This is a genomic window from Methylorubrum aminovorans (assembly GCF_022179725.1).
Classification (GTDB): Bacteria; Pseudomonadota; Alphaproteobacteria; order Rhizobiales; family Beijerinckiaceae; genus Methylobacterium; species Methylobacterium aminovorans.
Genome location: NZ_BPRC01000014.1, coordinates 1 through 114,578, shown reverse-complemented (window position 1 = coordinate 114,578; position 114,578 = coordinate 1). Strand labels below are relative to the sequence as shown.

The 114,578-nt window shown below is 68.4% G+C and carries 98 protein-coding genes and 1 riboswitch (1 of these 99 running past the window's edge); of the genes, 54 read left to right on the top strand and 44 right to left on the bottom strand.

Annotation, left to right across the window (positions count from 1 at the left end):
• The 4 genes from MFF24_RS18445 to minC (MFF24_RS18430) all read right to left on the bottom strand — a co-directional run.
• Positions 1–449, bottom strand: the 5' portion of a protein-coding gene (locus MFF24_RS18445; protein WP_108939128.1) for an RNA polymerase sigma factor. 61 nt of this gene lie to the left of the window's left edge; 449 of the gene's 510 nt are visible here — the first part of the coding sequence; the start codon lies at positions 447–449; its stop codon lies off the left edge, out of view.
• A 473-nt stretch (positions 450–922) separates the two neighbouring features.
• Positions 923–1,210 carry a cell division topological specificity factor MinE gene (minE, locus tag MFF24_RS18440; RefSeq protein WP_056197183.1) on the bottom strand — a complete coding sequence of 96 codons (288 nt, stop codon included), beginning with the start codon at positions 1,208–1,210 and terminating at the stop codon, positions 923–925.
• The gene (gene minD / locus MFF24_RS18435) at positions 1,207–2,022 is read right to left on the bottom strand and encodes a septum site-determining protein MinD (RefSeq protein ID WP_003602600.1); all 816 of its coding nucleotides are present in this window, start codon (positions 2,020–2,022) and stop codon (positions 1,207–1,209) included. Before minD ends, minE begins: the two co-directional genes overlap by 4 nt.
• 12 nt (positions 2,023–2,034) lie before the next feature.
• Positions 2,035–2,673 (bottom strand): septum site-determining protein MinC, encoded by a 639-nt coding sequence (minC, locus tag MFF24_RS18430; protein ID WP_238226253.1) that lies wholly within the window; start codon positions 2,671–2,673, stop codon positions 2,035–2,037.
• A gap of 422 nt (positions 2,674–3,095) precedes the next feature.
• Between minC (MFF24_RS18430) and MFF24_RS18425 the strand changes: the two genes are divergently transcribed.
• On the top strand, positions 3,096–4,775 hold the full coding sequence (locus MFF24_RS18425; protein ID WP_238226239.1) for a methyl-accepting chemotaxis protein: 1,680 nt from the start codon (positions 3,096–3,098) through the stop codon (positions 4,773–4,775).
• Between the two features lie 186 nt (positions 4,776–4,961).
• On the opposite strand, the gene typA is transcribed toward MFF24_RS18425, so the two are convergent.
• The gene (gene typA, locus MFF24_RS18420) at positions 4,962–6,788 is read right to left on the bottom strand and encodes a translational GTPase TypA (RefSeq protein ID WP_108939125.1); all 1,827 of its coding nucleotides are present in this window, start codon (positions 6,786–6,788) and stop codon (positions 4,962–4,964) included.
• Between the two features lie 302 nt (positions 6,789–7,090).
• On the opposite strand from typA, the gene MFF24_RS18415 reads away from it, so the two are divergent.
• The 8 genes from MFF24_RS18415 to MFF24_RS18380 all read left to right on the top strand — a co-directional run bounded on the left by MFF24_RS18415 (position 7,091) and on the right by MFF24_RS18380 (position 16,110).
• Positions 7,091–7,849, top strand: a complete 759-nt coding sequence (locus MFF24_RS18415; RefSeq protein WP_238226237.1) for a class I SAM-dependent methyltransferase — start codon at positions 7,091–7,093, stop codon at positions 7,847–7,849.
• Positions 7,850–8,047: 198 nt separating this feature from the next.
• Positions 8,048–8,788, top strand: a complete 741-nt coding sequence (gene minC, locus MFF24_RS18410; RefSeq protein WP_238226235.1) for a septum site-determining protein MinC — start codon at positions 8,048–8,050, stop codon at positions 8,786–8,788.
• A 311-nt stretch (positions 8,789–9,099) separates the two neighbouring features.
• The gene (locus MFF24_RS18405; RefSeq protein ID WP_238226233.1) at positions 9,100–10,017 is read left to right on the top strand and encodes an ABC transporter substrate-binding protein; all 918 of its coding nucleotides are present in this window, start codon (positions 9,100–9,102) and stop codon (positions 10,015–10,017) included.
• Between the two features lie 13 nt (positions 10,018–10,030).
• The gene (locus MFF24_RS18400) at positions 10,031–10,852 is read left to right on the top strand and encodes an ABC transporter permease (protein ID WP_238226230.1); all 822 of its coding nucleotides are present in this window, start codon (positions 10,031–10,033) and stop codon (positions 10,850–10,852) included.
• An 8-nt stretch (positions 10,853–10,860) separates the two neighbouring features.
• On the top strand, positions 10,861–11,730 hold the full coding sequence (locus MFF24_RS18395) for an ABC transporter ATP-binding protein (protein WP_108939120.1): 870 nt from the start codon (positions 10,861–10,863) through the stop codon (positions 11,728–11,730).
• A gap of 220 nt (positions 11,731–11,950) precedes the next feature.
• On the top strand, positions 11,951–13,828 hold the full coding sequence (locus tag MFF24_RS18390; protein ID WP_308445606.1) for a sensor histidine kinase: 1,878 nt from the start codon (positions 11,951–11,953) through the stop codon (positions 13,826–13,828).
• Positions 13,818–15,176, top strand: coding sequence for a sigma-54-dependent transcriptional regulator (locus MFF24_RS18385; protein WP_238226226.1), 1,359 nt, complete (start codon positions 13,818–13,820; stop codon positions 15,174–15,176). Before MFF24_RS18390 ends, MFF24_RS18385 begins: the two co-directional genes overlap by 11 nt.
• 43 nt (positions 15,177–15,219) lie before the next feature.
• A complete protein-coding gene (locus MFF24_RS18380; protein WP_238226223.1) occupies positions 15,220–16,110 on the top strand; it encodes a beta-keto acid cleavage family enzyme in 891 nt (296 codons plus the stop codon).
• 240 nt (positions 16,111–16,350) lie between these two features.
• On the opposite strand, the gene MFF24_RS18375 is transcribed toward MFF24_RS18380, so the two are convergent.
• Complete coding sequence (locus MFF24_RS18375) at positions 16,351–16,977, bottom strand: HdeD family acid-resistance protein (protein WP_108939117.1); 627 nt, start codon at positions 16,975–16,977, stop codon at positions 16,351–16,353.
• A gap of 596 nt (positions 16,978–17,573) precedes the next feature.
• Between MFF24_RS18375 and map the strand changes: the two genes are divergently transcribed.
• Complete coding sequence (map, locus tag MFF24_RS18370) at positions 17,574–18,326, top strand: type I methionyl aminopeptidase (protein ID WP_238226221.1); 753 nt, start codon at positions 17,574–17,576, stop codon at positions 18,324–18,326.
• Between the two features lie 7 nt (positions 18,327–18,333).
• On the opposite strand, the gene MFF24_RS18365 is transcribed toward map, so the two are convergent.
• Positions 18,334–18,762 (bottom strand): protein tyrosine phosphatase family protein, encoded by a 429-nt coding sequence (locus MFF24_RS18365; RefSeq protein ID WP_238226218.1) that lies wholly within the window; start codon positions 18,760–18,762, stop codon positions 18,334–18,336.
• Between the two features lie 230 nt (positions 18,763–18,992).
• On the opposite strand from MFF24_RS18365, the gene MFF24_RS18360 reads away from it, so the two are divergent.
• The 5 genes from MFF24_RS18360 to MFF24_RS18340 all read left to right on the top strand — a co-directional run bounded on the left by MFF24_RS18360 (position 18,993) and on the right by MFF24_RS18340 (position 22,188).
• Positions 18,993–19,376 (top strand): restriction endonuclease, encoded by a 384-nt coding sequence (locus MFF24_RS18360; RefSeq protein ID WP_238226251.1) that lies wholly within the window; start codon positions 18,993–18,995, stop codon positions 19,374–19,376.
• A 143-nt stretch (positions 19,377–19,519) separates the two neighbouring features.
• Positions 19,520–19,801 (top strand): hypothetical protein, encoded by a 282-nt coding sequence (locus tag MFF24_RS18355; RefSeq protein WP_238226216.1) that lies wholly within the window; start codon positions 19,520–19,522, stop codon positions 19,799–19,801.
• Positions 19,802–20,078: 277 nt separating this feature from the next.
• Positions 20,079–20,543 carry a PAS domain-containing protein gene (locus MFF24_RS18350; RefSeq protein ID WP_238226214.1) on the top strand — a complete coding sequence of 155 codons (465 nt, stop codon included), beginning with the start codon at positions 20,079–20,081 and terminating at the stop codon, positions 20,541–20,543.
• Positions 20,544–20,720: 177 nt separating this feature from the next.
• Positions 20,721–21,875 carry an acyltransferase family protein gene (locus MFF24_RS18345; protein ID WP_238226212.1) on the top strand — a complete coding sequence of 385 codons (1,155 nt, stop codon included), beginning with the start codon at positions 20,721–20,723 and terminating at the stop codon, positions 21,873–21,875.
• 97 nt (positions 21,876–21,972) lie between these two features.
• Positions 21,973–22,188 (top strand): DUF3606 domain-containing protein, encoded by a 216-nt coding sequence (locus MFF24_RS18340; protein ID WP_133090155.1) that lies wholly within the window; start codon positions 21,973–21,975, stop codon positions 22,186–22,188.
• A 43-nt stretch (positions 22,189–22,231) separates the two neighbouring features.
• Here MFF24_RS18340 and MFF24_RS18335 read toward each other — a convergent pair whose 3' ends face one another.
• Positions 22,232–22,648, bottom strand: a complete 417-nt coding sequence (locus MFF24_RS18335; RefSeq protein ID WP_238226210.1) for a flagellar biosynthesis repressor FlbT — start codon at positions 22,646–22,648, stop codon at positions 22,232–22,234.
• Positions 22,649–22,852: 204 nt separating this feature from the next.
• Here MFF24_RS18335 and MFF24_RS18330 point away from each other — a divergent pair, with 204 nt between their 5' ends.
• From MFF24_RS18330 to MFF24_RS18320, 3 genes are all read left to right on the top strand, one after another.
• Positions 22,853–24,052 carry a flagellin N-terminal helical domain-containing protein gene (locus tag MFF24_RS18330; protein ID WP_238226208.1) on the top strand — a complete coding sequence of 400 codons (1,200 nt, stop codon included), beginning with the start codon at positions 22,853–22,855 and terminating at the stop codon, positions 24,050–24,052.
• A gap of 211 nt (positions 24,053–24,263) precedes the next feature.
• Complete coding sequence (locus MFF24_RS18325) at positions 24,264–27,281, top strand: penicillin-binding protein 1A (RefSeq protein ID WP_238226206.1); 3,018 nt, start codon at positions 24,264–24,266, stop codon at positions 27,279–27,281.
• Positions 27,282–27,330: 49 nt separating this feature from the next.
• Positions 27,331–28,416, top strand: coding sequence for a hypothetical protein (locus MFF24_RS18320; protein ID WP_238226204.1), 1,086 nt, complete (start codon positions 27,331–27,333; stop codon positions 28,414–28,416).
• Positions 28,417–28,624: 208 nt separating this feature from the next.
• On the opposite strand, the gene MFF24_RS18315 is transcribed toward MFF24_RS18320, so the two are convergent.
• The 4 genes from MFF24_RS18315 to ptsP form a co-directional block, all read right to left on the bottom strand.
• Positions 28,625–30,130, bottom strand: coding sequence for a carbohydrate porin (locus MFF24_RS18315; RefSeq protein WP_238226202.1), 1,506 nt, complete (start codon positions 30,128–30,130; stop codon positions 28,625–28,627).
• 154 nt (positions 30,131–30,284) lie between these two features.
• Positions 30,285–32,009: a fructose-specific PTS transporter subunit EIIC gene (locus MFF24_RS18310; protein WP_238226200.1), complete on the bottom strand. Its 1,725-nt coding sequence runs from the start codon at positions 32,007–32,009 to the stop codon at positions 30,285–30,287.
• A gap of 47 nt (positions 32,010–32,056) precedes the next feature.
• Entirely contained in the window at positions 32,057–33,004 is a 948-nt protein-coding gene (gene pfkB / locus MFF24_RS18305; protein WP_238226198.1) for a 1-phosphofructokinase, read from the bottom strand.
• Between the two features lie 3 nt (positions 33,005–33,007).
• On the bottom strand, positions 33,008–35,569 hold the full coding sequence (ptsP, locus tag MFF24_RS18300) for a phosphoenolpyruvate--protein phosphotransferase (protein ID WP_238226196.1): 2,562 nt from the start codon (positions 35,567–35,569) through the stop codon (positions 33,008–33,010).
• A 205-nt stretch (positions 35,570–35,774) separates the two neighbouring features.
• Between ptsP and MFF24_RS18295 the strand changes: the two genes are divergently transcribed.
• On the top strand, positions 35,775–36,758 hold the full coding sequence (locus MFF24_RS18295; protein ID WP_108939104.1) for a LacI family DNA-binding transcriptional regulator: 984 nt from the start codon (positions 35,775–35,777) through the stop codon (positions 36,756–36,758).
• 27 nt (positions 36,759–36,785) lie between these two features.
• Here MFF24_RS18295 and MFF24_RS18290 read toward each other — a convergent pair whose 3' ends face one another.
• From MFF24_RS18290 to MFF24_RS18275, 4 genes are all read right to left on the bottom strand, one after another.
• On the bottom strand, positions 36,786–39,950 hold the full coding sequence (locus MFF24_RS18290) for an efflux RND transporter permease subunit (protein WP_238226194.1): 3,165 nt from the start codon (positions 39,948–39,950) through the stop codon (positions 36,786–36,788).
• 93 nt (positions 39,951–40,043) lie between these two features.
• Positions 40,044–41,297, bottom strand: coding sequence for an efflux RND transporter periplasmic adaptor subunit (locus tag MFF24_RS18285; protein ID WP_108939102.1), 1,254 nt, complete (start codon positions 41,295–41,297; stop codon positions 40,044–40,046).
• 268 nt (positions 41,298–41,565) lie between these two features.
• The gene (gene lepA, locus MFF24_RS18280; RefSeq protein WP_108939101.1) at positions 41,566–43,371 is read right to left on the bottom strand and encodes a translation elongation factor 4; all 1,806 of its coding nucleotides are present in this window, start codon (positions 43,369–43,371) and stop codon (positions 41,566–41,568) included.
• A 159-nt stretch (positions 43,372–43,530) separates the two neighbouring features.
• Positions 43,531–44,328 carry a HugZ family pyridoxamine 5'-phosphate oxidase gene (locus tag MFF24_RS18275; RefSeq protein ID WP_238226192.1) on the bottom strand — a complete coding sequence of 266 codons (798 nt, stop codon included), beginning with the start codon at positions 44,326–44,328 and terminating at the stop codon, positions 43,531–43,533.
• Positions 44,329–44,633: 305 nt separating this feature from the next.
• Here MFF24_RS18275 and MFF24_RS18270 point away from each other — a divergent pair, with 305 nt between their 5' ends.
• The 5 genes from MFF24_RS18270 to MFF24_RS18250 all read left to right on the top strand — a co-directional run bounded on the left by MFF24_RS18270 (position 44,634) and on the right by MFF24_RS18250 (position 48,739).
• A complete protein-coding gene (locus MFF24_RS18270; protein ID WP_108939099.1) occupies positions 44,634–45,350 on the top strand; it encodes a response regulator transcription factor in 717 nt (238 codons plus the stop codon).
• Positions 45,351–45,378: 28 nt separating this feature from the next.
• Positions 45,379–47,229: a sensor histidine kinase gene (locus tag MFF24_RS18265; RefSeq protein WP_238226190.1), complete on the top strand. Its 1,851-nt coding sequence runs from the start codon at positions 45,379–45,381 to the stop codon at positions 47,227–47,229.
• A complete protein-coding gene (locus MFF24_RS18260) occupies positions 47,226–47,741 on the top strand; it encodes an HPr kinase/phosphorylase (RefSeq protein ID WP_284209963.1) in 516 nt (171 codons plus the stop codon). Before MFF24_RS18265 ends, MFF24_RS18260 begins: the two co-directional genes overlap by 4 nt.
• Positions 47,742–47,866: 125 nt before the next feature.
• The gene (locus tag MFF24_RS18255) at positions 47,867–48,268 is read left to right on the top strand and encodes a PTS sugar transporter subunit IIA (protein WP_003606016.1); all 402 of its coding nucleotides are present in this window, start codon (positions 47,867–47,869) and stop codon (positions 48,266–48,268) included.
• A 147-nt stretch (positions 48,269–48,415) separates the two neighbouring features.
• Positions 48,416–48,739, top strand: a complete 324-nt coding sequence (locus tag MFF24_RS18250; RefSeq protein ID WP_108939095.1) for an HPr family phosphocarrier protein — start codon at positions 48,416–48,418, stop codon at positions 48,737–48,739.
• Between the two features lie 77 nt (positions 48,740–48,816).
• Here the strand turns inward: MFF24_RS18250 and MFF24_RS18245 are convergent, their stop codons facing one another.
• The 3 genes from MFF24_RS18245 to MFF24_RS18235 form a co-directional block, all read right to left on the bottom strand.
• The gene (locus tag MFF24_RS18245; RefSeq protein WP_238226185.1) at positions 48,817–49,104 is read right to left on the bottom strand and encodes a GIY-YIG nuclease family protein; all 288 of its coding nucleotides are present in this window, start codon (positions 49,102–49,104) and stop codon (positions 48,817–48,819) included.
• A gap of 210 nt (positions 49,105–49,314) precedes the next feature.
• Complete coding sequence (locus MFF24_RS18240; RefSeq protein ID WP_238226183.1) at positions 49,315–50,421, bottom strand: CobW family GTP-binding protein; 1,107 nt, start codon at positions 50,419–50,421, stop codon at positions 49,315–49,317.
• 61 nt (positions 50,422–50,482) lie between these two features.
• The gene (locus tag MFF24_RS18235) at positions 50,483–51,970 is read right to left on the bottom strand and encodes a D-alanyl-D-alanine carboxypeptidase family protein (protein WP_238226180.1); all 1,488 of its coding nucleotides are present in this window, start codon (positions 51,968–51,970) and stop codon (positions 50,483–50,485) included.
• Between the two features lie 271 nt (positions 51,971–52,241).
• Between MFF24_RS18235 and queE the strand changes: the two genes are divergently transcribed.
• Together queE and MFF24_RS18225 are read left to right on the top strand one after the other, a co-directional pair.
• Positions 52,242–52,880, top strand: coding sequence for a 7-carboxy-7-deazaguanine synthase (queE, locus tag MFF24_RS18230; protein ID WP_166058693.1), 639 nt, complete (start codon positions 52,242–52,244; stop codon positions 52,878–52,880).
• Positions 52,881–53,024: 144 nt separating this feature from the next.
• A complete protein-coding gene (locus tag MFF24_RS18225) occupies positions 53,025–53,453 on the top strand; it encodes an ABC transporter ATP-binding protein (protein WP_238226178.1) in 429 nt (142 codons plus the stop codon).
• Between the two features lie 175 nt (positions 53,454–53,628).
• On the opposite strand, the gene MFF24_RS18220 is transcribed toward MFF24_RS18225, so the two are convergent.
• Complete coding sequence (locus tag MFF24_RS18220) at positions 53,629–54,498, bottom strand: LysR family transcriptional regulator (RefSeq protein ID WP_238226249.1); 870 nt, start codon at positions 54,496–54,498, stop codon at positions 53,629–53,631.
• Between the two features lie 99 nt (positions 54,499–54,597).
• Between MFF24_RS18220 and MFF24_RS18215 the strand changes: the two genes are divergently transcribed.
• The 4 genes from MFF24_RS18215 to queC all read left to right on the top strand — a co-directional run bounded on the left by MFF24_RS18215 (position 54,598) and on the right by queC (position 57,018).
• Positions 54,598–54,816 carry a hypothetical protein gene (locus tag MFF24_RS18215; RefSeq protein WP_108939090.1) on the top strand — a complete coding sequence of 73 codons (219 nt, stop codon included), beginning with the start codon at positions 54,598–54,600 and terminating at the stop codon, positions 54,814–54,816.
• A gap of 146 nt (positions 54,817–54,962) precedes the next feature.
• Positions 54,963–55,670 carry a YoaK family protein gene (locus MFF24_RS18210; RefSeq protein ID WP_238226176.1) on the top strand — a complete coding sequence of 236 codons (708 nt, stop codon included), beginning with the start codon at positions 54,963–54,965 and terminating at the stop codon, positions 55,668–55,670.
• A 251-nt stretch (positions 55,671–55,921) separates the two neighbouring features.
• Entirely contained in the window at positions 55,922–56,278 is a 357-nt protein-coding gene (gene queD, locus MFF24_RS18205; protein WP_238226174.1) for a 6-carboxytetrahydropterin synthase QueD, read from the top strand.
• 8 nt (positions 56,279–56,286) lie between these two features.
• Entirely contained in the window at positions 56,287–57,018 is a 732-nt protein-coding gene (queC, locus tag MFF24_RS18200) for a 7-cyano-7-deazaguanine synthase QueC (RefSeq protein WP_238226247.1), read from the top strand.
• A 49-nt stretch (positions 57,019–57,067) separates the two neighbouring features.
• On the opposite strand, the gene MFF24_RS18195 is transcribed toward queC, so the two are convergent.
• A complete protein-coding gene (locus tag MFF24_RS18195) occupies positions 57,068–58,264 on the bottom strand; it encodes an MFS transporter (protein ID WP_238226172.1) in 1,197 nt (398 codons plus the stop codon).
• A gap of 173 nt (positions 58,265–58,437) precedes the next feature.
• Between MFF24_RS18195 and MFF24_RS18190 the strand changes: the two genes are divergently transcribed.
• From MFF24_RS18190 to MFF24_RS18165, 6 genes are all read left to right on the top strand, one after another.
• Positions 58,438–59,196, top strand: coding sequence for a helix-turn-helix domain-containing protein (locus tag MFF24_RS18190; RefSeq protein ID WP_108939085.1), 759 nt, complete (start codon positions 58,438–58,440; stop codon positions 59,194–59,196).
• Between the two features lie 122 nt (positions 59,197–59,318).
• On the top strand, positions 59,319–60,056 hold the full coding sequence (locus tag MFF24_RS18185; RefSeq protein ID WP_238226171.1) for a PIG-L deacetylase family protein: 738 nt from the start codon (positions 59,319–59,321) through the stop codon (positions 60,054–60,056).
• A gap of 75 nt (positions 60,057–60,131) precedes the next feature.
• Positions 60,132–60,983, top strand: a complete 852-nt coding sequence (locus MFF24_RS18180; protein ID WP_238226169.1) for a glycosyltransferase family 2 protein — start codon at positions 60,132–60,134, stop codon at positions 60,981–60,983.
• Between the two features lie 628 nt (positions 60,984–61,611).
• Positions 61,612–61,794 (top strand): hypothetical protein, encoded by a 183-nt coding sequence (locus MFF24_RS18175; protein WP_108939081.1) that lies wholly within the window; start codon positions 61,612–61,614, stop codon positions 61,792–61,794.
• Positions 61,795–62,022 (top strand): hypothetical protein, encoded by a 228-nt coding sequence (locus MFF24_RS18170; RefSeq protein WP_238226167.1) that lies wholly within the window; start codon positions 61,795–61,797, stop codon positions 62,020–62,022. It abuts the gene before it with no gap.
• Positions 62,023–62,081: 59 nt separating this feature from the next.
• Positions 62,082–62,390 (top strand): hypothetical protein, encoded by a 309-nt coding sequence (locus MFF24_RS18165; protein WP_133090180.1) that lies wholly within the window; start codon positions 62,082–62,084, stop codon positions 62,388–62,390.
• 127 nt (positions 62,391–62,517) lie between these two features.
• Here MFF24_RS18165 and MFF24_RS18160 read toward each other — a convergent pair whose 3' ends face one another.
• From MFF24_RS18160 to MFF24_RS18145, 4 genes are all read right to left on the bottom strand, one after another.
• Entirely contained in the window at positions 62,518–63,567 is a 1,050-nt protein-coding gene (locus MFF24_RS18160) for a glycosyltransferase (protein WP_238226165.1), read from the bottom strand.
• A gap of 80 nt (positions 63,568–63,647) precedes the next feature.
• Positions 63,648–64,736: a glycosyltransferase family 2 protein gene (locus MFF24_RS18155; protein ID WP_238226163.1), complete on the bottom strand. Its 1,089-nt coding sequence runs from the start codon at positions 64,734–64,736 to the stop codon at positions 63,648–63,650.
• A 5-nt stretch (positions 64,737–64,741) separates the two neighbouring features.
• Entirely contained in the window at positions 64,742–65,836 is a 1,095-nt protein-coding gene (locus MFF24_RS18150; RefSeq protein WP_133090183.1) for a glycosyltransferase, read from the bottom strand.
• 512 nt (positions 65,837–66,348) lie between these two features.
• A complete protein-coding gene (locus MFF24_RS18145; protein ID WP_108939075.1) occupies positions 66,349–67,032 on the bottom strand; it encodes a GntR family transcriptional regulator in 684 nt (227 codons plus the stop codon).
• A 382-nt stretch (positions 67,033–67,414) separates the two neighbouring features.
• Here MFF24_RS18145 and frc (MFF24_RS18140) point away from each other — a divergent pair, with 382 nt between their 5' ends.
• Together frc (MFF24_RS18140) and MFF24_RS18135 are read left to right on the top strand one after the other, a co-directional pair.
• Positions 67,415–68,692, top strand: coding sequence for a formyl-CoA transferase (gene frc, locus MFF24_RS18140; RefSeq protein ID WP_108939074.1), 1,278 nt, complete (start codon positions 67,415–67,417; stop codon positions 68,690–68,692).
• Positions 68,693–68,830: 138 nt separating this feature from the next.
• Positions 68,831–69,037: a hypothetical protein gene (locus MFF24_RS18135; protein ID WP_238226161.1), complete on the top strand. Its 207-nt coding sequence runs from the start codon at positions 68,831–68,833 to the stop codon at positions 69,035–69,037.
• Positions 69,038–69,130: 93 nt separating this feature from the next.
• Here the strand turns inward: MFF24_RS18135 and MFF24_RS18130 are convergent, their stop codons facing one another.
• The 4 genes from MFF24_RS18130 to MFF24_RS18115 form a co-directional block, all read right to left on the bottom strand.
• On the bottom strand, positions 69,131–69,298 hold the full coding sequence (locus tag MFF24_RS18130; protein WP_162940449.1) for a hypothetical protein: 168 nt from the start codon (positions 69,296–69,298) through the stop codon (positions 69,131–69,133).
• Positions 69,299–69,520: 222 nt separating this feature from the next.
• Complete coding sequence (locus MFF24_RS18125) at positions 69,521–71,368, bottom strand: DEAD/DEAH box helicase family protein (protein WP_238226159.1); 1,848 nt, start codon at positions 71,366–71,368, stop codon at positions 69,521–69,523.
• A 37-nt stretch (positions 71,369–71,405) separates the two neighbouring features.
• Positions 71,406–71,687: a hypothetical protein gene (locus tag MFF24_RS18120; protein ID WP_108939072.1), complete on the bottom strand. Its 282-nt coding sequence runs from the start codon at positions 71,685–71,687 to the stop codon at positions 71,406–71,408.
• A 163-nt stretch (positions 71,688–71,850) separates the two neighbouring features.
• Positions 71,851–72,294 carry a CBS domain-containing protein gene (locus MFF24_RS18115; protein WP_166058677.1) on the bottom strand — a complete coding sequence of 148 codons (444 nt, stop codon included), beginning with the start codon at positions 72,292–72,294 and terminating at the stop codon, positions 71,851–71,853.
• Positions 72,295–72,722: 428 nt separating this feature from the next.
• Between MFF24_RS18115 and oxlT (MFF24_RS18110) the strand changes: the two genes are divergently transcribed.
• From oxlT (MFF24_RS18110) to MFF24_RS18095, 4 genes are all read left to right on the top strand, one after another.
• Positions 72,723–74,018 (top strand): oxalate/formate MFS antiporter, encoded by a 1,296-nt coding sequence (oxlT, locus tag MFF24_RS18110; protein WP_238226157.1) that lies wholly within the window; start codon positions 72,723–72,725, stop codon positions 74,016–74,018.
• Positions 74,019–74,284: 266 nt separating this feature from the next.
• Entirely contained in the window at positions 74,285–75,610 is a 1,326-nt protein-coding gene (gene oxlT, locus MFF24_RS18105; protein ID WP_166058676.1) for an oxalate/formate MFS antiporter, read from the top strand.
• Between the two features lie 361 nt (positions 75,611–75,971).
• Positions 75,972–77,726: an oxalyl-CoA decarboxylase gene (gene oxc / locus MFF24_RS18100; RefSeq protein ID WP_133090189.1), complete on the top strand. Its 1,755-nt coding sequence runs from the start codon at positions 75,972–75,974 to the stop codon at positions 77,724–77,726.
• A gap of 289 nt (positions 77,727–78,015) precedes the next feature.
• Entirely contained in the window at positions 78,016–78,732 is a 717-nt protein-coding gene (locus MFF24_RS18095) for an alpha/beta hydrolase (RefSeq protein ID WP_238226155.1), read from the top strand.
• Here the strand turns inward: MFF24_RS18095 and MFF24_RS18090 are convergent.
• The 3 genes from MFF24_RS18090 to MFF24_RS18080 all read right to left on the bottom strand — a co-directional run bounded on the left by MFF24_RS18090 (position 78,672) and on the right by MFF24_RS18080 (position 81,212).
• A complete protein-coding gene (locus tag MFF24_RS18090; RefSeq protein WP_238226153.1) occupies positions 78,672–79,079 on the bottom strand; it encodes a hypothetical protein in 408 nt (135 codons plus the stop codon). The two genes, MFF24_RS18095 and MFF24_RS18090, sit on opposite strands and share 61 nt — an antisense overlap.
• A gap of 324 nt (positions 79,080–79,403) precedes the next feature.
• Positions 79,404–80,654, bottom strand: coding sequence for a formyl-CoA transferase (gene frc, locus MFF24_RS18085; protein WP_108939065.1), 1,251 nt, complete (start codon positions 80,652–80,654; stop codon positions 79,404–79,406).
• A 108-nt stretch (positions 80,655–80,762) separates the two neighbouring features.
• On the bottom strand, positions 80,763–81,212 hold the full coding sequence (locus tag MFF24_RS18080) for a PAS domain-containing protein (RefSeq protein WP_108939064.1): 450 nt from the start codon (positions 81,210–81,212) through the stop codon (positions 80,763–80,765).
• Between the two features lie 280 nt (positions 81,213–81,492).
• Here MFF24_RS18080 and MFF24_RS18075 point away from each other — a divergent pair, with 280 nt between their 5' ends.
• Positions 81,493–81,936 carry an OsmC family protein gene (locus MFF24_RS18075; RefSeq protein WP_108939063.1) on the top strand — a complete coding sequence of 148 codons (444 nt, stop codon included), beginning with the start codon at positions 81,493–81,495 and terminating at the stop codon, positions 81,934–81,936.
• 29 nt (positions 81,937–81,965) lie between these two features.
• Complete coding sequence (locus MFF24_RS18070; RefSeq protein ID WP_108939062.1) at positions 81,966–82,334, top strand: YybH family protein; 369 nt, start codon at positions 81,966–81,968, stop codon at positions 82,332–82,334.
• Between the two features lie 118 nt (positions 82,335–82,452).
• Here the strand turns inward: MFF24_RS18070 and MFF24_RS18065 are convergent, their stop codons facing one another.
• Positions 82,453–83,607, bottom strand: coding sequence for a DUF2778 domain-containing protein (locus tag MFF24_RS18065; protein WP_238226150.1), 1,155 nt, complete (start codon positions 83,605–83,607; stop codon positions 82,453–82,455).
• 336 nt (positions 83,608–83,943) lie between these two features.
• Positions 83,944–84,151: riboswitch (cobalamin riboswitch) on the top strand.
• A gap of 106 nt (positions 84,152–84,257) precedes the next feature.
• Here MFF24_RS18065 and MFF24_RS18060 point away from each other — a divergent pair.
• Positions 84,258–86,468: a TonB-dependent siderophore receptor gene (locus MFF24_RS18060; RefSeq protein WP_238226148.1), complete on the top strand. Its 2,211-nt coding sequence runs from the start codon at positions 84,258–84,260 to the stop codon at positions 86,466–86,468.
• A complete protein-coding gene (locus tag MFF24_RS18055) occupies positions 86,468–87,628 on the top strand; it encodes an acetyltransferase domain-containing protein (RefSeq protein WP_238226145.1) in 1,161 nt (386 codons plus the stop codon). The genes MFF24_RS18060 and MFF24_RS18055 overlap by 1 nt, the downstream gene beginning before the upstream one ends.
• A 77-nt stretch (positions 87,629–87,705) precedes the next feature.
• Here the strand turns inward: MFF24_RS18055 and urtA are convergent, their stop codons facing one another.
• From urtA to MFF24_RS18010, 9 genes are all read right to left on the bottom strand, one after another.
• Positions 87,706–88,947 carry an urea ABC transporter substrate-binding protein gene (urtA, locus tag MFF24_RS18050; RefSeq protein WP_238226143.1) on the bottom strand — a complete coding sequence of 414 codons (1,242 nt, stop codon included), beginning with the start codon at positions 88,945–88,947 and terminating at the stop codon, positions 87,706–87,708.
• 189 nt (positions 88,948–89,136) lie between these two features.
• The gene (locus MFF24_RS18045) at positions 89,137–90,012 is read right to left on the bottom strand and encodes an urease accessory protein UreD (RefSeq protein WP_238226141.1); all 876 of its coding nucleotides are present in this window, start codon (positions 90,010–90,012) and stop codon (positions 89,137–89,139) included.
• A complete protein-coding gene (ureG, locus tag MFF24_RS18040; RefSeq protein ID WP_238226139.1) occupies positions 90,012–90,662 on the bottom strand; it encodes an urease accessory protein UreG in 651 nt (216 codons plus the stop codon). The genes MFF24_RS18045 and ureG overlap by 1 nt, the downstream gene beginning before the upstream one ends.
• A complete protein-coding gene (gene ureC / locus MFF24_RS18035; RefSeq protein ID WP_238226137.1) occupies positions 90,659–92,371 on the bottom strand; it encodes an urease subunit alpha in 1,713 nt (570 codons plus the stop codon). Before ureC ends, ureG begins: the two co-directional genes overlap by 4 nt.
• Positions 92,372–92,386: 15 nt before the next feature.
• Entirely contained in the window at positions 92,387–93,082 is a 696-nt protein-coding gene (locus MFF24_RS18030; protein ID WP_238226135.1) for an urease subunit beta, read from the bottom strand.
• A 13-nt stretch (positions 93,083–93,095) separates the two neighbouring features.
• The gene (locus tag MFF24_RS18025) at positions 93,096–93,776 is read right to left on the bottom strand and encodes an urease accessory protein UreF (protein ID WP_238226132.1); all 681 of its coding nucleotides are present in this window, start codon (positions 93,774–93,776) and stop codon (positions 93,096–93,098) included.
• A gap of 4 nt (positions 93,777–93,780) precedes the next feature.
• Positions 93,781–94,242: an urease accessory protein UreE gene (gene ureE, locus MFF24_RS18020; protein ID WP_238226130.1), complete on the bottom strand. Its 462-nt coding sequence runs from the start codon at positions 94,240–94,242 to the stop codon at positions 93,781–93,783.
• Between the two features lie 182 nt (positions 94,243–94,424).
• Positions 94,425–95,492, bottom strand: a complete 1,068-nt coding sequence (locus MFF24_RS18015; protein WP_238226128.1) for a DUF2778 domain-containing protein — start codon at positions 95,490–95,492, stop codon at positions 94,425–94,427.
• A gap of 373 nt (positions 95,493–95,865) precedes the next feature.
• Positions 95,866–97,833 (bottom strand): oleate hydratase, encoded by a 1,968-nt coding sequence (locus tag MFF24_RS18010; RefSeq protein ID WP_238226125.1) that lies wholly within the window; start codon positions 97,831–97,833, stop codon positions 95,866–95,868.
• 594 nt (positions 97,834–98,427) lie between these two features.
• Here MFF24_RS18010 and MFF24_RS18005 point away from each other — a divergent pair.
• The gene (locus MFF24_RS18005) at positions 98,428–99,057 is read left to right on the top strand and encodes a DUF1269 domain-containing protein (protein ID WP_238226122.1); all 630 of its coding nucleotides are present in this window, start codon (positions 98,428–98,430) and stop codon (positions 99,055–99,057) included.
• A 71-nt stretch (positions 99,058–99,128) separates the two neighbouring features.
• Here MFF24_RS18005 and MFF24_RS18000 read toward each other — a convergent pair whose 3' ends face one another.
• The gene (locus MFF24_RS18000; RefSeq protein WP_238226120.1) at positions 99,129–101,615 is read right to left on the bottom strand and encodes a PAS domain-containing protein; all 2,487 of its coding nucleotides are present in this window, start codon (positions 101,613–101,615) and stop codon (positions 99,129–99,131) included.
• A 411-nt stretch (positions 101,616–102,026) separates the two neighbouring features.
• Here MFF24_RS18000 and MFF24_RS17995 point away from each other — a divergent pair, with 411 nt between their 5' ends.
• From MFF24_RS17995 to MFF24_RS17985, 3 genes are all read left to right on the top strand, one after another.
• Complete coding sequence (locus tag MFF24_RS17995) at positions 102,027–105,038, top strand: PAS domain S-box protein (RefSeq protein WP_238226118.1); 3,012 nt, start codon at positions 102,027–102,029, stop codon at positions 105,036–105,038.
• 215 nt (positions 105,039–105,253) lie between these two features.
• Complete coding sequence (locus tag MFF24_RS17990) at positions 105,254–107,365, top strand: TonB-dependent receptor (RefSeq protein WP_238226116.1); 2,112 nt, start codon at positions 105,254–105,256, stop codon at positions 107,363–107,365.
• Positions 107,362–108,117, top strand: coding sequence for a DUF4198 domain-containing protein (locus tag MFF24_RS17985; RefSeq protein WP_238226113.1), 756 nt, complete (start codon positions 107,362–107,364; stop codon positions 108,115–108,117). Before MFF24_RS17990 ends, MFF24_RS17985 begins: the two co-directional genes overlap by 4 nt.
• A 381-nt stretch (positions 108,118–108,498) precedes the next feature.
• On the opposite strand, the gene MFF24_RS17980 is transcribed toward MFF24_RS17985, so the two are convergent.
• On the bottom strand, positions 108,499–109,236 hold the full coding sequence (locus MFF24_RS17980; RefSeq protein ID WP_238226111.1) for a hypothetical protein: 738 nt from the start codon (positions 109,234–109,236) through the stop codon (positions 108,499–108,501).
• A gap of 871 nt (positions 109,237–110,107) precedes the next feature.
• Here MFF24_RS17980 and MFF24_RS17975 point away from each other — a divergent pair.
• The 4 genes from MFF24_RS17975 to MFF24_RS17960 all read left to right on the top strand — a co-directional run bounded on the left by MFF24_RS17975 (position 110,108) and on the right by MFF24_RS17960 (position 114,233).
• A complete protein-coding gene (locus MFF24_RS17975) occupies positions 110,108–111,352 on the top strand; it encodes a Hint domain-containing protein (protein ID WP_308445605.1) in 1,245 nt (414 codons plus the stop codon).
• A gap of 298 nt (positions 111,353–111,650) precedes the next feature.
• On the top strand, positions 111,651–112,322 hold the full coding sequence (locus MFF24_RS17970; RefSeq protein WP_238226109.1) for a hypothetical protein: 672 nt from the start codon (positions 111,651–111,653) through the stop codon (positions 112,320–112,322).
• Positions 112,323–112,579: 257 nt separating this feature from the next.
• Positions 112,580–113,668 carry a glycosyltransferase gene (locus MFF24_RS17965; protein WP_238226107.1) on the top strand — a complete coding sequence of 363 codons (1,089 nt, stop codon included), beginning with the start codon at positions 112,580–112,582 and terminating at the stop codon, positions 113,666–113,668.
• A gap of 301 nt (positions 113,669–113,969) precedes the next feature.
• Positions 113,970–114,233, top strand: a complete 264-nt coding sequence (locus tag MFF24_RS17960) for a hypothetical protein (RefSeq protein ID WP_162940401.1) — start codon at positions 113,970–113,972, stop codon at positions 114,231–114,233.
• The last annotated feature ends 345 nt before the right edge of the window (positions 114,234–114,578 follow it).

Sequence of the window (114,578 nt, the reverse complement as noted above, 5' to 3'; positions counted from 1 at the left end):
ACCATGTTGCGGCTGATCCCCAGCCGCGCGGCGATGACGCCGTTGGGCAGGCCGTCGAGGGTGCTGAGCAGGAAGACCTCGCGGCAGCGCGGCGGCAGCCTGTCGATGGCGGACGCGACAAGGCGCAACTGCTGGCGCGCGATGACCTGCTGCTCGGGCCGTGCCTGCCCGTCCGCCACCTCCGCGAGGTCGAGGTCCGTCAGCGGGGAGAACAGCCCCTTCTCGAGACGGCGCCGCGCCCCGAGATTGAGCGCGACGTTGCGCGCCACGAAGAACAGGAAGATGCGCGGCTGCTCGATCTCCGTTCGGTCGAACGCCTTCACGAGGCGCAGATAGGTTTCCTGCGCCGCGTCGGCCGCATCGGCCGGATTGCCCAGCAGACGCGTGAGGAAGCGCTGCAGCCGCGCGCCCTCACACCGATGCAGAGCCTCGATCAACCCCGCCGACATCCCACCAACCCCGAACCCACGAAGGCGCGCGACGGCACCGCTCCTGGCCGTTACGAGAGACGTAAAACACGCATTGAACAAGTCCGGGAAGATAGTTTGTATGTGTTCTAGAGTATTCTTCTAAATCAAAACAAGCCTTTGAAGGCTTTGCGGGAATCGATTGCCGGAGAGTTTGTTCTTCTATTGTGCCCATCTTGGGCGGGTCCGCAAAAACGACATATGTTGCCGCAGGGCAACGCCCGGTCGTTTCCGATCGCCCGCGCCCGGTCGTCCATCGCGAGGCGGCCCCGGACAGGATCGCGAAACGAAAAAACCTGCGGCACCCGTTCGGGGCCGCAGGTGGTGGGTCGTTCGGAAGGCTGGCAGCTCGTACCAAATCCGGTTGATCCCTTCGGGATGGCGGATTTGGGCTTCGCTCAAGCGCCGCGCGGGCTGGCTGATCCGCTCCCCGCTCCGATCGAGCGGAGACCGTATCAGGCGATGGCGCGCTTGGCCTTCGCCTTCGGCTTGAGAACCGCATCGACGGGGAATTCGATATCGACGCCGAGCGTCGAGACGCCCTCGCCCCGCTCCAGCTTGATCTGCACCTTGTCGCGCTCGACCGTGACGTGCTTGGCGATCACGTTCAGGATCTCTTCGCGCAGGGTGATGATCAGGTCGGGCCGTCCGTTCTCCACGCGCTCGTGCGCGAGGATCAGTTGCAGGCGTTCGCGGGCGACCGAACCGGAGCCGCGCGGCTTGAGGAAGGTCAGGACACTCATGCGGCCCTCCGTGTGAACAGCTTGTTGATCAGGGATTTGCGGTCAGACGGGATCGCCATCGGCACGGTCTCGCCCTTCAGGCGACGCACGGCATCGATGTAGGCGCGGGAAGGCGCGCAGAGCGGGTTGTTGAGCGTCACCGGGCAGCCGACGTTCGAAGCGCGCAGCACTTCGAGGCTCTCCGGGATGATGGCGAGCAGCGGGATCGAGAGGATCTCGAGCACGTCATCGACCTTGAGCATGTCGCCGCGGTCGGCGCGGGCCGGGTCGAAGCGGGTCAGAATCAGGTGCTTCTCGATCGTGTCGCCGCGCTCGGCGCGCACGGTCTTCGAGTCGAGCAGGCCGATGATCCGGTCCGAGTCGCGCACCGAGGAGACCTCGGGGTTCGTCACCACCACGGCGACGTCGGCGTGGCGCATGGCGAGCTGGGCGCCGCGCTCGATGCCGGCGGGGCTGTCGCAGACGATCCAGTCGAACTTCTCGCGAAGCTCGCCCATCACGCGCTCGACGCCCTCATCGGTGAGCGCATCCTTGTCGCGGGTCTGAGAGGCCGGCAGCAGGGAGAGGTTCTCGAGGCGCTTGTCGCGGATCAGCGCCTGCGGCAGCTTGGCGTCGCCGTTGGTGACGTTGATCAGGTCGTAGACCACGCGGCGCTCGGCGCCCATGATCAGGTCGAGGTTGCGCAGGCCGACGTCGAAATCGACCACGCAGACCTTCTCGCCGGCCTGCGCCAGCGCCGCACCGAGCGCTGCCGTCGTGGTGGTCTTGCCGACGCCGCCCTTACCGGACGTGACACAAAGAACCTTGGCCATTCTCGTTTCCCCTTAACCCAAGGCTGCAATCTTGATCGCGCCGCCGTCGGACCAGATCTGGACCGCTTGGCCGCGCAGGTGAGTGCCCATATCCTCGGCCGTGCGGACGAGGCGGTCGATGCCGAGAAGCTCGGGCTCGAACTTGCGGCAGTAGATGCGTGCGCGGGGGTTGCGGGCGGCGCCCGCGATGGCCCGCCCGCGCAGGGCGCCGTAGACGTGGATGGAACCGCCCGCGAGGACCTCGGCGCCCGAGGACACCGAACCCATCACGGTCACGTCCCCCTCGCGGTGGACGATGCTCTGGCCGGAGCGCACCGAGCCCTCGATGGTGAGGGAGGACACGCCCGGCTTGTCTTCCTCGAACGCCGGCGCCTCGAAGGCATCGCCGACGGGACGGCCGCCGACGAGCCGCGGTGGAAGGAGCGAGGGCAGCGGGGCCTCCGCGCCCTCGATGCCGAGGATGCGCAGTTTCCGCGCCGACAGCTCGGCGATCAGGGTCTCCAACTCGGACGGCGCGGGCTTGAGGCCGGCGACGTCGAGGATCACGGCCCGGTCGTCGAACAGCGTGGCCGATCGCTTCAGGGCCGCGTCCAGAAGGGCGAGCCAATCGGCGAGGGGGGCTTCCGGCGCCAGCGAGACGGCGCGGAACACGCGGCCTCGCAGGGGCAGTGAAGGACGGGTGGGAGCGGGGCTGGTCACGGGCGTTGACGTTTCCTTACCGACACACCCATTGACCGCCCGGATGGTTACCGACGGGTTAATTTTTGGGCGCACCGGGCAAGAATTGCCGGGCAAGATGTTCCCACCACACCCCTTCGATTCGGAAAACTCTCGGTTGGGCAGGGGCTTGGCCGAAATCGGCCTTCGGAAACAACCTTCGAGCCGGCCTGTGCTTGTCGGATCGCCGGATCCTGTGATCGGCGCGAATCAGGCAATCCGGCCACACGGCATCGCCGCATAAGCGCGCAATTGTCTTGTGCCAGCGCGGATTAACGGGGCCTTAGGTTCGTAAAAGCCATCATTTGTTGAAGCGCCGCCGTCGTGCAGCGCATTTGCCATTCTGGATCAGCGTTATGCGTGCCGTCGCCCATCTCTCCATCGTCGCCAAGCTCGGTGTCGTCTTCGCGCTGGTCATCCTCGCGGTCTGCGGGTCCACATTCATCAGTTGGCGTAGCCTCGGCACGATTGAGGAAACCAACCGATGGCGCGACCACACCTACCAAGTGCTCTTGGAACTCGACCGGTTGACGGGCAGCATGGTGGACCGGGAGACGGGCCTGCGCGGCTATCTCGTCTCGGCCGATGCTGCCTTCCTCGAACCGTTCCATGCCGGAACCAAGGCTTACGGCGAGACGCTGGGGCGGTTGCGCAACCTCGTCGCCGACAATGCCGAGCAATTGCGCCGCCTCGACGCCCTCGATGCGGCCGCCGGCCAATGGACCCGCGACGTCGCCGAGCGCGAGATCGCGCTGATGCGCGACGAGGCGACCCAGGAGCAGGCCCGCCGGATCGAGGCGTCCGGGGCCGGCAAGACCGCCATGGACACGGTGCGCAAGGTCGCCGCCGCGATGGCCGGCGCCGAGGCGGCCCTGCTGGAGACGCGCGCCCAGGTCGCCCGGGAGGCCGCGAGCGCGTCCCGCCTCGCCGTCGGCGCGGGCCTCGCGGCGCTTCTGCTCGTCGCCGGTCTCGGCATCCTGCTGCTCAACGGCTTCGTCGCGCGCCCGATCCGCCGCATGACCGGGCTGATGAGCCGCCTCGCGGAAGGCGATGCCGGCGTCGAAATTCCCTTCCGCGAGCGACGCGAGGAGGTCGGGGCGATGGCGAACGCGGTTCAGGTGTTCAAGGACAACCTGATCCGCACCCGTGCCCTGGAGGAGGAGACCGCGCTCGCGCGGGCCGGCGCCGAGGCGCAGCGCAAGGCGGCGATGCGCGAGATGGCCGACAGCTTCGAGCGGGCGGTGAGCGGCACCGTCTCGGCCGCCGCCACCGAGCTGCAGGCGACCGCCCAGAGCATGGAGGGCACCGCCTCGCAGACGGCCTCCCAATCGAACGCCGCCGCGGCCGCCGCGGAAGAGGCCGCAGCCAATGTGGGGACGGTCGCCGCGGCCGCCGAGGAACTCGGCGCCTCGGTGCAGGAGATCGCCCGGCAGGTCACCGGTTCGACCGCGTTGGCGCAGAAGGCCGTTGTCGAGGCCGAGGGCACCGCGCAGCTCGTGCAGGACCTGAGCGTCGCGGCCGCCAAGATCGGCGACGTGGTGGGCCTGATCTCCACCATTGCCGGGCAGACCAACCTGCTCGCGCTCAACGCCACCATCGAGGCGGCCCGCGCGGGTGAAGCCGGCCGCGGCTTCGCGGTCGTCGCCGCCGAGGTCAAGGAGCTCGCCAACCAGACCGCGCGGGCGACGGACGAGATCTCCGGTCAGATCGGGCAGGTGCAGACCATCACCGGACAGGCCGTCAACGCCATCGGCGACATCGCGGCGCGCATCCGGGAAATCGACGGGCTCGCCGGATCGATCGCCGCGGCGGTCGAGGAGCAGGGGGCGGCGACCCAGGAGATCGTGCGCAACGTCTCCGAGGCGTCCGCCGGCACCGGCGCGGTCACGGGCAACGTCGCCAGCGTCGCGGCGGCGGCCGAGGAGACCGGTGCGGCGGCGAGCCAGGTGCTGACCTCGGCCTCCGAGCTGTCGCGCCAGTCCGAGCACCTCGACGGCCAGGTCCGCCACTTCCTCCACACGATCCGGGCGGCCTGAGGCGAGCATCACCTTTTCCGGTTCTTCGATCCGGTTCGAGCGCATCGCCTCTCCCCGCATGTGGGAAGAGGAGGGGAGCCGCGGCATCCGGGGGGAGGTTCCGGACATGGTTCACATGCAAAAAGGCCCCGGTGCGCTGGCTGCACCGGGGCCTTTCCGTGTTCGTTGAGAGCGAAACGGCTCGTTTTAAGCCGTCAACGCTTCCTTCGAGCGCTCGAAGCGCTTGCGGTCGTTCGGGTCGAGGTGGATCTTGCGCAGGCGGATCGACTTCGGCGTGACTTCCATCAGCTCGTCGTCCTGAATCCAGGCCAGCGACTTCTCCAGCGTCATCCGGATCGGCGGCGTCAGGCGCACGGCCTCGTCCTTCGAGGTGGTGCGGATGTTGGTGAGCTTCTTGCCCTTGAGCACGTTCACTTCGAGGTCGTTCTCGCGGTTGTGCTCGCCGACGATCATGCCCTGATAGACCTTGGCGCCGGGCTCGATCATCATCGGGCCGCGGTCCTCGAGGTTCCACATGGCGTAGGCCACGGCCTCGCCCTTGTCGTTCGAGATCAGCACGCCGTTGCGGCGGCCGGCGATCTCGCCCTTGAAGGGCTCGTAGGCCTTGAACAGGCGGTTCATGATCGCGGTGCCGCGGGTGTCGGTCATCAGCTCGCCCTGGTAGCCGATGAGGCCGCGGGTCGGAGCGTGGAAGACGAGCCGGAGCCGGTTGCCGCCCGAGGGCCGCATCTCGATCATCTCGGCCTTGCGCTCGGACATCTTCTGCACGACGACGCCGGAATACTCCTCGTCGACGTCGATCACGACTTCTTCGACCGGCTCCATCACCTCGCCGTTCTCGTCCTTCTCTAGGACGACGCGCGGCCGGGACACGGCGATTTCAAAGCCCTCGCGGCGCATGGTCTCGATCAGGATCGAGAGCTGCAGCTCGCCGCGGCCGGAGACGTAGAACGAATCCTTGTCGGCGGCTTCCTCGATCTTGAGCGTGACGTTGCCCTCGGCCTCCTTGAACAGGCGGTCGCGGATCATGCGGCTCGTGACCTTGTCGCCCTCGGTGCCGGCCAGCGGCGAATCGTTGACGATGAAGGACATGGTGACGGTCGGCGGGTCGATCGGCTGGGCCTGGATCGGCTCGTTGACGGCCGGATCGCAGAAGGTGTCGGCCACGGTGCCCTTGAGCAGACCGGCGATGGAGACGATGTCGCCGGCCTCGCCCACGTCGATCGGAGCGCGCTCCAGGCCGCGGAAGGCGAGGATCTTCGAGACGCGGCCGGTCTCCACGACCTTGCCGTCGCGCGAGAGCACCTTGATCGACTGGTTCGGCTTCACCGTGCCCGAGGCGATGCGCCCGGTGATGATGCGGCCGAGGAAGGGGTTGGCTTCGAGCAGCGTGCCGAGCATCCGGAACGGACCCTCCTCGACGCGGGCCTGCGGCACGTGCTTGAGCACGAGGTCGAACAGCGGCGCGAGGCCGACATCCGGCGAAGCGTCCGGCGAATCGGCCATCCAGCCGTTGCGGCCCGAGCCGTAGAGGATCGGGAAGTCGAGCTGCTCGTCGGTGGCGTCGAGCGCCGCGAACAGGTCGAACACCTCGTTGACGACCTCGTTGATGCGCGCATCCGGCCGGTCAACCTTGTTGATCGCGACGATCGGGCGAAGGCCGATCTTCAGCGCCTTGCCGACCACGAACTTGGTCTGCGGCATCGGGCCCTCGGCGGCGTCGACCAGCACGATCACGCCGTCGACCATCGAGAGGATGCGCTCCACCTCGCCGCCGAAATCGGCGTGGCCGGGGGTGTCGACGATGTTGACGCGGGTATCCTGCCACACGACCGAGGTCGCCTTGGCGAGAATCGTGATGCCGCGTTCCTTCTCGAGGTCGTTCGAGTCCATCGCCCGCTCCTCGACCCGCTGGTTTTCGCGGAAGGTGCCCGACTGCTGGAGCAGCTTGTCGACCAGCGTCGTCTTGCCGTGGTCGACGTGGGCGATGATGGCGATGTTGCGCAGCTTCATCGGGGGTCTCGGAAACGTTCGAAAAACGTGGAGCCCGGCCATAAAGCGGCGTGTCGCGGGCCGTGCTTCGACGGTCGTGACGCCAGGGTACGGATTCGGGCGGTATCGCGTCGCAATATAAGGTGTCGCTCGATCCGGCAAGGGCGTGCGGACGAGGGCGGGCAAGAACATCCCTGCGAGGAGGGCATGTCTGTCGTCGGATAAGGGTGGGGCGGACATCCGCCGTTGCCGGCTCCGGATCATGGGGCCAAGGTGCGGGGCGGCCTCGTCCTGCGGTCGCGCTGCCCTCCGGGACGATCCGAATGACCGCGTTCAAGGATCACTTCTCGACCAACAATGCCGGCTATGCCGCGCACCGCCCGGCCTACCCGCCCGCCCTGGTGGATTTCCTGGCGGACGCGGCGCCGGACCGGGATCTCGCGCTGGATGTCGGATGCGGAACGGGCCAGCTCTCGACGCTCCTCGCCCGGCGGTTCGCACAGGTCGTCGCCATCGATGCCAGTGCCGGGCAGATCGCGGCGGCGGCGCCGGTTGAGCGTGTGCGCTACCATGTGGCTCCGGCCGAGCGTCCCGGCCTGCCGGATTCGAGCGCCAGCCTCATCACCGTCGCGCAAGCCGCGCACTGGCTCGACCTCGCGCCGTTCTACGACGAGGTCCGCCGCGCCGCCCGGCCGCGAGCGGTCCTGGCTCTCATCACCTACGGCGTGCTCCACCTCGCCGACGCGGCGGCCGACCGGGTCGTGCGGCACTTCTACGAGGACGTGATCGGGCCTTTCTGGCCGCCGGAGCGCAAGCATGTCGAGGACGGCTATCGCGCCTTGCCCTTCCCCTTCGCGGCACTGGAGACCCCGGCCCTCGATATCGAGGTGAGGTGGAGGCTCGCGGACCTGATCGGCTATGTCGAGACGTGGTCGGCGGTGCGGGCCGCCGAGACGTCCGTCGGGCGCGGACCCATCGAGAGGTTCCGTGCTGATCTCGCTGCGGCGTGGGGGGAGCCCGACACGATCAGGGACGTGCGCTGGCCTCTGTCGCTCCGGGTCGGGCGGGTTCGGGACACGTGAGGCGCCTCGGTACCATTCCCACCACCATTTTATTTTGGCCCGCGACGGACGCCCGGCCTGAGCCGGGGCGGGCCTCCACCTCGGCAAGCTGCACTCCATGCGCGCCACTTTGCTGTTGAGGAATGCAGCCTCCTGGCCGGACGCCCAAGGGATCTGCCATAAGCTTGCGGGCATGATCCCCGCGCCGCGAACCTGCCCGTGACCGACCGTCCTCCGATCCGCTTCCGCGGCCGCTCCTTCCTGGCGATGGTGCTGGCCCCCGTGCCGCCGATCGACCAGTGGCTCGCCGAACTCGATGCGCTCAAGCAGCGGGCGCCCGCCTTCTTCGCGGTGCGGGCGATCATCCTCGACGTGACCGGCCTGCGCTTCGAGCGCTCGGATCTCGCCCATCTCTGCGAGGAGCTGAACCGGCGCTCGATCACCATCCTCGGCATCGAGGGGATCGGCCCGACCTCGCTCGGGCCGGGCTTCCCGCCGCCGCTGGTGGGCGGCAAGCCGGTCGAGGACATCGCGCCGCCGGAGTCCGGTGCGGCAGCGTCCGCTCCCGCCGAGGCGCCGACGGCCCAGGCTGCGGCTCCCGCCCTGGTGGCCCCCCCGGCCCCGCCCCGGCCTCGCTCCTTCGTTCTCGACGCGCCGGTGCGCTCGGGGCAGGTGATCCAGCATCTCGACGGCGACGTGACCGTGCTCGGCTCGGTGGCCTCCGGCGCCGAGGTGATCGCCGGCGGCTCGATCCACGTCTACGGCGCCCTGCGCGGCCGGGCGATCGCCGGCGCCGTGGGTGATCCCGCCGCACGCATCCTCGCCCGCAAGTTCGAGCCGGAACTCATCGCCATCGACGGTCTTTACAAGACCGCCGACGATCTCGGCGGCAGCCGCTGGGGCCAATCGGTGCAGGCGCGGCTCGAAGGGGATGCGATCGTCCTCGTGCCGCTCGACTGATGTCGCGGCTCCGGATCGATCATTCATCGTGCGGTGCATCCACGGCGGCATTCCGCCGGCCTTTCGGCTCACGTGGCGGAAATCCGCCGCCCCCGGATCGGAGCACGCATCGTCCCGGCTGAAAAAACGAAATTCTCTACAAGCGGTTACGAGAAGATCGGCGTATCCTGCATGGCTGGCATGCGCCGTGCAAAAGGGAGAGGGCTATCTGCGCCGGCCGTAGAGCCGGGCCATCAGGGAGAAGCCTCTTGCCCGTTTGCCGTCCTCTCACACGCCGCCGCCTCGCCACCCTCGCTGTCGCGACGGCCGCGATGCTCGCACCATTTCCGCTCTCCGCGCAGGAAGTGATCCGCGTCGGCAACCTGAAGCTCGCTCACTTCGCCGGCGTCTCCTACGTCAAGGAGATCGCCAAGAACTGCGGCATCACCGTCGATCTCAAGATCTTCGCCAAGGGCCCGGACATCATGCAGGCGATGCTCGCCGGCGAACTCGATGTCGGCGCAACCGCCTCCGAGGCCGCGATCTCGGCCCGCGGCAACGGCGCCCAGGTCTACATCGTTGGCGGCTTCGCCAAGGGCGGCGCCCGCCTGCTGGCGACGCCGGAATCCGGCATCAAGTCGGCGGCTGACCTCAAGGGCAAGAAGGTCGGCGTCACCCGCGGCTCGATCCAGGAGGTGCTGCTCGGCGCCGAGATGGCCAAGCACGGCCTGAAGAACCGCGACGTCAACCTGATCTTCCTCGGCTATCCCGACCTGAACCAGGCGCTGCTGCAGAAGCAGGTCGACGCAATCATGCAGACCGAGCCGCAATCGGCCCAGGCCATCGCCCGCGGCTTCGGCGTCGAGGTGATCAAGCCCTACGACACCCCGGTCGGCTCACCGATCCGTACGCTGGTGATGACGGAGAAGTTCTACAACGAGAAGAAGCCGGCTGCGGCCAAGTTCATGGAATGCTTCGTCAAGGCCCAGAAGACCTTCATGGACGACCCGAAGGCCGCCGAGACCTTCGTCACGCAAGACGTGTTCAAGGGCCAGCTCACCGGTCCCGAGTTCCAGGACGCGCTCGCCAACTCGCCCTACACCCTGGAGATGAGCGCCGACCACATCCAGAAGACCACCGACGTCATGGCCGAGCACGGCATCGGCAAGATGTCGAAGCCGGCCAAGGCCGTCGATTGGGTGAAGCTCGATCTGCTGGAGGCCGCCAAGGCTTCCGCCGGCACGAACTGAGGAGGCTCAGTCGATGAACGCCTCCCGTCTCAAACCCCTGGCCGAGGGGTTCGCGGTTCCCATCGCCGTCCTCCTGATCTGGCAGCTTTCCTGCACGGCCGGCCTCGTCAACCCGATGGTGCTGCCCTCGCCGGCGGCGGTCGCGGTGCGATGGTGGTCCTATCTCGCGCCGCTCGAAGACTACGATCCGGCGCACGGCTCGTGGTTCCTCTGGCTCTTCTCCGGCGAGATGCTGCACGATGCCATGGCCTCGCTGTACCGGGTCGTCGTCGGCTTCGCCGTCGGCGCCGGACTCGCCCTGCCGCTCGGCCTGTTCATGGGCTCGAGCGACCTGATCTACCGCCACATCAACCCGTTGATGCAGGTGCTGCGGCCGATCCCGCCGATCGCCTACATCCCGCTCTCGATCCTGTGGTTCGGGCTCGGCAACGCGCCCGCCGTGTTCCTCATCGCCATCGGCGCCTTCTTCCCGGTGCTGATGAACACCATCGCCGGCGTGCGGCACGTGGACGGGATCTACATCCGCGCCGCCCGCAGCCTCGGCGCCAGCCGGATGACGATCTTCCGGCGGGTCATTCTGCCGGCGGCCACCCCCTACATCCTGTCGGGCGCGCGGATCGGCATCGGCACCGCCTTCATCGTGGTGATCGTGGCCGAGATGATCGCGGTCAACAACGGCCTCGGCTTCCGCATCCTGGAGGCGCGCGAATACTTCTGGTCCGACAAGATCATCGCCGGGATGCTGACCATCGGCGCGCTCGGCCTCGTCATCGACATGGCGGTCAGCCGCCTCAACAACCACCTGCTCCGCTGGCACCGCGGCCTGGAATCGTGAGGTCTCCCATGTCCGTGCAACCGCATCCCATCGCCTCCGTGACGCAGGACGCCGTGCCCGTCGCGCCGCCGATGGCCTCCACCGCCGCGCCGCACATCGTGGTCTCGGGCGTGGACAAGGTCTTCCCCGTCCCCGGCGGCGAGGTCGTCGCCCTCAAGGACATCGACCTCACCATCAACCGCGGCGAGTTCGTCTGCCTGCTCGGGCCCTCGGGCTGCGGGAAGTCGACGCTGCTCAACGCCATCGCCGGCTTCTCCCACCCGACCCGCGGCGGCATCGCCGTCGAGGGCCGTGCCGTGTCCGAGCCCGGTCCCGACCGGGGCATGGTGTTCCAGGAATACGCCCTGTTTCCCTGGATGAGCGTGGCGCAGAACATCGCCTTCGGTCTCGAGATCAAGGGCATGGGCCGCGCCGCGATCGAGGCGCGGGTGGCCGAACTCCTCGATATGCTCAAGCTCGCCGAGTTCCGCGACCGCTTCCCCAAGGATCTGTCCGGCGGCATGCGCCAGCGCGTGGCCATCGCCCGCGTGCTGGCGCTGGACAGCCCGGTGATGCTGATGGACGAGCCCTTCGGCGCCCTCGACGCCCTGACCCGCCGCTCGCTCCAGGATGAGCTGCTGCGCATCTGGGCGGCCACCGGCAAGACCATCGTGTTCGTTACCCACTCGATCGAGGAATCGATCTATCTGGCCGACCGCATCGTGGTGCTGACCTACCGCCCCGGTACGATCAAGCGCGACATTCGGGTCGAGCTGCCACGCCCGCGCGACAGCGCCTCGGCCGCCTTCAACGCCCTGAAGCGCGACCTCTCGGCGCTGGTGACGGCCGAGCAGCACCGCTTCGAGGAGGTGGAGATGAAAGGGCTGACGACGGATTGAGCATCGACGCCGCGGCTTCCTTCCGCCGCGGTGCGAGGTCGGCCGACGTCGCGCTCTGGATTGCTTCGGCTTCGCCTCGCAATGACGGTTCAGACCATCCTCACCGTCATTGCGCGCGGAGCAACGCAATCCAGCGGCGCAGCGTTGCCATGTTAGGCTCCGGGGTCGCCTGCCGCGCATCACGGCGGCGACTCAAAGCCTTGTCTGCTCCATGAGACACATCCCCTTCCCCCGCACCAAGGCCGTGCGCGCCCTGCTCCTCGCCGTTCTGGCGCTGGCGGCGCTTCTCGTCGTGATCAAGGCCGGCGACGTGGCAGAGGACCGCGTCGCCGCCAGCCTCGCCGGCGATGCCCGGCAGCGCGCGGAGATCTACGCGCAGAGCCTGGAGGGCGCCATCGAGCGCTTCGGCTTCCTGCCCGCGGCGGCGGCCCTCGATCCGCGGGTCCGGGCGCTGCTGGCCGCGCCGGAGGATCCGGCGCAGGTCGCCACCGTCAACGCCTATCTCAAGCGGCTGAGCCGCGAGGCAGGCGCCGGCGTCGTCTACCTGCTGATCCCTTCCGGACTGACCATCGCCGCCTCGAACTGGGACACGCCCCAGACCTATGTCGGCCAGGACTTTTCCTACCGGCCCTACTTCACGGAGGCGCGCGGCGGGCGGGTCGGGCGGTTCTACGCCATCGGCACGCTCACCGGCGTGCCCGGCTACTTCATCAGCGCCCCGGTCATCATCGACGGCACGGTACGCGGCGTGGTGGCGACCAAGGTCAGCCTCGATTCCGTGGAGGCGATCTGGCGTGAGGGCACCGACCGCGTGCTCGTGGCCGACGAGAACGGCATCGTCTTCCTCGCCTCCGACCCTGCCCTCAAGTTCCGCGCGACCAAGCCGCTCGACGCCGCCGCCCGCGCGCGCATGGAGCGGACGCGCCAATACGGGCGCGACGACTATCGCGCGATCGGTTTCGGCCGGACGGAAGAGGTGGGCGGCGTGCCGCTGGTCAGCCAGTCGGAGGCGGCGCCGCGGGGCCGCGCGCTGTTCGAGCAGCAGGCGATGCCGGCCTATGGCTGGACACTGCTGCTCTTCGCCGACGCCGGGCCGGTGGCGATCGCCGGGCGCAGCGCGCGGGTTGGGGCGATCCTGGCCCTGATCGTGCTCGGCCTGATCGGCCTCTACGGCAGCCAGCACCTGCGGCGCGTGCGCGAGAACCGGGCAGCGCAGCGCGAGCTGGAGGCGAAGGTCGCGGCCCGCACCGCCGACTTGCGCGCGGCCAATCTCAGGCTGGCGGGCGAGATCGAGGAACGGACCCGCGCCGAGGGCGATCTGCGGGAGACGCAGGGCGAACTGGTCCAGGCCGCCAAGATGGCGACGCTGGGCCAGATGGCGGCCGGCATCACCCACGAGCTGAACCAGCCGCTCGCCGCCCTGCGGGGCTTGGCCGACAACGCTTCCGCCTTCCTGCGCCAAGGCCGGGAGGCAGAGGCGGCGGCCAACCTGACCCGCATCGTCGCCCTGGTGGACCGCCTCGGCAAGATCACGGGGCAGTTGCGCAGCTTCTCCCGCCGCTCGGGGACGGAGCGGGTCGCGGTCGATGTCGGCATGGCCGTCTCCGAGAGCCTCGCGATCCTGTCGTCCCGCATCCGCGACGCGGGCGCGCGGGTGACGACCGATCTCGATCCGGCGGCGCAGTGGGTGGTATTCGAGCCGATCCGCCTGTCGCAGGTGCTGATCAACCTCGTCGGCAACGCCCTCGACGCGGTCAAGGGCCGTCCGGGCGCGGAAGTCGCGGTGCGGGCCTGGGCCGGCGACGGGCATGTCGTGCTCAGCGTCGAGGATAACGGGCCGGGCCTCGATGCGGCGGCGCTCAATCGCATCTTCGATCCGTTCTTCACCACCAAGCCGGCGGGGGAGGGGCTCGGACTCGGCCTGCCGATCTCGCTCGCCATCGCCCGCGAGTTCGGGGCGAGCCTCCAGCCCCGGCCGATGGCGGGCGGGGGTCTCGCCTTCGACCTCGTGATGGACGTGGCGCGCGAGATGGCTCAGGACTCGGCCGGGATGGCCCCGCCGGAGAGGGGGCGCCAGAGGATACCGCATGTTTCCTGAGGCCGAGCCGGCCGCCACCCTGCGCGTCGTGTTGATCGACGACGAGGAGATGGTCCGCCTGTCCATGGAGCAGGCGCTCCAGCTCGGCGGCATCGCTGTCGAGGCTTTTCACAGTGCCGAGGCGGCGCTCCCGGCCATCACCCGCGACTTCTCCGGCATCGTCGTCAGCGACGTGCGCCTGCCGGGCCATGACGGCCTCGCGCTGCTGGCGGAGATCCGCCGCCGCGATTCCGAATTGCCGGTGGTGCTCGTCACCGGCCACGGCGACATCGCCATGGCGGTCGCCGCCATGCGCGAGGGCGCCTACCACTTCATCGAGAAGCCCTTCGTCAACGACGCCTTCGTCGAGGTGGTCCGGCGCGCGCTGGAAAAGCGGGCGCTGGTCATGGAGAACCGCCGCCTGCGCCGCGCCCTCGACCGGGGCGAGGCGCCGGGCAGCGCGGTGGAGCGCTGCCTCGTCGGCCAGTCCCCCGTAATGCGGCGCCTGCGTGAGGACATCGCCTCGCTGGCCTCGGCAGCGGCCGACGTGCTGGTGCTCGGCGAGACCGGGGCCGGCAAGGAACAGGTCGCCCGCGCCCTGCACGAGGGCGGGGCACGGGCGGCCAAGCCCTTCGTGGCGATCAATTGCGGCGCCATCCCCGAGAGCATGTTCGAGAGCGAGATGTTCGGCCACGAGGCCGGTGCCTTCACGGGAGCGGGCAAGCGCCGCATCGGCAAGGTCGAGCATGCCAGCGGCGGCACCCTGTTCCTCGACGAGGTCGAGAGCATGCCGCTCGCCCTTCAGGTGAAGCTGTTGCGGGTGCTCCAGGAGCGGCGGGTGGAGCGGCTCGGCTCCAACACCGGCGTGCCGGTGGACCTGCGGGTGGTCGCCGCCACCAAGGAGGATCTCGACGCGCTCTCGGAGGCCGGGCGCTTCCGCCGCGACCTGTACTTCCGGCTCAACGTGGTGACGCTGACCCTGCCCCCCTTGCGCGAGCGCCGCGAGGATATCCCGCTCCTGTTCGAGCGCTTCCTCGTCCAGGCGGCGGTGAAGTACCAGCGTCCGGTGATCGAGGTGCCGCCGTCGCTGCGCCGTTCGCTGATGCTCGCCGACTGGCCGGGCAACGTGCGCGAACTCAAGAACGCCGCCGAGCGGGCCGTGCTCGGCTTCCTCAGCCCGGATCTCGCCGGCGGCCCCGAGGCGGCGCCGGGGCTCGACGCCCTGCTCGACCGGGTCGAGCGCCTCGTCATCGAGGACGCGCTGAAAGCCTCCGGCCAGCGCATCGCCGAGGCGGCCCGGGCGCTCGGCCTGCCGCGCAAGACCCTCTCCGACCGCATGCGGCGTCTGGGCCTGAGCGCGGGCGATTAGAGCATCATCCCGAAAGGTGGCTGCCGGCTTTCGGAAAAAGACGATGCAAAAACAAAGATCGAGTTTTCTCGAACGTGAGACCGACCCTGTGACGCACGATTCCGGCTGGCCGCCGCTCATCCTCGCCAACGCCCCCAACGGCGCCACGCGCACCAAGGCCGACCATCCGGCCTTGCCGATCACCCCGGCCGAGATCGCCCGCACCGCGGCCGAGATCGCGGAAGCCGGCGCCGCCCTGATCCACGTCCATGTCCGCGACGGAGAGGGCCGCCACCTCCTCGATGCGGAGGCCTACCGCGCGGTCACCGCCGCGATTCGCGCCGAGGTGGGGAACCGCCTCGTGGTGCAGATCACCTCGGAGGCCGCCGGGCGTTACCAAGCCCCGGAGCAGATGGCGGTGGTGCGCGCGGTGCGCCCCGAGGCGGTGTCGCTGGCGCTGCGCGAGATTGTGCCGGACGCCGCCGCCGAGTCTGCCGCGGCCGAATTCTTCGCCTTCGCCCGGCGCGAACGCATCCTGCTCCAGATCATCCTCTACGAGGCCGCCGAAGTGACCCGCTACGCCGAGCTCAAGAGCCGCGGCGTGCTCGGCGAGGGCGAGGATTTCCCGCTCTTCGTTCTGGGCCGCTACACCCCCGGCCAGGTCTCACGGCCCGCCGACCTGCTGCCCTTCCTCGCCGCGGCCGGGGCGGGGCTGCCGCTCTGGGCGATCTGCGCCTTCGGCCCGCGCGAGAATGCCTGCGCCCTCGTCGCGGCGGGGCTGGGCGGGCATGTGCGCGTCGGCTTCGAGAACAGCCTGCTCGCCCCTGACGGCCGCCCGGCCGAGAGCAACGCCGCCCAGATCCACCGCGCCGCCGAGGGCGCCCACGGACTCGGGCGCCCGCTGGCCGATGCCGACACCGCGCGGGCGATGATGGCCGGGAGCGGCCCTGTTTGATCGAAGCGCAGGTGGCAAAGCACGCTCGGGCCAAGTCTGAAACCGGCTTCCGCTTGATTCCTTCGCTGATGCTCGCGCTGACGTAAGGAGCAGCAGGCCCGAATCCATCGACCGGGAACGGTATGAAGCGGGCCCATCCGTGCCCCTGCCGCCGGACCGACGCTCATCGGACGATGAGGCGTGCCCGATCGCAGGGCCGCTCGGGCACGCTCGAGGCTCCGTCCGGGGCGGTGGGCGGCGTCAGGGGCGCCCCGTTGCCGCGTGCCGGGAGCGCAGACGGAAGCCGAGGATCAGCAGCATGACGCCGAAGGCCACGGCGTAGGCGCCGAGCCACCATGTCAGCACCAGCGCCGACATCCCGGGATTGATCAGGAGCACGATCCCGAACAGCACCGAGACCAAGCCGCCGAGACCGAGCCACCAGCGGCCGTAATCCAGGTGGAGACGGAAGGCTGCCGCGATCATCAATCCACCGGAGAGGATGGCCCAGGCCGCGACGAGGAGCACGAAGGCCCAGACCGCGGCCGCCGGCACGAGGAAGGCCGCAACGCCGACGACAATGTCGAGCAGGCCTTCGAGCAGCAGGAAGCCCCAGCGCTCGTGCTGCCGCGCCGCCCGCACCGCGGCGACGATGCCGAACGCGCCGTCGACCAGCATGTAGGCCGAGAAGAACAGCACCAGCGACAGCACGAACGCGCCCGGCGCCACGAAGGCGATCGCTCCGAACAGGATCGCGAGGAGGCCGCGCAGGGCCACGAGCCACCAATTGCGCGCCAGCACGGCACTCATGGCATCGAGGCGGGCCGGCCCGGTTTGCGGCAGGTCGGATGGGGGCACCACCCCGGATGTCTCGGACGCTCCAGCCATGACATGCTCCTCCGGCGCGATCGGACAAGGTCGGGCATGGCGGCTTTGCGACTAGGCCGAGCGCGAACCTGCCATCGGTTGCGCAACGCAACGTAGAGATGTCTGTTCCCTGTTTCCCGTTGTCGGAGACGGGGCATCGAGCCAATTCGCGGGAGCTCACTTCAGAGCAATCGGATTTCCTGCGGCAGGACCCCGTTTCCCGTCCCTTCTCTGGGTATCGTTTCCGGTGATCCCGTCGTCTTGGCGCGCAAATCTCTCGATGCCGGCCGCATATTCTCGCGCATCAAGGGAGATTCGGGAGCCGGATTCTCTCCGTTTTCCGGATTGCGCGCCCGCGCCGTTTCACCGGACTTCCGAAAATCTCGTGCGGGATCGAAGGGGCTGCCCTGTCCCTGTCCGGTCGGCGTGGCGTCTGCCCCGTGCCCGCCCGAGCGGATCGCCCGTCCTCGGCGGGCACGGCACCGGCCCGCGGCGGTGACTTCGCGGAATCGCCTGGAGATGGCAGAAGCGTCTGGCCGGAGCTTCGGTCCGAGAGGCCTCCTGCGCTTGGCCAAGGTCAGGACGGGGCGGCGGGCCCCCGTGCGAGAGGACGCGACATGACGGTGTCGAACGACGACGAGTTGGCGGGACTGAAGCGGATCGGACGCATCGTGGCCGACACGCTGGCGGTGATGGGGGAGGCGATCGAGCCCGGCATAACCACGCGCGAACTCGATGACGTCGGGCGAGCCTTCCTGGAGGCGGCCGGCGCGCGATCGGCGCCGGAAACGGTCTACGGCTTTCCCGGCGCGACCTGCATCAGCGTCAACGAGGAGATCGCCCACGGCATCCCCGGCGAGCGCCGGATCGCGCCGGGTGACCTTGTCAATATCGACGTCTCGGCGCAGATGCACGGCTACTTCTCCGATACGGGCGCGTCCTTCGCCGTGCCGCCGGTGACGCGCGCGGTCGAGCGGCTGTGCAAGGACGGGCGCCGGGCGATGTGGACGGGCCTGCGGCAGGTCGGGGCCGGCAAGCCGCTCGCGGGCATCGGCCGGGCGGTGGGCAGCTTCGCCCACAAGAACGGCTACACGCTGGTGCGCAACCTCGCGAGCCACGGGGTCGGCCTGTCGCTGCACGAGGAGCCGACCGAGATCGCGACCTGGCCCGACCCGTCCGAGCGGCGGATCATGCGCGAGGGCATGGTGCTGACGGTCGAGCCGTTCCTGTCGCTGGGCGCCGATTTCGCCGAGGACGGCGACGATCCCTGGACGCTCTACAGCCGGCCGCGCGCCCTCACGGTTCAGTACGAGCACACCGTCGTCGCCACCCGCAACGGGCCGATGATCCTCACCATGACGGGACAGTAAGCTGAGCTCAGCCCGCGTTGACCTCGAGCCAGCGCTCGGCGCCGGAGAGGTCGTAGCCATGGCGAGCGCCGTAGGCCGCCACTTCGTCGCGCCGGAGGTGTCCGGCGAGCACTTCGCCGATTACCCAGAGTGTCAGCGAGCGCGTGCCGCTGCGGCAATGGGCGACGACCGGACCCGGCGCCGCCTCGACCGCCGCGTGGAAGCGCTCTACCGCCACGCGGGTGAGGGTGGGGCCGGTCACCGGCAGATCGAGATATCCCAGGCCCGCCGCCTCCGCCGCCACGCGCTCGGCCGCCGCGCCGGGCTGTCCCGGCTCCTCGCCGTCGGGACGGTTGTTGATGAGCAGGCGCACGCCCTCGGCTCCGAGCGCCTCGATCTCGGCGAGGCTCGGCTGATGCGCCACGGTGAGCTTGGAATCGATGGTCGTCCGCTTCATGCCGCTCGCTCCTGCTGCCCCTGGCCGGTGCTGACCCCTCGCGCGCAGGGGTAGCCTGCGCTCCCTGCCGCAACAAGGCGTGGGCCGAGCCGCGGCTGCCTCACATAGGCATCCGACCGGTGAAGGGTCGCCGGCGGAGGTGACGCAGGGCGAGGGCGGGAGCCGCGCGGCCGTTCCGGCCGTTTCCTCCCGCGCCCGGCGGGACCGGGGCGCTGAATGGAGTGACGAAGGTGGTCGGGCGGCGCTCCCATCGTTGGCGCGAAGCGGATCCGGAGACGCACGGGCCGAAGCCGGCGGCCCTGCCGATCTGCCCGCTCTGCGAGCGCCCGATCCCGGCGCATGCGCGGCAGAGCCTGCATCACCTCACGCCGAAGCTGAAGGGCGGCGCCCACGGAGCGACCGTACGGCTGCATCAGATCTGCCACTCGGCGATTCATGCCCGCTACAGCGAGGCCGAGATCGCCCGCAGGCTGGCCGAGGTCGAGGCGCTCCGCGCCGATCCCGAGATCGCCCGCTTCCTCGAATGGGTGCACGGCAAGCCCGAAGACTTCCATGCGCCCACGCGCCTGACCCGCGCGCGCCGCGGCAACGGCGGCCTGCGGCGGAAAGGGTGACAAGGGGCAGGAGGGCGACCGGGCGGCATCGCGGCGCGAGAGCTTGTGTTCGCGAAGGCGGGCGCCGACGAATAAGACCAACAAAAACCAAGTCGATCGCCTGTCGTCGATTGCCCTGCGCTGGGGGCGGGCGGATTGCATCAATGCTTGAGATGCGCCGCGAGAAGCTGATCGATGAGCGCCGTCAGTGCGTCACGCTGCGGGCTTTCTTCACCGCATCGCAAGAACAGGGAGACGCTCTCCCCAGCAGTGTTATGGCCCACATCTCCGCCAGTGCTGCACACAATGGGTTTGCCCTGCGCGTCGAGCGTCAAGAGCCAGCGCTTGCCGTCCGCATCTACATGCAGGTGATGAATCTCTTTCGAATCACGGAACGCAGTGACTGGAACGCCAAGCACATCTGCGAGTTCACGCAGGCGATCTGATTTCGTCATGGAAGCTGGCCAGCCTCAGTCCGGGGAGGGAATGCGCGCATGTCCTTCGCCCTCTTCCGCTCAACGGACACATGATCAGCAAATTGACGCAGGATTTCCCTTTGGGCGCCATCCTAGATTAACGTGCGTAGGGTGTTTGGGCATGCCATATGATACAGGTCGATACTGGCTGGGGTCTCTGCCCGACACCTCAATTGCCTCCCAAGTTGGAGCTTGGGAAACAGACTTGAGAAACGACCGCACTGTCGCCGACGCGATCACGGCCGGGTTGTTCAATCTCGATCCATGGCAGGCCGCGATCGGATTGCCGCTGGCGGATTATGCCGAGGCGATCCTGCCGGCCGACCGGGAGGAGTTCTTCACCAACATCGATCGCGTGAGCGAGCATGGCGGATTGTTCGTCGGCGAGTATCGCGTGTGCTCGGCAGCGAGCGGCGTACGGTGGGTGCTGGCGCGGGGGTACTATGAGCGCGATGACAGTACGGGCGACGTCGTCGGACGCGGCATCGTCGTCAACACCACCGAGAGCAAGCTGAAACGGCCCGTCGGAGACCGCGCCTTCTTCATCCTGCACCGGAATGAGCCGCCGCTCGAGCGCCTCGCAGCCTGCGCGCTCCAGGCCCGGCGCACAATCGATGAGGTGGGCGAACACGAGAAGCCGGCGCTGCGTCCGGCGGTCGATGCCTTGCTGTGGGCGGTCGGGCGTGTACTCGCCAAACGGGGGTGCTTCTAGGCACGGCAACCGGACCGGCGCCTCTCTGGAGAGCCGGCGCGATCCCTACGAGAAATCCGTCGATCGCTTTGGTGAGGCATTAACTGCACGGCGAGATAGCCGGGCGCGGCTCGCGGGCGCTTAACCCATGGGTGCGAGGGTGGGGGCTCGATCCCGTCCGGACGAGGTCCGCCCGCCATGACCGCAGCCTCCACCGCGGCCACTCGCCCCCTTCGCCCGCATCCCAAGGAGGCCGCCCGGCTCGCCTGGGTCGATGTCGCCAAGGGCCTGTGCATCATCCTCGTCGTGATGATGCACTCGACGCTCGGCACCGGCGAGGCGCTCGGCGGCGAGGGCTTCCTGCACGATGTCGTCGAATTTGCCCGGCCGTTCCGGATCCCCGACTTCTTCCTGCTCTCGGGGCTCTTCCTCGGCCGGGTGATCGACCGCGACTGGCGCCTGTTCGCGGACCGTCGGGTGGTCCACTTCGCCTATTTCTACGCGCTCTGGGTGGTGATCCAGTCGCTGTTCAAGGCCGGATCGATCGTCGCGGGGGCAGACGGGCCGGCGGACACGCTCGCCGCGTTCGGCCTGCACCTCGCCGAGGCGCTGGTGGTGCCCTACTCGACGCTTTGGTTCGTCTACCTGCTCGCCGTGTTCTCGGTGGTGACGAAGCTGCTCCATCGCCGGGTGCCGCCGGTCGTGCTCCTCGTCGCCGCGGCCGCGCTGCAGATCCTGCCCACGCACGGCCTGCCCGAACTCCTCGACGAGTTCTGCGAGCGCTACGTCTACTTCCTCGGCGGCTACCTCTTCGCCGAGTGGATCTTCCGCTTCGCCGACCGGGTGCGCGAGCGGGTGGGGCTGGCGCTCGCGGGCCTCGCCCTGTGGGCGGCGCTGGAGGCCGTGTTCGTGTTCACGCCGACGGGGATCGAGAGCATGCCGACGCTCGCGCGCCTGCCGGTGGTGAGCCTCGGGCTCGGCACGGTCGGCGCGCTCGCCATCGTCGCCTTCGCCGCGCTGATGACGCGGGCGGGCGGCCCGGTGACCGCGGCGCTGCGCGCCTGCGGCGAGCGCTCCATCGTGATCTATCTCGGCTTCTTCCTGCCGATGGCGCTCACCCGCACCGTGATCGCCCGGTTCAACGGGGCGCTGCCCGATTTCGCCCTTAATGTCGGTCTCGCGAGCCTCGTCGTCACCGTGGCGGCGGTGACGGTGCCACTCGCCTTCGAGCGGCTGGTGCGCGGCACACGCTTCGACGTCCTGTTCCGGCGCCCGGCCGCCTTCCACATCGCGGCCGCCCCGGCCTCCCCGTCGCGCCTTCGGCCTGGGGCGGTGGCGCCGCGCGAGGCCTGAACTGAGAGGCCGGGCCTCCGGAACCTTCCTGCCCTGCTCGCCGGTTTGTCCCTGTTGGCCGCCCGCCGTTGCGGGCGCGATCGAAGGAGACCGGAGGATGGTGCAGGAAGCGTCCGATGCGGGACACGGGGTGAGCGGCGATCCCGCCCAGGTGGTGCTCGACGCGCCGCGCGACCGCGCCTACTGGGCGCGCCGGTTCGAGGTGTCGGCCGAGCAGGTGCAGGCGGCGGTCGAGGCGGTCGGCTCCGACGCGGCGAGGGTCGCCGCGCATCTCGGCAAGCCCTGGCCCTACGACAAGAGCGGCATCGTCTGACCCATACATCCCGTGGAGATCGCCATCGCGCGAAGGGCCCCGCTCAGGCCTGCGGCGCGTCCGCCTCCTGGCTCGCCGCGAGATGGTCGAGGAGCTGGCGCTCGTAGGCGATCAGCTCGCGCCCGCGCTTGATCGCGCGGTGGTATTGGCTCGCCGAGAGTTCGTCCTGGATCGCGAGGATGTAGGGCGCCATGCTCGGCGATGCCTTCATGATCTCGGTGGCTTGGCGCACGAACAGATCCTCGGCCTCCGGCGGATTGTCGGCGAGGTAGATGAACTGGAGCGTGACGCAGAGGCGCTTGGCGGCGGTGTCGGCCTCGGACTCGGTGAGGATTTCGCTCTCGCGCAGGAACTTGCACTGGTTCTCGATCACGAAGGTCGAGCGCCGGTCGCCGTTGCGGATCAGCGCACCGTTGATGATCAGTCGCTCCTGAGGCTTGAGTTCGATGCGCAGGGCCATGGTGAACAAATCCTTGATAGGTCGAGCCGAAGCAAAGGCGACGAAATTCTTTTAACCATGATCGCAGAGCTTTTCGCTCTGCTTCCTGTTTGGCGGGCGAAAGCCCATGAAGCTGGCAATCGGATTAAGATCTCGGCAAGGCGCAGGGTGGAGGGCCCGAGTGTCGCCAAAAGGGCGGCATCAAGACCCACAAGGATCGCCCCCATGTCTTCCGGCATCACGCTTTCGGCCGTCACCCGTCAGAACCTGCTCTCGCTGCAGGACACCTCATCCCTGACGGCCACCACCCAGAACCGCCTCGCCACCGGCCTCAAGGTTTCCTCCGCCCTCGACAGCCCCGTCAACTTCTTCACCGCGCAGAACCTGTCGAACCGCTCGACCGATCTGGGTGGCCTGCTCGACGGCATCTCGAACGGCGTCCAGGCGATCCAGGCGGCCAACCAGGGCATCACCTCGATCCAGAAGCTGATCGACTCGGCGAAATCCACCGCCAACCAGGCGCTGTCGACGCAGATCACGACGACCGGCACCGCCGCCAGCGACTTCGCCGCCAGCACCACGACATCGACTTCTGTCACCTTCTTCGTCAACGGCGCGAGCAAGACGGCGACCATCGCCACGAACTCGACGATCGACGCAGCCATCACCGCGCTCAACACGCAGGCTGGCTCGACGATGTTCTCCAAGGACACGACCGGCAAGAAGATCGTGCTGAACGCCAGCGCGGCGGTCGAGTTCGCGAGCACGGCAGGGCAGACGGCTCTGGGCTTTGCCGCCGGTACGGGCACGGCCACGGCCGACAAGTACGGCACCGGCAACACGGTCGCGGGCGACAGCGCCAACCTGACCATCTCGGGCGTCGATACCCGCGCCAAGCTTGCTGAGCAGTACAACAGCCTGTTGATCCAGATCACGCAGCTCGCCAAGGATTCGAGCTTCAACGGCATCAATCTGATTAGCAACGGCGACGCTTCGAACAAGCTGCACATCGCCTTCAACGAACGCGACACCGCCAATCTCGAGGTCCAGGGCCAGGATCTGACGGCCGACGGCCTCAAGCTGACCTCGATCACCGGCAACTCGGGTGCGACGGCGGACGGCCAGGGCAACTTCCTGCTCGACACCGACATCAAGGGTACGCTGACCAAGCTGACGGCAGGCTCCGACACCCTGCGCGCGGCAAGTTCGACCTTCGGCTCGAACCTTTCCGTGGTGCAGAACCGGCAGGACTTCACCAAGCGGATCGTCAACATCCTCGATACCGGCGCGGCCAACCTCACCAACGCCGACCTCAACGAGGAGGCGGCGAATTCCCAGGCACTCTCGACGCGTCAGTCGCTCGGAATCTCGGCACTCTCGCTCGCCAACCAGGCGCAGCAGGGCATCCTCCAGCTCCTGCGCTGATCGCAGATCGCCGCAAGACGTACGGGTTCGGGGGCGACCGCACGGAGCGGTCGTCCCTTTTCGTTGTCCGAGCCCTCGTTCACCCGCCCGAGGCGCATCCCCGCCCCGTGGCGTTCGGGCAAGCGCGTCCATAAATCAGCCGCGTTGTGCGCCGCTTGATCGGCGCCGACACGCTGCCCGTCGCGTGCCGGCCGGAATCCTGACACGCTCGATGAACGTCATCCTGATCAAGCTGTTCGCGACCGCGCTAACCCTGTCCCAGGTCACGACGCGGCCGGACGCGGTGCGAACTCAGTTCGACCCCGCCAAGGACGGCCCGGAGGTCGTGGCGATCCTGCGCGACGGCTGCGCCCACATGCGCAAGTCCTTCGATATCGAGGACATCAACCTCGACGAGCTGATCTCCACCGCGATGGAGGATCCGAGCGCGGTGGCAGGCGACAACGCGCCCAAGATCCTGCACGGGCTCGATCTGAACGAGCTGAACACGAGCTACAAGCAGTTCTGCAAGGGCGAGAACCCGGCCAACTCCCCCTTCGAGGCGGGGGCGGTGATCGCCTTCTACAACAACGCCGTGAAGGACCTGCCTTCGGCCGAAGCCCTGCGCGACATCAAGCTCCCCAGCGCCAGCGTGATCCTTGATGGGGCGGGCAAGCCCTTCTCCGAGACCTTCGAGTCCCGCGGCCGGCGCCTCATCGTGCCGATCGGCACGGTGCCGGACCTCGTGCAGAAGGCCTTCGTCTCGGCCGAGGACAAGCGCTTCTACCAGCACCACGGCATCGACGAGCGCGGGGTGATCCGCGCCTTCGTCGGCAACCTCGCCTCGCCGGGGCGCCCGGCCGGCGGCTCGACCATCACGCAGCAGGTGGTCAAGAACCTCTCGGTCGGTGACGACGTCACCTACGAGCGCAAGATCCGCGAGATGATCGTGGCCTCGCGGCTGGAGAAGCTCCAGACCAAGCCGCAGATCCTCGGGCTCTACCTCAACGGGATCTATCTCGGCCGCGGTGCCTACGGCATCGAGATGGCGGCGCGAAGCTGGTTCGGGAAGTCGGTGGGCGCGCTGACGCTCCCCGAGGCCGCCCTGCTCGCCGGCCTGCCGAAGGGGCCGAACTACTACAGCCCCGACAAGTATCCCGAGCGGGCGCGGGAGCGGCGCGCCTACGTCCTCAGCCGGATGAAGGAAGAGGGCACGATCACCGAGGCGCAGATGAATGCGGCGATGGTCTCCGACCTCGGTATCAAGCCGCCGGACGCCGCGCGCCAGGATTCCGGCTTCTACCTCGTCGATCAGGTGGCCCGCGAGGCGCGCAGCTTCGCCGGGCTCGAGTCGCTCACCAGCGCGAGCTTCACCGTGCGCGCCACGGTGAATGCCGGCCTGCAGAGTGCGCTGGAGGGCGCGCTGCAGGAAGGGCTCGCCACCTACGAGCGCGGCACCGGCCGCGCCCGCTACGAGGGACCGGAGCTGAACCTCGCCGAGGCGGTCAAGCGCATCGAGGCCGCCGCGCCGGCGCCGGAGCCCGCCACCGAGCCCCCGCCCGCGCCGAAGGGAACGAAGGGCGCCAAGGCGGCCGCGAAGGCGCTGGCCAAGCCCGTGGTCCAGCCTGCTTGGCAGCGCGCGCTCGTCTCCGCTCGGCCGCCGCTCTACGACGTGCGCTGGCCCCTCGCAGTGGTGCTCCAGACTGGCAAAAACGGTACACGGGTTGGCCTTCCCGACGGCCGGGTCGCGAGTCTCGAGGCCGGTCCCGCGCGGGGAAAACTCCAGCTCTACGACGCCGTGCGGGTGCGCCTGCGCGAGGGCAAGGGCAGCCTGCGCGCCGACCTGCGGGTGCGCCCCACCGTCCAGGGCGCCGCCATCGTCCTGGAGAACCGCACGGGCAGGATCCTGGCGATGAGCGGGGGCTTCTCCTACCCCCTGAGCCAGCTCAACCGGGTGACGCAGACCGTGCGCCAGCCGGGCTCGACCCTGAAGCCGCTGACCTATCTCGCCGCGCTGAATGCGGGCCTCCAGCCCAACACCCTGGTAATGGATTCTGCCGTGACCCTGCCGCCCATCGGCGGGATCGGCGATTCTTGGTCGCCCAAGAACTACGACGGCGGCGGCTCCGGCGCGACGACGATCCGGCGCGGTCTCGAGTTCTCGAAGAACCTCGTCACCGCCCGCCTGCTCCAGGGCGGCATTGCGCCGAAGGCGCCCGACAGCCTGCAACGGGTCTGCGACATCGCGCTGGAGGCCCAGCTCTACGCCGAGTGCGAGCGCTACTACCCCTTCGTGCTCGGCGCGCAGCCGGTGCGGATGATCGATCTGGCGAGCTTCTACGCGGCCATCGCCAATGAGGGCGCGCGCCCGAGCGCCTACGCGCTGGAATCGGTCGAGCGCGACGGCAAGCCGGTCTACAGCCATCCCGACAAGCCGCCGGTGCGGATCGGCTCGGCCGACCGGGTCGCGTTCTACCAGCTCAAGACCATGCTCCAGGGCGTGACCCGTCACGGCACCGCCGCGGCGCTCTCCGGCATCTCGCAATACGTCGCCGGCAAGACCGGCACCTCGGAGAACGAGAACGACGCGTGGTTCGCCGGCTTCTCGAACGAGATCACCGTGGTGGTCTGGGCCGGCTACGACAACGCCGATGGCGTGCGCCGCACGCTCGGTCGCGGCCAGACCGGCGGCCACGTCTCGGTGCCGATTGCGCGGGCCATTTTCCAGGCGGCCTGGGCCAACGGTGTGCCGCGCACCCCGCTGGCGCCGCCCTCTCCGGAGGCGAAGGCCTTGATTGCCGACCTGCCGATCGAGCCGCGGAGCGGCCAGCGCGTCGCAGGCGGCGGCTTCATCGAGCATTTCCGCCTGAAAGGGGGCCAAGTCGCCGACACGCAATACGCGCTGGTCCCTCGCGACACGCTCTACGCCATGCGCCCGGACGCGGAGGACGGCGATTACGGCAATGCCGAGGACGGGGCGGATGTCGCGGGCGATCTCTTCGGCAATCTGCCGGGCGGGCGCCGGACCACCGAAGACCCGTTCGCGCAGCGCCGCAGCGCCGAGACGGACGACCCCTGGGGCCTGCGCCGCGATCGGCGGGAGGAGCCGCAGGCCTGGCCCGGCCGCGACCGTTACGGACAGGTCAACCCGGTGCCGTTCGGCTCGCCCTTCGACGATGACGGCGACAGCCGCGCCCGCCAGCGCCGCCGCGATCCCGACTACCTGTTCGGCGACGACCCCGGCTACTGAGGCCGCCCTCTTCGCCGCCTTCTCCTCATCGACTGCTCCGAGGTCCGCTTTGCCCAGGCTTTTTCCGGCCGCCCTCCTCGTCGCGCTCGCCCTGGCCGTGCCGGCCCGGGCGCAGGACGCGGCGAAGGATCTCCCCAAAGATCCCCCCAAAGACCTGCCCAAGCCCGCAGCCCTGGTCTCCGACCGAGTCAAGGACGTGCCGGCCCTGGCGCCCGGCGACGCCGCGAGCCTCAAGCCCGGCACGGTCCTGTTCAGCGATCGCCGCGAGGCCGCCTCGACCAACCCGGAGAGCGGACTGATCGCCTTCGATGCGTGGCGGAAGAGCCGTCCGCAGGAGGCCGCGGCGCTGAGCCCCTGGCCCGGCTATGCCGAGCCCGAATACACTCAGACGGTGAACGGCGTCGCCAAGCAGCGCCACGAGACCCTGAAGGTCTACGTCGCCGAAGGGCGCTTCGTCGTGGCCAAGCCGCCCTCGGCCATCGATCTCTCGGCTTTCGCCAATCTCGACTTCCTGGCCAGAATGGACCCGGTGATCCGCCACAAGCGGCTCGAACCGGCGGAGGTGACGCCGACCAAGGACCCGGCGGCCGCTTTCGCCAAGCGCCCCGACCGGCCCTGGTGTGGGGCGGGCGGCGTCTGCATCGAGTCGCGCTACGATCTCGAAGGCAAGCTGCCGCTCGGCGTGAAGCTCGCCAACAAGCTCGAACTCGGCTCCTCCAAGAAGGTCGCGGAATTCGTCTCGTTCCAGAGCGAGTTGAGGGTGCTGCCGCCGGCCGAGGCGGCGGGCCTCGCCGCGCTCACCAAGATCGACACGCCGGTGGCCGGCGGGCTCGAACAGACGATCTTCTGGGTCAACCAGATCCTGCGCTTCGGCAAATTCCTGGCGGTGATGCAGCCGGCTCCCGACGACCCGAACCGGACCGTGGTGACGACCTACATGGCGCTCGCCATCAAGGCCGACGTGCTGGAGCGCAAGCAGGAATATGCCCGCGTGCCGGTGCTGAAGAACCTGCTGCCGGTGCAGGTTCTGATGGGCAATTCCTCGTTTAACACCGGCACCTCGATCAGCGCCGGCGTGCCGACCTACGCCCGCAACCGCATCGTCGCCTTCGCCGACGCCTTGGCGAAGCGGTGACCCAGGCCAAGCGACCCGGGTTCGGGCCACCCACGTTCGGCGGTGTCATCCATTCCTTACAAAACCGTGCGCAATGATACCGCTGTCGCCGCGGGGCTACAGACAGCGGCTGGTATATTGGATAAAGTCATCCGACTCGTTCCTGAGACCGCGAGTTACCTCAGCCGGCGCGCCCCATAGGCGCGCCGCTTTTTGTTGGGCTACTGCCTCAGGGGCTTCCCGGACCCCTGGCGAGGCCGGCGAGGGTGAACAGGTCCACCGAGAGCTTGGCGCCGACGACGAGGGTGTCGGGGATGTTCTTCGGGTAGTACGGGAAACGGGTCTGATCCGGGTTGACGATGTATTGCAGGTTCGGCGTCAGCCGGATCGCGGGCGTGACCTGAATCCCGCAATTCAGCTCCATCATGATCTGCTGCTTCGGGATGGTGCGGAACAGGCCGAGCGAGGCCTGCGCCGCCGCGATGTTGCCGAGCGCCAGCGGGCTGAAGGCCTGCGTGTTGATGACGAAGCCGACCGTGTCGTAGGGCCGACCGGCGAAGGTGCCGGTCTGCAGCGCTCCGATCTCCAGGAAGTAGTCCTCGATTAGGCGACCGCCGGTGCCGGCCATGGCGACGCCGAACAGGGTCAGCCCCCCGATGCCGTTCGGATCGGGGCGCCAGACCATTTGGTCGAAGCGGGCATAGATCCCTGAGCGGCCGAAGCGCGTCGCGGGGGGCAGCCCCGTCAGCACGGCCTGCCCGCCCGCCCCGTCGCGCACCGGATCGGCGTAATCCGAGCGGTCGACCCAGCCGCCGATGCCGTAATTGCGGGGCAGTGCGTCGTTGGCGAACGTCGTCGCGTAGCCGAGTTCGAACGGGATGATCGCGCCGGTCGCGCCCTTGGTCGAGAAGTCGAGGCCGTTATCGCCGGGCTGCTGGTGCAGCGGGTTCACCTCGTAGGCGCCGATATGGAAGAACACCCTGTCGGTCAGCCACGCCTTGGCATGCCCGCCCCAGCTCGCCACCGGCCAGAAGGTGAAATTCGAGGTCTTGAACACGAAGGTCGGGTTGCCGCAGGCGGAGTTCGTCTGAAAGTTGCAGTAGATCGGCGAGTTCAGGAAGTTGATGTTCGCCACCAAGCGCCCGACCTCGATGTCGAGCCGGTTGTCGAACAGCTTCTGCTGATAGGAGAGCAGGGTCAGCCGCGTGGTCTGGCCGCCGCCGAAGATCTCCTGCACGCTCGTGTTGTTGCCGATGACGTCGTTGGCGAGGCTGCGGCCGTGGCGGTTGGTGACCGCGACGTGGAACGAGCCGCCCTCGATCCCGGCCAGCCGCTGCAGGTCGGCATCGATGCCGAAGAAGAGCTGACCGGCCCAGGCCGCGCCCTGGCGGATTCCGCCGACGGGGTTGGTCGCGCCCTGTCCGGTATAGTTGAGCAGGAACGAGAGACCGTTGCCGAGGTCGAACGTGCCCGGCGGCAGGGTGGGAGGCGTGGCGCTCTGGCCGAGCACGTCGGCGGCGGCGGCGGCGCTGCCGTCGTCACCGAAGGTTCGAAGGGGCGGGGGGCGGCGGGCGACCCGGCGCAGAGCCGGGCGGCGGATCGTGGCCGGCACGCCGATCCGGGATCCGGCGAGACCGGGGGGCGTGGGCGGCTCCTGCGCCTCGGCCCGCATCGCTCCGCCCGCCAGTGCCGTGCAGAGGCCGAGCGCCATCCATGCTGCCTTTCCAGCCTTCATCTCGTTCCCCCTCGACGTCCTCGCGGTCGGGCTGCCCGGACGCGATCAGAATTTTACCAGAAGTTGTATTGATGCCCGCAGAGCGCGACGAGGCTCACCCGCGAGGCTTCGTGTTCGCGTGCCGGCGCCGGAGGCTCCGGCGCCCGCCGCCCGGTCAGGCCGCGCGCTTCTTGAGAAGTCCGACCAGCAGGCCCGTCACCAGCGTGCCGGCGGCAAGCGCGATCAGGGCGCCCGTCACGTTGGTCACGGCGTTCGGGATCGGCAGCACGAACAGGCCGCCATGGGGCACCTTGAGGGTCACGCCCGAGGTGAGGGCTATGGCACCCGCGATGGCGGAGCCGGCCACCATGGAAGGGATCACCCGCAGCGGGTCGGCGGCGGCAAACGGGATCGCGCCTTCGGTGATGAAGGCGGCGCCGAGCACAGCCGCCGCACCCCCGGCCTCGCGCTCCGGCGCAGTGAAGCGCGACGGGAACAGCCGGGTGGCGAGCGCGATCCCGAGCGGGGGCGTCATGCCGCCGAGCATCACCGCGGCCATCGGTGCATCGACACCCGACGAGAGCAGCGCGGCGGAAGAGGCGTAGGCCGCCTTGTTGATCGGCCCGCCCATATCGACGGCCATCATCCCGCCGAGCACGAGGCCGAGCAGCAGGGCGCTCGCCCCCTGCATGCCCTTGAGCCACTCGGTGAGCGCGGCGAGCACGGCGGCCACCGGCATGCCGACGACGTAGACCATCAAGAGGCCGGTGATCATGGTGGCGAGAAGCGGCAGGATCAGGACGGGCTTCAGGCCCTCCAGATTCTTGTGCAGGCGGATGTGCTTATTGAGAAAACGCGTGGTGTAGCCGGCGATGAAGCCCGCCGCGATACCGCCGAGGAATCCCGCCTGGAGGTTGGCGGCGAGCATGCCGCCGATCATGCCCGGCGCGATGCCGGGCCGGTCGGAAATGGAATAGGCGATGTACCCGGCGAGCGCCGGGACGATCAGGGCGAAGGCCGCCTTGGCGCCGATTTCGCCGAGCGCGTAGCCCAGCGTGCCGGCATTCTCCGGCTTCATCGCGTCGATGCCACCGACCGCGAAGGCCAGCGCGATCAAGAGGCCGCCCGCCACCACGAAGGGCAGCATGAAGGAGACGCCGGTCATCAGGTGCTTGTAGGCACCCGCCTTCGTCTCGGCCGCCGCCGGGCGGGCAGGGCCGTCGGCCTGCGCTTGGCCTCCGTCTGCCGCCTGCATCTTCGCCTCGGCGAGTGCGGTCGCAATCAGGCCCTTGCCGTCGCGGATCGCCGCCTTGGTGGTGGTGGCGTAGACCCGCTTGCCGGCAAAGCGCGCGCGGTCGACGCCGGTATCAGCGGCGATGAGCACGATGTCGGCCGCCGCAATCTCGGCCGCGGTCAGCGCGTCGCGGGCGCCGACCGACCCTTGCGTCTCGACGCGAACGTCATGGCCGAGCGCCTGGGCCGCGGCCTGGATGCCCTCGGCCGCCATGAAGGTATGGGCGATGCCGGTGGGACAGGACGTGATCGCCACGATTTTTTTCGGAGTCGCCGCAGCGGTTGCTGCGGGGGAGGGGGGCTCCGCACCGACGCTCAGGCGGTCGAACACCGCGTTGACGTCGGTGAGCACGTCCCCGATCGCCGCCCGCGCCCGGTGCAGCTCGCCGAATCGGCCCTCGCCGAGATCGCCCTCGCCGACGAGCAGAACGGTTTTCGCCCCCGCGATGGCCGCATCGGGCAGCGGATTGCTGCTCGCGCCCTTGCCGCGGATTTCGAGGGCGATCGGGGTGTTGCGCCGCCCGGCCGCCTTGCGCAGGGCCTCGGCGGCGAGGACGGCGTGGGTGGAGAGGTCTCCGCCTCCCACCACGGCCAGAAGCTGTGCCATGGGTTTCCTCCTCGAATTGCTGCCTGGTCGTTGGCCGCCCGTCACGCTCAGCCGAGCGGCTCGACCCGGATCTCGCCCGCGATCGCCTCAACCTCGGCCCGTCCCGGCAGATTCGCTCCCGTGCGGCTGAGCTTGCCCGCCGCAAAAGCCAGCGCCCGGCGGGCGAGGTCGGGCAGGGGCAGCCCGTCGTGCAGCCCGGCGACGAGGCCGGCGACGAGGGCGTCGCCGGCACCCACCGTGCTGGCCACCCGCGTCGGCGGCGGCAGCGCTCGGAAAGCGCCCTCGGACGAGACGAACAGCGCGCCCTCCGCGCCCAGCGAGACGCAGACCAGGGTGAGGCCGCCGCGCTGAAGCGTTCGCGCGGCGTCGAGCACGTCGGGAATCGCGGGAAGCGGACGCCCGGCCCATTCCTCCAGTTCGTGCCGGTTCGGCTTGATCGCGTCGGGCAGGCTGTCCCGCCCCGCCGCCAGGGTCGCGGCGAGTGCCGGCCCGGAGGCGTCGAGGACGACGCGGACGCCGCGCCGCTTCAGTTCGGCGGTGAGGCGGGCATAGGTGTCGGCGGGGGCCGAGCGCGGCAGGCTGCCGGCGAGCACCGCGAGGCTACCGGGGCCGGTCAGGTCGGCGAGAACCGCCCGCACCGCCTCGATCGTCGAGGGGCCGATGTCGAGACCCGGCAGGTTGATGTCGGTGGTCTCGCCGCTGCCGGCATCGAGCAGCTTGAGGTTGGTGCGCGTCTCGCCGGGGATCCAGACGAAGCGATCGTCGATGCCCTTGGCTGCGAGAAGCTGCGCGAAGGGCGCGGCGTTGTCCTGGCCGAGCACGCCGGTAACGGCCACCGACAGACCCCAATCGGCGAGGCAACAGGCGACGTTGACGCCCTTGCCGCCGGCATCCGACCAGACGGAACGGGCCCGATGGACGCTGCCGGGGGTCAGTGCGTCGAGGGTGACGGTCTGGTCGATCGCCGGGTTGAGGGTGAGGGTGACGAGGCGCATCGCTCAGGCTCCCGCGGCCATGGTATCGAGGGCGCGCACGGCGGCCGCGTCCTCCTCGGCGCAGGCCTGTGCCGCCAACGCCTTGAGTTCGGCCATGTCGCAGGCCCGCAGGCGCGCCTTCACGCCGGGCAGGTCGCGGGGCGTCATCGAGAGTTCGTGGACGCCGAGACCCGCGAGCAGGCTGGCCCCGAACGGATCGCCCGCGATGCCGCCGCAGACGCCGACGAAGCGCCCGTGCCGGGCCGCGCCCTCGCAGGTCAGGCGGATGAGGCGCAGCACCGCCGGGTGGAGCGAGTCGGCCTCCGGTGCCAGCTCGGTGTTCTGGCGGTCGATGGCCAGCGTGTACTGGGTGAGGTCATTGGTGCCGATCGAGAAGAAGTCGCAATGCCGGGCGAGCACGTCCGCCTGGATCGCGGCGGCCGGCACCTCGATCATGATGCCGAGCGGCACCTCCGGCGCGCCGATCTCCGCCCGGATGCCCTCGCAGATCGCGCGCAGCCGCAGCACCTCGGGCACCGAGGTGATCATCGGCATCATGATCGAGAGCGGCGCGTCCTTGCCCCTCCGTGCATCGGCCGGCACGTGGTCCTTGGCGGCCCGATAGAGGGCGCGCAGTTGCGGCTCCATCAGGTCGGGCCGGCGCAGGAGCAGGCGGGCGCCGCGCACGCCGAGGAAGGGGTTCTCCTCTTTCGGCAGATGGAGATGGGCGACCTGCTTGTCGCCGCCGATATCGAGGGTGCGCACGATGAGCGGACGGCCGGTCAGCGCCTTCAGCATGGCCGAATAGGTCGCGTACTGGTCGTCCTCGGACGGGGTGTCGCCGCGCTCCAGGAACAGGAACTCGGTGCGCATCAAGCCGACGCCCTCCGCGCCCTGATCGAGGGCCAGCGGCACCTGCTCCGGGTTGTTGATGTTGGCGCCGATGGCGATGCGGTGGCCGTCGCGGGTCTCGGCGGGCCTCGCCCGCTCTCGCGTCTCGACCTCGGCCTGCTCGCGCTGGCGCGTCTGCCACGCTCCCGCCGAGGCGATATCGGCCTCGCTGGGGTCGAGGTAGAGCCGGCCGGTCGTGCCGTCGAGGATCGCTGTTGTGCGGTTGGCGAGCGCCAGCAGGCCGGGCCCGCCTGCGACCGCGGCCGGGATGCCCAGTGTGCGGGCCAGGATCGCGGTGTGCGAGGTCGGCCCACCCTGAGCCGTGGCCAGCCCGATCACGCGGGTGGGGTCGAGCCCCGCCGTGTCGGAAGGGGCAAGATCGGGGGCGATCAGGATGCAAGGCACGTCCGGCAGGTCGTGACCGCTCTTCAGCGCCGGGTCGATCTGCGCCAGAACCCGGCGGCCGACATCGCGCAGGTCGGCGGCGCGTCCGGCGAGAACCGGGTTGCCGAGCGCCGAAAGCTGGCCCGCCATCCGCTCCACCGCGGCGTTCCAGGCAAACGCCACGCCGTGGCCCTCGACCATGAGCTGGCAGGCCAGCGTGATGAGGTCGGTGTCGGAGATCAACTCGGCCTGTGCGGTGAAAATGCCGGCATCGGCCTTGCCGAGACGCCGCTCGGTGTCGTCGGCGAGCGCCTTGAGCTGGCCGCTCGTCGTCGCGAGCGCCCGGTGCAGCCGGTCGGCGCCGGAGGTCAGCGGCTCGGGCTCGTCGGGCACCGCGACCTCGGCCGCCGCCAGAACGTGGATGGGGCCGATGGCGAGGCCGGGGCTGGCGCCGATGCCGGCCAGCACCCGTGGGCCGTCGGCAGGGTTCCAGCCCGCCACCGGCCCGGCCGCCTTGGCCGCGGCCTCCGCCGCGCGTTGGGCGGCGGCCTTCTCGCCGGCACTCAAGGATGTCACCGCGGCGCAGATCTTGGCCAGCGCGCCGGCCTCGTCGTCGCCCTCGGCCGAGATCGTCACCTCGTCGCCGCAGCGCAGGCCCAGTTGCAGCAGGGCGATCAGGTTCTTGGCATCGGCCACCCCATCGCCGTGGCGCACCTGGATGCGGGCGGGGAGCGCCCGGGCGGTCTCGACCCAGTGCGCGGCGGGGCGCGCGTGCAGCCCGCTCGGGTAATCGACGGTCCAGTCGAAGCGCTGGCGCAGGTCGGTGACGGGGCCGGCGGCGGCCGGCGCGGCGGCGTCTTCGGTGAGCGCCGCGGCGATGTCCGCCTCGCTTCCGGTGGTGCGGAGCTGTTCGAGCCGGGCCTCGTCCTGGATCAGGCGGGTGAGGCGGCGCAGCACCGTGATGTGCGTGTCCGACTGTGCGGCGATGGCGACCACGAGATGGGCGGTCTGGCCGTCGTGCCATTCGATGCCGCCGGGGATCTGCAGGACGGCGAGCCCGCTCTCGCGCACCAGATGCCGGTCGTCGACCATACCGTGCGGGATCACGACGCCGTGGCCGAGATAGGTGTTCGCCACGCCCTCGCGGCGCAGCATGCTCTCGCCGTAGGCCCCGTCGATGCAGCCGGCGGCGGTGAGCAGCCCGGCGGCCTCGCGGATCGCGGCCTCCTTGCTCGCCGGGTCGGCGCCGAGGCGGACCATCAGCCGCGGTCCGGTGCGTTGGGGCGAAAAGGTCGGCGTCAGCGCGAGCATGGCGTGCTCTCCTCACGGGGACTCCCGGACGTCTTCGCCGGGCTCGTCGGTCTTCGGCGTCGCAGCCTGACCTGTTGTTCTTTATGAAAACGTTTTCACAACATGTGTCAAGCAGCCTCCTGCATCAAAGTGCAGGTGCTGCGCTTGTCACTCCTCATCGCGAGTGGCAGAACTGTTTCATGTCGATGAAAACGTTTCCTGACCGATGAGCGTGGGAATCCGCGATGTGGCCCGGCTGGCGGGCGTCTCGACGGCGACGGTGTCGCGAGCGCTCGGCCGCGGCCCGGTGAGCGATGCCGTGCGCGAGCAGGTCGAGGCGGCGGTGCGCGCCACCGGCTACCGGCCGAACCTGTCGGCCCGGCGCCTGCGCTCGAAGGCGGCGCAGACCATCGGCCTGATCGTGGCCGACATCCGCAACCCGTTCTTCACGGCGGTGAGCCGGGCGGTGGAGGATGCTGCCTACGCCGCCGGGATGCGGGTGATCCTGTGCAACACCGACGAGGATCCCGCCCGCGAGGCGATGTATCTGCGGCTGATGGAGGAGGAGCGCGTCACCGGCGTGATCTTCGCGCCGACCAAGGTGACGGCGGACGCGTTGAAGGCCGACAGCCTGTCCTTCCCCACCGTGTTCATCGACCGCTCGGGGCTGCCCGGCAGCCATGACAGCGTGGTGCTCGACAACGCGGAGGCCGCCTCGGCGCTGGTCGATCACCTCGTGGCGCAGGGCTTCAAACGCATCGGCGGCCTGTTCGGCTCGACGAGTTCGACGGCGCGGGAGCGGCAGGCGGGCTACGCGGCGGCGATGCTCCGCTACGACCTCGCGCCGCTCGCCCGCTCCGTGGCGCCGAACGCGACCGCGGCGGAAGCGGAGGCCGCGCGCTGGCTGTCACAGCCCGACAGGCCCGAGGCGCTGATCCTCTCGAACGGCCTGATGCTGATGGGCGCGGTGCGCGCGGCGCGCACCCTCGGGCTCGGCGTCCCGAAGGATCTCGCGCTCGCGGGCTTCGACAACGAGCCCTGGACCGATCTGATCGAGCCCGGCCTCACCGTGATCGAGCAGCCGGTGGCCGAGATCGGCACCCAGGCGATGCGCCTCCTGTTCGAGCGCATCGAGCATCCGGGCCAGCCGGTGCGCAAGGTGACGCTCAGCGGGCGAGCGGTGCTGCGGGGCTCGACGCGGCGCGGGTGAGGGGCGCTCACGCCCTCCAATGACCCGTCAATGCGCCCCGGCATGCGCCTGCGCGGCGGCGACCCGGTCCGAGGCCTCCGAATGCACGGCGGGCTTGCGGCGTGAGAAGGTGAGGATCAGCACCGGCAGCACGAGCAGGATCAGCAGGGGCGCGAGCGCCATGCCGCCCACCACCACCAGCGCGAGCGGCTTCTGAACCTGCGAGCCGACGCCGGTGGAGAAGGCCGCCGGCAGCAGGCCGACGCCGGCGACCACGCAGGTCATCACCACGGGCCGCATCTGTGTGTAGCAGGTGCGCAGCATCGCCGGGACGCGAGCGACGCCCGCGGCCAGGAGGCCGTTGTAGGAGGAGAGCACGATGATGCCGTCCATCACCGCGATGCCAAGGAGCGCGATGAAGCCGATCGCCGCCGAGACGGAAAACGAGGTGCCGGTGAGCGACAGCGCCAGGATGCCGCCGGCCATCGCCATCGGGATCACGCTGAGCGCTAGCAGCGAGTCCACGACGGACGAGAAATTCATGAACAGCAGGATCGCGATGATGCCGATCGCGACCGGGACGGTCACGGAGAGACGGGCGATCGCGCCCTTCATGTTGTTGAATTCGCCCACCAGCTCCAGCCGGTAGCCCGGCGGCAGCTTCACCTCGTTGGCGACGCGGGCGCGCGCCTCCTCGATGGTGCTGCCCAGATCGCGCCCGCGCACGGAAAACTTGACCGGCAGGTAGCGCTCCTGCGCCTCGCGGTAGATGTAGGCCGGGCCGGAGACGAGCTGGACCTTCGCCACCGCGCTCAAGGGGAACTGCACGGGGGCGCCGTTGGCCGGGCTCTGGCCGGCGATGCGCAGGTTGGCGATGGCCTCGATGCTCTGGCGGAACTGAGGCTGGAGGCGCACCATGATCGGGTAGTGCCGCTCGGAGCCGGGATCGTAGAGGTCGCCGGCCGAGTCGCCGCCGATGGCGGTGCGCACGGTGGTGTTGATGTCGCCCGGCGTCAGGCCGTAGCGGGCGGCGCGCACCCGGTCCACGTCGATCTCGATGGTGGGTTGGCCGAGCGACTGAAACACGGCGAGGTCCTCGACGCCGTGGATCGTCGAGAGCACCCGCTGCACTTGCTTGGCCGTGTCGGTCAGCGTCTGCAGGTCGGGTCCGAAGATCTTGAACGAGTTCTCGCCCTTGATGCCGGAGACTGCCTCGGCGACGTTGTCCTGAAGGTACTGCGACAGGTTGAAATCGACGCCGGGGAAGGCCGCCTGGAGCTTGTGCAGCATCTCCTCGGTCAGCTTCTCCTTGTCCATGCCGGGGCGCCACTGGTCGAGCGGCTTCATCGGCGCGAAGAACTCGGCGTTGAAGAAGCCGGCCGCGTCGGTGCCGTCATCCGGGCGCCCGTGCTGCGAGACCACGCGCTCGACCTCGGGGAGCTGAGCGATGATCCGGCGCATGTCGTTGACGTAGGTGTTGCTCTCTCTCAGCGAGATCGTCGCCGGCATGGTGGCGCGGACCCAGAGGTTGCCCTCCTCCAGCTTGGGCAGGAATTCCGTGCCGAGATTGCGCCCGGCCAGTCCCACGCCGACCGCGATCAGCGCGACGCAGGCCATCGTGACGAGCCGGGCCCCGAGCGCGGCGCGCACCACCGGGCGGTAGAGCCGGTCGAGGGCGCGGACCAGGATCGTCTCCTTCTCCTCGATATGCGCCGGCAGCAGGTAGGCCGCGAGGGCGGGGGTCACGGTGAAGGTGGCGATCAGGCCACCGAGCAGGGCGTAGGCGTAGGTCGTTGCCATCGGTCCGAAGATGTGGCCCTCGACGCCGGTGAGCGTGAAGAGCGGCAGGAAGCCGGTGACGATGATCGCCGCCGCGAAGAAGATCGAGCGGCTGACGTCGCCGGCCGCCAGCGCGATGCGCCCGGATTTCGCGTCGAGCCCCGGCGGCGGATAGCCGGGGATGCCGTGGCCGGAGAGCCGCCGGAAGATCGCCTCGACCATGATGACGGTGCCGTCGACGATGAGGCCGAAATCGAGCGCGCCGACCGAGAGCAGGTTGGCGGATTCGTCGCGCGCCACGAGGATGAGGACGGCGAAGAACAGGGCGAAGGGAATCGTCGCCACGACGATCAAGGCGGAGCGCAGATTGCCAAGGAAGAGCCACTGGATCACGAGGATCAGCAGGATGCCGACCACCATGTTGTGCAGCACGGTGTGGGTGGTGACCGCGATCAGCTCGGCGCGGTCGTAGATGCGCTCGATCTTCACGCCCGGCGGCAGGATGCCGGCGGCCTCGATCTTGGCGACCTCCGCCTTCACCGCCTCGATCGACGGCGTGCTCTTCTCGCCGCGGCGCATCAGGACGATGCCCTGAACGATGTCGTCCTCGTCGTTCATGCCGGCGATGCCGAGCCGCGGCTGGTGGCCGATGGTGACGGTGGCGATGTCCTTGACCAGCACCGGGGCGCCGCCGACCTGGGTCAGAACGGTGCCGTTGATGTCGTCCACGTCGCGGATCAGGCCGACCGCGCGCACCACCGCAGACTGGCCGCCGATGGCGACGCGATTGCCGCCGACGTTGAGGTTGCTGTCGTTGAGCGTCTTGACGACGTTCGAGAGCGTCAGGCCGTAGGCCATCAGCCGGTCGAGATCGACCGAGAGCTCGATGGTCTTGGTCTTGCCGCCCCAGCCGATGGCGTCGATCACGCCGGGCACCGCACGGAAGCGCTTCTTCAGCATCCATTCCTGGAGCGTGCGGAGATCCAGCACGCTGTAGCCGGGCGGCGCGGTGAGCTTGTAGCGGAAGATCTCGCCGATCGGGCTGATCGGCGAGATGGTGGGCTTGGCGCCCGCCGGCAGCGGATCGAGCTGCTGCAGGCGGTTCAGCACTTGCTGCTCGGCCTGGAGATAGTCGAACTCGAAGCCGAATTGCAGCTTCACGTCGGACAGGCCGTAGAGCGAGATCGTGCGCACTTGGCGCAGGTTCGGCATGCCGGAAGTGATGCGCTCGATCGGGATCGTGACGTAGCGCTCGATCTCCTCCGCCGAGAGGCCGTCGGTCTGGGTCACGACATCGACCATCGGCGGGGTGGGGTCGGGATAAGCCTCGATGTTGAGGTTCTGGAAGGCGGCAAGCCCGCCCACCACCAACAGCACGAAGGCGAGGATGACGAGGGGCCGCTGCCGGAGCGCGAGCGCGACGATGCCGTTCATGGGGTCGGTTCCAGCCTCGCGCCGTGACGGCGCGGCCGGGGACGGCCCCGGCTCGGAATGCTTCTTTTCGCGGGAAACGCTGGCCAGGCTTCCTCAGCCGGGCTGGTCGGTCATGCCGTCGATGAACAGGGCGCCCTTCGAGATCACCTGCTCGCCGACGGAGAGACCTTCCGTGACCTCGATGTTGTTGCCGTCGATGAAGCCGGTCTTCACCGGACGGCTCTCCACGGCGTTGCCGGCGCCGAGCACCCAGACGCGTGCCTTGTCGCCCTCGAAGATCACCGCCTGCCGCGGCACGGCGCGGGAGACGGTCTCGCGCTCGTTGATGATGTGGACGCTGGCATACATCTCGGGCTTCAAGAGCCCCTTGGGATTGTCGACCTCCGCGCGCACGACGATGCGGCGCGTGGCGGGATCGACCGAGGCGCCGATATAGTTGATCCGGCTCTCGAAGCTCTGGTTCGGATAGGCGAGCACCCGGAAGCGGATGCGCTCGCCGAGATCGACCTTGGCCGCGTCGGTCTCGCGCAGCTGCGCGACGATCCAGACCCGGCCTAGATCGCCGATGACGTAGGAGGGATCGGAGCCGCCGGTGTTGATGTACTGGCCCGGGCCGATCTTGCGCTGGATCACGGTGCCCGACAGCGGCGCGTAGATCGTCGTCTCGGGGTTGATCGCGCCCTTGGTCTGGAGCGCCTTCATGTCGTCGTCGGCGAGCCCGAGGATGCGCAGGCGGTTGCGTACCGCCTCCAGGCCGACCTCCGCCGTCTTGGCGTCGTTCTGCGCGGTGGCGAGGTCGTTCTGTGCCGTCTGCAATTCCTTCAGCGTCGTGACGCGGGAATCGTAGAGGTCGTGCAGGCGCTTTTCCGTGTTCGTGGCGTAGGAGAGCTGCGAACGCGACTTGTTGAGCACGTTGAGCGCCGCGAGGAAATCATTCTGCGCCTGGACCATCTCGTTGGCCTGGAGCGAGAACAGCTTGTCGCCCTGGCGGACCTTCTCGCCGGAGCGGGCGAAGATGGTGATGACGCGGCCGGCATAGGGCGAGAAGACGGGCGTCGCGCGGTACTCGTCGACGCTGATCTTCCCCTCGGTGGCGATGTCCTCGTAGAACAGGCGCTGCTCGACCGGCACGGTGGTGACGGTGGCGAGCTGGCCCTCGGTGAGCACGAAGCGTCCGGGCGTCGTCTGCGTGACCGCGGCCGGCGTCGGCACCGCGGCATCGACTTCCTTCGGCCGCCCGTACCACAGGGCGGCCGCCGCCCCCGCTCCCAGCACGCAGGCGACGAGGAGTTGCGTGCGCAACCGCATCGTCCGCGGCGTTAGGTTTTCCTCGTGCGCCCCGCCCATCGTCGTTTCGTCCCGCTTCGACCCAGCGCCGCGATGTCACGACGGGCGCGCTGCGTGCCGGTTGATTCGGCTATCGCTTGCGCGCAACCGAAGCGCCCGAATTACGCCGTTACCGTGGCGGCTTGACGGGGGTATGACGGGACGTGTTTCTTACAAATGAAATAACGGCGCCGATTTGAAACCGGAGGCGGGATTTTTCTCGCGCGTCGTTCGTGTCGTCCTTTCGAGGTGGCGGCCCGGCGAGTAAAACCTGGGCGCCAGCCTCGCCTCAATCGTCCATCTTCAGGGCGGCGATGAACGCCTCCTGCGGGATCTCCACGCGGCCGAACTGGCGCATGCGCTTCTTGCCTTCCTTCTGCTTGTCCAGAAGCTTGCGCTTGCGTGAGATGTCGCCGCCGTAGCACTTGGCGGTCACGTCCTTCGACAGCGCCCGGATGGTCTCGCGGGCGATGATCTTGCCGCCGATCGCCGCCTGGACCGGGATCTGGAACAGGTGGCGCGGGATCAGGTCCTTCAGCTTCTCGCACATCGCCCGGCCGCGGCTCTCGGCGCGGGTGCGGTGGACGAGCATGGAGAGGGCATCGACCGGCTCGGCGTTGACGAGGATCGACATCTTCACGAGGTCACCCTCGCGATAGTCGGAGACGTGGTAGTCGAAGGAGGCATAGCCCTTCGAGATCGACTTCAGGCGGTCGTAGAAATCGAACACCACCTCGTTGAGCGGCAGGTCGTAGACGACCATGGCGCGCTTGCCGACGTAGTTGAGGTCGATCTGGATGCCGCGCCGGTCCTGGCACAGCTTCAGCACGCCGCCGAGATACTCGTCGGGCGTGAGGATGGTGGCGCGGATCCACGGCTCCTCGACCGTCTCGATCTTCATCGGATCGGGCATGTCGGCCGGGTTGTGCAGTTCCTTGAGCTCGCCGTCGCGCATCATCAGGCGGTAGACGACCGACGGCGCGGTCGAGATCAGGTCGAGGTTGAACTCGCGCTCCAGACGCTCCTGGATGATTTCGAGGTGGAGCAGCCCGAGGAAGCCGCAGCGGAAGCCGAAGCCCAGCGCGGCGCTCGTCTCCATCTCGTAGGAGAAGCTGGCATCGTTCAGGCGCAGCTTGCCCATGGCGCCGCGCAGATTCTCGAAGTCGGCGGCGTCCACCGGGAACAGGCCGCAGAACACCACCGCCTGGACCTCCTTGAAGCCCGGCAGCATCTGCGTGGTCTGGCGCTTGTCCTCGGTGATGGTGTCGCCGACGCGGGTGTCGGCCACCTCCTTGATCGAGCCGGTGAAGAAGCCGACCTCACCCGGTCCGAGTTCGCCGATATCGGCCATCTTCGGGCGGAACACGCCGATGCGGTCGACGCCGTAGGCGGCATCGGCCCCCATCATGCGAATGGTCATGCCTTTTTTCAGCACGCCGTCGACGATGCGCACCAGCACGACGACGCCGAGATAGACGTCGTACCAGGAATCGACCAGCAGCGCCTTCAGAGGCGCCTCGCGGTCGCCTTTCGGCGGGGGCAGGCGCTTGACGATGGCCTCCAGCACCGCCTCGATGTTGAGGCCGGTCTTGGCCGAGATCGGCACGGCCTCGGAGGCGTCGAGGCCGATCACCTCCTCGATCTGCTCCTTGACCCGGTCGGGCTCGGCGGCCGGCAGATCGACCTTGTTGAGGACCGGCACGATCTCGTGGTTGGCGTCGAGCGCCTGATAGACGTTGGCGAGCGTCTGCGCCTCGACGCCCTGAGAGGCATCGACCACCAGCAGCGAGCCCTCGCAGGCGGCGAGCGAACGCGACACCTCGTAGGCGAAATCGACGTGGCCGGGCGTGTCCATGAGGTTGAGGACGTAGTCCTGGCCGTCCTCCGCCTTGTATTCCAGGCGGACGGTGTTGGCCTTGATGGTGATGCCGCGCTCGCGCTCGATATCCATCGAGTCGAGCATCTGCTCGCTCATGTCGCGTAGCGCCACGGTGCCGGTCTGCTGGATCAGCCGGTCGGCGAGCGTCGACTTGCCGTGGTCGATATGCGCGACGATGGAGAAGTTGCGGATGTTGTCGATGGTGCGCGTGGTCATCAGGGTCTCCGGCACGGCGAACCCGTTGCGGGCTGGCGCGGCGCACGGCAGGTCTGTCGGGATTGGCCGGGGCGGGCATAGCAGCGGCGGGCACGCACGCCAAGGCGGGGCGAGGCCGCGGGGTGTGCGGCCCTCGCGAAGATCGGCGCATCGGCCTCTTCAGGCCTCGGATTGAGGCGTGTCCGCGGCCCGCGCCGCGGCGGCCATCGCCACGAGGACTTTTCGCAAGCTCCCCATGTCGCGCACAGGCTCGGGGTAGGGCACCCGCGCCGTGCGCTCGCCGGCCATCAGGTCGAGGCCCTCCGGGTCGAGCCCGGTCAGCCGCCAGCCGGTCCCGGCCTCGCCCGCGCCCGCGGCGTAGAGGGCGAGCGCGTCGGCATGGTCCGCGTTCATGTGCTCGACGGCGCCGCGCTCGCCCGCCACCACCGCCTCGGCGCCTTCCATGTCGAGGAGCAGTTCCTGCGGCGTCAGGGTCGCCGCCTTGGCAAATCCGCCGTTGAGGTGACCGGCCGTTGGGGCGAGGGTGAAGAAGCCGAAATCGGGAAAGTCGGCGTAGAGCTTGGCCTTGGGGTGGCGCGCCAGGAAGCGCTCGCGGATCCGCGGCTCGTCCGTGCGCGCGGCGCGGCCGGTCACGGTCAGGCGCGGATGGGCCAGCGGATCGCCCTTGCCGCCGACCGAGAACAGCAGCGAGGCGCGCGGGTCCTTGTCCAGGTTGCGCGTATGCGCCGAGAGCCGCGAGAGCAGCATCAGGGGCGTGCCGTCGCTGTCGGTGGCGATGGTGACGAGGGAGGCGAAGGGCGTGCCGTCGGCCGCATCGATCGTAGCGAGCGCTCCCGAGCGCACGCTGCGCAAGAGGTGCCGGGCGAGCCCGATCGCGTCGAAGGGGGCCTCGGATGCGGGCAGGGGTTCGGCCGGTCCGCGCCGTTCCTGTGCCGGCGGCGTCGCGTCGTTGGCCATGGAAACTGTTCTCCCGAATTTTCGGTAACGAGCATAGCGCGGTGCGGGGCGCGCGCAGAAGAGCCGACGGCACGGTCGGGCGCGGCGCGTTGTCCGCCCTATTTTTCGTCTCGGGGACCCTCAGCCGAGCCGTCCGATACGGCCAAGCTTAGACTGCCGCTCGCTTTTTTCGAACGATGGTCGTAAAGGACGAGACCCTCCGCACGGTCGGTGGTCCCCGATTTGCGGGGGGCTGCCCGTCCGTTGCGGGCCCGCAAAACGACGCGCCAGGGGCGGCGCGCGCGCCGTCAAGTCAGGGAAACTGCATGCCCACGATCGCCCTCGTCGACGACGACCGCAACATCCTGACCTCCGTCTCGATCGCGCTGGAGACCGAGGGTTACCGCATCCAGACCTACACCGACGGCGCCTCGGCGCTGGACGGTTTGCGTCACTCCCCGCCCGATCTCGCCATCTTCGACATCAAGATGCCGCGCATGGACGGAATGGAGCTTCTCAGACGCCTGCGGCAGAAATCGGACCTTCCCGTGATCTTTCTCACCTCGAAGGACGAGGAGATCGACGAGCTGTTCGGGCTCAAGATGGGCGCGGACGACTTCATCCATAAGCCGTTCTCGCAGCGCCTGCTGGTGGAGCGGGTCAAGGCGGTGCTGCGCCGCTTCGCTCCGAAGGACGCTGCCCCCGGCGGGGCCGCCCGCAGCGAGGCGGATGCCGCCGCCCGCTCGCTCGAGCGCGGGCAACTGATGATGGACCCCGAGCGCCACACCTGCACCTGGAAGGGCGAGCCGGTGACGCTCACCGTCACCGAATTCCTGATCCTCCAGGCGCTGGCCCAGCGCCCCGGCGTCGTGAAAAGCCGCAACGCCCTGATGGACGCGGCCTACGACGATCAGGTCTATGTCGACGACCGCACCATCGACAGCCACATCAAGCGGCTGCGCAAGAAGTTCAAGGTGACCGATCAGAGCTTCGACATGATCGAGACGCTCTACGGCGTCGGCTACCGGTTCAAGGAGGGTTGAGGCGATTTTCCCGCGGTCCCGTCCGTCGATGCTCGCCCCCCTGTCCCGCCAGCCCGATTCCGATGAGGCCCACGCCCGCCGCGGCGTCCTCGCGCGGGTGCTCGGCTCCCTCACCCGCCCGCCGCTGACCTGGCCGCGCGACCTCTGGAACGCGGTCGGCCAGCGCGCCTCGTCGAGCCTGACGCGCCGCATCGTGGTGCTCAACCTCGTCGGGCTGATCGTCCTGCTGTTCGGCTTCCTCTACCTGAACCAGTTCCGCCAGGGGCTGATCCAGGCCCGCGTGCAGAGCCTGCTGATCCAGGGCGACATCATCGCCGGCGCCATCGCCGCCCAGGCCTCGGTCGATACGGATGCGATCCGGGTCGATCCCGACAAGCTGCTGCAGCAGCAGGCCGGCGAGGGCCGCGACTTCGAGGACGACCCCGCTTCGCTCGCCTTCTCGCTCAATCCCGAGAAGGTCGCCCCCCTGCTGCGCCGCCTCGTGACGCCGACCGGCAACCGCGCCCGCGTCTACGACCGCGAGGGCAGCCTGCTGTTCGACACCCGCTCGCTCTACGCCCGCGGCGACATTGCCCGCAGCGACACCGCGGTGAAACCGCCCAAGCCCAACGTGCTGGAGCGGATCTGGGATTTCATCGGCAACCGCGTCCTCGGCCTCGTCGTCAGCGAGCGCTCGGCCCAGGAGGAGGCGGGTCCGCAGGACGGGCGCGCCTTCCGCGAGGTCCAGGCGGCGCTGAAGGGCTCGCGCGGCACGATCTCCCGGCGCAATGAGCGCGGCGAGACCATCGTCTCGGTGGCGGTGCCAATCCAGCGGGCGGGCTCGGTGCGCGGCGTGCTGATGGTCTCGACGCAAGGGGGCGACATCGACCGGGTGATCGCCTCCGAGCGCTTCGGCCTGCTCCAGGTGTTCCTCGTCGCGGCGGCCGTGATGCTGGTTCTGTCGATCCTGCTCGCCGGTGCCATCGCCGGGCCGGTGCGCCGCCTGGCGGACGCCGCCGAGCGGGTGCGGCGGGGTATCAAGTCGCGCCAGGAGATCCCCGACTTCACCAATCGCACCGACGAGATCGGCCATCTCTCGGGCGCGCTGCGCGACATGACCCAGGCGCTCTACCGGCGCCTCGACGCCATCGAGAGTTTTGCCGCCGATGTCAGCCACGAGCTGAAGAATCCGCTCACCTCCCTGCGCAGCGCCGTCGAGACCCTGCCGCTGGCCAAGACCGACGAGTCGCGCAGCCGGCTGATGCAAATCATCCAGCACGACGTGAAGCGCCTGGACCGGCTGATCTCGGACATCTCCGACGCCTCGCGCCTGGATGCGGAGCTCGCCCGCGCCGAGGCGCGCCGGGTCGATCTCGGCAAACTCCTCACCACGGTGACCTCGGTCGCCAACGAGCGGCGGCGCGGGAATGCGGCGCTGATCCAGTTCGACATCGAGCGCCCCGGTGCCGAGATCGAGGACCCGTTCCGCATCATCGGGCACGACAGCCGACTGGGGCAGGTCGTCAACAACCTGCTCGACAACGCCCGCTCGTTCTCGCCGCCCGGCGCCAAGGTGCGCGTCGCCCTGCGCCGCCTCAAGAACGAGGTCGAGTTCGTGGTCGAGGACGAGGGGCCGGGCATTCCCGAGCACGCCCTGGAGCGGATCTTCGAGCGCTTCTACACAGACCGGCCTGAACAGGGCTTCGGCCAGAATTCGGGGCTCGGACTGTCGATCTCGCGGCAGATCATCCAGGCGCATCACGGCTCGATCCGGGCCGAGAACCGCCCCGGCCCGGCCGACGAGGAGGGGCATCCGACCGTGCGTGGCGCCCGCTTCATCGTGCGCCTGCCCGTGGCCCCCCGGGCCGACCGCTACGGCGAGGACGACCTCGCCGCATGAGCGGGGAGGGTGCCGCAGGGGAAGAGCGGCCACGAGAGACGGTGCATGCGAGTTGCGTGCTCCTCGACGAGGCCGGCGTGCTGATCCGAGGGCCGTCGGGGGCCGGCAAGTCCGCGCTCTGCCTCGCGCTTCTCGACCGCTTCTTCCTCGAAGGCCGCCACGCGCGCCTCGTCGGCGACGACCGCGTCCGGCTAGAGGCCCATCACGGCCGCCTCGTCGCCCAGCCCCACCCGGCGCTCGCCGGTCTGATCGAGATCCGCGGCCTCGGCCCGCGCCGCCTCGCGGCCCATGCGCCGGCCGCGGTGGTGCGGCTCGTGGTTGATCTCGTCGCGGCGGTCGAGCGCCTACCGGAGGCCGCCGACACCGCCCGGCTCCTCGGCGTCGCAGTGCCGCGCCTCACCCTTGAACCGCGTCATCCCCGCGAATACCTGATTCGCGAGGCGCTTGGAGCCGGCGTGGCAATGCGGACGCACCCCGCCGCTCTCGTGCCCGGCGGCGACCGCGATGTGTAGCGCGGCAGCCGCGGCCATGTCATGGTGAGGCTGTTGTGTCGCGCAAAACGACGCGACCCGCTTGCGCTTCACTTTGCGCTGCACAAGATGGCGTCTCCGCTCACAGGGCGTTGGAACACGCTTCGATGATTGGAATGGTGCTCGTCACCCACGGGCTGTTGGCGACCGAGTTCAAGGCCGCCCTGGAGCATGTCGTCGGCCCTCAGAAGCAGGTCGAGACGATCACGATCGGCCCAGAGGACGATATGGAGCTGCGCCGCGGCGACATCATGTCCGCCGTCGGCCGGGTCAACTCCGGTCAGGGCGTCGTGGTTCTCACCGACATGTTCGGCGGCACGCCGTCGAACCTCGCCCTGTCGTGTATGAACGGCGGCCAGGTCGAGGTGGTCGCCGGAATCAACCTGCCGATGCTGATCAAGCTCGCCAGCGTGCGCGAGGCCGAGAGCCTCGGCGACGCCGTGCTCCACGCCCAGGAGGCGGGCCGCAAATACATCAACGTCGCGTCGCGGGTTCTTGCGGGCAAATAGTTTGCGGGTAAGTCGCCCGATCTCTCCACCACGCGGCCTTTCCTTCGCCCAGCTCCCGGCTTAACCACGTCGTCCCGCATCCGGAACGGCGCACCCCGACGCGTCGCGATCCGCACGGAAGCGGCGGGGGAGGGAGTGCCGGAGTCGATGAGCGAGAGCGTGGACGGCGAGGTCGAGCCGCAGCCGGAGGTGCCCGAGGGCGGTCTCGTCCGGATCCTGCCGATCATCAACCGCCGCGGCTTGCACGCCCGCGCCTCGGCCAAGTTCGTGCAGACGGTGGAGCGCTTTTCCGCTTGCGTGACCGTGACCCGCGGCGGCGAGACCGTCGGCGGGCGCTCGATCATGGGCCTGCTGACGCTGGGTGCGGCCAAGGGCACCACGATCGCCGTGGTCGCCGTGGGCGACGACGCCACGCCTGCCCTCGACGCGATCGAGGCGCTGCTCGCCGGCAGGTTCGGCGAGGACGAGTAGTCTTTCATCTCACCCGGCATCGCCAGGTCCGTTGCAAACGACCCGGGGCGCAACAATGGCCCGACGCGCGCAGGATATCAGGCGAGATCGGGATAAAGGTCGCGCCAATCGGGATTGAGTCGCTCGATCAGGGCCAGCTTCCTGCTTCGTGAACCGGCCTTGATCTGCTTCTCGCGGGAAATGGCCTCGATCATCGTTTCGTGCGGCTCGTACCAGACCAAAAGCTTGCAGCCGTAGCGGGCTGTGAAGCCTTCCATCAGCTTGGCTCGATGTTCGTAGGCACGGCGCGGAAGGTTCGAAGTGACGCCGGTATAGAGCGTCCCGTTGCGAGCACTCGCCATGATGTAGACGACAGGGTGCCGCATCGATCGCGCCTCGGGGCCAGTCCGTTCCCGTTTTGATTGTAGCGATACAATCTGTGGATGTCGCGCCCTGGATTGCTTCGCTTCGCTCGCAATGACGATGTGAATCGACTTCGCCGTCATTGCGAGGCGGAGCCGAAGCAATCCACGGCGCAGCGAGAGCCGGAAGAGGCTGCCACTTCGTGACAGCCTTCTCGCCTGCGCGAACGCCTCCTAACCCCCCGGAATCGCCAACGGATTCTCCGTCAGCGCCGCGCGGTCCGGCGTATCTACGGCCGGCTTGCCCAAGAAGGCGTCCCAGATCCGGCGGACGAAGGCCGGGTCGAGGTCGCGCACGATCAGCACCAGCCGCGAGCGGTGGTCCGCATCGGGCCAGGCGGGCAGCGTCACCGGTGCGTGGACAACGTGCTGCACGCCGTGCACCACGACCGGTCGCTCGGGATCGTCGGCGAGCGCCACGAGACCCTTGAGGCGCAGGAGCTTGGGTCCGTGCGCCGAGCGCAGGAGATCCAGGAACATCTCGAAGGCCGGACGCGGCACCGGCGCGTCGCTGGTGAGATGAAAGGCGCGGATCGCCGCGTCGTGCCGGTTCACATCGTGATGATGGTGGCCGTGGTCATGCCCATGGTGATGGGCGTGCGCCGGATCTTCCGCGCCGAGCCAGGCGCGCACGTCGTCCTGTTTTCCGTCGAGGCCGAACAGGCCGCCGAGCAAGCGTTCGGCCGGCACGTCTGGAGCGTGGATCCGCGCGCCGGGGTTGAGGGCGGCGAGCCGCCGGGTGAGTGCCTCCGCCTCGGCGCCGGGCAAGTCGGCCTTGGTCACCACGAGATGGTCGGCCACCGCCGCCTGCCGCAGGGCCTCGGGATGCGCGTCGAGGGTGCCGGCGCCGTTGACCGCATCGACGACGCTCACCACCCCCTGCAGCTGAAAGCGGATTGCGAGATAGGGGTGATAGATCAGCGCGTGGAGGATCGGCGCCGGGTCGGCCAGCCCTGTGGTCTCGATCACGACCCGGCGGAACGGGTTGATGCGGCCGTTGTCGCGGCGGCGCAGCAGGTCTTCGAGGGTCGAGATCAGGTCGCCGCGCACGGTGCAGCACAGGCATCCCGCGCCGAGCAGGATCATCCCCTCGTCCACCGTCTCGATCAGCAAGTGGTCGAGCCCGACCTCGCCGAACTCGTTGACGATCACCACGGTGTCCGCGAGCGCCGGATCGCCGAGCAAGCGGTTCAGAAGGGTGGTCTTGCCCGCGCCGAGGAAGCCCGTGAGCACGGTGAGCGGGATCGGCTCAGGGCGGCCGGGTTGTTCGATGTGAGGCATGTGGGGTCGCAGTCTGTGTCTCGGCCCCGATATGATCGCGCCGGACGCCCGCGGAAACCCTTTACGACTCGTCGTTCTTGGCTTTCTTGTCCGCCTTCTTGGCGGCAGGCTTTGCCTCGGGTTTCTTCGCTTCCGGCTTCTTCGCGGCGGACGCAGCGGGCTTGTGGGCCGGCTTCGCGGCCGCCTTCGGCGCGGCCTCGACAGCCGTGTAGGCGCTGGTCGCGGCCGGCACGCTCTTTTCCTTGGCCGCAGTCTTCGCGGCTGGCTTCGGCGCCGTTACCGCGGCGGCGCGGGCCTTGGCGGCCTTCTCGGAGGCCGCCTGCTTGGCCGCTTCTCTGGCCGCGTCCTTGGCCGCCTTGGCCTCGGCGCGCTTGCGTTGGGCCGCTTCCAGCGCGGCCTGTTTGGCGGCCTGCGCCTCCTGCTCCTGACGAGCGAGTGCCATCGCGCCCTCGGTGGGGCTGCTGCCGATCCAGACCGGGATCGGCTGCAGCGGCGCCCGCGGCGGCAGGGTGCGCCCGCGGACATTGGCGTTGCCGAGCGCGGCGAAGGCGAGGTTGGCGGCGTCGGGCGTGGCCGAGCCGAGGAGTCGGGTCGCCGCACTGTCGGCGCCGGGGCCGCTGGCGGTCAGGGCGCCGGGGCCCTCGTCCACCGGCATCGGCTTGCGCTTGTCGCAGATGTAGGGGCGCATGTCCGGCGGGGTGGCGACGCTGGAGGCCGGCAGCGATTCGAGCGTCGGCGCGGTCCAGCCCGCCGACTGGGCAAAGCCGTAATCGAACAGGTCGGCCGCCTTGATGTCGCGCTCGCGGGCGCTCGGCTGGCCCATCACCACGGCGATGATGCGCCGGCCGCCGCGGGTCGCGGTCGCCACCACGTTGAAGCCGCCCGAGCAGATGAAGCCGGTCTTCATGCCGTCGGCGCCGGGATAACGCCCGAGCAGGCCGTTATGGTTGGCCATCACCGACCGGCCGAACTGGATCGCCGAGATCGAGAACAGGGCCTGCTGGTTGGGGAAGTCGCGCATCAGCGCGCGGGCGAGGATCGCCATGTCGCGGGCGCTGGTCCATTGCCGCGGCTCAGGCAGGCCGTTGGGATTGTACCAGCGGCTCTCGCGCATGCCGATCCGGTGCGCGGTCTCGTTCATCATGTCGGCGAAGCCCTCGACGGAACCGCCGAGACCCTCGCCGATCGCCCAAGACACGTCGTTGGCCGACTTGACCATGATGATCTTGAGGGCGTTGTCGAGGGTGATCTGCGTGCCCGGCTTGAAGCCCATCTTCGAGGGCGGCTCGGCGGCGGCGGCCGGTGAGATCGTGAGCAGCGTGTCGAGGGAGACTTTGCCCTGGCGCACCATGTCGAGGGCGACGTAGGCGGTCATCAGCTTCGTGATCGAGGCCGGATACCATGGGTCGGTCGCGCCCTGGCTGTAGAGCACCTTGCCGGAATCGGCATCGACGACGAGGATCGGCGCCGTCACCGCCGAGGCCGCTCCGGCCATCAGGCCGAGGGCGGTGAGGGTGCCGATCAGCCGTCCCCAAACACGGTTCACCATCGGGCCAATCTCGAAAGGGTGTGAGGGCGCGGGACGCCGCGGATCAGGATTTTCGTTGCCGGCCCCGGACGTTCGCGAGGGATGCGTCCGGAACACGTCGGATCGAGGAGACCCGTTCATCAACGTGCCCTCCGTGGCGAGAGCATGGCAGACCAAGGGGTTTTGCCCACGGTTAAGCTGCTGACCGGGGTTGCGTTCCGCGAAATCGTGCGCGGCTTGGTCTTCTGGGCCTGGCGAGGGTAAGGGCAAGCCCTGGCAGAAAAGCGCGACGATGTCCTACGCGGTCAAGGAACTGTTCCACACACTTCAGGGCGAGGGCGCCCAGGCTGGGCGCGCGGCGGTGTTCTGCCGGTTTTCCGGCTGCAATCTCTGGTCCGGCCGCGAGGAGGACCGGGCGGGCGCCGCCTGCCGCTTCTGCGACACCGATTTCGTCGGCATGGACGGGGAGGGCGGCGGGCGCTTCGCCTCGGCCGAAGCCTTGGCGGACGCCATCGCCGCGACCTGGGCCGGGGGCGATGCCAACCGCTACGTCGTCTTCACAGGCGGCGAGCCGTTGCTGCAGCTCGACGAGGCGTTGATTGCCGCTGCCCATGCCCGCGGCTTCGAGGTCGCGGTGGAGACCAACGGGACGCTTCCCGCCCCGGCCGGCATCGACTGGATCTGCGTGAGCCCCAAGGCCGGCAACCCGCTGGTCCAGACCTCGGGCGACGAGTTGAAGCTGGTCTTCCCGCAGGCGGAGGCCGAGGCCGCGCCGGAGCGTTTTTCGGACCTGCCCTTCCGGCACCATTTCCTGCAGCCCATGGACGGGCCGGAGGCCGCCGTCCACACCGCGGCGGCGGTGGCCTATTGTCGGGCGAATGCCCGCTGGCGGCTCTCGCTTCAGACGCACAAGATCATCGGGATTCCGTGACGGCGCCGCCCGGCTCCCGCAGCCGATGATGGTAGGCCGGCCGAATCGATGCGGCCGGCGATTGCATCTCGCGTCCGCCTCGACCACGTTCGCGCGCCAGCGCGGCCGGCCCCGGCCGGCGCCCCTACGGCCGAAGGACGCCCGATGACGCCTGATTCCACGCTGCCAAATTCCCCGGTGCTCGGGCTCGATCACTCCTCCGTCGAGGACCTCAACCTCGCCCTGCGCCACTACCGGCGCCTGATGATCCGCCTGCCCCTGATCCTCGTCCTCGGCTTCGCGGCGGCGATCGGCCTGTCGTATCTCGGGACCGCCCTGTCGCCGCCCTACGGCGTCTATATCCTCGGCTGGGATCTCACGACCTGGGGGCTGCTCGGACTCCTCGCCGTTCTCTTCGCCGAGCTTTGGTGGGAGGGGCGGCAGATCGGGCGCGCCCTCAACAGCGTCGAGATGCAGTCCGCGCCGATTGCCTCTCTGCTGGGCGGCCAGGCGCTGATCGGTGCACGCGCCCGCGAACACGGCATGAAGCCGGGTCCCTTCAACGGTCCGCTGCGGCCGATCCGTGAGCGGTAGGGGCAATCCCGAGCAGGCGGCGACGCGACGCTTGCTTTCGGCTCTTCTTCGATGCGTGGAAGGCCCGCTTCCCGGCATCGTCCTCGTCATCGATCCGCGCCCCGAGCCCTCCGATGACTCGGGCGCCCCGTGCTCGGCAGGCGACGTGCGGCCGCGTTGCTCGACAGGGGGAGGCTCACCCCTCCGGGGCGGCCTGAAGCTCCGCCGTGCTCGCGAGGAGCGTCTCCTGCAGCGCCGTCGCGACGGCATGCTGGCGGCCTGAGCCGAGCACCACGAACTCTACCTCGCCGATCGGCGGCAGGCCGGCCGTCTCCGGGATCGGCGCCAGTCCCGCCGGCATCACCCTGGCCGAGTGCGGCGCGATGCCCAGCCCCGCTTCGACGGCCGCGCGCAGCCCCATCAGGCTGCCGCTGGTGCAGGCGATCCGCCAGGAACGGCCCGCGGCTTCGAGGGCATCGAGGGCCAGGGTGCGCGTGATCGAAGGCGGCGGATAGAGGACAAGGGGCAAGGCCAGCGCCGGATCGGGAACCAGGCCCGGTCGGCCTGCCCAGATCAGCTCGTCCGCCCAAGCCAGTTCGCCGCGCGGATCGCCGCGTCGGCGCTTGCAGAAGATCACATCCAGTTCGCCCGCATCGTAGCCCTGGTAGAGGGCCCGGCTGAGCCCGACTGTCAGCTGCAGGTCCACCGACGGGTGGCGCTCGGCAAATCGCGCCAGAACCTGAGCCAGGGCCGAGAGCGTGTAGTCTTCGGAGACGCCGAGGCGGATGCGGCCGCGCAGGCCGCCCGGCGAGAAGAAGGCGCGAAGCCGATCGTGCGCCTCCACGACCTCGCGCGCGAAGCCGATCATGGCTTGGCCATCCGGGGTCGGGGCAACCCGATGGGTGTCGCGCATGAGGAGCGAACGGTCCAGCGCCTGCTCCAGCCGCGCGATATGCCCGCTGACCGTGGATTGCCGCACCCCGAGCATCTGCGCAGCGGCCGTGAAGCCCCCGCTCTCAACCACGGCCAGGAACGAGCGGATCTGATCGACGTTCAGGTTGCTTATCATGGTTCGTGATAGCCGATATCCTTATGGCTCTGGAGCCCGGCAGGCTTAAGGTCCAGATCGAACCGGCAGTCCACCATCAGCGCCAGGTTTCCTCCGATGACCGCTCCCCTTGCCATAACCATGATCTTCATCGGCGGATTCGTCGCGATCCCGGCCTTCGGCAGATGGGCGCATCAGGTCACGGAAGCGCTCGCCTTCCTTCTGGCGACCGTCCTGCTGGTGACGGTGATCATGGTCCTTTGCGATCGATGGCCGGATTACTTTGCCAATCCTCGGGCGCCGGTCACCGTGATCGTCGATTCGCCCCGGGATTAGGGCGCCCTCCGACGAAGTGGGAGCTGGTTCGTCGAGAGAGCGCGCGACAACACAAGGATCGTGAGCGGCCGGCCTGACGCAATCGGGTCGGGCACAGCTCTCGTGCGTCGAAACGCGTTCAACGCCGATCAATGTAGGAAGCTCTCGTGAAGTGGCAGACCTCGGGTGGCGGCACGTCCGCCGGAGCGGCCCTCGCCTTCGTGGCCGGCTTCGTCGATGCCGCGGCCTTCATCGCGCTGACAGGCCTGTTCACGGCCCATGTCACCGGAAACTTCGTCCTGATCGGCGCCGAACTGGTCGCGAGTTCGAGCGGCGTGCTGGCGAAGGTCCTGGCTCTGCCCGTCTTCATGGTGGCTGTGGCGGCGACCCGCCTCCTCGCACTGCTCCTGGAGCGGCGCGGTGCCGATCCGCTGCCCTGGCTGCTCGCCGCGGAGGCCGCCCTGCTCGCGGGGTTCGGCCTGTGCGGAACCTTGGCGTTGCCACTCGACGCGCCGGACGGTGCCTCGGCCCTGATCGTGGGCATGCTCGCCGTCGCGGCCATGGGCGTGCAGAACGCGATCGGCCGTCTCTCGCTCGGCCATCTGGCTCCGACGACGGTGATGACCGTGAGCGTGAGTCAAGCCGTCATCGATGCGACGGATCTCGTTCTCAAACCGTCCGGGAGCGCCGCTCCGGCGCGCGCGCGGTTGCTGCGGGTGCTGCCGGCTATTCTGACCTTCGCCGCGGGCGCCCTGTGCGGAGCCTTCGGGATCGCCCACCTCGCCTTCGGCTGCATCACGTTGCCGATCCTGGTTCTGATCGGTTTGATCGCCTTCGTCGCGATGGCGCCGGCCGAGGCCAATGCCGCGGCGTGAGTGACAGCGCTCGCGCATCGGGGCCGATATCGGATCCCGCCCGATCCTCCATCCTCTTCCGCTTGCAGTGTCTTCTCCCGAAAGCCGGCGGCCGCCTTTGCGGCGATGTTCTATCGCAACGCGAGGGACCGGATAGAGGGTGCATTTCGTCGGTGGCGGTGACATATCCACGATCTCGGTGCGCCCGCGGGCGGCCGCCAACCCGCAGCCTGTCGCGGCGGGACCGTTCCAGACCCCGTGAAGATCGCGCGATGAAGATCACCCAGGCCTTCACCTTCGAGGCGGCCCACCGCCTGCCGAACGTGCCCGAGACCCACCGCTGCCACCGCATGCACGGGCATTCCTACCGCGTGGAGCTGACGGTGGCGGGCGAGGTCGATCCGACGACGGGCTGGGTGGTCGATTTCTACGACATCGAGAGCGCCTTCGCCCCGCTCCTGGAGCGGCTCGACCACCATTGCCTCAACGAGATCGAGGGGCTGGAGAACCCGACCGCCGAGCATATCGCGGCCTGGATCTGGCACCGCGCCAAGCCGTCGATTCCGGGGCTTGCCAGCGTGCGGATCTTCGAGACGCCGTATTCCTGGGCCGAGTACGAGGGCGAGTGACGGTGCCGGTGACTGCCGAGCCTTCGCCGGCGGTGCAGGGGGAGGGCGCCCTGGTGCTGTTCTCCGGCGGCCAGGATTCGGCGACCTGTCTCGCCTGGGCCCTCGATCGTTTCCCGCAGGTGGAGACCCTCGGCTTCGATTACGGCCAGCGCCACCGGGTCGAACTCGACCGGCGCGAGGGCTTGCGCCAGGGTTTGGCCGGCCTCGATCCGGCCTGGGGCCGCCGGCTCGGGCCGGATCACACGCTCTCGCTCGCGGCTTTGGGCGACATCTCCGACACGGCGCTCACCCGCGACAGCGAGATCGCTCTGGCGCGGGACGGTTTGCCCAACACCTTCGTGCCGGGCCGCAACCTCGTCTTCCTCACCTTCGCCGCCGCGCTCGCCTACCGTCGGGGCCTGCGCCACATCGTCGGCGGCATGTGCGAGACCGATTATTCGGGCTATCCCGATTGCCGCGACGACACGATCAAGGCGATGCAGGTCGCGCTCAATCTCGGGATGGAGCGCCGCTTCGTGCTGCACACGCCCCTGATGTGGATTGACAAGGCGCAGACCTGGGCGCTTGCCCAAAGCCTCGGAGGGCAGGCGCTGGTGGATCTCATCGTCGAGGAGAGCCACACCTGCTATCTCGGCGAGCGCGGGCAGCGCCACGATTGGGGCTATGGCTGCGGCACCTGTCCGGCCTGCGACCTGCGCGCCAAGGGGTTTTCGCGGTATCTCGCGGCCCGCGCGGGATGAGCCTGGCCAGCCGGCGAAGGCGCCGCCGTCCGCCGGGCAGGCCGCTCCATTACTCCGCGGGAACGAGCGGGCGCGGGGCCGGTCCGCGGGTGAGCACGAAGAAGCCGAGCGCCGCCGCGACGATGACGGCGCCGAAACCCGCCGCGATCCCGAGCACCAGCCCGAACCCGCCGCGATCGTGCAGCACGGCGATCATCGGCACCACGAATCCGCTGACGGTGAAGCCGAGGAAGTAGCGCACGCTGTAGGCCCGGGCCCGGTAGGCGGCGGGCACGTAGCGGGCCACCATGGCATCGTTGATGACGACCTGCCCGTAGAGCGCCGCCATCGTCAGCACGAGGCCGGCGAGCAGCGGCAGGCCGGTGCTCGCGGCCGCCAATCCCAGGCCGAGCGGCTGCAGGACGGAGAGGGCCAGGAACAGGGTCGGCAGGCTGTAGCGATCGATCAGCCGCCCCATTGCGAGCTGAGTCAGGGCGCCGAAGGCGAAGACGAGGGTCGCCACCGATCCGATCAAGGCGAGCGGAAGCGCTGCGCCGACGCCCTCGTCCACGACCTTCGGCAGGGCGATGGTGGTGATGTTGAAGGTCATCCCGCCCGCGATGATGGCGAAGGCGAACACGACGAGGAGGGGACGCGGCCGCGCCACCGGAATGAGCGGGGCGCCCCCGGCCTTGCCACCCCCGGCCTCGCCGTCGCCGGGCACCATAGCCAGGAAGGCGGCACCGACGGCGAGGCAGAACAGGCCCGGCACGATGAAGGCCGCCTGCCAGCCGAGGCCGGCCGCGAGCAGGGCCGTGACACCCGAGGCGGTAGCCGCGCCGGCATTCCCCCACACCCCGTTCACGCCGAGGTCGCGCCCGAGGCGGCGGGCATGGGTGACCAGCATGGTCGAGCCGACCGGATGGTAGATCGCCGAGGCGAGCCCCAGCACGCAGAGCCAGACCGCGAAGCCGGTCGGGCTCGCCGCGCTCGCCACGCCGAGGCAGGACAGGCCATAGCCGAAGAAGAAGACCGCCAGGAGGTTGCGCCGGCCGAACCGATCGGCGAGCCAGCCCATCGGCAGCGAGCAGAGCCCGAAGGCGACGAAGGCGCCGGTCGCCAGCCCGATCAGCTCGCCGTAGCTCAGGCCCGTCTGCGTGGCGATGGCAAGGACGGCGGTCGGGTAGATCAGCAGCACGAAATGGTCGAGGCCGTGCGCCACGTTGACGAAGCGCAGGGTGCGGCGGGACAGGGTCTCGGCATCCATCGGGCGGGCATCTCCGGCATCCCCATCGACGATGACGCCTCATCGCCGACGGGCCCGCGCGGCGGGTATCCGCGGGGTCGCGTGCAGCTTGGTACAAGCCTGCCTCTCCTACATGACCCGTTGCATGCTGTCGGGCCGAAGGTGTACGCAATCGGGCCAAACGGGGCGTCGGCATGCCTTCGATCACGCGTTCGATCCGAGCCGAGGATTATCAGGACGTTCCGCGCGCGGTCGCGGTGATGCCCAAGACCTTCGCCGCGAGCAGCCACACGGAGCGGCATTTCCATCCGCGGGCGCAGCTCCTCTACGCCACCGCTGGCCTGATGATGGCGAGCGCCGAGGACGGGACCTGGGTCGTGCCGGAGGGGCATGCCCTCTGGATCCCGCCGCGCCTGCCGCACGCGGTGGTGATGCACGGCGCGGTCGCGATGTGCTCGGCCTATCTCGCGGTCGAGGCGATTGCCGGCTTTCCAGACCGCGCCCGCGTCATCGAGGTCTCGCCCCTGCTCGCCGCCGCGCTCGCCGCCCTGACGCGCGAGCCCGTGCTCTACGACGAGGCCGGACGCGGTGGCCACCTCGCCGCGCTCGTCCTCGACGAGATCCGCCGGGCGCCGGAGACCAAGCTCACCCTGCCGCTGCCCAACGACGCGCGGCTGCGCCGGATCTGCCTCGGCCTCATCGATGCGCCCGCGACAGCCTTCGACCTCGACGCCTGGGCCGACCGCGCCGGCCTCAGCCGCCGCACCCTGACGCGCGGGTTCCGCCGCGAGACGGGCCTCACCTTCGGGCAGTGGCGGGCGAGGGCCCGGGTCGTGCGGGCCCTGGCGCTCGCTGCCGACGGCGTGGCCCCGCGGCAGGTGGCGGCCTCGGTCGGCTACCGCAGCATCCAGGCCCTGCGGGGCCGGACGGAGGCCCTGCTTCCGGAGCCGTGACAGGCCGCCGTGCCCATGCCCTGCCTGCCGATTGCCGGTTGCTCCGGCACGGTCGGGTCGATAGCGATCGCCGATGCGTTGAGCTTTCGAGCCCGTTCCACGTTTCGAACCCAGGAGGAGCCATGCGCGCCGACGCTTTCCTCGAGGCCGTAAAGGCCCTGCCCGTTGCCGATCTCGCGACTCTCGTGCCGAACGGGGGCGGCCTCGTCGTGGTCGCGCCCCATCCGGACGACGAGAGCCTCGGCTGCGGTGGGCTGATCGTGCAGGTACTGAAGCAGGGCCGCGCCGTGCGCGTCGTCATCGTCAGCGACGGCTGCGGCTCTCACCCGAACTCCAAGGCCTATCCGCACGACCGCCTGCGGAGCTTGCGCGAGGCAGAAACCGTGCGGGCCATGGCCGAACTCGGGCTCGGCGCGGAGCATGTCCACTTCCTGCGCCTACCCGATGGCGGCGTGCCGAGCGAGGGCGCGGAGGCCGAGGCGGCAGCGGACAAGGTCGCCGAGATCGCCCGCGCGGCAGGCGCCAGCGCCCTGTTCGTGACGTGGCGCCACGATCCCCATTGCGACCACACGGCGTCCGCCGCCATCGTCGATCTCGCCCGCGCCCGGCTCCCCGGACTCGCGGCCTACGCCTACCCGGTCTGGGGCTGGACCCTGCCGCCGGAGCGCGAGGTCGGGCCGGCGCCGGAGGGCTTTCGCCTCGCCGTGGAGGCGGAGCGCGCGGCCAAGCGCCGGGCGGTGGAGGCGCATGCCTCTCAAGTCTTCGGCCTGATCGAGGACGATCCCTCCGGCTTCCAGTTGCAGCCTGCGATGATCGACAGGCTCTGCGGCCCGCACGAATGGTACATTACCCTGCGCTGATCCCCTTCATCCGCGTTTCAGGTTGAGGCTGGCAGGACGGGTGCGACCTGACAGCTTGGCCGGACTGGAAACCCCGTGAGCACCACCAGCGTCGTCACGCTCAACAAGGGGCGCGATGCCCATCTCGCGCGCCTGATCGAGGGGCTCGCCCGCGGCTCCGCCCCGGCGGAATGCATCGTAGTCGAGATGGGCCTCGCGCCCGAGCCGCTGCCGGAGACGCCGTTTCCGCTGCGGCGGGTCGGCTTTCCGAGCGCCGGCCTGCCGCTCGCCGCTGCGCGCAACGCCGGCCGGGCGGCGGCGTCCGGCGACATCCTCGTCTTTCTCGATGTCGATTGCATTCCCTCCGCAGGCCTCGTTCCGGCGCTCGCCGCGGCGGCAGCCGCCCATGACGGACTCGTCTGCGGGCCGATCCGCTACCTGCCCGCGGGCGCGGTCCGCGACGGCTGGCAGGAGGCTGACCTCCTACGGGCCGGCATCCTCCACCCGGCGCGGGATTTCCCGGACAGCGGCGTGAGGGAGACCCGCAATCCCGGCCTTTTCTGGTCGCTCGCCTTCGCGGTGCGAGCGACGACCTACGATCGGCTCGGCGGCTTTGACGAGGGCTATGACGGCTACGGCGCGGAGGACACCGATCTCGCCTTCCGCGCCGCGGAGATCGGCGTGCCGGTGCTTCTGGCGGGCGCGCCGCCGGCCTTCCATCAGCACCATCTCTCCTGCGACCCGCCGCTGCAGCACTTTGCCGACATCGTCCGCAACGCCCGCCGCTTCCGCGCCCGGCACGGGCTCTGGCCGATGGACGGCTGGCTCGACGCCTTCGCCCGGCTCGGCCTGATCGGCACGAGCCGCGAGCCCGACATCACCCTCCTGCGCGGCCCAAGCCCGGAGGAAATCGCCGCCGCCCGCGTGCCACCGGATCGGCCGTTCTGAGCGGAAGCCGGAGCCTCACCGGCTGCCGGAGGGCGGATCGGCCGGTTCCGTCCCGCCCGCTTCGTCCTTCCCGGTCGTTTCACTCCTGGCGGGCCGCGGCGATGTCCCGCCTGTCAAGCTGCGGTGGCTCGGGCTGCCGTCGCCGGCCTCGGCGTGGTCCGGGCTGCTCAGGCTCGGATGTCCGGAAGTGCCGGCCACGCTCTGCCCGGCAAACCCCTCGGCCCGGTCTTCGCCGTCTCGTGCCATGGCCATCCTCGGCTCCCTCCTCGCACCGACGGCCGTGCCGCCGGACTTCGCGGCAAAACCGATCGGATCGGCTCGCGGTTCATGCCGGAGACGACGATCCGGATGCGGCTGGCTACAGCCTGTGCCGTCTCGCAGTTCTGGAGCTGAAGGTCTCTCGAAGACGATGCACCTGGAAAGCACACGCAGTCACATTGGATAGCATCTTCGCCTCGTGCCGGCGCTTGGCGCATCGCCTATGCCGCAGAAAGATCTTGCATATTGGCGAAGGATCCAAGGTCTTGATCGAAGGCTTGGCTAAAAAGTTTCAAAAATCGATCCGAACTCTTTGGGGGATCGCCGGTTCTTCCGACATCCTCGCCGACACGCGAACCCCGGAATTTCGATGAGCACCAAGCCCCCGCCCGTTCCGCCCGCCAACCGGTCCGACAAGGGGCCGGGCAGCGCACCCGAGACCGCCACCGTTCAGGGACAGGCCTCGTCGCAGACGAAGGACCCGGACAAGATCGGTCAGGCCGGCAATTCGAAGGTCAACACCACCCATCAGGGTTACCAGCAGGATCGCTGAATGAGCACATCCTCGAAGCATCCCAACACCAACCGCCATCACGGTGGGCCGGGCAGCAGCCACCAGGACCGGTCGGAGCCCTATGTCGAGCCCGATCACGGTCCGACGCCGGGCAGCTCGACCAACCAATCCAAGTCCGGCGTGTCCGGAGGCGGCGGCGAGCGCGACGCGCACCACACTCACAGCAACCAGGGCCGTGCCCCCGACCGCACCGACCGCTCCCATTAAAGGCGGCGCGTCGAACCGACATCGAGCGGACCAACCCGCCTCGCATCAGGAGAACAGCCATGGACGAGAGCCGCGGCAAGCCCGATTCCAATCGAGATTCCCTGCGCAACTTCAGCGCATATGCCGACCGCAACGGGCAGGATTTTGGGCAGGACAGCCCCCTCGACGTCGCCCGCCCCGCCGAACTTCAACGGGCCCTGCAGGACGATCCGGGCGGGGAGGCGCAGGCGGCGCGCATCGCCTCCGGCTTCGACCGGCGCGACGCGATTGCCGGTGGAAGCATCGAGTCGGTCGAGGCCATCGAGGCCGCGACCCCGCCGGAAAACCTGCGCCGCATCAGCGATCCGAGCTCTACCCCGAAGCGCTGACCGGCACGTTAGAGCATCATCCCGAAAGGTGGCCTCCGGCTTTCGGAAGAAGATGATGCAAAACAATGGGATAGAGCATCGGCCCGCACGGGCCGGTGCTGGGCGAGGGGGCCGGCGTCAACGTCGGTCAGTCCGCGTCCCGGCACAGCGCCTCGATCGCGCCGGCCGTCCGCGTCAGCGCATCGGGCTCGGCGAGGCGCCGGATGATCTCCGGATCAAGGCCGAGACCCCGTGTCACGAGGTGCGGCCACGCCGTCGGTTCCGGCCAGCCGCGATGGACCGCCGCCGCGCCGAGCCGCTCCAGAGCCTGCGCCTTGGCCTCCTGCTCGTCGTAGGCGCGCGGCTCGGGCAGGCACAGGAAGCGCTTGCCGAGGGACGCCACCGCGGTGACGAGCCCGTCGCCCGCCCCTCCGATCACGAGAGAGGCAGGCGCGAGATGCGGGCGGACATCCGTGACCCAACCGTGCAGGTTCAGGTTTCCCGGTACCGTCCCCGTGCCGGTGACCGGCCCGAGCACGTGCCACGCGCGCTCCGGCACCGCCTCAGCGGCCTCGATCAGCGCCTCCAGCCGCCCGCCCTCGCCGCCGCGGCCGAACACCACGATGATGCGTCCGTCCTCCTCGGATGCGAGCCGTGCGGGCGCGCCGCCGAGAAAGCCGCCGTAGAGCGTCTTCTCGCGCACCCAATCCGGCACCTGCCCGCCGTCGAGCGCCTCGGGGAACGGAGCGAGCAGGCGCGAGGCGGCCCGGAAGGCTTCCAGATGCGGCCGGTCGGTGCGGGTGCCGGACAGGCGCACGACGAGGCTCGGCACCGACAGTAGCCGGGCGAGCAAGGCCACCTCCGCCGAGACGTCGACGATGATCAGCGCCGGATCGTTCTCCGCCGCCCAGGCCGCGATCCGGCCCATCCGCGCGCGGATGCCGGGATGGTTCAGCGGGACGTAGTGGAAGCATTCGGGGCGTTGGTCCGCGCCGTCCTGCCCGTCGAAGCTGCGGTCCAGGCGGTCGTCGGGCAGATCGAGTACGGGGCCGGGGGCGCCCGCGGTGTCGAGTCCACTGAAGCTGCCCATCAGGGTGCAGGGCCGCCCCAGCGCATCGAGCGCCCGCGCGAGCGCAATCGCCCGCTGGAGGTGCCCGGCCCCCTGGTGGTGGACGTAGTAGCCGACCGGACGAGTCATGCGCGTTCCGAGAAAAGTGCGGTGCGAGGCGGAGGCCGTCTCAACGACACTCTCACCTCATGGCCAGCATCGTGCCGAACTCAAGCCGCCCGGTCGCGCCGCAGGGCCGCGACGCGAGCATCGAGCGCCGCCAGCGCGTCGTCGAGGCTGCATTCCGGCGCCGGACCGTCCCGCGCCTCGAGGCGGACATGGGCGCGCTCCACGAAGGCGATGTCGTTGGGGCAGGCCGGCAGATCGATGGCGGCGAGATCTTCCGCATTGAGGCCGAGCGCGTACAGGGCGGAGGGCGCGGCACCCTCGCGATAGGCACGGCGCAGGGCGGCCCGGCGCAGGATGATCTGTTCCCAATGGGCCGCTACCGGCAGACGATAGGCCTCGCCCTCGCGCACGACGCGGGCACGGCGCAGCATCTCGGTCGCCATGCCGCCCTCCGCCCGGCCGGCTGTGCGGGCGGAAACGAGCACCGCCACATCGGGGCAGTGACGCAGGCGCCCGCCCGCCCGCTGCACGGCACCGACCAGGGCATTGTCCTCGCCGCGCGGCAGGGGCGGCAAGCCGCCCACCGCGCGGTAGAGCGAGGCGCGCAGCGCGAGGCTTCCCCCCGTATGGTCGCCGTGGCGCGGCGCGGGGTCGTGGGGCGGTGGGTCGAGTGCATCTTCGAGGGCGCGCACGCCCGACCAGTAGCGCTCGACCCGTGCGTGGAAGGCGGCGAGCGCAGGATCCGCGTTGCCCTCGTCGTCGATCACCAGCCGGCCGCCGACGATCTCCGCCCCTTCCAGGGCACGCAGATTCGCCGCGACCCAGCCTTGGGCGAGCCGCGCATCGGCATCGGTGGTGAGGAGCACGCCATCGGGCGCGTCCTCGCTCTCCAGCCACGCGGCGCCCACATCGAGGGCACGGCGGCGGGCGGTGCCGACATGGGCTTCAGCGGCCGGAAAGGTCGCCTCGATCAGGCGCAGCGCGAGGGTGGAGAGCGCGCCCGAACCTTCGAGGGCGCGCACCGCCTCGACCGTGCCGTCGGTGCAGTTGTTCACGACGATCACGACCCTCAAGGGCGCATCCGCCGAGAACCCGTCCTGCGCGGCGAGCGCCCGCAGCAGGCGCGGCAGGCGCTCGGCCTCGTTGCGGGCCGGGATGCAGACGACGGCCGGGCCGGGGCGCACGGACATGGCGTTCAGGCCGCCGGGCGTTCGAACAGGGCGGTGCGGGTGCTGTTGGCCGGTGCTCCGGCCAGCACCTCGCGGTAGAGCTCCTCGTAGCCGTCAGTCATCACGTCGGCGTCGTAGAGCGTCTCGGCCCGGCGGCGGCAGGCGCGGCGTTCGAGGGTGACGGCGCGCTGGATCGCGCGGGCGAGCGCCGCCACGTCGTCGGCCGGGGCAAGCGCCCCGGAGAGGCGATCGACGATATCGGGAATCGCGCCGCGGCCGAAGGCGGCGACCGGCGTGCCGCAGGCCAGCGCCTCGGCGACGACGAGACCGAAAGGCTCCTCCCAGCGCGGCGAGACGATGGCCGCCCGCGCGCCGCCGAGCTGGCGCGCCAACTCGCGATGGGAGAGATGACCGACGTAAGTGACGTCGTCCCCGAGCCGCGGAGCGATCCACTCGTCCCAGTAGCGCGGGTTCGGCTTCGGGCCTGCGAAGCGCAGACGGATCCCGGCCTCGCGCGCCGCGTCGATGGCCAGATGCGTGCCCTTCTCCGGGACGATCCGCCCGCTCCAGAACACATAGGCAGCCGGGTCGGCGAATGGGCTGAAGGCGAAGGTCGAGAGGTCGATGCCGTTGCCGATAACGCGGGCATCCGGCACAAGCGGTTGCCATTCCTGCGCCAGCGATGGCGAGACGGCGGCGAAGATCATGCCGGGCTTGGCCGCGCGGACGCCCTCGGCCAGCGATTCGAAGGGTGGCGTGTGGAGCGCCGTCGTCATCGGCACGGGGAGCGTGTGGCTCGCGCGCAGGGGCAAATCATGCAGGCTGTTGTTGTGCACGATGTCGAAGCCGCCGCGGGCGATTGCTTCCATGATGCGCTCGTAGGCCGCGAGTTCGGCCCGCTCGATCCGCTCGCAGGCCACCGGATCGCCCAGGGCGTCTCCGGTCGGCGGACAGACGGGGTTGGGCACTAGGGCCGGATCCGAACCTTCGGAGGCGAATAGGGTCACCCGGTGGCCCCGCGCTCGCAGCGCGCCGGCCAAGTGATGCGTGTGCATCTCGAGGCCGCCCAGATAGGGCTGTCCGATCGGGAACTTGAGATGGGCGATGACGGCGATCTTCAAGGGCGTTGTCCGAAGTCGGCGGCGTGGAGGACTTGAGGAACCAGTCCAATGGCTAGGCTTTCGCCCGCACCATCGCCCGTGCTCTAGGAACGCCCGATGAACGAACCCTTCAGGAAACGAAGAGGAGAAGGAATAAAAGTGACGCAGGCGATCGACGGCGTTCCGGCGTCAGCTGTCTGCGAAAAAAAGCGCAGCCGTCCGAATCGGTCGACCGGCTTCGGCGGCTTTGGAGATCTGAATCCGCATGATCGGGCCCGGCCGCAGCCACCTCTTGCGGGGCGCTCCCAGGGTCGGCTTGCGGTCGACGGCGCGCCTTGCGGCGCTCTGGCGGATGGTCGAGGCAGCGACAGGCGTCGCGAAAACAGTTAGAGCATCGTACTGGATATCAGATCCAGCGCGATGCTCTATCCTCTTGTTTCCGCATCGTCTTTTTCCGAAGGCCGGAGGCCACCTCTCAGCACGATGCTGTGGCCTCGCCACGCCCACTCGGCCGGACAGAGCGAGGGGAGACCTCAGTCGAGATGGTTGCCGTAGCGCTGGACATGGTCGGCGAGGCCCAGGCCGTGGTCGCGCACGAGGCGTTCGGCACGCTCGGCGTCGCGGGCCTCCAGCGCCTCGATGATCTGCACATGCTCCTCGATCGACTTCGAGGCGCGGTCGCCCTGGCGGAGCGCCGTGTTGCGGATGCCGCGCACGTGCATCAGCAGGTTGCTGGTCAGATCCTTGATCACCTCGCTGTGGCCGAGCGAGATGATCTTCTGGTGGAAGCGGATATTGGCTTCCGAGTATTCGCCGAGATGCTCGTAGGGCTTGCCGTCGAAGAACTCGGGGAAGGAACGGCGCAGGCAGGCCAGATCCTCGTCCGAGGCCGCGGTGCAGGCGAGCCGGGCCGCCATGCTCTCCAGCGCCGCCCAGGCCTGGATCATGCCAACGATCTCGCGCTTCGTCTTCTTGACGACGAACACGCCGCGCCGGGGCTCGTTGCGCACGAACCCTTCCTGTTCCAGCACCGTCAGCGCCTCGCGGATCGGCGTGCGACTCACGCCGAGCGTCTGCGAAAGGCCGCGCTCGTCCAGCCGCACATCTCCGGACTGGCCGTAGATGTCCATGTTGGTGATGGCGGATTTCAGCGCCTCGTAGGCGAGCGTTCTCAGGCTCGTCGCCGGAACGATCGGCTTGATCGAAAGATTTTCCATCGTTTCGGATCGACCTTGATGCCGATGGGGATGCGGGTCCGGAGATGGGGCATCGAGCCGTTCGAGCATGGCGCCTCGCCTCGGGGAAGACAAGCCGACCGCACCTATGCGTCCGGCTTATGCCTCGAAATTCTGCTCAAGAGCCTGCGCGGATCGAGATCCGGAGACTCGCAAACATTGACGTCTGGCATCTGGTATGCCAGAAAGAAACCTTGAAGTCGAGAGCTTCGGCATTCGCTGTGTGCAGAGCAGCCTTCCAGAGGAAGTGTCTGGTGTGCACGGTGTTCGAGACCGGCCCGGCTTCTCGACAATGCGCTCCGGCCGACGCCATCGGCCGAAGGGCGCAGACCAAATGGCCACTCTCCTGGGGAGGAGACCTGCGATGAGCAAGGCGCTCGAAGGCGTTCGGATCCTCGACTTCACCCACGTCCAGTCGGGTCCGACCTGCACGCAACTGCTCGCCTGGTTCGGAGCCGACGTGATCAAGGTCGAGCGGCCGGGCGCGGGCGACGCCACGCGCCAGCAATTGCAGGACCTTCCCGGCGTGGACAGCCTCTATTTCACGATGCTGAACCACAACAAGCGCTCGATCACGCTCGACGCCAAAAATCCCAAAGGCAACGCAATCCTCTGGCGTCTGATCGCCGAGTGCGACGTGCTGGTCGAGAACTTCGCCCCCGGCGCGCTCGACCGTATGGGGCTGACCTGGGAGAAGCTGCAGGCGGCCAATCCGGGCTTGATCCTGGCCTCGGTGAAGGGTTTCGGCCCCGGCCGCTACCAGGATTGCAAGGTCTACGAGAACGTCGCCCAATGCGTCGGGGGCGCGGCCTCCACCACCGGCTGGCGCGACGGCGTTCCGATGGTCTCGGGCGCGCAGATCGGCGATTCCGGCACCGGCCTCCACCTCGCGCTCGGCATCGTCACGGCGCTCTACCAGCGCACCCAGACGGGGCAGGGCCAGCGGGTCGACTGCGCGATGCAGGACGGGGTGCTCAACCTCTGCCGGGTGAAGCTGCGCGACCAACAGCGTCTCGGCCACGGCCCGCTGATGGAATACAGCCAGTACGGCGAGGGCGTCCCGTTCGGCGAGGCGGTGCCGCGGGCCGGCAACGATTCCGGCGGCGGCCAGCCCGGCCGTATCCTGAAGTGCAAGGGATGGGAGCAGGATCCCAACGCCTACATCTACTTCATCACGCAAGGGGCGGTCTGGGGCTCGATCTGCGACATCATCGGCGAGCCCGGCTGGAAGGATGATCCGGCCTACGCCACGCCGAAGGCGAGACTGCCGCATCTCAACGAGATCTTCACGCGCATCGAAGCCTGGACGATGAAGCACGACAAGTTCGAGGCGATGGATATCCTCAACGCCTACGAGATTCCCTGCGGGCCGATCCTGTCGATGAAGGAGATCGCCGAGGATCCGATGCTGCGGGCGAACGGAACGGTGGTCGAGGTCGAGCACCCGACGCGCGGCGCCTACCTGACGGTGGGCAATCCGATCAAGCTGTCGGCAAGCCCGACCGAAGTCACCCGTGCGCCGCTTCTCGGCGAACATACGGATGAAATCCTGCGCGAGGTGTTGGGCTGCACGGATGCCGAGATCGGCGACATCCTCGGCTCGGGCGCCGTCGGCGGCGTCCACCGCATCGCCGCCGAGTAGCGCGAAGACTTGTTTTGCCGCGCCCTGCGGTCGGACTTTGATTTCCGACGATTTGGTGTGCCAGCTACCAAGATGATGGGCCTGATCGGCAGCAGAGGATGCTACCTCTCTCCGGTTCGGTATCCGGAGGATGCGGTGATGACCGAAAACGCTCTGGACGACGCCCTGGCCGATCTCGTGGAGGCGTTCGGGCACGTTTCCGAGGCCGAGATGCAGGCCTTCCTCGATGGTACGCCGCGCTCAGATGCAGGCCTCGCTGCGACAGAGTGGGGTTCGGGCGCGCTCCCATTGCCGCTCCCTGCGAGAGCCGTTCCCGACCTGATGACATCAAGCCAGCGACTCTAGACGCTTATCTTGGCGCGCTTTCTTTCGACGAACCGGCATCCACTTCGTCGGAAAGCGCTCTAGCGTCGCTCCGCGTGCCGTCTTTGACGCGATTCAAGCCGCGCCGGCGAAGCGGCCGGCGGTCTTCCGCGCCTTGGCATTGCGGGCGGCCTGATTGTCTAGAGTTGCGTCGGAGACGGTCAGACGGTCGGCCAGCTTGACGACGAGCAGCGCCTGCAGGGCACCGAAGAAAAGGAGCGCGGCGAGCCAAGTGGCGAGCATGATGGTCTCCGACGATGCGCGCTTGCAGTGGGCTATGGTGCAGTGCACATGAGATAGCCCGACTATTTGGAATATGAAGTACAAAATATCAGATTCGGGTAGATGTCACGCGCCGTCGAACACCAATGTGTGATCTGGTCGAGTGACATGGTCGAGCAGCCCCCGGGGACGGAGGTCGCCAGACAGGCCTCCGAGAATATCGCGATTGGCCGTGCGCGGCGGTCAGCGGGTCGTCTGAACGAGTTCGCGACCCCAGGCTCCGAGCGTCGATGTCTCGGATGGGGAAAGGCTCTCGTCAAGCGGCGGAACTTCATCCGTTCGCTCCCGCAGGCCCACCGCCGAGAGCGCCTGCGCGGTCCCGGCCTCGCTGAGTGCGGCCGCCAGGCCCGCCCGGTCGAGACCGAGAAGCCGACCCTGCTCGAAACGCGCGAAGACCCGGCCCGTCTCGCGGTCGGCGAAGCGCACGACGGCAAGCCGCCGCAACACCTCCCGCAGGAAGCCTGCATCCGCCTCCGGCGCTTTGTCGGCGCCGCGATAGACATCGGCTGCGCTGCGGGCGCGGATGTCGATCCGCCGATAGCGTTCGATTGCCAGCAGGGCTCTCGCGTCGAGGATCGTCATCGTGTCGTTCGTACCGAAGGCGATGGTGAGCGGACGGGCGCCGTTGGGCACGCTGTTGTCGAGGAATTCGAAGAAGACCGGCCGGTCGCGGCGCAGGACCCAGTTGAAGAACAGCCGCGGCATGCCGGTATAGGCCTCGACATTGTGCGCGAGCAGATCCTCCACCGCCTTGTAGCGCCCGAACTCCTCGCCCCGCTTCCAGGCCCGCTCCACCGTTTCCTCGGGCGGCGTGACCATGAACTGCAGGAAGACCCGGTGGCCGAACCGGGTCAGGAGCTGGCCGGCGCCGTCACTGCCGGCCTCCGTCGAGAAGCTGTCGAAGCGGAAGCGATCGATCAGCAGGTGCGAGAGGCGGCCATCGGCAGCCTTGCGGGTGATGTAGCGGTCGAGCTTGGCATCGACGATCTCGACCTCGTGGCCGGTCAGCGGCCCGGCGTAGCGGCGGACGGCACCGAGACTGTCGTAGTCGAGCAGGAACTTGCGCCAGACATCCGGGGTGATGACGGCGAAATCCTGCCAGGAGGCACCGATCCGCTCGGCGAGACCGCGCTGGTAGGGCCGGATCGTGCTCTTGCCTGAGGCCGAGGCACCCTTGACCGTCATCACCACCGGCTGCGCCTGGGGCGCTGGGCGATGGTAGCCCTCGGCCTCGGCGATGGCCTCGATCCACGGCGCGATCAGCGCGCCGATCCGGTTGCTGCCGCAGCGGTTGGTGACGAGGATCCCGGCGAGCCGGCGCAGCAGCGCCCGATCGCGGATCAGCATGCCCTGACGAGCGATGACGTGGTCGAACACCGTGCGGAGCGCCTCGCGGACGGAGCTCTCCAGGGTGTCGGCTTCATCGGCGGCGGCGCACCGCGCGTCGAGGCGGGCGAGGACACTGGCTTGGCCATCGCCGGCCGGTGGGGCACTCCGAGGAGAGGGGGGGGCGCGCGCACCGAGGCGGGCAAGCCACCGCCCCCAGCCGGATGCCGGCTCGGGCACCGGAGCGGGCGGCTCGTCGAGCAGGGCCGACAGCTCGCGGTCCAGGATCGCGTCGGCCTCGGCGCGGACAGTCTCATATGTCGCCACGACCGCGTCGAGGCGCTGCGCCACGCCCTCGCGCAGGAGGGTGGTGACGATGCGCCGGAAGTTCAGCCCGAGATCGGCATAGACCTCGCCGACCGGGACCGAGATGTCGGCCATCACCCGGATCAGCACTTCGTGGACGGCGAGGCGCTCGGGTCGGAAGGGAGCGATCTGGGTCGCGGGCAGGCCGCTCAGGTCGGAGAGTTCGAGGATTTCGGGATAGCTCAGCGCAACGTTTTCGGGGCGGAACAGCGTGGCGAACGGGCGCATCGCCCGCGGTAAGCCGGGTTCGAGCCCCGGATTCCAGGCGTGGAAAGCCGACGCGTCCGCGGGCGCTCCCGTGGAGCCGATCTCCGTGAGGGTCGGCGCGGCTTCGTTCATCGCGCCGGCCCTCCTTGCTGCGGCCAGCCTGTGCTGATCAGGCGGCGGAGGCGTTCTCGATCGCCTCGAACCGGATCTGGTAGGCCTCGCCCCAGAGGGTCGTCGCCCGCTCGTGCCAAGCGGCATCGAAGAACAGCTTGGCGCAGAACGAGCTGCGCCAGATGCACACGGCGATGACACGCTCGTCGAGAACACGGATGTGGCGGCTCTCCAGCCCGCCGGCGATGCCGAGGCGCGGCAGCATGTCGACGCTCGACGCGCCGAATTCGTTCTCGCCCGGAAAGACGATCGGACACTCGACGACGGTCAGATGTTTCATCGGGGTTTCCATGGCGGGCGCCTTTTCTCGGAGATGTTGTCCGACCGGTTCCGGTTCTTTTTCGCACAACGCCCGATGCCTTGTGCCCGCTCCGTCGGATGCGGTCTACGGTGCCGATGCGTCGTGCGCGGCGACCACCGCATGCAAGCGGAGCCGTACGCATTCACGGATGCGATGATGCCTGTGGGGTCGCCGCGGTCCGCGCCTGGCCGATATCTTTATCGATGTCTTGGCCGGCACAATCCCAGATGCTCAGGATTGCGCTGATGCGGCAGGATTCCATCAGGGCGATGTGATCGACCCTCCGCTCGCAGAAGGTCTTCAGGCGCTCCTGCGCCGAGGCCCCGATATCGACGGCGGGAAAATCGGGGTCGGTGATGAGCCAGACGCTGCGGCTGTAGATTTCGGGACCCTCGGCCGCCACCGCGCGGAAGATATCGCGCTGCGTGAGAAGACCCGTCACCGTCCCGTCGGCCTCACCTTCGACGACGACGAGGGCGCCCGTTCCCGGCTGGGCGAGGAGCTGCGCCGCCTCGGCCACCGAGCGGTCTCTGTGAATGGTGCGGACGCCCGCCGCATCCGGCTCACGGCGCATCGTTCCAAACACGGCGCTCCTCCTTCGGCATGCCTCTCGACCGGGGCCGCCTTGGTCTGCAGGCTGGTATACAGCATACCTATTGTCAATCCGACATTTTGAATTATGGTGCCGCCGCGTCCGGGCCGGCTGGCAAGATCGAGCCACCGAACCTTCAAGCCATGGGGCCGCGCGACAAGCTCGGCAGCATGCCTCTCATTGAACCGGGGCCGGTAGAGCCCTCGGCCCTCGCGCAAGACCATCGTCCCGAATTCGGCAGAGCCCGTTGGCGGAGGTGTCACTCGTAACGTTTCGGAATTTCATGAAAATTATTGCGGCGCCGATCGGTTGTCTGCGTCTCGACCGGTTTTAAGAAATAATATGGTCGTTTCATAAAAACATTGCTGAACTAAAGCTGACCAAAAAGCTCGGAAAATCGAGCGTACACTGGAGATACGTCCATGACCGATCTATCGACAACAGGCGCTTCAGCGCCCAAGAACCGCTGGCTGCAATTGCTGTTCGGCATTGTCTGCATGTGCATGATCGCCAACATGCAGTACGGGTGGACGTTCTTCGTCAACCCGATCCAGGAGCGGCACGGCTGGGACCGTGCCGCGATCCAAGTCGCCTTCACCCTCTTCGTCGTCACCGAGACCTGGCTCGTTCCGATCGAGGGCTGGTTCGTCGACAAGTACGGCCCGCGGGTCGTGACGCTCGTCGGCGGCCTAATGTGCGGGCTCGCCTGGGTGGTCAACGCCTACGCCGACTCGCTCACGTTGCTCTATATCGGCGCCGTCATCGGCGGCACCGGAGCGGGCGCGGTCTACGGCACCTGCGTGGGCAACTCACTCAAGTGGTTCCCCGACCGGCGTGGCCTCGCCGCCGGCCTTACCGCGATGGGGTTCGGTGCGGGCTCCGCGCTCACCGTGGTGCCGATCCAGGCCGTGATCCACAATTACAGCTACGAGTCGGCCTTCCTCTGGTTCGGCCTCGGCCAGGGCGTCGTCGTGATGCTGATCGCCCTGTTCCTCGTCGCGCCGAAGAAGGGGCAGGTGCCCGCGATCGCCCGCGTCAGCCAGAGCCGTCGCGACTTCTCGCCGGGCGAGATGGTCCGCACCCCGATCTTCTGGGTGATGTACGCGATGTTCGTGATGATGGCCGCCGGCGGCCTGATGGCGACCGCGCAGCTCGGCCCGATCGCCAAGGACTTCCACATCGCCGACGTGCCGGTCAGCCTGTTCGGCATCACCCTGCCGGCCCTGACCTTCGCCGCCACCATCGATCGAGTGCTCAACGGCGTGACCCGCCCGCTCTTCGGCTGGATCTCCGACCATATCGGCCGCGAGAACACGATGTTCCTGTCCTTCGGCATCGAGGGCGTGGGCATCTACATGCTGAGCCAGTTTGGCCAGGACCCGATCATGTTCGTGATCCTGACCGGCCTCGTGTTCTTCGCCTGGGGTGAGATCTACTCGCTGTTCCCGGCGACCTGCGGCGACACCTTTGGCTCGAAATACGCCGCCACCAATGCCGGCCTGCTCTACACGGCCAAGGGCACGGCGGCGCTGATCGTGCCCTATACCAGCATCCTCACCACCATGACGGGGAGCTGGCACGCGGTGTTCCTGGCGGCGGCCGCGCTCAACATCCTCGCGGCCCTGATGGCGATCTTCGTCCTCAAGCCGATGCGGCAGGCCTATACGCGCGATGCGGCGGCGGTGGAGGCCGAGCCGAAGACGGCCACGGCGCACTGAGCGGCGCCTCCGGACAGCTCGTCCGGCTGACCACGATTATCGACGCGCACCGGGCCTGACCGCCCGGCGCGCGCCGACGGGTCCTCACCGCGGACCCTCGGCCTTCGATCGAACGAGGCGCGCCCGAGTCGGCGCCCTCGTCGGCCTGCCGGGGTGCCGCAGCCTTCCCGCCTGACCTCCATCTCCTTGGCAGACCGTCTGCCCGGCATCGTCATGCCCGATGCGGCGCCAGGGGGAACACCGGAAACGCTAAAGGGAGATACCGGATGGTTTTCCAACCGGCAGAGCAGCACGCGCGTCAACAGACGCCTTCGGACACGCCTTCCGCGAAGTGGTGGCAGCTCGCCTTCGGCGTGCTCTGCATGGCGATGATCGCCAACCTTCAGTACGGCTGGACCCTGTTCGTCGATCCGATCGACGCGCAGCACCAATGGGGCCGCACGGCGATCCAGTTCGCCTTTACGATCTTCGTCGCCACCGAAACTTGGCTGGTGCCGATCGAGACGTGGTTCGTCGATCGCTACGGTCCGACCCTCGTGGTCGGCTTCGGCGGCCTCATGATCGCCCTGTCCTGGACGCTCAACGCCTACGCCGAATCGCTCTTCCTGCTCTACACGGCGGCCGTGATCGGCGGCATCGGGGCGGGCTCGGTCTATGGCACCTGCGTCGGCAACGCCCTGAAATGGTTTCCCGACCGGCGCGGCCTCGCCGCGGGGGCAACCGCGGCGGGCTTCGGCGCGGGCGCGGCCATCACGGTGATTCCGATCGCCAACATGATCGCCGCGAGCGGCTACCAGAGGGCGTTTCTCGTATTCGGGCTCGGCCAGGGCGCCATCGTCCTCCTGCTGTCGCTCTTCCTGCGCAAACCGTCCGTCGCCGTGCCGATCCGGCGCAAGAACCTGCGCCTGCCCCAGACCAAAATCGACCGCAGCCCGAAAGAGGCGGTGCGCACGCCCGTGTTCTGGACGATGTATGCGATGTTCGTGATGGTCGCCTCCGGCGGCCTGATGGCGGCGGCGCAGATCGCCCCCATCGCCCACGACTTCAAGGTCGCGGGCGTGACGATGAACCTGTTCGGCCTGCAGATGGCCGCGCTCACCCTGGCCATCTCCCTCGACCGCATCTTCGACGGGTTCGGCCGGCCGTTCTTCGGCTGGGTGTCCGACACTATCGGCCGCGAGAACACGATGTTCATCGCCTTCGTCATCGCCGCGACGGCCTGCATCCTGCTGCTGGGCTATGGCCGCAACCCGATCATCTTCGTTCTGTGCACGGCGATGTATTTCGGGGTGTTCGGCGAGATCTACTCGCTGTTCCCTGCGACCTGTGGTGACACCTTCGGCTCGAAGTATGCGGCCAGCAATGCCGGCCTGCTCTACACCGCCAAGGGCACGGCGGCCTTCCTCGTTCCTTTCGCCAGCGTCCTGTCGGCGCATTACGGCTGGTCGGCGGTGTTCGGCCTCATCATCGGGCTGAACATCCTGGCCGCTGCGCTCGCGGTCTTCGTTCTGAAGCCGATGCGGCGGCGCTACCTCGCGGCGGAAGCCGAGATCGCCGAGGCGGCGGAGGCGCGGGCGGTCAAGCTCGCCTGAGGGCATTGGTGGCCGGCCGCACCGACTGAGAAGACACGCGCCGTGGCGGATGACGCCCGGCGCGTGTCTTCGTGGAGAGCCAGCGTTCCGTCCGCATGCTGCCGGAGGGGGCGAAGGAAGAACCGGCCGGGTGCCTGCAACGCGTGGGATAAAAGGCGGCGGTTCCGTTTGACCGGCCATTTGGTATTTGGTATGCCAGATCTGTCGCAACAAGACCGGCCGTCCGATGCACGGTCCGCACGCCGGGAAAGGCGTTGCGCAAGGCACCGGCCAAGACACTGGCAAGGCACCGCGCCGCATCGGTCCGACGCCATTGGGCCCCGAGCGGGACACGACATCCAATCAATAGGGAGAACGCCGCATGACCGTCCAGGCCCAGAACATCGACGCGATCACCGCGGGCGCGGTGCCCCACGAGGAGGCGGAGCTGACGGACGGCTTCCACCTCGTCATCGACGCGCTCAAGCTCAACGGGATCGAGACGATCTACAACGTGCCCGGCATCCCGATCACCGATCTCGGGCGCCTCGCCCAGGCCGAGGGCATGCGGGTCATCTCCTTCCGCCACGAGCAGAACGCGGGCAACGCCGCCGCGATCGCCGGCTTCCTCACCAAGAAGCCCGGCATCTGCCTCACCGTCTCCGCGCCGGGCTTCCTCAACGGCCTGACGGCGCTGGCCAACGCCACCACCAACTGCTTCCCGATGATCCTGATCTCCGGCTCCTCCGAGCGTGAGATCGTCGATCTTCAGCAGGGCGACTATGAGGAGATGGACCAGCTCGCCATCGCCAAGCCGCTGTGCAAAGCCGCCTTCCGCGTGCTGCACGCCGCCGATATCGGCATCGGTGTGGCGCGTGCCATCCGCGCCGCGGTGTCCGGCCGCCCCGGCGGCGTCTATCTCGATCTGCCCGCCAAGCTCTTCTCGCAGGTCATCGACGCCGATCTCGGCGCGCGCTCGCTGGTCAAGGTGATCGATCCGGCTCCGGCCCAGATCCCGGCCCCGGCCTCGGTGACCCGCGCCCTCGACCTTCTGAAGTCGGCCGAGCGTCCGCTGATCATCCTCGGCAAGGGCGCGGCCTACGCCCAGGCCGACGAGGCGGTGCGCGCGCTGGTCGAGGAGAGCGGCATCCCCTACGTGCCGATGAGCATGGCCAAGGGCCTCTTGCCCGACACCCACCCGCTCTCGGCGGGCGCGGCGCGCTCGACCGCACTCAAGGATTCCGACGTCGTCGTGCTCGTGGGCGCCCGCCTCAACTGGCTGCTCTCGCACGGTAAGGGCAAGACCTGGGGCGAGCCGGGCTCCAAGCGCTTCATCCAGATCGACATCGAGCCGCGCGAGATGGACTCGAACGTCGAGATCGCCGCCCCCCTCGTCGGCGATATCGGCTCCTGCGTCGAGGCACTGCTCGACGGCATCCGCAAGGACTGGAAGGGCGCGCCCCAGAACTGGCTCGAGACCATCCGCTCCAAGCGCGAGGCGAACATCGCCAAGATGGCGCCGAAGCTGATGAAGAACTCGTCGCCGATGTGCTTCCACTCGGCGCTCGGCGCGCTGCGCACCGTCATCAAGGAGCGGCCCGACGCGATCCTCGTCAACGAGGGCGCCAACACCCTCGATCTCGCCCGCGGCATCATCGACATGTACCAGCCGCGCAAGCGCCTGGACGTCGGTACCTGGGGCGTGATGGGCATCGGCATGGGCTTCGCCGTCGCCGCCGCCGTCGAGACCGGCAAGCCGGTGCTGGCGGTCGAGGGCGACTCGGCCTTCGGCTTCTCCGGCATGGAGGTGGAAACCATCTGCCGCTACGAGCTGCCGGTCTGCATCGTGATCTTCAACAACAACGGCATCTATCGCGGCACGGACATCGACCCGACCGGGCGCGACCCCGGCACGACGGTGTTCGTGAAGGACTCGCGCTACGACAAGATGATGGAAGCCTTCGGCGGCATCGGCGTGAACGTCACCACGCCGGACGAGCTGAAGCGGGCCGTGGACGAGGCCATGGATTCCGGCAAGCCGACCCTCATCAACGCGGTGATCGATCCGGAGGCCGGCAGCGAGAGCGGCAACATCGGCAGCCTCAACCCGCAGAGCACGCTGAAAAAGAAGAAGTAAGGCGAGGCCCTCGCGCCTTGAAAGGACCGCGGTGCCCCCGGCGCCGCGGTCCTCCTCGTTTCACGGCCAGAGCTGCCGATCGGCACTCCGGCTCCGGTAACCCCCCACCTCCCTCATGCTGAGGTGCGCAGCGAAGCGGAGCCTCGAAGCACCCAGGGACACTGCCCAGACCCTGCCCCGACGCGCGCCCGCCGAGGTGCCCGGGATACGGTTCGAGCGTGCTTCGAGGCCCGCCCTCGCGGGCACCTCGGCATGAGGAGCGGGGTGGGCTCCCTCAGCGAGATGCCCCATGGCCTCCGGGATCGACCCGACCGCTCCCCTCGATCCGCGCCTGACCGGCCGGCTCGCCTTCCTGCCGCGCCTGCCGACCAAGCCGCCGCTTCCCCCCGGCCGCCACGCGCTCGGCCTGTTCGAGACCCGCGACGCCGTCCTCTGCGTGCCCGAACACATCGACGCGCGTCTGCCGACACCCTTGGTGGTCCTGTTCCACGGCGGCGGCGGGCATGCGGAAAAGATCCTGCCGATGCTGGAGGATCATGCCAAGTCGCGCGGCTTCCTGCTGCTCGCGCCGCAATCGCTCCATCCGACCTGGGATCTGGTGATCGCCGGCAACGGCCCCGACCGGGAACGGCTCGACCGGGCGCTCGCCGAGGTCGCCGACCGCTTCCTGATCGATCCCGGTCATCTCGCCTTCGCGGGGCACTCGGACGGGGGCAGCTACGCGCTCTCGCTCGGCCTCACCAACGGCGACCGAGTCAGCCACATCATCGTGTCCTCGGCGGGCTTCCTGTCCGTGCAGGTGCAGGCGGGGGCGCCGAAAATCTTCCTGTCGCACGGGACGCGCGATGAGCAGATCGGCATCGACCGCAGCGCCCGGACCCACGCCCGGCTGCTGCGGGGTGCGGGCTACGATCTGACCTATGTCGAGTATGACGGCCCGCACGCCTACAATCCGGAGGTGGTGGCCCAGGCCGTCGATTTCTTCCTCGGCGACTTCTTCGCCTGAGTAACCGGCCTGCGCTCGATCATTCTCCCGGATATCCGGTCCGGGAGAGTGATCGATCCTCTTGTCTGGACATCGTGTTCTTCGAAAACCGGTGGCCGCCTTTCAGGACGATGCTCAGGCAACGTCGGCAGCGGCTCCGGGCTCTTCGACGCCGCCGTCGTGCAGGCCGCCTCGCTCAGAAGCGCGGCCACGAGGTCGCTCTGGCTCTCGACCTCGGTGGTCATCACGCCGGCGGCGCAGCCGTGCGAGGTGCGGCCCAGCCTCACTTGCCAGCGCCGGGCGAGGCCAGTGGGCACGCCGGGACGGCGGGGAGAGTGGGGGTCCGTCGGCGCGATCAGCGCCAGCAACCCGGCTCCGAGCGCAGCCCGGAGGCAGGGCGAGGGGGGCGACGCGCCGCGGCAACCGGGGCCGCGAGACGGAAAACCCGGACCGACAGGGTCGGCCCGGGCAAGTCATCGGAGGAGGAAAAAACCCGGGCACCGTGCCCGGTCAAGCGCTCCCGGGGCGATGCCCCGTCCCGGGAGATTCATGGCCGAAGGGGGCCGGCCATCGGGTGTCTCTCACGAAAGTCCCGCTGCACCGCCATCGCCAGAGCGAGGACTGTCCGCGACCGGGAGTTTCGTGAGGCACTTCTCAGTACGGGCAGTCCAGGGACTGCCCGCCGTCACCCGTCAGACCGCGCGAGCCTCGTGCATCGCGGCGATCTGCTCAGGCGAGTAACCGAGGCCCGCGAGGACCTCATCGGTGTGCTCGCCGAGCAGCGGCGAAGCCTTGATGTCGACCTTCAGGTCCGAGAACTTGATCGGGCTTCCGACGGTCAGGTACGAGCCGAGCTTCGGATGCGGGACCTCGACGATGGTGCCGCTGGCGCGCAGTGACGGATCGGCGGCGATCTCCTTCATCGACAGCACCGGCGAGCACGGGATGTCGAACTTGCGCAGGATGTCGACGGCCTCGAACTTGGTCTTGTCGGCCAGCCAATCCTCGATGATCGCGAAGATCTCGAAGATCTTGTCCTGGCGGGCGCGGGGCGTGTTGTAGGCCGGATCGTCGATCCACTCCTCACGGCCGAGCGCCTTGCAGATCGGGGCCCAGGCGTGACCCTGGATGGTGAAGTAGATGTAGGCGTTCGGGTCGGTCTGCCAGCCCTTGCACTTGAGCACCCAGCCCGGCTGGCCGCCGCCGCCCGCGTTGCCGCCGCGCGGCACCACGTCCGAGAACTCGCCGTGCGGGTATTGCGGGTACTCTTCGAGGTAGCCGATGGCGTCGAGGCGCTGCTGGTCGCGCAGCTTCACGCGGCAGAGGTTGATCACCGAGTCCTGCATCGACACGGCGACCTTCTGGCCCTTGCCGGTCTTGTTCTTGGCGTGCAGCGCCGTGAGGATGCCGATGGCCAGGTGCATGCCGGTGTTCGAGTCGCCGAGCGCGGCGGCCGACACGGTGGGCGGACCGTCCCAGAAGCCGGTGGTCGAGGCGGCACCGCCCGCGCACTGCGCCACGTTCTCGTAGACCTTCAGGTCCTCGTAGTGGTGGCCGTCCGAGAAGCCCTTCACCGAGGCGAGGATCATGCCCGGGTTGAGTTCCTGGATGCGGGCCCAGGTGAAGCCCATGCGGTCGAGTGCGCCGGGGCCGAAATTCTCGACCATCACGTCGGACTCTTGAATCAGCTTCTCGAGGACTTCCTTGCCCTGCTGGGTCTTGGTGTCCAGCGTCAGCGAACGCTTGTTGGAGTTCAGCATCGTGAAGTAGAGCGCATCCGCGTCCTCGACGTGGCGGAGCTGGGTGCGCGTCACGTCGCCGGAGCCCGGACGCTCGACCTTGATCACGTCGGCTCCGAACCACGCGAGGAGCTGGGTGCAGGCGGGGCCGGCCTGGACGTGCGTGAAATCGATGATTCTGATCCCGTCGAGCGGCTGGGTCATCTTGGTTTTCTCCCTCTTTCGACTTCGTTGTGAGTTGGCGTTGTTGGAAAGTCGGAAAACAATGCTTTAGGCAATATCTCTGAATGACGTCGGTCTGCTGTGTCCACTTCAGGCGCAGACCAGCGTCCCCAAAGCCTCCTCCAGTTCCGCGACGCGGCGGCGTAAGGCGCGCTCTTCCTGGAAGCGCTCGGTCTCGTCGCGGATGATTGCGGCGATGCCGGTTACCTCGCCTTCCGCGCCGTGCAGCAGCGCGACGGTGAAGGCGATGGAGAGCGCCCGGCCGTCCTTGTGCAGGGCGGGGACCTTGAGCAGCGATGTGCCGTAGCGGGTCTCGCCCGTGCGCATCGTCTTGGCGTAGCCGTCCCAGTGGCGCTTGCGGTGACGCTCCGGGGTGATGAGATCGAGGGTCTCGCCCATCGCCTCGGCCTCCGAGAAGCCGAAGATCCGCTCCGCGGCCGGATTCCAGGTGACGATCCGTCCGTCCGCGTCGGAGATCACCACCGCGTCGCCGATTGCCGCGACGAGCCCTGATGTATCGAAGGCCTGCGATGGGGCCATTCGCGCCTCCTTTGTGCCGTTGCTAGCCCAGAGGCCGCATGACGAGCGGAGAGAGACGATATCGGTCGAGGATGCCGCGTTCGGTCATGGCAGGCGTTGCCTCCTTGGCTTCCCGGGTCCTGGGCTTCCCGAATTCCGGGTGTCCCAGATCGAGGCCGCTCTTTGCGGTGGCTCATCGATTGGCATCTGGTATACCAGATACGAATAGCAGGTCAAGGCGCACTGCGCGGCTCGAACGAGATCGCGGCGGGGCGGTTGATAGGGAGGCGAGGAGGCCGGAATGTCGGACAAGCACAGCATCAAGATCCGGCAGATCGAGGCCTACGCCTTCCGGATCGAGTTCGGCGAAGCCTTCGTGCCGCTCATGACCGACGAGCCGGAGCCGATCGGCGGCGGCACCGGTCCCTCGCCGGAGCAGGTGCTGATCGCCGCCGTCAGCAATTGCCTGTGCGCGAGCCTCGCCTTCGCGCTCGGCAAGTACCGGCAGGAGGGCGGTGGCGTGAGCGCCGAGGCGATCGGGCGGGTGGCCCGCAACGCGGAAGGCCGCCTGCGCCTCGTCGGGATCGAGGTCGACATCGCCCTTGGCGCATCGGCCGAGTCGATGGACCGGCTCGACCGGGTTCTCGCTCAGTTCGAACAGTTCTGCACCGTATCCGAGAGCGTCAAGGCCGGGGTTCCGGTGGCGGTCGCGGTGCGGGACGGGCAGGGTAACCGCCTGAAATAGACACGTCTCACGAACAGGGAGGAGCAACGATGAGCGAGAACGAGAGGGACGTGGCGCGCGAGCCCGAGGATCTGGCCCGGCTCTTCCACGAGCGGGCCAATGCCGGCGACGCCGAGGGGCTGGTCGCCCTGTACGAGCCGCAGGCTGTGGTCGCCGCGGGCGACATCGTGGCGAGTGGGCACGACGAGATCCGCCGCTTCTACACGGATCTGCTGGCCCGCAAGTCGGACTTTCCTGAGCCCGAGACGCTGCCGGCGATCCGCAACGGCGACCTCGCGCTCACCTTCGCGCGGCTGCCGAACGGTGCGCTCTCGGTCGAGTCGGCCCGCCGGCAGCCGGACGGCACGTGGCGCTGGGCGATCGACCAGCTCAAGATCAAGCCGGTCACGAAGGGCTGACGTCAGGAGTTTCGAAAGGACGGGTCCTTTTCATAGGGTCCAGGGCGGAGCCCTGGTTGAAGGGAGGCCGGGGTTCCACCCAGGCGCCCAGCCAAAGGGATGATCCCTTTGGGATCCCTCAATCCGCAGAGGCCGAACGGCGCGGCGTGGTGCTGCGCCGGTTGGCGAAGACGCCGGGGGCGGTGCCGGGCACCACGACCATGCGCCGAACCTCGCCGCGCAGGTAGGCCTGGAGGAAGCGGGTGTAGTTCTTGAACACGACGCAGCCGTTCGAAGCGCCGCTCGGGCCCAGCATGTAGGTGTGAGCGAGGATGCCATCGCGGCCGTGGATGGCGGCGGAACCGCCGACCGGGTTGAGGCGGATCGCCCGCACCCCGTGGAACAGAGCTTCGCGCTCCCGCAGGTCGTAGACGCCGGGCGGAGTGGCGCCACGCATCCGGACGTGGACGTAGTCCGGGTTGTCCTGAGCGACGCCGAGGCCGGAATGGGCCTCTAGTACCTCGCCGTTCGGCAGGGTCACGGTGGCGGCGCTGATGTCGTAGACGGCCACGCCCGGCTCGGAGACCGGACCCGGCACCACCCGCCGCCGCGCGGCCGAGTCGACCGCGCCCCTGTCGAGCCCAGCATAGGCCATCGCCTTGTTCGAGGCCGGTGCGGGCGCCGAGGAGCCGGGCAGGTCGAACATCTTCTCGAAGAAGGAGCGGTCGTCGGTCACCGCGGCGCTGAACACGCTGCGGGTCGGCTCGGTGGCGGCGCGCGCCGTGGCGATCCGGTTCGAGGCGGCGCGGGCGGTCTGCATCCGCGGCTCGTAGCGGAACTCCTCGGGGCGCCGCATCGGCAGGGGCACGGTGAGCGCGACGCGGGCCGCCGGCGCGGCCGGGCGCGGTGTCACGGCGGGCGGCGCCTCGGCCATCGCCGCCGCGGGGAGGGCGGCCAGGGCCGCGGCCGGTTCGGGCGCCGCCGGCGTCCGGAAGGCGATGGTCTTCGGAGCCTGTGGAACGAAACCCCGCGTGGCGGTGTCGAGAACCGGCGCGGGATCGAACATCGAGGCCAGGGCGCTCGGTGCGACCGGCGCCGCCTCCGCCTGTTCGGCCTCGCCGGACACCTGCACGGTCGCGGCGGGCGAGGGCGCCTCGGCATCCTGCGGCTGCAGCAGACCGGCCAGCGCAAGGCCGCCGAGGGCGGTGAGCGCGAGAACGGCAAGGGGCGGTCCGCGTCGACGGCGGACGACGGGCCGGGCGGAGCGACTCTGGACGAGCTCGGCGATGTCCATGCGGGCGGTACTCGACAACGCGGATCCCACACGGCCTCCCGCCGTCGTTTCCGGCTTAACTGTGCCAGAATGACGATCGAGATGGCTTTGCCGATTAGGGAATGATCAACCTTAAGCCTTTCCGTATTGAACGGGATCTTGGTTAATCTTGCCTAAACCGTAGCCCTGCCCGCTAAAAAACGCTCGATCACGATTTTCAGGGTCGAGTGGTGTCGCGGGGCATCGATGCACCGGCGTTCCGGTTTGCCGCATAGGGCGGTGTGCCTCGTGGGTCACAAGTTGTGTAATGTTGTTACATCTCATCGGGCGGCCTGTTGACCCTGCATCGCGGCGCAGCGAAGTTGCTGCGGTCAAGGTTCCCCCGGATGCAGGTTCGGGGGCTAAGAGGGAATTCGGTAAGCCCGTCCGGGCGAAGCCGAAGCTGCCCCCGCAACTGTGAGCGGTGAGCCCCGTCAGGAATGGTCACTGGTGCGCCGCACCGGGAAGGCCGGGACGGAGGCGCGGACCCGTGAGCCAGGAGACCTGCCTTGGCGTGACGATGTCCCCCGGGCGGGGTGTTCCGGCGGCGTGCCTGAGCGGCGAGCGTGTCTCCACGCGCGTGCGGCTCGGCATCCGCTTGGGCCCGCGCCCGTACAGCCAGAGCGCGCCCTGTGAGAGTTCGGACGAGCCTGAATGCCACCGATGTTGCGAGGCCGGTCCGGCGCCCGCGCTGGATGCTGGCCGCCCTGCTCTGCGCCGGCCTGCCCGGCCCGCAGGTGCGGGCGCAGGAAGCGGTGACCCTGGAGGAATTGGCGGTCGAGGGGGAGGGGCGCGGCCAGGGCGTCGGCAACGGCGCGCCTGACGGCCGGACGGCGGCGGCCGGTACGGTCGGCCTGATCGGTCCGACACCGGGCTACCGCGCCGACCGCGCGGTGAGCAGCACGAAGACCGACACACCGCAGCGCGACGTGCCCCAGATCGTCACGGTGGCGCCGCGTGAGGTCATCACGGATCTGAACGCCACCCGCGTCGACCGTGTCTTCAACTACACGCCGGGCGTCGCGCAGCAGAACAATTTCGGCGGCCTCTCGGTGTTCAGCTACGCCATCCGCGGCGTGACCACCTCCGAGATCTACAAGAACGGCTTTCCCCTGAACCGCGGCACGCCGCCCCCGCCGGATACGCAGAACGTCGAGCGCATCGAGGTTCTGAAGGGCCCCGGCGGCGGTCTGTTCGGCCGCAGCGATCCGGGCGGGCTCGTCAACATCATCACCAAGCAGCCCACGGTCGAGCGCTTCGTCGAGATGGGCGGGCTGTGGGGCTCGTTCGGGCAGTTCCGCGGCACGGTCGATTCCGGCGGCGCGCTGAACGAGGAGGGCACGCTCCTCTACCGCTTCAACCTCGCCGCCGGTGCCCAGGGAAGTTTTCGCGATTTCGTGGACAGCGACCGATTGCTCGTCGCGCCCGTCCTGAGCTGGCAGATCACGCCGGACACCCGGATCACCGTCGAGACCGAGTTCCTGCGCAACCGCATCATCTTCGATCGCGGCGTCATCGCCCTCAACGGGCGGCTCGGAATCCTGCCGATCTCGCGCTTCCTCGGCGAGCCGGGCCAGAGCACCTACCAGACCAACAACACGATGCAGGTGCGGGTCGATCACCGCTTCAACGCCGACTGGCAGATGCGGCTCGCCACCCACTTCAACACCGGCACGCTGGAGGGCGAATCCGCCGAGATCCGCGCCATCGCCGCCGACAACCGCACCGTCTCCCGTGACCGCAACCTGCGCGACTACCGCTGGGACACGGCGATCGGCCAGGCCGAGGTGGTGGGGCGCTTCGACACCGCCGGCATCGGCCACACGATGTTGCTCGGCTTCGAGCGCGAGAGCACCGACAGCCGCGTGCTCTACCTGCGCTCGAACTTCCGCACGAGCCCCTACGCCATCGACATCTACGATCCGCGCTACGGCCAGCCGCTGCCGCCGCTCACCATCCCGCGCAACAACCTCGAGCGGATCACCAACACCGCCCTCTACGCGCAGGACCAGATCAGTCTCAGCCCGGAATGGAAGGCGCTCGTCGGCGTGCGCTTCGACTTCTTCGAGCAATCCTTCCGTGAGCGCACTGAGCGCTCCCAGGTCGATCAGACCTACTTCGCGGCGACCCCGCGAGCGGGCCTCGTCTACCAGCCGACCCCGGAACTCGCCCTCTTCGCCAATGTCGGCACGAGCTTCCGGCCCAATATCGGGCCCGACGCGGCCGCCGTGGCGCTGTCCGGGCCATTCGCGCCGGAGACGGGCATCGGCTACGAGGTCGGGAGCAAGATCGACCTCTACGGCGGCGCCCTGGCGCTGACCGCCACGGCCTTCCGGGTCGACCGGGAGAACGTGCTGACGCCCGACCCCAACAACACGGCCTTCTCGCTCGCTACCGGCGGAGTGCGGAGCGAAGGCTTCGAGTTGACGGCCGCCGGCCAGATCACGCCGGAGATCAAGATTCTCGCGGGCTACGTCTATGCCGACGCCTTCGTGACCAAGGACAACGTGCTGCCGGTGGGCTCGCCGCTCATCAACGTGCCGCGCCACTCGGGCAGTCTGCTCGCGGTCCACGAGGTGCAGGCCGGTCCGTGGAAGGGCCTCGGCCTCGGCGGCGGCGTGCGCGGCGTCGGCGAGCGGCCGGCGGACGCGGTCAACAGCTTCGCGCTGCCGGCCTACATCGCCGTCGATGCACTGGCCTATTACCGTTACGAGAATTTCCGCTTCGGGCTGAACGTCGAGAACGTGTTCGACACCGAGTACTACGAGAGTTCGCTCAACCGCTTCCGGGTCTATCCCGGCTCGCCCCGGCGCTTCACCGGCACGCTGAGCGTGCGGTTCTGATGGTCGCTCCGTCGGGCGCCGCCCCGGTTCCGCGCAGCCGCATCGGCGCCATCGATGCCCTGCGTGGGCTCGTAATGCTCCTGATGCTCGTCGATCATGTGCGCGAATTCTTCTACCTGCACGCCCAGGTGAGCGACCCGGTCAACCTCGCGGCGACGCCGCCGGACCTGTTCCTGACGCGGGCCGCCTCGCATCTCTGCGCGCCGGTCTTCCTGCTGCTGACAGGGCTCTCGGCGAGCCTCTACGGGCAGAAGCACGGCAGCCGGGTGGCGACCTCCGCCTTTCTGATCAAGCGCGGGCTGTTCCTGATCGTCCTCGAAGTGACGCTCGTGAACCTCGCCTGGACCCTCAACCCGCTGCCGCCGATCCTCTACCTGCAGGTGATCTGGGCGATCGGCCTCAGCATGGTGGCGCTTGGCCTCCTGCTCTGGCTGCCGCGCCCGGTTCTGATCGGCGTCGCGCTGGCGATCATGCTCGGGCACAACGCCCTCGACGGCATCGTGCTCGCGCCCGATCAGCCGGGCTACGCGCTGTGGGCGGTGCTGCATCAGCGTGGGATGATCCCGCTGCCCTGGGGCGCGGCGCGCACCTCCTATCCGGTCTTGCCCTGGATCGGTGTCATCGCGGCGGGCTACGCGCTCGGGCCACTCTACGCATCCGGTATCGACCCAGCCCGGCGCCGCCGACGCCTCGTCACCCTTGGGCTCGCGAGCCTGACGGCGTTCCTGATCCTGCGCGGCCTCAACGGTTACGGCGACCCGCATCCCTGGCAGGCGGGCAAGGACGGGATCGCGAGCGCCCTGTCCTTCATCAATCTCACCAAGTATCCGCCCTCGGCCGATTTCCTGCTCGCCACCCTCGGCCCCGGCCTCCTGCTGCTCGCGCTGTTCGAGCGCCTGCCGGATCGGCGCCTGCGCTGGCTCGCCGTGTTCGGCGGGGCGCCGCTGTTCTTCTATCTCGCCCATCTCTGGGCCCTGCGCCTCGTCTATGACGGCCTCACCGCCCTCGACCTCGCCGGCCCCTCCGGCCGGATCGAGGCCGGGGCGCCGTGGCAGATCTGGCCGATCGCGGCGGCCTTCGCGCTCGCCCTCTACCCGGCCTGTCTCTGGATGGTGCGGCTGAAGCGGCGCAGCGCGTGGCCGGGGTTGAGCTACTTGTAAAGGCCGAGATCCGGGGAGCGACCGCTTTGCGTGCGCATCCCCTCGCCCCGCCTGCGGGGAGAGGGGACAGGTTGAGGTTACTGATACCCCTTCGGGAAGGGGTTCGGCTCGATCAGCTCCGGGCTTTCGTAGACCACGTCGAACTGGCCGTCCGCGCGCGCCCGCGCCACACGGGTCTTCGACCAGAGATGGTGGTTCTCGTGGATCTTCACGAAGCCCTCCGGCGCATCCTTCATCTCGATGCCGGGCGAGGCCTCGATCACCCGGTCGATCTCGAAGCTGCCGGCCTTCTCCACCGCCGCCTTCCACAGGAAGGGGCTCAAGTAAGCCGCCTGGGTCGCGTCGCCGATGACGGTCTTCTCGCCCCAGCGCTTCTTGAAGGCGGCGACGAATTTCTCGTTGGCCGGGTTCTTCAATGACTGGAAGTACTTCATGCAGGTATAGGCGTCGGCGATGTTCTCGCCGCCGATGCCGTCCACCTCGTCCTCGGTGACGGAGACGGTGACGAGGATCTGTTTCTTCAGATCGATGCCGGCCGCCTTGAGCTGCTTGTAGAACGCTACGTTCGAGCCGCCGACGACGGTCGAGAAGATCACGTCCGGCTTCTTCAACTTGATCTTGTTGATGACCGAGTTGAACTGGGTGTGGCCGAGCGGGAAGTATTCCTCGCCCGCCACCGTGCCCTTCAGCACGCTGGTGATGTGCCGGGTGGCGATCTTGTTGGTGGTGCGTGGCCAGATGTAGTCCGAGCCGACCAGGAAGAAGGATTTGGCACCCTTCTCCTTGCCGACCCAATCGAGGCCCGCCAGCGTCTGCTGCGTCGCCTCCTGGCCGGTATAGATCACGTTCTTGGACTGCTCCAGGCCCTCGTAATAGGTCGGATAGTACAGCAGGCCGTTATACTGCTCGAAGACCGGCAGCACCGCCTTGCGCGAGGCCGAGGTCATGCAGCCGAACACGGCCGCGCAATGGTCGTTGACGACGAGCTTGCGCGCCTTCTCGGCGAAGGTCGGCCAGTCGGAGGCGCCGTCCTCTTGGATGATCTTGATCTGCCGGCCGAGCACGCCGCCGGCCGCGTTGATCTCCTCGATGGCGAGTTTTTCGCCCTGCGTCGTCCCGGTCTCGGAGATCGCCATCGTGCCGGTGAGTGAGTGCAGGATGCCGACGGTCACCTCCTTGTCGGTCACGGCGAGCGCGCCCGCGCCGGTCTGCGCGAAGGCGCGCCCCGGCAGGGCACCCAGCAGCGGCGAGGCGGCAAGGCCGAGGAGAAGGCGGCGACGGAGATGGAAGTGGGCGTCGTTTCGGTCACGCGAGCGCATGTCTTCTCGAAATCCTTCGAACGTCATCCAGTCGATCGGCCCGAATGACGGCCATGTGGCCGCCAGACAAGACCAATGCCCCCGCCTGTATTTCGTCTCAGGAAACCGATTTGTATCAAGGGGAATTGCTGTGCGGCCTGCCCATATTTCTTGCGATGTGCCGCCCGGATGATCGTTTCGCAGCCATCTCTACTTTCGGCGCCGGCCGGGCGCGCACCCGCTCAAGGCCTCGAACACGATCCGGAACACCGCATCCATGCCGGCCGAGAGGGCGCCGCCGTCCGGCGCGAGCAGGCGCAGGCCGAGGCCGGCCCCGTTGGGCAGCGGGCTCACGCCGGTCAGGCATCCGGCGGCATCGCCTGCCTGCCGCAAGGTGAGGCCGGCCAAGCGCGCGTCGTCGGGGGCGCCGAGCACGACCATCGTGCCGTAGGCACGATGAGGCCCCATCGGCGAGGCCGCTCCCGCGAACGCGGCTCCGTCGATCCGGCCGCGCTCCCGCACCAGCGGGCGGCCCTCGAGCGTCCGGATCGTCAGGCCGAGGTCGAGCCGGTCGAACGGCCGCCCCTGGCCGAGCGGATCGTGGCAGGCTACGCTCTCGGTGACGATGGCGCGGGCACCCGGCTCTGCGGTGATCTCGGTCGAGACCGCGAGATGCGCGCCGGGAAACAGGATCAGCGGATCGGGATTGAGCGCGAGGAGGGCATCGGCCGCGATGGTCAGCCGCGTCTCCTGGCGCGTGGGCTCGGGGCCGCCGCGATGCACCACGGTGCCAGCCTGCGTCGTGACGTGGACCCGCGCGCCGGGGCGCGCCGCGATGTCGAGGGTAAGGTGGTCGGCGGCGTAGAGGCCGCCCGAGGCCGATTGCAGGTAGAGCGTGGCGAGATCCGGGCTCTCCGGATGCATCCGGAAGGCGCGGGTGATGTGGAACGGGTAGGGCACGCCCTGCCGCGAGAGCACGGTGGTGCCCCCGCCGCGGGCGAAGACCAGCGCCGCTTGCACCCTGCGCCCGGTCGGAGCGTGGGTCGTGGCGGGTGCCTCGGAAACGTCGTCCAGCGACAGGGCCATCAGGGCGCGAACAGCACGGCGCGGCAGATCGCGTCGGCCACCGCCTCGACGCCCTCGCCGGAGCGGGCGTTGGTGGCGGCCACCGGTTTCGTACCCCGGACGCGTGCGGCCTCCGCCAGCATGCCGGGCAGATCGACGCCGACATGGGGCGCGAGATCGGTCTTGTTGATGACGAGGAGGTCGCAGCGCAGCACGCCGGGGCCGCGCTTCCTCGGGATGTCGTCGCCGCCCGCCACGTCGATGACGAAGATCCACCAATCGACCAGATCGAGGGAGAAGGTCGAGGCGAGGTTGTCGCCGCCCGATTCGAAGATCAGGAGCTGGAGCCCCGGAAACTTCGTCTCCAGATCGTCGCCCGCGGCGATGTTGAGGGTCGGATCCTCGCGGATCACGGTGTGCGGGCAGGCGCCGGCCTCTACCGCCTCCACGCGCGCCGGGTCGATCAGCCCGGAGCGGCGCAGGCGCTCGGCATCCTCCTTGGTGACGAGGTCGTTGGTGACCACGGCGAGATCGACGCCGCGCGCCTGAAGCGCCGGGATCAGACGCTCGATCAGCGCGGTCTTGCCGGAGCCGACCGGGCCGCCGATGCCGATGCGGGCGGCGGTGACGGTCTCGGGCAGGGCAGGGGAGGGGAGGGCGGATACGGTCATCGCAGCATGTAGCGTTGGGCCAGAGGCAGGACGGTCGCGGGCTCGCAGGTGGCGAGTTCGCCGTCGACGAAGACCTCGAAGGTCTGCGGATCGACCCGGATGTCCGGGCAGGCGTCGTTCCAGAGCATGTCGGCCTTGGTGAGCGTGCGGGTGCCGCGGGCCGGCAGCAGGTTCTTTCGCAGTCCCAGGCTCTCGCGAAGCCCGCCTTCGATGGCGAGCGGGTGGACGAAGCAGGCGGACAGCCCTTGCTTGGCCAGCCCGAAGGCACCCCATTGCGGGCGCATCAGCATCGGCTCGCAGGTCATCAGCGAGGCGGCAGAGTCGCCCATGGCGCCCCAGGCGATGAAGCCGCCCTTGATCACAAGTTCCGGCTTGATGCCGAAGAAGGCCGGGCGCCAGATCACGATGTCGGCCATCTTGCCGGGCTCCAGCGAGCCGATGTGATCTTGAATGCCGAAGGTACGCGCGGCGTTGATCGTATATTTGGCGATGTAGCGCTTGATCCGGGCGTTGTCGCCGAAGCCCGGCCGCTCCTCGGGCAGGCTTCCGCGCTGGTCCTTCATCTTGGAGGCCAGTTGCCACGTCCGGCAGATCACCTCGTGGATGCGGCCCATGCCCTGGCTGTCGGAGCCGAGCATCGAGATCGCGCCGATGTCGTGCAGCACGTCCTCGGCCGCGATGGTCTGCGCGCGGATGCGGCTCTCGGCAAAGGCCACGTCCTCGGGGAGCGCCGGGTTGAGATGGTGGCACACCATCGTCATGTCGAGGTGCTCGTCGAACGTGTTGACCGTGTAGGGGTTGGTCGGGTTCGTCGAGGAGGGCAGGCAGTGGGGCAGCCCCGCTACGCGGATGATGTCCGGCGCGTGCCCGCCGCCGGCACCTTCCGTGTGGTACATGTGGATGGTGCGCCCGCCGATCGCCGCCAGCGTGTCCTCCACGAAGCCGGATTCGTTGAGCGTGTCGGTGTGGAGCTGAACCTGGAAGTCGTGCTCGTCGGCGAAGCTGAGGCAGGAATCGATCGCCGCCGGCATCGCTCCCCAATCCTCGTGGATTTTTAAGCCGAGCACGCCGGTCTCGAGCTGTTCCTTCAAGGCCGCCGGCTTGTGGGTGTTGCCCCGTCCCAGAAAGCCGAAATTAACCGGCCAGGCTTCCGCCGCCTGAAGCATTTTTCCCGTGTTGAACGGCCCGCCGGAATCGATGCCCACCGTGATCGGCCCAAGCGAGCCGCCGAGCAGCGTGGTGATGCCCGAGGCAATGGCGTGGTCGGGCAGGCCCGCGGAATCGAAGTGCACATGCACGTCGATGGCGCCGGGGGTGGCGATCAGTCCCTCGCAGTCGCGCACCGTGGTGCCGGCCGACACGATCAGGTGCGGATCGACCCCGTCCATGATCGCCGGGTTGCCGGCCTTGCCGAGACCGACGATGCGCCCGTCCTTGATGCCGAGATCGCCCTTCACGATGCCGAGCACCGGATCGATGACGAGAACGTTGCACAGCAGGAAGTCGAGCGCGCCTTGCGCCGCCGTGACGCCGGGCGCCATGCCGATGCCGTCGCGCAGCGTCTTGCCGCCGCCGTGCAGGCACTCGTCGCCGTAGACCGCGTGGTCGTGCTCGACCACCGCGACGAGCGAGGTATCGGCGAGCCGCACGCCGTCGCCGGTGGTGGGGCCGTAGAGGGCGGCGTAGTCGCGCCTTGGGATCGTGACCATTTTTTCCCCTCTCCCTCAGGCGCCCTTGAAGCCGCGGGCCTTGGCGCGCTCCAGCGCCTCGGCGCGGGCCGCATCCGAGTCGAGCTTGCCCTGCGTCAGGTTGTTGAGGCCGGTGAGCTCCTTCGCGCCGCCGAACCCGGTGAGCGTCACCGTCTTGCGCTGGCCCGGCTCGAATCGCACCGCCGTGCCCGCCGGGATGTCGAGGCGGAAACCGAGCGCCTTGGCGCGGTCGAAGTCGAGCGCCCGGTTGACCTCGAAGAAGTGGTAGTGCGAGCCGATCTGCACCGGCCGGTCGCCGGTGTTGACGACCTCGATCGTGACCCGCGGGCGGCCGGCGGCGAGTTCGATCTCGCCCTCGGCCGGCAGGATCGCGCCGGGCTCCAGCGTGTCGGGCTCCGCGCCTTCGGCCGCACGGATCGGCTCGTGCACGGTGACGAGCTTGGTGCCGTCGGGGAAGACGCACTCGACCTGCAGGATCGGCATCATGGAGGCGACGCCGGGCATCACGTCGCCGGTGGTCAGGATGGTCGAGCCCCAGCCGATCAGGTCGGCGACCGAGCGCCCGTCGCGGGCGCCCTCCAAAATCTCGTCGGTGACGATCGCCACCGCTTCCGGGTAGTTCAGCTTCAGCCCTCGCGCCCGCCGCTTGCGGGCGAGTTCGGCGGCGGTGAAGATCGTGAGCCGTTCCATTTCGGTCGGCGTCAGCAGCATCAACTCGGCTCCTTCAATTCGCGAACAGGCGCAGCTCGGCCTGGGCCTGGCGCATCGCGGCGATCTCGATCAGCGGGGTGAAGCCGGTGAGCTCGATCTCGCCCGTCGAATCTGGCACGGGCTCTTCCAGCAATTCGGCGATGATCGGCAGCGCGGCACCCAAGCTCCGCTGCGCCTCGATCGCCCCGATGGCGCCGAGCCGCACCGCCGCCGAGGTCAGCCCGCTGGCGAAGAGGTAGCCGGAGACGGAGGCCGCCGTGCGCTCGTCGAGGCCGAGCCCCGGCCACAGGGCGCCCTGGATGGTGGGAAGATGTCCGATGAGCCTCCCTGCGCGCACGGCCGCGCGCAGATCGGCGGCGCCCGGCGTGCCGAGGCGGGCGTGCGAAGCGAGCAGCGAGGCGCCGTTACGGCGGCTGCCGACCCGCATCGGCTCGGCGAGCGAGGCGGCCTCGACCGCGGCGTCAATCACTGCCAGCTGCTCGATCGCCGGACCTGCGCGATGGGCGAGGATCAGCGCGACCCGGTCGGTCCCGGCCCAGCGGAAGCGCAGGGCGGCGGCCACGGTGCGGGCAAGCGCCGCCTCGTCAAAGGCGGGATCGCCCGTGATCAAGCCTTCGAGGCCGTTGGAGAAGGCGAAGCTGCCGCTCGGGAAGGCGGTGTCGGCCTGCTGGAGCGCAGTGAGGGCGGCGAGCAACGGCTCAGCCCTCCTCGCTCGCATCGACGGAATGGGTGACGCGGCCCTCCGTCACCAGCGCGCCGAGCCGGACGAGGTAATCCTCCACCGGCCCCTCCAGGGCGACGAGGAGGGCCCCGCCGTCGAAGCGGACCCGCCAGTGCAGATTGCCGGCATGGTAGCCGAGTTCGAGCGCGTCAGCGGCGTTCGCCGCTACGAGACGAAGCCAGCGCTCGGTGCCGACGCGGGCGACCAGGGCATGATGATCGTCGAGGACGAGCACGGCCCCGTCGAACAGGGCCTGATCCCGCGGCAGGGCGAGCGCGATCTCCTCGCCGGCGATTGTTTTCGCCCTGAGGCGGCGTCGGGCCATATCGGCGCTCGGCACCGGCAGGATGTCCACCGCGCCGTGATGCTCGAGATGATGCAGGCGCTCGGCCAGACCAGCCTCCGACCGGCTGCCCAGAACGCGTTGGATCACACGCATACGCCACGACTCCAATGCACACGCCGCTCCACCCGGCGCGCGGGCGAAGTCATCCTTGAGGTGCCGAAACCGCGGGACGGTTTCCGATCACCCGCCGGACTCTATGCGAAGATCGGGCCAGAATCGAGCGTAATGAGAATGTATTTTTCTCCCAAAGAAAGAAGAGGCGATACGGTGCCCTTTCAGCGTGAGGCAACCACCGCGTTCGGGTCACGGCCGCGGCCCGCAACGACGACGACGCGACGGATCTCGCCGCGCAGGTAAGCCTGCAGGAACTTGTCGTAATCCTTGAACGAGATGCAGCCGTTCGAGGCGCCGTTGGGTCCGAGCAGGTAGGTGTGGGTCAGCAGGCCGACGCGGCCGTAGATCGCCTCGCTGCCGCCGACCGGCGTGAGACGGAGCGCCCGCACGCCATGGAACGGCGCCTCGCGCTCGGTCAGGTCGTAGGTGCCCGGCGGCGTCGGCCCACGCATCTTGAGGTGGACGAAGCGCGGGTCGTCCATGCTCTCGCCGAGGCCGGAGTGGGCCTCCAGCTGCTCGCCGTTCGGCAGCACCACGCTCTGGGCGCTGATGTCGTAGACCGCGATGCCGCCGTCGCCAGTCGGCGGCGTGACCGGGGCCGGTGCCGTGAGCGGACGGCGGGCAGCCGACTCGGCCGCGCCGTTCTCCAGGGCGGCGTAGGCGAGGGCCGGCGCAGGGGCGGCGGGTCGCTCGACGCCGAGCAGCCGCTCGAAGAAGGTGCGGGTGTCCTCCACCTCGGCCGGCGCGACCGCCACGGTGGACCGGCGCGCGGCGAGCCGCTCCGCCCGGCGCAGGGCCGCCGCCGCACCGAGACTCGTCAGCTCGGGCGGGCGCCGCACGGGGAGGGGCACGAGCTGGGCGACGGCCGCCTCCTGCGGAGGGTCCGGAAGCCAGAACAGCGCCGCCATCCCGAAGCGGGCGTCGATAGGTGCGGACAGGGTTTGCGGCGCCCATTCGGCGAGTGCGACGTCCTGTGACTCTGCGGCTTCCGGCGCGGATGCCTGCGTCGCGGTCGGCACCTGAAGCGGTTCCTCGACCGGCGCCTGGGCAACAATTTCGACCGCCGCTTCCGCAAGAGCCTCCGGCACCGGTTCCGCCGCAGGCGGCACCACGACAGCCTGTCGGGGCGGCAGACCGAGCGATACGAACGGGGCGGAGGAGGCGAGGATCAGCGCCGCGCTCAGATAGGCTGCCGTGGGCAGCGCCCATGAGAAGAGAGGATGTGCCATGCTGCGCCGCCCGAAATCCCGTCCTGGAGCGGCCTTCGCCCCCGAACCGACCTGTCGGCACGGGCGCAAGGCCCTCGCCGCCGGTCAATCTGTCGTTAACCAAATGTGCGGCGGCACTCGGCGATTCTGGGGCGAGATCGTGGTCGGGCAGGGGTAAAACCGGAGCGGACTTTGGGCCGGGCGAGCCCTGGACTGTGATGGGATCGCGCGCTGGTTGCGCATCGCCCAGAGGCCGGCCGGATCTGGCACTTTGCTTCTGACTGAATTCGTGGCTCTCCAAATCATAGAAATAGACGTATCGATATGAAATATTTTGTGATTATTGGTGAAATGACGATATAAATATTTTGGCCTGTATCATGGGCGGCCTCAATCATCTGGGAGGTCGGACGTGCCCTCGGATCTGCTCGAAGGATGTGCTGATGGCGTTCAGGGCCTGACGCCGCATGCTGAGCAGATGCTTCATTTCGAGCTGAGCCGATCCGCGGGGCGGCCCTTCGAGGTCCGGCAGGGGCGGCAGGATATGCGCGTAGTAGGTTCGCCCGAGCAAGCGATGCAGCAGGCGTTCGCCGGGAAAGGGTTCGTTGTTGTTGAGTGCGCGCGCGGCCTTGAGGAGGTTGCGGATGTCGTACTGGACCGGGCTGATATCCGGCACCTGCTTCTTCAGGTCGAGCAGCGTATAGACAGCTATGCGAGCGGTTCGGATCGAGCTGTCCATCGTAAAGATGATGTCGTTCGCGGTTTCGACGAACTGGCCCATCAGGCCCAGATTCGTGCAGCCCTTCGGCACCACATGCGGCCGGTCGCCCGCGGCGCGGGGCATGAACATCGCCGTGATGTACGGCATGAGCGCGAGGCGCACTTTCGTCTTGGCCGCAACCGCCTCGCTCTGATCGGCAATCCCGAGATGGAAGCAGAGTTCGTTCAGGATCTCCCGGCCGGTACAGGCCGGCATCGGCTTGCGGACATGATTCCCGTCCTTGTCCATCAGCAACGCGTAGGCCCAGAGGACCAGCACATCCTTGGGCTGTTCAGGGAAATGCGGCTGACGGTTGCAGGTGACGCTCAGGACCCAGTTCGAGTCCGTGAAGGTGATGATCCCGCCCGTCACGGTCTTGCCCGAATAGGGATCGTTGACCGCCAGCTCCTTCAAGCGCTCGACGAGGGGCGACGGTTCGCAGGTCAGCGTCACCGATTCCCACATCGATTTCTCGGTATCGCCGTAGAATTTTACGGGTTTACCGAAGATCGGCGACGTCTCGGCCAAGTTCTTCCACAGCGTCCAATCGCTGTCCTCGCCCGGATCGTGCCGGCCGCGTTCGAGGATCGGCGCATGGTCCATGTCACCGCAGGCCGTGCCCTCGGTCATTGAGCCCGTCAGGGCGAAGACCACGTCCCCGGCCGCGACCGGGATGACCTCATCCTTGCCGTCCGCCCGGATGTGGATGCCCGTGACCGTCCGCGTCTCGCCCTCGACGCGCATCGCGAGATCGGTGGCCCGCGCGCCGAACCGCACCTTCACCCCGCGGGCCTGAAGGTGGTTCACCAGCGGGCGGACGAAGCTGTCGTACTGATTGTATTTCGGGAAGACGAGCGCCGACATGTCCGTCAGTCCGTCGATCGCGTCGAGGAAGCGGTGCATGTAGAGCTTCATTTCGAGGAGGCTCTGCCAATTCTCGAACGCGAACATGGAGCGCCAGAGAAACCAGAAATTGGTCTCGAGGAATCCGGGGCTGAAATATTGCTCGATCGTGATGTCGTCGAGATCTTCCTTGCGCTTGAGTAGCAGCCGGATCAGCTCCCATTGCTGGGATTTCGTGAGGCCAAACCTCGAGAAGTCGCGGACCTGCCCCTGCTGGTGCATGAGCCGCGCCTTGGAGTAATTGGGGTCACGGTCGTTGACGAGCCGGTACTCGTCGAGGACGCTGTAGCCCTCGGGCAGTTCCAGCGCCTGAATATCTTGGAACATGTCCCAGAGGTTGTCGTAATTCCAGTTCATCTCGCGACCGCCGCGGATGATGTAGCCGTCCTGCGGATTGCCGGCGCCGTCGAGGGAGCCGCCCTCGACGCTCAAGGCGTCGAGGATGGTGATGTCCTCGCCCTTCATGCCGCCGTCGCGGATCATGTAGAAGGCGGCGGCGAGGCCGGCGATGCCGCTGCCGATGATCCAGGCCTTGCGCCCCTCCACCCGCTGACCCGGCACGGGGCGGTTGCGCATGTAGGCGCCCATCATGTCCGGGGGCGGAAGCGTGTTGTCGGGCCGATGGTGCCAATAGGCTGCCGATGCATCCGCCTCGACGGTAAAATCGCGGCCTTCTTCGCCTGGATGGGCCCCAGCCATTGCGCGTCTCCGAGGAAAGCGGACGGTGTCGTTGTTCCGGCGCAGCGGATCAGGCGGTCATCGGTTCGCCGTCGCAGGCATGGCTTTCGGACGAATGCCTGCTCGACGCACGGGTGAAACCTCGGCTCCCGGCCGGAGCCTCATCTCGGCCCGTGGGCTGCGTCTTCCAATGAGGCAGATCAATTGATGCTGCCGATTTGTGAGGTAGGGTTGGGAATCGGCTCTCAAGTTTTGGCGAAGAACTAATTTATCGATTATTAAAGCAAAAGCTTGCTTCAGAGTAGGCTGTTGTCTGAAGATCCGTTGGAGTGATCGAGGCGTTTTGCCGGTTGCGGCATGGAAGAGTGACCATGTGCTGTCATCACTTCGGTGACCTGTCTCCCGACGGTGCGCGACGCCGGAAGACGATCAGATCCCACGGCGTGCCCGCCGCGCTCAAGTTTCGGCGGGCGCCCGGAGGCTTGCCTCCGTGCGCCCGTAACAGCGTGCCCGCCATTCTCCCGCGCTTGGCGAGAACCGGCGGGTTCGGTTCGCCACCCTGACCGTGCCACGGCCCACGACACCCGTCGCACCGTCTTCATCGAGGAGGAATGAATGGCCGAGCTTGTGGTGATTGGATTCGAGGATCCGCAACAAGCGGACAGCGCCCTGAACGAGTTGGCACGCCTGCAGACCGAGTATCTGATTGATCTGGAGGATGCGGTCGTCGCCGTGCGGAGCCCGGACGGCAAGCTGCGGCTCAAGCAGAGCGTCGATCTGATCGGGGCGGGAGCGGCCTCCGGCGGCATCTGGGGCGCGATGTGGGGCTCGCTGGTCGGCCTCCTCTTCCTGAACCCGCTGCTCGGCCTCGCCACGGGGGCGGCGCTCGGGGCGGGAGCAGGGGCCCTATCGGGCAAGCTCGCCGATTACGGCATCAACGACGATTTCATCCGCTCCGTCGCCGAGGCCGTTCAGCCGAACACCTCGGCCCTGTTCATCCTCGTGCGCAAGGCGCAGCCGGAGAAGGTCCTCGCGGAGATGAAGCAGTTCCGGGGGTGCGTGATCCGCTCCTCGCTCTCGCCAGAGCAGGAAAGCCGGCTCCAGGCGGCTTTGTCGGGACCGGAGGTGTCGATGCCCGGAAGCGCAGAGCCAGCCGCGTCTTCCGCTGCGGACGGCACGGCGGCCCCGGATATCGGCAGCAGCCCGCAGCCGCCCGGCGGGGCCACCGGTCCGACGGGGGCCTGATCCCGGCAGGCTGCCGGTCGAGCGGGTGCGGACGGACCAGCGGGGCGGCGGCGGTCGCCTCGCGCCCCGCTTCAGGCCGAGACCGGTCGGTGGTTGGGGGCGCCCACTGACCGGGAACGCCGGTTCAGGACATTGCGCAGGGCGCGCGCGACCTGCTCGGTCGAGTAGGGTTTGCGGACGAGATCGAAGCCGTGCGTGTCGTCCTGGGCCAGCACGTCGCTGTAGCCCGTGGTCAGGATGATCGGCAGGTTCGGGTGGCCGGCCTTCAGCCGCCGCGCGAGTTCGACCCCGCCCATGCCCGGCATCACCACGTCCGAGAAGACGGCGTCGAACCGGAACGGCACCCGCTCGAATTCGGTAAGCGCCGTCTCGGCGTCGTGTGCCCAGACGATCGAGTGGCCGAGATCCTCCAGGAGCTGGGTGCAGAAGCGTCCGACATCGAGGTTGTCCTCGACCACGAGCACGCAGAGCGCCCGCTCCTCGGTCACAGGCTCGGCCGCGTCATCCCCCTGCTGCGCCTCCGGCGCGGGCGCATCGACCTCGGGAAGGTAGAGCGTGAAGGTGGTGCCGTGTCCCGGTTCGCTCGCCACGTCAATGTCGCCGCCCGATTGCTTGGCGAAGCCGATGACTTGGGAGAGACCGAGTCCGGTCCCCTTGCCCACCGCCTTGGTGGTGTAGAAGGGCTCGAAGATGCGCGTCAGATGCTCCGGGGCGATGCCGGTGCCATCGTCGCGGACCGAGAGCGCGGCGAAGGGCCCGGCTGCACCGGCATGGCCGCGGATCGAGGGCAGCGCCGTCCCGCAGGCGAGCTCCAGCGTCAGCGTGCCCTCGCCGGCCATCGCGTCGCGGGCGTTGACCGCGAGATTGACCAGCGCGGTCTCGAACTGGCTCGGGTCGACCCGCACGTGGCAGGGCATGTCGGGCACCTGCGCGACGATGCGGATGCGGGCGCCGGTCACCGCGTTCAGCATGTCGGCCACGCCGCGAAGCCGCCCGCCGAGGTCGAACACCTCGGGCTTGAGAGGCTGCCGCCGGGCAAATGACAGGAGCTGGCTCGTCAGCTTGGCGGCGCGATCGACGGTGTCCGAGACCGCCTCCAGGTAGCGGCTGCGCCGGTCCTCGGGCAGGTTCGGCCGGCGCAGGAACTCGACCGATGAGCGGATGATGGTCAGGAGGTTGTTGAAGTCGTGCGCCACGCCGCCGGTGAGCTGCCCAACCGCCTCCATCTTCTGGGCATGGCGCAGCGCTTCCTCGGCTCGGGCCAGCTGCTCCTGGCCGCGTAACCGTTCGGTGACGTCCTGGGCATACTGGAACGCGCCGATCCGGCGTCCCTGCGCGTCCCGCAGCGCCGTGAACCGTAGCTCGTAGGAGGGCCGCTTGCGTTCCGGGTCGCCGAACGCCTCGACGAGGGTGAACTCCTCGCCGGAAAGGGCACGGGACCAGACCGCCTTCACCGCGGCGCAATGGTCGGGATGGTCGGCCAGCAGGGCGAGGAGGTTGTCGCCGACGCCGGGCCGGACGCCGTAGAGGCTCTCGAACTCGTCGGCATAGGCGCGGTTCACCGCGAGCACGCGGTAATCGTCGTCGAGCGCGGCGACGAGAGCGTCGGTGGTCTCGAACACGTCGGCCCAGAGCTTGCGCTGGGCGAGCGCGTCCGTCACGCGCCGCTCCAGCGTCGCGTTCATGTCCTGCAGGCGCTCTTCGGCGAGCTTGCGATCGTGGATGTCCTCGACGACGCCGTACCAGCGGATGATCGCACCGCCCTCGTTGCGCCGCGGCCGGGCCCGCGCCCGCATCCAGCGGTACGCACCGGTGCGGGCGATGCGGATGCGGTAGTCCACATCGACCGGCTCGCCCGAGGCGAGGCAGTTCGCGAACACGGTCATGGTCCAGGGAACGTCATCGGGATGAAGCGCCTTGGCCCAGCCGGCGCCCTCCGGCTCGCCCGGCGCCTGCCCGGTCAGTTCGAGCCACCGGTTCGAGTAGGAGATGATGTTGCCGTGCGGGTCGCAGGTCCAGGGCACCTGCGGATTGAGCTCGACCGTGTGCCGGTAATGGTCCTCGCTCTCGCGCAGGCGCCGCTCGCCGAGGACGCGGGCCGTCGTCTCGGCCGTGACGCAGAACAAGCCGGCGACGGCGCCGGCCTCGTCGTAGGCGGGCGAGTAGGTGAAGGACCACCAGCCCTGCTCGGGCCTTCCCTCGCGGGAGAGGTCCAGCATGACGTCGGTGAGGGTCTGGCTCTCACCCGCGAGCGTCGCGTCCACCAGCGGCCCGATCTCGTCCCAGATGCTGGCCCAGACCTGGCGGAAGGGCTGCCCCAGAGCCGTCGGGAGCCGGTAGCCGAGGATCGGCCGGTAGGCATCGTTGTAGAAGCAGAGCAGGTCTGGTCCCCAGGCGAGGAACATCGCCGTGGGGCAGGACAACATCAGCGACAGCGTGCTGCGCAGCGAGTGCGGCCAGCGCTCCGGCGGCCCGATCGAGGTCGCCGACCAGTCGCGGGCGCGGATCTCGGCGCCGGTCTCTCCTCCGGGCGGCAGGAACGCGAAGGCATCAGCCATGACGCGGCACGCCTGCGGCCTGAACACCACCACGGGCCAACCCATCCACGGCGTCGTGCCCGGTGATGGCCCTCCGCCCGGTCAGGGTCGGTCGAACCGCGCCCGTCGGGTGCGGCAGGTTTCGAGAGGGAAGGCCAAGCATGGCGGTGGGATAACCTGTCGATTCATTGCGGGCGAGCCTTTCGGCCTGCGCCGTTTCAGTACCTCGTCGATTGTAACCGGGGTGGTCGGCCACCGGTTGCCGCTCAATGCAGCAAGAGAGTTGGCAGCAAGAAAGTGTGACGGCAGGGCGGGCGCCCTCGACGCCGTCCGTCCGTTGACGCGCCGCTATCGCCGTTCGATCGGCCTCACTTTCGCCTGAGCCGGCCTCGCATGGTGGAACAATCCGGTGCCCCCAAGCCTGTCTGAACGATGAACCCCGCCCCGACGAGCGAGCGAGAGGCCGCACGCCTTCGCGCCCTGGACCGTTACCGGTTGCTCGACACGCCGCGCGAGCAGGATTTCGACGAAATCGCGGAGGCCGCCGCTGAACTGTGCGAGGCCCCGATCGCGGTGGTCAACCTCGTCGGCGACGGGCGGCAGTTCTTCAAGGCGGAGGTCGGCCTCGGCGTGCGCGAGACGCCGCTCGAGACCTCCTTCTGCCAGCAGGCCATCCTGCACAACGACTTCCTCTACGTGCCGGACGCGACGCACGATCCGCGCTTTGCCGGCAATCCGCTCGTCAGCGGCGAGCCCGGCCTGCGCTTCTACGCCGGCGCCCTTCTGAAGACTGCCGAGGGGCAGCCGATCGGCACCGTCTGCGTCCTCGACACCCGGCCGCGCGAACTCTCGGAGCGGCAGCGCCGCGGCCTGATGCGGCTCGCCCGCCAGGCCATGGCGCAGATGGAACTGCGCCGCGCGCTCCGGGAGCAGGCGGAGCAGCGCCTGCTGCACGAGCGCATTCTCGACAGCGCCACCGACTACGCGATCGTGGCGACCGATTCCGGCGGCCGCGTCACCCGCTGGAACACGGGCGCCGAGCGCATCCTCGGCTGGACCGAGGCCGAGATGCTGGGGCAGGCGATCGACGCGTTCTTCACGCCGGAGGATCGCGCGGAGGGCCGGCCCGAGGTCGAGATGCGCCTGGCGAGGGAGAACGGCAGCGCGCCGAACGAGCGCTGGCACATCCGCCGGGACGGAACCCGCTTCTGGGCCTCGGGCGAGATGATGCCGCTGACCGCCGAGGGCGGCGCCCTCATCGGCTACCTCAAGATCCTGCGCGACCGCACCGGGCCGCGCGCCTCGGAAGCCGCGCTGCGGGACAGCGAGATGCGCTACCGCTCCCTGGTCGAGGTCAGCCCGCAGGTGGTGTGGTTCGGCGACGACGCCGGCAACATCACCTACTGCAACGCCTACTGGTACGATTACACGGGGCTGCCTCCCGGCGAGACCGGCGAGGCGAGCTGGATGGGGGTGATCCACCCCGATCACCGCGAGCGCGTTCGCGAGGCGTGGCTCTCGGCGGCGCGGAGCAAGGGCCCTTACGAGGTCGAGTTCCCACTCCGTCGGGCCGACGGGCAGTATCGCTGGTTCCTGTCGCGGGCGCGGCCGGTGCGCGACGAGGCGGGCCATCTGAGGAGCTGGATCGGCACCACCCTCGACATCCACGAGCGCAAGACCGCCGAGGAGCGCTTCGAGGCGCTCACCGAACTGGCTCCGGCAATCATCTGGTTCGGCAATCCGGACGGCAGCCTCAGTTACCTGAACGACCGCTGGTACGCCTATACCGGCCAGACGCCGGAACAGGCGCTGCCGCTCGGCTGGGGCGAGGCGATCCACCCGGACGACCTCGAAGGTCTGCTTCGGGCCTGGGACACGGCGCGTAGCCGTGAGATCGTCTACGACACCGAGGCGCGCCTGCGCCGCCACGACGGGACCTATCGCTGGTTCCTAATCCGGGCCGAGCCGTTGCGGGACGCGGGCGGCCCGGTGGTGGGCTGGCTCGGCAGCAACAGCGAGATCCACGACCGCCGCCAGGCCGAGGAGGATCTGCGCAAGGCGCAGGAGCAACTCTACCTCGCCGTCGAGGCCACCGGGACCGGCATCTTCGACTACGACCTCGTCACCGACACGCTCGAATGGGATGCACGGACCCGCGCCCTGTTCGGCCTGCGGCCGGAGGCGCCCGTCAGCTACGCGGTCTTCCTGGCGGGGCTGCATCCGGATGACAGGGATTGGGTCGATGCGGCCGTTCAGGCCGCCCTCGATCCGGCCGGCAGCGGCCGCTACGACATCGTGTACCGGACCATTGGATTGGAGGACGGCGTCGAGCGCTGGGTCGCCGCCAAGGGTCAGGCCTTCTCCGCCGACGGCCGCGCCGTGCGCTTCATCGGCACCGCGCGCGACGTCACGCAGAGCCGGCGCGCCGAGCAGGTTCTGCGCGAGACCGAGGAGCGCTACCGTCTCGCGGCGCGTGCCACCAACGATGCGATCTGGGACTGGAACCTCGCCACGAACCACGTCCTCTGGAACGAGGCGCTGACGGTCGCCCATGGCTATCCGCCGGAGGCAGTCGATCCGACCGGCGATTGGTGGATCGCCCACATCCATCCCGACGACCGGGCGCGAATCGACACCTCCATCCACGCCGTCATCGATGGGACCGGCACCGCCTGGAGCGACGAGTATCGCTTCCTGCGCGCGGACGGCAGCTACGCCGATATCCTCGACCGGGGCTACGTCATCCGCGATGGCCACGGCACGGCGGTGCGGATGATCGGGGCGATGTTCGACATCAGCGAGCGGAAGCGGGCCGAGGAGCACCAGCGCTTGCTCACCGGCGAACTGCAGCACCGGGTCAAGAACACGCTCGCCCTGGTCCAGGCGATCGCCAGCCAGACCTTCCGCAACGCCTCGGACCCGGAGGCCGCCCGAGAGGCCTTCGCCGCGCGCCTGATCTCGCTTGGCCGCGCCCACGACATCCTGACCCGGTCGAGCTGGACCGAGGCGCCGATCCTCGAGGTCGTAGAAGGGGCCCTGGCGGTCCACCGCGGCGCGGCCACGGCGCGCATCCGTGCAAGCGGGCCGGGTGTGCTCCTCGGAGCCAGGGCGGCGCTCTCGCTGGCGCTCGCCCTGCACGAGCTGGCCACCAACGCCGCCAAGTACGGCGCCCTCTCGAACGAGGCGGGATGTGTCGATCTGCGGTGGCACGTGGTGCACGAGGGCGAGACACCCCGCTTCTGCCTGACATGGTCCGAGCAGGGCGGGCCGCCGATCCTGACCCAGCCCTCGCGCCGCGGCTTCGGCTCGCGCCTGATCGAGCGCAGCTTCGCCGCTGAGGTCGGCGGCGAGGTCAAGCTCACCTACGCGCCGGCCGGCCTCATCTGCCGCCTGGAGGCGCCGCTCGCATCGATGCAGGAGCCGCGCAACGAGGCTGCGGCCTAAGGCGATGAGCCGGCTCCGTCCGTTTCGTGAAGCGGACCGATCATCGCGGCGGTCTTCATCGGGATGGATTGGCGTCCTCGTCGTTGGTTCTCGACCAGCAATTGTTAGGTCGACCCTCGCTTTGCCCAAGCGGGTGTATGAAAAACTTCTGACTTGTGCATACCGACTATTTGCGATCTAGTACGGCTCGGATGACCTGAGCCCCGGGTTGCACGATGTCGCCGCTCCTGACGCGCCTGCTCGCATCGGTCGGCGCCCTCGGCTGCACCACGCTCCCCGGTCACGCGCTCGATCCGGCCGCGGTGGAGCTGGAGGAATTGCAAGTCACGGCGCAATCCGCACCGACGAGTCCGGTGACGACGATCTCCGGCCCGCCCCCGAGCCTGAAGGCCGCCCTGTCCCCCTCGGTCTCGGCCCTGCCGGGCAACACCACGGTGATCGATGCTACAGAGATCGCTCGCCTGCCGGTGCAGAGCTACGGCGACCTCTTCCGTCCGGTGGCCGGTTTCGATGTCTCGAATTACGGCCAGGGCGGCGTCGGCTACGGCATCGCTTTGCGCGGCTTCAGCGATGCCGAGCACGGCCGCGACGTGGCCGTCTTCATCGATGGCGTGCCGATCAACGAGGTCTCCTCGATCCACACCCCGAACTACATCGATCTCAACTCGCTGATTCCCGAGACCATCGCCTCCATCAGCATCGTGCGCGGGCCGTTCTCGGTCGAGGCGGGCGATGCCAATCTCGGCGGTGCGATCTTCATCGACACCAAGCGGGCCGAGCCGTTCTCGACGCTGGGCGTATCGGGCGGCTCCTTCGGCATGGCGCGCGGCCTCGCCACCTTCAGCCAGCTCAGCCCCGGCATCCAGCCTTTCCTCGCCTACGAGGGCTACGGCACGGGCGGCTATCGCGAGAACGGTGATCTCGGGCGCTACAACGCCTTCAACAAGGTCACGATTCCCCTTGATCTCGGCTCCAGCCTGTCGCTGCGGGTGCAGATGTACGGCACGGGCTTCGGGCAGCCGGGCTATCTGGAGCGCGACCGCGTGCGGGCCGGCCTCGTCTCGCCGCGCGCGGCGGCCAACCCCACCGATGGCGGCGGCAAGACCCTGCAGACCTTCGTGGCCAACTACGTCAACGGCGGGCCCGACGACGCGCTGTCGGCACTCCTCTACGCCAGCCACGACGTGTTCAGCCGTTTCTCTGATTTCGGAGCCGGCCAGCGCGGACAGGTCGAGGAGCGCGAGACCGTCGGCGGGCGCCTGCGCAAGGTCTGGACGACCAGCCTGTTCGATGCCGTGCCTGCCCAAATCCTCGTTGGCGGCGACTGGCGCACGGACGCGCTCGACGTGAACACCGGCCCCTCGGTCGCGCGCGGCTTCACCGCGCGCAGCCTCGATCTCGGCATCCTCCAGCACAACCTCGCGGCCTATGCGCAGGTGCAGGTCAAGCCGACGCCCTGGTTGAAGCTGACCGGCGGCGCCCGCTTCGACCAGTTCTTCTACGACGTGCGCAATAACCTCGACTCCGCCCTCTCGCCCAGGGTCAGCCCCAACGTCGTCTCCCCCAAGGGCGGGGCGGCGCTCACGCCCTTCGACTGGCTGGAGCTGTTCGCCAATTACGGCCAGGGCTTCCGCAGCCCGTCCGCGTCGAGCGAGTTGACGGGCAATCCGCGCCTCACCCCGCTCACCATCGAGAGCACGGAGGGCGGCGGCCGACTCGTGTTCGACCGCGTCAGCCTGCTCAGCACCGTGTTCTTCACCGACATCGCCAACGAGGCGTTCCAGCCGGCCCCCGGCCTTCCCGTGCAGAACCTCGGCAAGTCCCGTCGCGACGGCTTCGAGATCGAGGCGAAAATCCTCGCCTACCGCGAGGGCCTCGACCGGGTCGCCGTCTTCGCCAACTACTCGGGCGTCTCCGCCCGACTGCTCAACGGGGCGCCGTCGATCTTCGTCCCCAACGTGCCGGCCTTCCTCGCCACCGTGGGCGCCGAGTTCGACGTCGGCGCGCCGGCCTCGCTCGGCCCCGGCCGCCTGACCGGCGCGGCGTACCTCACGTATACCGGCGCCAAACCGCTGACCGAGGACGGGGGCTTGCGCTCCTCGCCCTATCCGCGGGTGAGCGGCCGGCTCGCCTACCTTCACGCGAGCGGCTGGACCACATACGGTCAAGCGACCTGGTATCCTGGCGACCGCACCAGCGAAAGCATCTTCAATTTCGGCTCGTCGGTCTCCGCGACGGCAGCCGACATCTTCACCAGCCCGCAGCCGCGCCTGACGCTGCTGGCCGGCATCACCTACGGCTTTCCAACGGGAGTACCAGCACGATGAGACGCAAAGCCCTTTCGGCCGCCTGCTTGGCCGCCCCTTTCGCCGGCCTCCTCGCCCTCGGCGCACCGGCCTCCGCCCACGACATCTGGCTCGACCCGACCGGCAGCGGCGTGCAGATCCTCTACGGGCATCCCCACGAGCCGGAACTGCCGAGCGCGGGCAAGCTGATGAGCCTGACCGCCTACGAGCCGTCCGACGCCGTGGTGCTGAAGGCCAAGCTGGAATCCGGCCCGGCGCCGGCGCTCAGGGCCGCGCATCAGGGCGACGCGCTGTTCGCGGCCGCCTACGACAACGGCTACTGGGTGCGCCTGCCCGACGGCAGCTACCGCAATGCCAGCAAGCGGATGCTGCCGCAGGCCGACAAGAGCCTGTGGTCGGTCAAGTTCGCCAAGGCGGTCTCCGGCCCGGCGGCACCTTGGGACAAGATCGTCGGCCAACCGCTGGAGATCGTTCCGCTGGAGGCGCCGACTTCGGCCTCGGGCAAGATCCGGGTGCGGGTGCTGTTCGAGGGCCGTCCGCTCAACGGGGCCAGCGTGGTCGCCACCGACGGCGTGAATTTCAAGAGCGATGCGGATCAGGCTCGCGCCACGACGGATGCCGAGGGCGTCGCGGTCGTCGCGCTGCGCCGCGCCGGCCCGCAGGTGCTCGGCGTCAGCCACCGCGTCACCCCTTCGCAGACCCCGGCGCTCGCCGATTCGGACAGCTACGGCGCGACCCTCGCCTTCACCGTGACCGACCCGAAGACCAACTGAGCGAGGGCTCAGTCGCGGGGTATCGACCACGATCGACTGCCTCACAGGTCCATGAAAGGAGGGGCGCATCGGTTTCCCGATGCGCCCCTTCGATTGTCACGGTAAGGCCGCGCTCGGTCTCGGAGATGTCGCCGACAGCGACGATCTCCTATGGCTTGAGGCAAAACATGGAATCTATGTAGCCTCCAAGTCATTGATCTATAGAAATTATTTCTGCGATCGATCTGGAGAAATAACGAAAGATGCTCATTCCAGCACAATAAGATGCTCGGCAGGCCGGCCATTGGATCGCCGAAGGCCCACATGAATTACAATCGACACGACGAAAAAGCCCCCGCGGATTTCTCGGCGGGGGCTTGTGACCTCGTTCAGGCGATCTCTTTAGATACGCGCCAAGTCCGATCTTCGATAGAAGGCGGCCCCTACCTCCTCGCGCCGGATCTGTGGCTCGATGCCGAGTGCGGTCAGTCGCTTCTGGATCTGCCGGAAGTGAATCCCCGTTGTTGCCATCGCTTCGAACAGGGTGACGTGCTCCGCACGGAATGCCTCGAGGTCGGCTTCCCTGATCACGTTCACGGGGCATCGGTTCAAAGGACTGACGATCGTTGTCGTCTGGAGAAAGCCTAGATCGATCAGCTTGCGGACGACCGCGGAGTTCGTGCGCATCACCTTCTCAACCGCTCGGGCTGTCGTACAACCGTCCATGGAGCCTCGCGTCCGATCACGAACCTCGGACACCCGAACGAGCAGAGCCGAGAAACCGTGAGCGTCTCTCCGTCGACCGACCCAGGCCAGCTTGCGCCCGAGGACGAGATCGAGGATCTCGGCGGTGCTGCAGCAGACTTTTTTCACCGCTCTCTGAATGTCGACCATGTCCTCGTCGGGCTCCGCGACGGGCACGGCATCGGCGAACAGCCTGGTCAGGAACGTGTCGAGGTCGCGGCGCCTGAACAGGTGATCGAGTTCCGGCCGCTTTGGGAACATGGGCTTGATGAACCCGCCGTCGACGAGCAGCTTCGTCTGGACGCGGCCAGCGCCGAGGTACTCCTTGACCTCCGTCATGAACAAGCCGTCGGCGGCGTCCGCGAGAGTCGGGGATGCTGCGACGGCGTCGAACAATGCACTACCGTTTGGAAGCTCAGCCTGCTCCTTTGTTAGGATGCCGGTCGCCTAGAGGATCTTTCGCAGACGTTTGGGATGTATCCGCAAATCCTGGGACGCGGTGTACACACTCGGCAGGCGTCGGGTTCGGGAGATCGCCTGCTTCATAGGCGACGACAAGGCTTAGAACATAACTAGAACATGTGCGCTGGCGCGTAAAATGACTTGTGCACAGACGCGGAGTATTTGCGCTTTCGCATTGATGCGCCAGAAGCCCACATTGAGTCGGCAAGCGCCGAGCCGCCGCTCTTGACCCCTTGCGGACATTCGAGCCGCTTTCGCCGAAGGTCCGGACGGAGTGGAGAGCAGACACGAGGATCTATGTAGGATCTGGACACATCACTTATAATTCCTGAATTGCAAGCTTTTAAATATAGAGTTCCTTCTGATATTTGTGGAACATTCAGAGCTACATAGATAATCATTGGTCAAATTTTTGATGGACCTTGTAGCGCATATCGTGCTGGACCGGTGCCACCAGACTGCGGGTGGCAGGTGACGGGCAAATTAGGAATATGAATTGCCTATATATCCCGAATACTTTTCCTATTCGTCATTCCTGTGCAAATAGTGCGGCAATATGTTGCAAATGAAACACAGGCACGGTTCAATGCAAGAATATAATAAGTTTTGTGGCGAACTATATGTTTCGAGGGATTGCTGGCCGCTCAGGTTCGCGGCATCCTTCTAGGAGAGGCGAACGGTGAAGCACGTCTTCAGGGTCGTCTGCAAATAACTAACAAGAGCTAATTTGAGCTTACAATTACTAGCGCAGCTTGCATTTTGCAAATGCGGAAGCTCAAATTGTTCAATCCAGGGAGATAACGCGATGGCTCTGCCGATAAATTTTAATAATACTGTATATGCTGCCGGATTTCTCGGCACCGATGACGGCGGTGCGTCTGCCAGTTTCCAGGTCGATGCTGCATCCACCTACTCTGTGAGCATCAACGGCACAGTTACTGGTCCGGGCAGTACGGTGAATCTCACTTATGGAGCGGATGCGCCGGCCGGATTTGCTGGGACGTCGGTGCAGCTCACCGCGACGCAGTATGACAACTCTGACATGATTTTGTTCACAAGTAATGCAATTCCCCCCGGCGAGACAGATCGGGGAACTTACCGGTACCTTCTGTCAAATACGCAATTGTATGGATCAAATCCCCCGGCCGGAACGACGAGGACGCGGTTTACTGCCGACAGCAATGGTGCTCTCGGAGATTATAACGCTAGAGTCACGGGCGGTACCGGAGCCACGGGCGGTACCGGAGCCACGGGCGGTACCGGAGCCACGGGTGGTACCGGAGCCACGGGTGCTACCGGAGCCACGGGTGCTACCGGAGCCACGGGTGCTACCGGAGCCACGGGTGGTACCGGAGCCACGGGCGGTACCGGAGCCACGGGCGGTACCGGAGCCACAGGTGGTACCGGAGCCACGGGCCCGGTAATCTGCTTCACTCCCGGCACCCGCATCGCGACGCCTGATGGCGAGACGGCGATCGAGGATCTGCGGCCCGGCGATAGTGTCCGTCTGGCCGACGGTGCCGTTGCCATCGTGCGCTGGATCGGCCGTCGGCACCTCGACCTGCGGACTCATCCGCAGCCTTCCACTGCCCATCCCGTGCGGATCGCCGCCCGCGCCTTCGGCCAGGGCCTGCCGGTTCGGGATCTCATCGTCTCGCCCGGCCACGGCCTCTACTGCGACGGCGTTCTCATCCCTGCGATCTGCCTCGTAAATGACCGCACAATCACGCGGGTGGCGGTCTCCTCGGTCGAGTATCTTCACGTCGAGCTGGAGCAGCATGCGCTCCTGCTTGCTGAAGGATTGCCGACGGAGAGCTACCTCGACGTGGACAACCGCGGATTCTTCGAGAATGGCGAGGCGCCGCTGATCCTGCACCCGACCTTTGCAGCGATGGCGCATGAGGGGGGCTGTGCGCCCTACGTGATCGCTGGGGCTAAGCTGAAGAAGGTGCGGGCGCAACTTGAGCGGCAAGCTGACGTCCGGGAGATGGAGCAGCGGTCGCACACTGGATGGCGGGCACGTCACGGCCTCGGCCGCTCAATCGCCTGACGACTGTTCGGCGCTGAGCCTCCTCAGCGCCGAACTTTCTGACAAATAGAGCATCGTCCCGAAAGGTGGCCACCGCCTTTTGGAAAAAGACGATGCATAAACAAGAGGATAGAGCATCGTGCTGGATCTGATATTCAGCACGATGCTCTAGACGGTACGGATCCACCCGCTTCCGACAATCGGTCGAGGCTTGGCGAATAACCGCGCTCGGCCTGCCCGCCCCGCAGGGCGTTGAGTCGCCCGAGGCCCATTCACTTGCCGCGCCGGAGCCTGTGCGGCCTCAGCTGAGACAGATGCGATGGCCAAGCGGCTTCGTCGATGGAGGGCGGCTGCCCGTTTTTGGTCCGCAGAGCTTCGGCTGCTCAGGGAGCGTCGCCTGATCGCTAGCTCCGAGCTGTTTGACGAGACGCTCTATCTCTACGAAGCTCCCGACGTCATGCGCGAGGAGGCGGAGCCGATCGAGCATTTCTGCCGCTTCGGCTGGCGCGAGGGCCGACGGCCCAACCTCTACTTCGACCCACTCTGGTACCGCGACCGCTACCTCAAGGGAGCCGACCAGAACCCGCTCGTGCATTACCTCACGGTCGGTGAGGCGTCTGGCTGCCGCCCAGTCTGCTACTTCGATCCGCACTGGTACGCGCGAACCTACGGGCTGCCACGTCGAGTCTGCGCGCTGGCCCACTTCCTCACTCATCGACGCAGTCAGCGTTTCGCGCCAAACCCAAACTTCGATCTCGCTTTCTATCTCGACCGTTACGGTGTCGAGATCGGTCCGAATCGCGATCCGTTTGCGCACCACCTGCGCTTCGGGGCCGTACGAGACATCGATCCGTCGCCGTACTTCGACTCGGAGCGTTACCGACATTCAAAGATGACGGATCCACCCCCGGGGATGCGCACACCCTGGGCAGAGGCCGATCTGCGCGTACCTCTCGTCCACCACCTGGACACGCAATGTCGCAGCTCCTGAACAGGATCTTCTGAAAGTGTATATAGCAGGCTCCGCCGATAATAGGATGAGTTGAATCTGACTATTCTTGACATAAAGTGATGTTTTGCGGAGATTATCTTTTGATGCGCAAAACTTGCATCGATTATATCTTGCCTTGGCAGGCGCCGGTTGCAGCCATACGATGCCGCCAGGACGCCCTGCTCTGTCGACCTCCCCTTCTTCCACGTGTGAGGTGAGCTCTTGTGACGCCGACTGGTCAGACTGTCTGCCTGTGCATGATCGTCAAGAACGAGGCGCCCGTCATCCGCCGCTGCCTTGCCTCAGTCCGACCGATTATCGATCATTGGATCATCGTCGACACGGGTTCAACGGACGGGACGCAGGCGATCATCGGCGATGCATTGCGCGATTTGCCTGGCACCCTCCACCAGCGTCCCTGGCAGGATTTCGCGCACAACCGCAGTGAGGCACTCGCCTTCGCTCGGGCACACGGTACCTTTACGCTGATCATAGACGCCGACGACACGCTTCGCATGCCGCCCAGCTTCGTCCTGCCGGATCTGGAAGCAGACGCCTACTTCCTCGACATCGCCGATGAAGGAATTATCTACCAGCGTACGCAGATCGTCCGCTCGGCATTGCCTTGGCGCTACCGGGGCGTGCTGCATGAGTTCTTAACTTGCGGGGACGTGACCACCACCGCCGGCACGCTGCCGGTGACGATGGTGCGCAACCACGATGGCGCTCGCCGCCGTGACCCGCAGACCTACGGTCAGGACGCGCAGGTACTCGAACGCGCTCTCGCCACCGAGTCGGACCCCTTCCTCGTCTCGCGCTATACCTTCTATCTCGCGCAGAGCTACCGCGATTGCGGCCAACTCACCAAGGCAATTGAAGCCTACCTGCGCCGAGCGGAACTCGGCTTCTGGGGCGAGGAGGTCTACGTCAGCCTGCTCCAAGCCGGGCGGATGATGGAGCGGCTGGGCCGCCCACCTGACTCTATCCTCGCGATCTATGCCCGAGCCAACGCCGCCGTGCCCGGGCGGGCCGAGGCCGCCCACGCTGCCAGCCGTCTCTGCCGCGTCCTATCCCGGCATGCGCAAGGGTGCTCCCTCGCCGAGCCGTTGCTCGGCCTTCCGGCGCCGGCGGACGGACTGTTCATCGAGACATGGATCTACGCCTACGGGCTCTATGACGAGTTCGCGGTCAACGCCTATTGGTGCGGGCGCTACCGCGAATCCCTTGATGCGAGCCTGCGCGCCCTAGAGGGTGGGGAGGTGCCGGAGGCGGAGCGTCCGCGCTTTCTAGCTAACATGCGCTTCGCCCTCGGCAAGCTGCCCCCGAGCCCCGCAAGCGACATCTAGCTGAGCGAAACGATCGAATGTCTCAACCCGTTCACATTGCCAGCAAGCAGACGTTCCTAGCGTCCGAGTAGGGGCGGGAGGGGCGGCTCGGCGCTTGCCGACCAAATGTCGGCTCATGGCGCGAAGCTGAACAAGCTGGGGCGAACTCGTGACCCAAAGCGGACCTTCAAGCTGCGGCCCCTGAAGGTCCGGATGGGTGGAAAGCGGATGTACGGCGCAGGCGAGGGTAGGATATCTCGGCTGGCATTCAGGAGGTGAACCTCCTAACCTCGGCAGAGCGCGCTGCGCTGAGGAGCCGTTCATGCTGTCGCGATCTGCTCTGTTGAGCCTCTCCGCATTGGCGCTCGTCACGGGTTCGGCCCATGCGCAGCAGCCGACGGGCCAAACAGAGTTGGACTGCTCACGGTTCACGCACAATACGGACGGATCGTGGAGTGTGAAGCAACCGCTCGAACTCTTCAGCGAAAGCGGTCGTGTCCGTATCTCTCCTGGACCGCCGTTCAAGCCCGGCATGTCGTTCGGAGGGCTCGACATCGCGAGGATGCTCGATGAGCAGTGCCGATAGGCGTGATCCTACTCAATACAGGCACCACGGCCCGTAAACCCGCATCATCATTGCCGCTGTCATTGCAACTTGCACGAATGGCGGCTTCGTGAGGCGCAGCCCGAACATTCGAAGGGAACACCCGGGAGCGGATGCTCGGAAAGTCAGAAAAGGGTGGAGGCTGTGTGAAAACGTAGCGGTTATGATAGTCTCTGCGGGACAGCGGAGGCGTGTATGGCGCGGTTCATCTGTGGCGCGGATCGCCACCAAGTGACGCTGTTGCCGAACCGGTTGGACGACTATGTGTCCGAAGACAATCCGGTGCGCGTCGTCGACCTGTTCGTAGACGAGCTTGATCTCACGGCC

Coding starts and splice junctions, on each gene's coding strand:
- minE (WP_056197183.1), bottom strand. CDS start 1,210: ATGAGTGTCCTGACCTTCCTCAAGCCGCGCGGCTCCGGTTCGGTCGCC.
- minD (WP_003602600.1), bottom strand. CDS start 2,022: ATGGCCAAGGTTCTTTGTGTCACGTCCGGTAAGGGCGGCGTCGGCAAG.
- MFF24_RS18425 (WP_238226239.1), top strand. CDS start 3,096: ATGCGTGCCGTCGCCCATCTCTCCATCGTCGCCAAGCTCGGTGTCGTC.
- typA (WP_108939125.1), bottom strand. CDS start 6,788: ATGAAGCTGCGCAACATCGCCATCATCGCCCACGTCGACCACGGCAAG.
- MFF24_RS18415 (WP_238226237.1), top strand. CDS start 7,091: ATGACCGCGTTCAAGGATCACTTCTCGACCAACAATGCCGGCTATGCC.
- MFF24_RS18405 (WP_238226233.1), top strand. CDS start 9,100: ATGCTCGCACCATTTCCGCTCTCCGCGCAGGAAGTGATCCGCGTCGGC.
- MFF24_RS18400 (WP_238226230.1), top strand. CDS start 10,031: ATGAACGCCTCCCGTCTCAAACCCCTGGCCGAGGGGTTCGCGGTTCCC.
- MFF24_RS18395 (WP_108939120.1), top strand. CDS start 10,861: ATGTCCGTGCAACCGCATCCCATCGCCTCCGTGACGCAGGACGCCGTG.
- MFF24_RS18385 (WP_238226226.1), top strand. CDS start 13,818: ATGTTTCCTGAGGCCGAGCCGGCCGCCACCCTGCGCGTCGTGTTGATC.
- MFF24_RS18380 (WP_238226223.1), top strand. CDS start 15,220: ATGCAAAAACAAAGATCGAGTTTTCTCGAACGTGAGACCGACCCTGTG.
- MFF24_RS18375 (WP_108939117.1), bottom strand. CDS start 16,977: ATGGCTGGAGCGTCCGAGACATCCGGGGTGGTGCCCCCATCCGACCTG.
- map (WP_238226221.1), top strand. CDS start 17,574: ATGACGGTGTCGAACGACGACGAGTTGGCGGGACTGAAGCGGATCGGA.
- MFF24_RS18365 (WP_238226218.1), bottom strand. CDS start 18,762: ATGAAGCGGACGACCATCGATTCCAAGCTCACCGTGGCGCATCAGCCG.
- MFF24_RS18355 (WP_238226216.1), top strand. CDS start 19,520: ATGCTTGAGATGCGCCGCGAGAAGCTGATCGATGAGCGCCGTCAGTGC.
- MFF24_RS18345 (WP_238226212.1), top strand. CDS start 20,721: ATGACCGCAGCCTCCACCGCGGCCACTCGCCCCCTTCGCCCGCATCCC.
- MFF24_RS18340 (WP_133090155.1), top strand. CDS start 21,973: ATGGTGCAGGAAGCGTCCGATGCGGGACACGGGGTGAGCGGCGATCCC.
- MFF24_RS18335 (WP_238226210.1), bottom strand. CDS start 22,648: ATGGCCCTGCGCATCGAACTCAAGCCTCAGGAGCGACTGATCATCAAC.
- MFF24_RS18330 (WP_238226208.1), top strand. CDS start 22,853: ATGTCTTCCGGCATCACGCTTTCGGCCGTCACCCGTCAGAACCTGCTC.
- MFF24_RS18325 (WP_238226206.1), top strand. CDS start 24,264: ATGAACGTCATCCTGATCAAGCTGTTCGCGACCGCGCTAACCCTGTCC.
- MFF24_RS18315 (WP_238226202.1), bottom strand. CDS start 30,130: ATGAAGGCTGGAAAGGCAGCATGGATGGCGCTCGGCCTCTGCACGGCA.
- MFF24_RS18310 (WP_238226200.1), bottom strand. CDS start 32,009: ATGGCACAGCTTCTGGCCGTGGTGGGAGGCGGAGACCTCTCCACCCAC.
- pfkB (WP_238226198.1), bottom strand. CDS start 33,004: ATGCGCCTCGTCACCCTCACCCTCAACCCGGCGATCGACCAGACCGTC.
- ptsP (WP_238226196.1), bottom strand. CDS start 35,569: ATGCTCGCGCTGACGCCGACCTTTTCGCCCCAACGCACCGGACCGCGG.
- MFF24_RS18295 (WP_108939104.1), top strand. CDS start 35,775: ATGAGCGTGGGAATCCGCGATGTGGCCCGGCTGGCGGGCGTCTCGACG.
- MFF24_RS18290 (WP_238226194.1), bottom strand. CDS start 39,950: ATGAACGGCATCGTCGCGCTCGCGCTCCGGCAGCGGCCCCTCGTCATC.
- MFF24_RS18285 (WP_108939102.1), bottom strand. CDS start 41,297: ATGGGCGGGGCGCACGAGGAAAACCTAACGCCGCGGACGATGCGGTTG.
- lepA (WP_108939101.1), bottom strand. CDS start 43,371: ATGACCACGCGCACCATCGACAACATCCGCAACTTCTCCATCGTCGCG.
- MFF24_RS18275 (WP_238226192.1), bottom strand. CDS start 44,328: ATGGCCAACGACGCGACGCCGCCGGCACAGGAACGGCGCGGACCGGCC.
- MFF24_RS18270 (WP_108939099.1), top strand. CDS start 44,634: ATGCCCACGATCGCCCTCGTCGACGACGACCGCAACATCCTGACCTCC.
- MFF24_RS18265 (WP_238226190.1), top strand. CDS start 45,379: ATGCTCGCCCCCCTGTCCCGCCAGCCCGATTCCGATGAGGCCCACGCC.
- MFF24_RS18260 (WP_284209963.1), top strand. CDS start 47,226: ATGAGCGGGGAGGGTGCCGCAGGGGAAGAGCGGCCACGAGAGACGGTG.
- MFF24_RS18255 (WP_003606016.1), top strand. CDS start 47,867: ATGATTGGAATGGTGCTCGTCACCCACGGGCTGTTGGCGACCGAGTTC.
- MFF24_RS18250 (WP_108939095.1), top strand. CDS start 48,416: ATGAGCGAGAGCGTGGACGGCGAGGTCGAGCCGCAGCCGGAGGTGCCC.
- MFF24_RS18245 (WP_238226185.1), bottom strand. CDS start 49,104: ATGCGGCACCCTGTCGTCTACATCATGGCGAGTGCTCGCAACGGGACG.
- MFF24_RS18240 (WP_238226183.1), bottom strand. CDS start 50,421: ATGCCTCACATCGAACAACCCGGCCGCCCTGAGCCGATCCCGCTCACC.
- MFF24_RS18235 (WP_238226180.1), bottom strand. CDS start 51,970: ATGGTGAACCGTGTTTGGGGACGGCTGATCGGCACCCTCACCGCCCTC.
- queE (WP_166058693.1), top strand. CDS start 52,242: ATGTCCTACGCGGTCAAGGAACTGTTCCACACACTTCAGGGCGAGGGC.
- MFF24_RS18225 (WP_238226178.1), top strand. CDS start 53,025: ATGACGCCTGATTCCACGCTGCCAAATTCCCCGGTGCTCGGGCTCGAT.
- MFF24_RS18215 (WP_108939090.1), top strand. CDS start 54,598: ATGACCGCTCCCCTTGCCATAACCATGATCTTCATCGGCGGATTCGTC.
- queD (WP_238226174.1), top strand. CDS start 55,922: ATGAAGATCACCCAGGCCTTCACCTTCGAGGCGGCCCACCGCCTGCCG.
- MFF24_RS18195 (WP_238226172.1), bottom strand. CDS start 58,264: ATGGATGCCGAGACCCTGTCCCGCCGCACCCTGCGCTTCGTCAACGTG.
- MFF24_RS18190 (WP_108939085.1), top strand. CDS start 58,438: ATGCCTTCGATCACGCGTTCGATCCGAGCCGAGGATTATCAGGACGTT.
- MFF24_RS18185 (WP_238226171.1), top strand. CDS start 59,319: ATGCGCGCCGACGCTTTCCTCGAGGCCGTAAAGGCCCTGCCCGTTGCC.
- MFF24_RS18175 (WP_108939081.1), top strand. CDS start 61,612: ATGAGCACCAAGCCCCCGCCCGTTCCGCCCGCCAACCGGTCCGACAAG.
- MFF24_RS18170 (WP_238226167.1), top strand. CDS start 61,795: ATGAGCACATCCTCGAAGCATCCCAACACCAACCGCCATCACGGTGGG.
- MFF24_RS18165 (WP_133090180.1), top strand. CDS start 62,082: ATGGACGAGAGCCGCGGCAAGCCCGATTCCAATCGAGATTCCCTGCGC.
- MFF24_RS18160 (WP_238226165.1), bottom strand. CDS start 63,567: ATGACTCGTCCGGTCGGCTACTACGTCCACCACCAGGGGGCCGGGCAC.
- MFF24_RS18155 (WP_238226163.1), bottom strand. CDS start 64,736: ATGTCCGTGCGCCCCGGCCCGGCCGTCGTCTGCATCCCGGCCCGCAAC.
- MFF24_RS18145 (WP_108939075.1), bottom strand. CDS start 67,032: ATGGAAAATCTTTCGATCAAGCCGATCGTTCCGGCGACGAGCCTGAGA.
- frc (WP_108939074.1), top strand. CDS start 67,415: ATGAGCAAGGCGCTCGAAGGCGTTCGGATCCTCGACTTCACCCACGTC.
- MFF24_RS18135 (WP_238226161.1), top strand. CDS start 68,831: ATGACCGAAAACGCTCTGGACGACGCCCTGGCCGATCTCGTGGAGGCG.
- MFF24_RS18130 (WP_162940449.1), bottom strand. CDS start 69,298: ATGCTCGCCACTTGGCTCGCCGCGCTCCTTTTCTTCGGTGCCCTGCAG.
- MFF24_RS18125 (WP_238226159.1), bottom strand. CDS start 71,368: ATGAACGAAGCCGCGCCGACCCTCACGGAGATCGGCTCCACGGGAGCG.
- MFF24_RS18120 (WP_108939072.1), bottom strand. CDS start 71,687: ATGAAACATCTGACCGTCGTCGAGTGTCCGATCGTCTTTCCGGGCGAG.
- oxlT (WP_238226157.1), top strand. CDS start 72,723: ATGACCGATCTATCGACAACAGGCGCTTCAGCGCCCAAGAACCGCTGG.
- oxlT (WP_166058676.1), top strand. CDS start 74,285: ATGGTTTTCCAACCGGCAGAGCAGCACGCGCGTCAACAGACGCCTTCG.
- oxc (WP_133090189.1), top strand. CDS start 75,972: ATGACCGTCCAGGCCCAGAACATCGACGCGATCACCGCGGGCGCGGTG.
- MFF24_RS18095 (WP_238226155.1), top strand. CDS start 78,016: ATGGCCTCCGGGATCGACCCGACCGCTCCCCTCGATCCGCGCCTGACC.
- frc (WP_108939065.1), bottom strand. CDS start 80,654: ATGACCCAGCCGCTCGACGGGATCAGAATCATCGATTTCACGCACGTC.
- MFF24_RS18080 (WP_108939064.1), bottom strand. CDS start 81,212: ATGGCCCCATCGCAGGCCTTCGATACATCAGGGCTCGTCGCGGCAATC.
- MFF24_RS18075 (WP_108939063.1), top strand. CDS start 81,493: ATGTCGGACAAGCACAGCATCAAGATCCGGCAGATCGAGGCCTACGCC.
- MFF24_RS18070 (WP_108939062.1), top strand. CDS start 81,966: ATGAGCGAGAACGAGAGGGACGTGGCGCGCGAGCCCGAGGATCTGGCC.
- MFF24_RS18065 (WP_238226150.1), bottom strand. CDS start 83,607: ATGGACATCGCCGAGCTCGTCCAGAGTCGCTCCGCCCGGCCCGTCGTC.
- MFF24_RS18055 (WP_238226145.1), top strand. CDS start 86,468: ATGGTCGCTCCGTCGGGCGCCGCCCCGGTTCCGCGCAGCCGCATCGGC.
- urtA (WP_238226143.1), bottom strand. CDS start 88,947: ATGCGCTCGCGTGACCGAAACGACGCCCACTTCCATCTCCGTCGCCGC.
- MFF24_RS18045 (WP_238226141.1), bottom strand. CDS start 90,012: ATGGCCCTGTCGCTGGACGACGTTTCCGAGGCACCCGCCACGACCCAC.
- ureG (WP_238226139.1), bottom strand. CDS start 90,662: ATGACCGTATCCGCCCTCCCCTCCCCTGCCCTGCCCGAGACCGTCACC.
- ureC (WP_238226137.1), bottom strand. CDS start 92,371: ATGGTCACGATCCCAAGGCGCGACTACGCCGCCCTCTACGGCCCCACC.
- MFF24_RS18030 (WP_238226135.1), bottom strand. CDS start 93,082: ATGCTGCTGACGCCGACCGAAATGGAACGGCTCACGATCTTCACCGCC.
- ureE (WP_238226130.1), bottom strand. CDS start 94,242: ATGCGTGTGATCCAACGCGTTCTGGGCAGCCGGTCGGAGGCTGGTCTG.
- MFF24_RS18015 (WP_238226128.1), bottom strand. CDS start 95,492: ATGGCACATCCTCTCTTCTCATGGGCGCTGCCCACGGCAGCCTATCTG.
- MFF24_RS18010 (WP_238226125.1), bottom strand. CDS start 97,833: ATGGCTGGGGCCCATCCAGGCGAAGAAGGCCGCGATTTTACCGTCGAG.
- MFF24_RS18005 (WP_238226122.1), top strand. CDS start 98,428: ATGGCCGAGCTTGTGGTGATTGGATTCGAGGATCCGCAACAAGCGGAC.
- MFF24_RS18000 (WP_238226120.1), bottom strand. CDS start 101,615: ATGGCTGATGCCTTCGCGTTCCTGCCGCCCGGAGGAGAGACCGGCGCC.
- MFF24_RS17995 (WP_238226118.1), top strand. CDS start 102,027: ATGAACCCCGCCCCGACGAGCGAGCGAGAGGCCGCACGCCTTCGCGCC.
- MFF24_RS17990 (WP_238226116.1), top strand. CDS start 105,254: ATGTCGCCGCTCCTGACGCGCCTGCTCGCATCGGTCGGCGCCCTCGGC.
- MFF24_RS17985 (WP_238226113.1), top strand. CDS start 107,362: ATGAGACGCAAAGCCCTTTCGGCCGCCTGCTTGGCCGCCCCTTTCGCC.
- MFF24_RS17975 (WP_308445605.1), top strand. CDS start 110,108: ATGGCTCTGCCGATAAATTTTAATAATACTGTATATGCTGCCGGATTT.
- MFF24_RS17970 (WP_238226109.1), top strand. CDS start 111,651: ATGGCCAAGCGGCTTCGTCGATGGAGGGCGGCTGCCCGTTTTTGGTCC.
- MFF24_RS17965 (WP_238226107.1), top strand. CDS start 112,580: ATGATCGTCAAGAACGAGGCGCCCGTCATCCGCCGCTGCCTTGCCTCA.
- MFF24_RS17960 (WP_162940401.1), top strand. CDS start 113,970: ATGCTGTCGCGATCTGCTCTGTTGAGCCTCTCCGCATTGGCGCTCGTC.